The sequence below is a fragment of the Streptococcus rupicaprae genome, from assembly GCF_040545225.1.
Classification (GTDB): domain Bacteria; phylum Bacillota; class Bacilli; order Lactobacillales; family Streptococcaceae; genus Streptococcus; species Streptococcus rupicaprae.
Map to the genome: position 1 here is coordinate 1 of NZ_JBEPLO010000002.1, position 115,073 is coordinate 115,073.

Here is a 115,073-nt window from a genome sequence, read left to right on the forward strand (position 1 = left end):
CTTCTGACCGCCCTAGAATAGCACAGGAAGTGGTTTCGGATGGTAGCTTGGGTTCGACCATCCAGAATAGTGATAATTTTGAGTGAATCGAAATCCTGCGCGATGAAGCTCATTTTGCCCTTCTTGAAAGAGTATTCGTCCCAGGACATGTTTTCAGGAAGCCAGGTCAGATTAGTCTTGAATTGGAATTCCTTTAGTTTTCGGATAACCGTTGAGGTTGATACGGCTAAGCTTTCAGCGATGGCTGTCATCGCTACCTTCTCAATCAGTTTTTGGGCGATTTTCTGATTCAGAATGACGGGTATTTGGTGGTTTTTCTTGACCAGTGATGTCTCAGCGACCGCCATTCTTCCGCACTCTTGACAGCGGAAGCGACGCTTTCGCAAGCGAATGAGTGTTTTATAGCCAGCACATTCAAGATAAGGAATTTTAGACGGTTTTTGGAAGTCATATTTCGCCATCTGTCCTTGGCAATGTTGGCATTTTGGGGCTTGGTAGTCCAGCTTAGCGATGACTTCCTTGCGACTCCCAGCATCGACGACTCCCAAAATTGTGATGTTAGGGTCTTTAATTTCCAGTAGGCTTGTGATAAAATTGAACTGTTCCATATAAGTCTTTCTAATGAGTTGTTTTGTCGCTTTTCATTATAGATCATATGGGACTTTTTTCTATACTAAAAAGCTCCATAATATCCGTGGTGGATTTACCCACTACAGAAATTATAGAGCCAGAAATAATTGGTATAATGAAGGAGAGTCGATTTAAGAAAGTAGAAAAAGTATGGAAAATAAAAACACACCCAAACTCAGATTCAAAGAATTTGATGATGAGTGGGAAACAAAATTATTTAAAGAAATTATATCTATAAACAGAGGGTTAACTTATAAACCATCAGATATTGTAATAGACGGTGTTAGAGTTTTAAGGAGTTCAAATATTGATGAAGACACGTTTAAAATCTTTGAAGATGACGTTTTTGTCAATGAAGAAGTTGTAAAGATACCATTTGTTGAAAACGGCGATATTCTAGTTACTGCTGCAAATGGTTCAAGTCGATTAGTAGGAAAACATGCTATTGTTAATAATGTAAAACAGAAAACTGTTCATGGGGGATTTATGCTTATCGTAAAATCTCAAAATCCCAACTTTGTGAACTCGTGGATGAATTCTTATGAATACAAAAAGACTTTGCAACTTGTTCAAGGTGGAAATGGTGCTATTGGAAATTTGTCTAAACCTATATTAGAAAATACGGTTATGACAATTCCTGTTAAAACTTCCGAACAATCCGCCATCGGCATGCTCTTCCAAACGCTTGACGAGCTGTTATCTGCCTATAAGGATAATTTGGCCAACTATCAAGCCTTTAAGGCGACCATGTTGTCCAAGATGTTTCCAAAGGCAGGACAGACCACGCCCGAAATCCGCTTGGATGGGTTTGAAGAGGAATGGAAGTTCGTTAGATTAAATGATATTGCTGAAAAAGTAAAAGAAAAAAATAAAGATAATTTATACACTGAGACTTTTACTAATTCAGCTGAATTTGGAATTGTCAACCAAAGAGATTTTTTTGATAAAGATATTTCAAATGAAAAAAATCTAAATTCATACTATGTAGTACAAAATGATGATTTTGTCTATAATCCTCGGATATCAAACTTTGCCCCAGTTGGACCGATAAAACGCAATAAACTTGGGAGGACTGGCGTAATGTCTCCTCTGTATTTTGTATTTAGAATTAAAGAAAATATAATTGTAAGTTTTGATTATCTTGAGACAGTGTTTAATAATAGACAATGGCATAAGTTTATGAAATTAAATGGAGATTCTGGAGCACGATCTGATCGTTTTTCTATAAAAGATTCTGTACTTATGATAATGCCTATACCATTTCCTTCAATAGACGAACAACGTGCTATTGGTGCTTTCTTTTCCAACCTTGACGATTTAATCGCTTCTCAGCAAGTCAAAATCGCTGAACTCGAAACCTTGAAGAAAAAACTCTTGCAGGATATGTTTGTATAAATGAAATTTTTTTGTGTCAATAGGTGATAGTCATGGTGAAAAAATCAAAAGTAAAACAACACATTGTACCTCAGAGTTATTTGAAGAATTTTGCAAATAAAAATTCAAATAATGATGGATATAATATTTCGGTTTATCATCGTGATAGTGGGAAAGTATTTAAAAGTGCTATAAAAGATGTAGCATTTGAAAAAAATTATTATGATGTCAGTAATAGAGAAAACGAGAAACATTGGGAAGATCATTTTGCTCAACAAATTGAACCAATGTATGGTCAAGAATTACGAAATATTATTGCAAGAATTACTCTTTCATATAAAAAATAAATATTCTAGAAGAAAAACATCTAATCCAGTTATCAAAAATGATAGGATTTCAATTTGTAAGGGTACCTGGTTTCTTAGAGCGTCGATTTGAACATGGTAGCGAACTTTTTGATATGGTTATAAAGGATACCAGGGAACGCTTTTCAAATAGTAATGTACCTAATTTAGAAGATTTATTAAATCAATTCATTTTTAAAAAGAATAAAATGGTAAAGGATAAGGATGATCAAATTGCCAACTTATCCCTCTTTAATGAGATCACGCCAGCAGTCAATCAAATTGAACTCCATGTTTTTCATCAAAAGGAAAAATCTGTTGCCTATCAGACTTCGAAGGGGGTGCAAGTAGAGAGTTGGGGTGCCTTTGCAGAAGGGCAATTTGATGTCTTTAACAACCCTGTATTGACAGCTATTGCTCAAAAACACGGGAAAACAACTGCGCAAGTGATGTTACGCTGGCAGTTACAACGAGGAATCGTCAGCTTATCTAAATCCGCTAATCCAGAGCGTGTCAGACACAATGTTGATATTTTTGATTTTGAGCTGTCAGTGGATGACATGGCAGCTATTAAAGGGCTAAATACGGATACGACTGTCTTTAATGATCACCATGACCCTAAGACAGTGGAGTTGCTAGCTAGATATGTTGGTAAATCATTTTAAAAAAACTTAAAAAGAGAGAACCATCGGTGAAAACAGAAAAAGGCTAACGGATTGAAGAAGAACTCGACATGAATAAAAATGAGTTCTTCTTTTTCTTAACAAAATTTAGTAAAACTATTTGACTAATTGCTAAATGGATGATAAACTGAGTGTCATAAAAGTAAAAAAGTTTTACTAATTTAGCAAGGAGAATCCTATGGAAAAGCTGATTGCAATGGCAAAAGACCGCTTTGAAGCGGTTAACACCAAGGTTTTGGAAACTAGCTTGGACGGCGAAGCTGTCCTTGAGGTGCATAAGGCTGAGAAGATCATGGTCTTTGACGAAAACACCTATGCCAAACTCAAGGATTTGACCTTTAAGGATGGGGTGATTGAGGTCAGCGTGCGCAGCCAATTCTTACCTGAAGCACCTGATTTTGCTAGAGGTTTCATCGGTATCGCCTTTCGCATTAGTGAGGACGATGACCAGTTTGAATCCTTCTATGTTCGTCCGACCAATGGCAACCATGAAGACCCTGTTCGCGCCAACCGTGCCAGTCAATATTTTGCCTATCCGGACTACAAGTTTGATTACTTTAGGGAGCAGGGCATCACGGCCTATGAAGCGCCAGCAGACATTGCCCTTGACGAATGGATCAGGATTCGAGCGGAGATTGCTGGCCAAGAAGCAGTCTTTTATGTCAATGGTCAGGAAACCTTGCGGGTGTCTGATTTAAAACTTGGTGCAGATGCCCGGGGCAGTTTAGGCCTATTTGTAGACATTGGCACCCGAGGCTTTTTCAAGGATTTGCAGGTGACGGTTAATGACTAAGGAATCAATGATTTTGAAGGAAGATAGAAGTATCATCTCTGTTGAAAAACGATTTGCTAGGTTGCGAGATGACCAGTTTGCCTTGTACGAGCACTATGCCAGGCAGCGTGGGATGAACTACAAGGGACTGTTGATTCTATTATGGCTCTATAATAGTCCCCAAGGGGTTTCTCAGAAGACATTGTGCGACAAAACCTATACCACAAAGCAGGTTGTCTATGCGATTGTTCAAGGTTATGTGGAAAAAGGCTTTGTAGAGCTCAAAGCTTCCCAAGAAGACAAACGTAGCAAAAATGTTGTGTTAACCCCAGAGGGAATGGCTTATGCAACTTCCATTATCGCCCCTTTGGATGCTATGGAAAAAGAAGCTATGGCCCAACTTTCTGAGCAACAAGTCGAAATGTTACTGGAAAGCACAGCCCTATTTAACCACTATCTAAAGGATAAACTACTCCCCTAATTGGCACGTGATACTAGTAGATAGTTCAAAACAACGGCTGATCTTTGACCGACCGCTGAGATAAGGCTTATCAAGAATTTTCGGATTTCCTAAACCGATTATATTAAGCGGTCTTTTTGATATAATAAAAATGAATGAGGCCAATTGTCATACCTTTATCACCCTGATTTAGCGTGTAGAGAGGATTTGCTAACGAGTGACATTTGTCATATCAACAAATGACAAATAGGACTGCTGACTAGTTATCCTGTCTGCTATAATGAACCCATCACGAAAGAGAGGATAGACTCATGACTGAATTTTGTCCCTATATCAAGTCTAGTATCCTACGGGTAATCCTTATTTTAGGTCTTGCCCTGATTATCAGTTTCTTCATCAAAGATGCCCAACAGTCCAGATCGATACTGGGAGCGGCCATTATCGCTGCTGGGATTGCAGGAGCTTGGCATATCTATGACATCAATAGCTGGCCGCTGAAAAAAAGGATAGGTCTCCATACCTTGGTCATGTTCCTTGCTGTGGTCTTGGCTTACCTTGTTGGTGGTTGGATTAAGACCTGGACGGATGTTTGGATTGGGTTAGCTGCCTTTGTGGGCAATGGGATTGTCCTATGCAGCCTAGGTTATTTCTTTTTTAAAGATAAGTAACTCATACCACCCCTCAAATGTTGATTTGAGAGGTGGTATTTTTCTATTACTGATTTGGCTCTTCTGTTAAGAGAGAATTTCATGCCAAGGCTTCAATTTTTTGCTGGATACGTACGGTCGACTTCGGCTCCAAATTGGTAGTCCCAGTCTTCTTTTAGGACCGTCAGCATGTCCTGATAAGCCTTGATGGCATTGGCCTTGCTAAGGCCAAAGGCTTGCGCGTCATCACCAATGGCAATGGCAATCATGCAGACCGTGTCCTAGCCCTCGGTGCCGATCAGTTTATCGATTACCAGACTGAGGATTACAGACAAATGCTGAGCGAGGTGGACCTGGTCCTTGACACACTGGGTGGTGAGGAAATAGAGAAACAAATGACCATCCTGAAAAAAGGAGGGCACTTAGTCTCTCTCCGTGCCATGCCCAATGGGGCTTTTGCCAAACGAATGAAATTACCAATATGGAAACAACTTCTCTTTGGACTGGCGGGTCGAGGATTTGATCAGATGGCCAAAAAATACGGCGTACGCTATGACTTTATCTTTGTGGAGAGCAATGGGGACCAACTCCAGGAAGTCGCAACTATATTGGATAATCTCAAACTCAAACCGTCTATTGACACAGTCTACCTATTTGAGGAGGTCAACGCTGCTCTGGATAAGGTCGCCAATGGGCGTTCCAGTGGGAAAACCGTTTTGACCATGAAAGGAGAATAAGATGGGGTATTTGGAAACAGCCAATCGCTTCGTTTCGGTCAAGGGTCAGCAAATGGCCTACCGGGAGTTAGGAAAAGGGCTTGCCAAACGTCCCTTGGTCCTTCTGACACATTTGGCAGCAACCTTAGATGAATGGAATCCTCTGCTGATTGACCGATTGGCGGAAGCGCACCATCTTATCCTGCTTGATTTGCCAGGTGTTGGTGCCAGCCAAGGACGGGTGCCAGCGAGTATCCCCAAAATGGCTGAGCAGGCTATTGCCATCGTGGAGGCGTTGGGCTACTCAGAAATTGACCTTTTGGGCCTTTCTATGGATGGTATGGTGGCTCAGGAAGTGATCCGTCTAAAGCCGTCTCTTGTCCGTCGTCTTATTTTGGCTGGTACTGGGCCGCGTGGCGGTATTGGCGTCGACAAGGTGACGGGTAAGACCTTCCAATTCATGGTTAAGGCAGGTTTTGACAAGGTTGACCCTAAACGCTATATTTTTTACAACCATGACGACGAAGGTGGCAGGCAGGCGCAATTAGTCTTAGACCGTATGGGTCAGCGTCAGAAGGCTTTTGCTGATAATAAGATCACTGTATTAGCCTTTTTGACCCAACTACGAGCGATCAAACGTTGGGGCAAGGCTGATAAAGATGATTTGTCCTACATTTCGCAACCCACCTTGGTTGTTAATGGAGATGAGGATAAGCAGGTCCCAACGGTTAACTCCTATGACATGCACGACAAAATTGCCAATAGCAAGCTTATCATTTACCCAAATGCCGGTCACGGCTCCATCTTTCAGTACGCAGAAGCCTTTTCGCAAGAGATGACACTCTTTTTAGGAGAATAAGAGAATGAAAACCATCATCGTTACCGGTGCGACAGACGGCATCGGAAAGCATTTAGCTAAAAAACTGGTAGCAGAAGGCCATCACCTCATCCTCCATGGTCGAAACCCGCAAAAATTAGAGGCGACGGTAAGGGAGATAAAAGCTTTGTCTCCTCAGGCCATTCTTTCTGCTTATCTAGCAGATTTTTCGAAAATGGCTGATGTCTATGCCTTTGTTTCATCGATTCAGCAAGATTTTGACAGGATTGATGTTTTGATCAATAATGCTGGACTCTTTGCAGGCAGTGAGCGTCTTGCTACGGCTGAGAACATCGAGCAGCCCTTTATGCTGTCCGTTCAGTTTCCCTATATCTTGGCCACCGAACTGCGTCCTATGTTGGAAAATGCTCTGGAAGGTCGCATTATCAGATGACGACATGAAAGCCATCGCCAGTCTTAACTCAGGCAAACGTCAGTTTATCATGTCCATGGAAGAGCGTGAGGAACTATGTCCCTGCAGGTTAAAGGAAAAAAAGGGGGGACTGAACTGCCCCGCTATAATAGATAAATCTTTGAAATATGGAATAAAAGGCCTGACCTCTCTGCTATAACTGGAGCGTTTGCGCCTTTTTTTGGTAGATATCCTGGAGAAGTTGGATAAACTCAGCAACAACCTGACGTTGGTCATCCTTATGGCTGACCAAAACACACTCAAAGGTTTCCTCAGTATCAAAAGGAACCCAGACAAATTCGTTTGAAAAGTCCTTGAGGTAACCAGGACTCAGACAGATCGCTTGCTCAGAAGCCACACTAACCATCGTAAAGTCATGCGTTGGACTATTAAGGGTTTGGAGTTTGACCTGATCAAGGACATTTTTTTGCACCCGTCTAAGGGTTTGGCTAGAACCGCCGTTAACAAGGAGCGTCCTGCCCATAAGGTCATGTGCTCTGGCTTGATTTAGTTGTGCAAGGGGATCATGGGGATTGACCAAGAGGTAAATAAAGCTGGTGTAGAGGGGGTGAATCACAGCATTCGGCAATTTTTCGGCCATTTCTCGGGTCGTCAAAATCAGGTCAACTTGCTTCTCACGAAAACGGGTGAGCCAGTCTTTTAGGGCAATATCTGGGGTAATGAGAACCTCTTTATGCTGATGCCGAAAGGCTTTGATGGCCTCTGGGAGAAAATACAGATGGGATCGCAGAGGGTAGCCAATGGTAATATTATCTCGGTATTGGCTGGAAAAGTTTTGCCCCTGCTCGATAGCCCCAAGTAATTGCTGACGGATTCCTAAGAGTTGCTGGTAAAAGGCTTGACCAGCAGGTGTGAGGCGAATAGCCTTTCCGATGCGTTCAAAGATGAGAAAGCCGATTTCTTCTTCGACCGTCTTAATCTGGTAGGAGAGGGCTGGTTGTGAGATAAAGAGATTTTCAGCCGCACGATTGAAATTCAAGGTTTGAGCGACTTCGATGACATAGTCCATTTGTTTGTTATTCATATCAAATCCTTATAAAAATATTTTATCAATTATAAAAAGAATATATTGGATATTTTTATTATAAACCTTTATACTGAATGTAACAAGACCAAAGATAAAGGAGCTAGGAAAATGATTTCAGCATTTGCTAATGCTTACCATGAGCGGATGTTTCCGGGATACCAGTCGACTTTTTTAAAAACCGATCCGGAATTTATCGCTTTTTTTGATAATTTTGCTTTTGATACCGTTGTCCAGCAAGGCCAATTGGATGATGTCACACGATTTCAAGTGATTTTAGCGAGTTTGCTGGGATGTCAAGGCATCGATGAATTTAAGGCCATTTTGCCGGCTACCCTTCGATTTGGAGTCTCTCCAGTAGAAGTGAAGGAAATCGTCTATCAAGCGGTTGCTTATCTGGGTATTGGCCGGGTCTTTCCTTTTTTGAAAGCTTGCAATGAGATTTTTCAAGCGGAAAAGATTTCCCTCCCACTTGAGCCCCAAGCGGCAAAGACTTCCAAATCGCGACTAGAGCTTGGGCGCGAAACCCTAGTGTCTTTGATGGGGGAGGGGATGCGGCATTTTGATCAAGAAGGTCCAGAAAACCGTCATCATATTAACCAATGGTTGATGGCCAATTGCTTTGGTGACTATTATAGCCGTTCAGGGTTAGAGGGCAAGAAAAGAGAATTGATGACCTTTTGTTTTTTGGCTGCACAGGGTGGCTGTGAACCACAGTTGGTCAGCCATGCAGTCGCTAATTTGAAATTGGGACATCGTCAGAGTTATTTGATTGATATCTTAAGTCAATGCATTCCTTACATCGGTTATCCAAGGGTGCTCAACGCTCTAACCTGCCTAGAGGAGGCGGTAAGAGTGGTTAACAATAAAGGAGAACTCGCTGAAAAGGCATCCATTGCTACCGAGGAGGGGTAAAATGACAGATTTGGAACAATTATTAGCAGAACGGGATATCCGCTATCTGGTGGACCACTCGGCCTACTTGGCAGACCAGCGCAGTGTCGAAGGAGTTTTAGCTTACTATCACCCTGACGCTATTCTTCAAGCAGGGGACTTACAGATTAGGGGGCATGAAGCGTTGGCGCAATTGTTTAGCCAATTATTAGCAGAACCGGAAGTGATTTCGCATCACAATGGGCAATTGATAGTAACGCTTGAGTCAGCGACACTAGCTAGAGGCATCAGTTACTGCCAATCGGTTTACGTGGGCGTCATGGATGGCAAGCGCCAAAGACAAACGACTCAGATTTGTTATACTGATACTTACACCAAGACAGATGGTAAATGGGTCATCAAGCATCGCATCAGTGAACACATTTGGCAAACGAATTGTGAGTTAGAACTAGAGGAGGACAGATAATGGAATATGTGAACTTAGGAAAGACCGGTTTAAAAGTGTCTCGAGTTGGCCTTGGGTGTATGAGTTTTGGAGCGCCAGATGCTGGAGGGATTCCAGGAAAGGTTAGTGAAGCTGAGGCGCGTGAGATTATCAAATACGCTCTTGATGCAGGGATTAACTTCTTTGATACAGCTAACTATTATTCGTTGGGCCTTAGTGAGGAGATTCTTGGCCGAGCTCTAAAAGACTTTGCTCTTAGGGAAGAAGTGGTTATCTCGACCAAACTGTATTACCCTATGTATGATGGGGCCAACGCCAAAGGTTTGTCCCGGAAAGCTATTTTTGACCAGGTGGAAAACTCCCTAAAGCGTTTAGGGACAGATTACATCGACCTCTATGTTATCCATCGCTGGGATTATACAACGCCAATCGAGGAAGTGATGGAGGCTCTTAATGATTTGGTTCGCATGGGAAAGGTCCGCTATATCGGAGCATCGAGCATGTATGCCTGGCAATTTGTAAAAGCCAATAGTATCGCTGAAAAAAGAGGTTGGGCAAAGTTTGTTTCCATGCAAAACACCATTAACCTAATCTACCGAGAAGAAGAAAAAGAGATGCTCCCTATGTGCCTTTCGGAAGGCATTGCAGTAACCCCTTATTCACCCATTGCTCATGGTGCCTTGACGCGCTCTCCTGAAGAGTTTGGCACGTCACCTAGCAGCCAATTGCAAAGTCCCTATGTTTTGGAACATGACCGTGAGATCATCAAACGGACCCGAGAGATAGCAACAAAGTATCAGGTGAGCCCTGGACAGGTTGCCCTTGCTTGGGTATATGCTAAACCAGGTGTGACAGCTCCACTGGTTGGTGGCTCCAAGATTGCTTATGTTCAGGAAGCCATCGATGCCTTTAATCTGCATCTATCCGATGAGGATATTGCTTATTTGGAAGAACCCTATGTGCCTCATAAACAATACGGATTCCGATAGATGAACGGGGACATCAGGAGAGTAGTTCTTATTATCTTGGCCATGTCTGTTTGTCTCCATGGGGGACAAAGGTCGGACTGGCTAGGAAGCGCTGGCAATCGATCAGAGCAGTCGCAACTCATTCCGATAGAAGGAGAGGAAATGACCGAGCAAGTACTAGAGAATCTTTTTAGGCAAATCAACCGTGCCATGGTTGACCAAGATATTGACACATTGGAAGTGCTCCTTGCTAAGGAGATGAGCTTGATTCATATGACGGGTTATGTGCAGCCTAAGGCAGAATGGCTAGCAGATATTGCTTCAGGTCAGATGCGGTATTTTAGCTCTAAACATGAAAAAGTAGAAGAAGTTAGCATTGAAGGAAATTGTGCAAAGATGACTAGTTATAATTTGGTAGAAGCTTCTATCTGGGGAAGCGCCCGTCATACCTGGCGGTTGAAAATGGAAGTCCATTTTGAAAAGAAAGAGAATGACTGGAAGATCGTGAAGCAAATCGCCTCAACCTACTGATAGATTCCTTATGGTAAAAAAGAAATGCCCAAGCTGTGGTGAGACCTGCTAAGACTGGTCGCTAAAGGCTTGGGTATTTTGGTTGAGTCAGTAGTGCCTAAGTGCAGAGTCTTTTGGGGATATTCACGCAACAACGCGCTCAATAATGGCATGTTGCCGATTGTCCAACCCAGAGAAGTGAGGGAACAGTTGGCGCAACTGGCGCCGAATCAGGAGATTACCATAGACCTGCCTGAGCAGAAACTCCTGCCCCCCTTTGGAAGCTTTGACTTTGACATCGATGGTCAGTGGAAGTATAAGCTACTCGATGGCCTGGATGACATCGGCATCACCCTCCAGTAGGAAGATCTCATTATGCCCTATGAGCAAAATCAGCCAAGTTAATGGCTCTAGGCAGAAAATTCCTCCTAAAAATGCTAAAATGGGATAAGAAGGAGAGGTGAACTGGCATGTCACGAACAGTCTATTTTTCGACCCGCCAGCAGCACGGTGGCTGTGGTTGCTTAGCGCTTGGGTTAATCTTGGGCTTATTATTTCTAAAATCTTTTTGGCGACCGCTCCTGCTTTTCTTTTTGCTAGTGACGGTTGTTGGTTGGATTCGAGCCTTTTTTGTCCCGAAAAAGACCACAACTTTCCAAAAGGAGCAGACTTACTTTGAGGACTCAGCCAACCCTTATGGCTATCCTTACCAATCCCGAAAGCGCAAGGAGGCAGATGTCATCGAAGAAGATTGAGGGGACAAGGGGAATTTGCCATGGCTTAAGCCCTTTAATAAGCAAGTCCTTAACTCTTTGGAACTTTTTATAGGCTAGCTGGGCATAGACTGTCGAGGAAGACATAGATTTCAAGAGCCTGCAGGCCTTTTTGGTGTTTGTCTCGTTTAAGCGCCCAAGGAAATCTCTTAGAAGATAGAAAACGGAAGGCTCGCGGTGGAACTACGCAGGGGTAACACGAAAACTGGTAAAGCCAGCATTGGCTCTCTCCCATTTCTAGGAGACGCCCTTGGACGCCTAGCCCCAGGCTGTCCAAGCTCCCAACCGCTGCTTCAAGCTATTTTTCTACATCGTTTGAATAGAACTGACTTTTTGCCCAGCTTCGGGCTTTTTTTACTGCCTTAAGGACAGGAAAGGTCAATCGGTAAAGAAGGTTTTGCTAGGCCAGAGACAGCTGTTAAGGCTCTAGTTTATCTTATTTCCGTTTTAAAATGGAAAACAAATAATCTTAAAAGCGTTTACATAGCGGTTTAAAAAGAGTATGATAGTAGCAAAGAGAACAAGGAGGTTTTTGCATGCTAACATTTCCAGATAAGTTTTTGTGGGGCAGTTCGACCTCAGGCCCCCAATCGGAAGGACGGATTGCGGGAGATGGCAAGGGAGACAATACCTGGGACCATTGGTTTCGGACCAACCCAGAGAAGTTTCACGGTGGGGTAGGACCTGAGGTCACTTCAACCTTTTACCAGAACTATGAGAGCGATTTGGACCTCTTGGTAGAGACTGGACACACGGCCTTTCGGACATCGATCCAGTGGTCTCGCTTGATTCCTGACGGAGACGGAGCGGTCAATGAGATGGCGGTTGCCTTCTATAGGAAGGTCTTTCAGGGGGTCAAGGATAGCAAAATTGAGCTCTTGGTCAATCTCTACCATTTTGATTTGCCCATGGCCTTGGAAGAAAAGGGGGGCTGGACCCAACGTGCAACCGTAGAAGCTTACGAGCGCTACGCTAGGACTTGCTTTGAAAGGTTTGGTGACTTAGTAGACCGCTGGATTACCTTCAATGAGCCCATTGTCCCTGTTGAATGTGGCTATTTTTACCAACTTCATTATCCAGCAACGGTAGATCCCAAAGCGGGCATCCAAGTAGCTTATCATACCCAGCTGGCTAGTAGTTTAGCTGTTAGAGCTAGCCATGAGATCAATCCAGATGCTCCTATTGGCATCGTTCTTAACCTGACGCCAGCTTATCCGAGGAGCCAGCACCCAGCTGACCTTAAGGCGGCTCGGATTGCAGAACTCTTCCAAGCCAAGTCTTTCTTGGACCCTTCCGTCAAGGGAGAATACCCAGCTGAGTTGATTGCCTTGATCAAAGAGCATGATTTACTACCGACCTATCAGTCGGGAGACTTAGACCTTATCCGTCAAAACACTGTAGATTATTTGGGAGTCAATTACTACCAACCGCTTCGTGTGGCTGCGCCAAAATACCAAGCCCATCCAGATTCGCCCTTCTTCCCAGAAGTTTACTTTGACCACTATGTCATGCCTGGTCGCAAGATGAATCCGCACCGTGGCTGGGAGATTTACGAGCGTGGCATTTATGACATTGCTCTTGATATCAAGGAAAATTATGGCAATATCGAGTGGATCCTGACGGAGAATGGCATGGGGGTTGAAGGAGAAGAAAAATTCCGTCAGGATGGCATGATTCAAGACGATTATAGAATTGAGTTTATCAAGGGACATTTGGAAGAGCTTCATCGGGCGATCCAAGAAGGGGCCAACTGTAAAGGCTACTTGCTCTGGACCTTCATCGACTGCTGGTCCTGGCTCAATAGCTATAAGAACCGCTATGGATTGGTCGAGTTAGATCTGACAGACCAAAGCCGACGGTTGAAGAAGTCTGGTCATTGGTTTAGGAAATTGAGTCAGCAGAACGGTTTTTAGGAGGGGCTATGGTCAAACTAGGATTTTCACTCTATCCGGAAGGGCAAGACTTGGAGAAGCTGTTTGCCTATATTGATGGTTTTAAGGCCTATGACTGTGACCGTGTCTTTCTTAGCCTTCTGCAGCTGGATGTCAACGACAAGGAGATCTTTGACCACTATCGGCAGATTGTGGCCTATTGTCAGCTAGCAGGGTTTCGTGTTTTTGCAGACCTTAACCCAGCCTTCATCCAAAAGATAGGCTGGAAAGACGACTTGATTGGAAAAGCGGCAGCCTTCGGACTGTCAGGGATTCGTTTGGATGAATCTTACGACGATGACCAGCTGGTAGAGCTGACCAAAAATGCTTTAGGCATCCAAATTGAACTAAACATGAGCACCGAACCTGATTTGCTGGAGCGCTTGGTGGCAAAGGGGGCTAATCTCAGTCAGATCACAGCCTGCCACAATTTTTACCCGCGCCGGTTTACAGGTCTGGGTACAACCTATTTCCAAACCGTCAGCCAGGTTTACAGCGGTTATGGGATTGAACGTGCTGCCTTTATCAGCGCCCAAACAGCGGATACAGGTCCTTGGCCAGTGTCTGAGGGGCTACCAACTTTGGAAATGCATCGGGATCTCCCAATTCATGCCCAGTACAAGTGGCTGGCCGCAACAGGCTTGGTCGATCACATCATTATTTCCAATCAATTTATTTCCGCTGAGGAGTTGGCCAGTATTCAGCAAAAGGCTACCATTACCTTTGATGTCCAACTGTGTGAGGATGTCTCAGCTGTGGAAACTGCCATAGTGGCAGAAGCGCATACCTACCGTGGGGACGTCTCAGACTACGTGATTCGCTCTACCAGGCATCGGGAACGCTACAGTGAGGAAAGGATATTGCCAAGACAGACTGGTCAGATGGTGAAGCGGGGAAGTGTTTTGATCGATAATCAGGACTACACTCGTTACTGTGGGGAATTGCAGCTGGCTCTGACAGACTTTAGGGTCAGCCACAAGACCAACCTTGTCGGCCATATTTGTGACTACGATCTGCCACTCCTTGACCTGTTGCAGCCATGGCAGGCCTTTGCCCTAAACCCAGTCCCTCAAGGAGACAGCCATGCTGACTAAGAAGGAGTGGCGTCTCTTGCAACTCTTATACCAAGCGACAGATTTTCAAACCAGTCAACATCTGGCTGATCAGCTTGAGCTATCAGAACGTACGGTTAGGACCTATTTGAAAAATTTGGAGACGCTACTGCCTCAATATGGTGCCCAGCTGACCTACAAGTATGGTCAGGGAGTGAGGTTGACCATCCAGCTGAGTGACAGTTTTCAGGCCTTTTACCAGCAAGGCAAGGAAACCAGCCAGTCCATCCTCTTGAATGACAGCCAGGAACGGCAACGCTATCTCCTCAACCAACTCTTTTTTGAGGCACAGGTGATTCAGGTGGCTGAGCTACAGGAAAGCTTTTACATCAGTAAGAGCAGTATGGCGCAGTTGCTCGGTCAAATCCGCCACCAATTGGCAGAGTATGAGCTGCATTTGGAGCGCCTAGCACCGTCGACCTATCGCGTCTTGGGTGAGGAGCGTAAGAAGCGTCAATTCATTGCCGATTATTTCTTGGCGGATGCCTTCCAAGAAGTGTTACGGTCTGAAGGCAATGCCAGCTCCCTACTGAAGTCCCTTGATTTGTCTGTCTTGACAGAAGTGATTTTGCAAGAGTGCCGAAAGGGCCAGGTCAGCTTGTCCGACTTTACCCTGACAAATCTGGTGCTTCACTTGGGACTCAGTATCTTGCGGCAACGCTCTGGCCATGTGATGTCCGATTTTCCCTTGGAGGAAAGGGTGACAGAAAGCTTGGAATACGAAGTGGCGGCAAGAATCCTAAAAGGTCTGGAGGAGCAGCTGGATTTAACCTTTCCAGCTGGGGAAACCCAATATCTGGCCCTGCATTTGCTGACAAAGTCCCATCATAAAGAGGGCCCACAAGAAGCACAACCAAGACACAAGGCAGCAATCGTGGCTGTCTTGCAAGAGCTAGACAAAGATCTAGGCAGCAATCTAGCCCAGGATTATCGTTTGCTAGAAGGCTTGGCTACCCATCTTCAGCCGCTGCTTTTACGTCTCCAGTACGGCATCCGCTTGGAAAACCCCTTACTAGAGGACATTGTCAGGGACTATGGTTGGGTGTTTGAGCTAACCAAGCGGGCCTTCAAGCCCCTGAGCTGCCTAGCACCTTACGAGATCAGCGACGATGAATGGGCTTATATGACCCTGCACTTGATCGGTGCCCTTGACCGCCAAGCCACGCAAAAGAAACTCAAGGTGTTGGTCGTTTGTGCGACAGGAGTAGGGAGTGCCCAGGTCCTTCGTTACCGATTGGAGAGTCAATTCGGCCAGCGGATCAGTATTGTGGATTGCATCAGCTACCACGAATTATCAGATAGTTACCTCTCAGGGATTGATTTACTGATTTCTTCCGTTGATTTGGGACCGCTGATCTTCAAGGTTCCTGTTGTGGTCGTTAGCGTCTTTTTACGGTCAGAAGATAAGACCTTGCTCAGTCAGACCCTGGATGCTCTCACGATTGGTCAGGTGGCTGCTCCACAAACGTCAAGGAGGGACATTGACCAAGCCCTCTTGGCCAGTCTCGAGGCTTCTTGTTCGGAGGATCAGTTTCTGGTCATAGCAGAGCCTCAGACCAAGGAGGGCTTGCTTAAAACGATGTTAGCCTGCTTAGACGATGTCAGATCAGAGCAGGATTTGCAGGAGTTTTATCATCAAGTTTGTTTAAGAGAACAACTAAGCTCAACGGCTTTTTCAGATAGCATGGCCTTCCCTCATCTAATGGAATCCTTGGGGCAACGTGGGCAAGTGGTCGTAGCCATTCTTGGACATGGTTTATTCTGGGACATTGACCACCCGTCTGTCCGTCTGGTCTTTCTCTTGTCGCCCTCACGCTATCGCAATCAGGATTTAAAACGGGTCTCTCAAACCTTAGCGAGGTGGGTGGACCGAGAGGATCTTTTGCAGGAGCTTCTGGCTCAACCAACCTATCAACACTTTAAACAGTTAATTCTAAACACATCATCACAGGAGGAATCATGATGAAACACATTATGTTAGTTTGTAACGCAGGCATGTCTACCAGCCTATTAGTCACTAAAATGGAAAAGGCTGCCGCAGATCAGGGTTACGAAGCGACCATCTGGGCAGTTCCTGTCTCAGAAGTTGACCAAGAAATGGCCAACAAGACTATCGATGTCTTGATGGTTGGTCCTCAAGTACGTTTCATGTTGGACGAATACAAGCAAAAATTTGAACCAGCGACAAAGGTGACCGACATCAATATGATGGACTACGGCATCATGAACGGTGAAGCGGTCTTTAATCAGGCGCGTGCCTTGATAGGTGACTAGCATGACAGAAGAGACACCCTTGTTAGAAGTCATCATGCAACTGATCATGTACGGCGGTGATGCCAAAAGCAAGGCTATGGAAGCCATTCACCTGGCCAAGCAAGCTCAGTTTGAATCGGCTCAAGCCAAGATAGCTGAAGCGAACGCTTCATTGAGCCAGGCTCACCATGCGCAAACGGGTTTATTAACCAAGGAAGCTAGTGGAGAACATATTCAGGCCAGTCTTCTTATGATTCACGGTCAAGATCACTTGATGAATGCCATCACTTTTATTGATCTAGCCAAGGAAGTGATTGCGCTTTATCAGGAGATGCAGGAATTGAAAGAGGCCAGCCATGAAGCTTAGCCAACAGGTTCCCATTTCAGCCTCGACCTTTTATCGCTTTCTGCTGGAGTCTCTCAGAGAGGACTACAAGGCTGCTAACAAAGCTCCTGTGAAAGACTCGGATCTGAAACATGGCCTAAGCTTTCAAAAACGCTTTGGCAAGAAACAAGAAAGTGCCATGGAAGTCAGGGTAGTGGATTTGATTGAAAATGAGCGCTACGCTCTAGCCTTTCAATCCAGTCGTGGCACCCAGTGGGTCACCTATGATTTGACAGCTATTGAGGAGAATGCCTGTCAGGTGACCTACACCGAAGACTATTCCCCTAAGGGGAAGCTAAACGCTTGGAATTATAAATTGCTATTTCCCTTGATGCGGAAATCATTAGAGCGTCGCATGCGCCTTCAAATCGAGAAAATAGCAGAATTCGCTAAAAATAAGGAGGATTTACACCATGAATAATGCGTTCATGAACAAGTTTATGCAGATTGCTGGGAAGTTGAGTTCTCAGAAACATCTGGTCGTTATCAGGGATTCCTTTATCGCAATGATGCCATTAACCATGGCGGGATCTATTGCCGTATTGCTGAATGTTTTCTTTCGAGATGTTCCCAACAACCTGGGTTGGACTGGAGTTGCAAAGGCACTGGAGCCCCTTATCACCTTGAACGGTTATGTCTACTTTGGAACCATCGCCATCACAGCCCTTATTTTTTCGTTTGCGGTTGGTTATAATTATTCTTCAATTGAAAAAGTTAATCCGATTGCAGGTGGTCTGATTTCCTTTGCTTCTTTTGTTGCCACCATTCCTCAAACCATTACCATCGCGACGGACTTAACCGGATTGGATAAATCTGTTTTGTCTCCGCTGGCTGATTTGGGGCTAGCCATCAATGGCTCTATCCTCGAAGTGTCTGAATGGGGTGCCATTAAAACAGCCTATGCTGGTGCGACAGGTCTCTTTGCAGCGTTGTTGATCGGTATGTTAGCATCAATGATTTATTGCTATTTGATGAAGAAGAATGTTACCATCAAAATGCCTGATAACGTTCCACCTGCTGTGAATAAGGCCTTTGCAGCCATCATCCCAGGTACGGTTGCTATTTATGTGTCTGCACTGATTGGTTACTTGCCAGTGCTTTTAGCCAACACACCATTAAATGATTTGATTTCAACCTATATCCAAAGACCGTTAATGAACCTTTCTCAAGGCAGCTTCAGTGTCTTGCTGTTATCTTTCTTAGTGCAGTTGTTCTGGTTCTTTGGTCTGCATGGTCACAACGTCCTTGCTCCGATTATGGATGGGGTATATGGACCTGCCCTTCTTGAGAATACAACCGTCTATGAGGCTACTAAGGATGTGACCCAACTGCCATGGTTGTGGACACGTGGTTCCTTTGACGCCTATGCTCAGATGGGGGGTTCAGGGGTGACCATCGCCCTCATCATTGCCATTTTTATCTTCTCTAAACGTAAGGAATACCGCACCGTTGCTAAACTATCTGCTCCGATGGGGGTCTTCAACATCAATGAACCGATAACCTTTGGGATTCCCATGGTGCTCAACCCACTCTTTGCCATCCCGTGGCTAATCGTTCCACCAATCTGCTGTGCCATCGGTTACTTTGCAACATATACAGGATTGGTTCCTCCAGTTTATCTGGCGGTTCCATGGATTACACCTCCAGGGCTCTATGCCTTCCTAGCGACTGGTAACAACCTCATGGCTGGCCTGGTTTCACTCTTTAATGTCTTTGTCGCCTTCTTGATTTGGGCACCATTTGTCATTGCGGCCAACCGTGTCAAGGTCGAAGACCAGTAAGACAAGATCGAATGTATCTTCAACCACAATCAATCTAGCCTGGGAAAGGACGCTGATGACAGCACTGGACTTCAACAAAGCGAGTTGACAACGGCTATCCTTGATTTTCAAAGAGTATGAGATTCGAATCCCTTCAACATTCTGATGTTAGAGCAAGGCTCAGCTGTCAGAGTGGGAAGGGATTTTGCAGTTTGGTCACAAGAAAAGCTGGCCTTGCTGTTTGATTTGGTAGGTTATAGTGCTTAGACAGGTGCCTGATTGTCGGGGAACAAAACCGACTATTATGGATGCCTATCAACCATCAGCCGTCTAGCGAGTCTTTAGTCAAGTGATACTAAATTAAAATCAAAATTAGATGACTTAAGCTGATATCTTATTTGTTCCTAAAAATATGCATGAACTAACTTTTCACATGTTACACTGAGCCGAAAAGGTACCGATGAGACACAAGTTACGCAACGGCCACACATGTCCATCACTCATTCGATCTCATTTTGATTTTGAAAGAGTATGAGATAAGCCTAGGCAGTAGGCAAAAAGCCAAAAACCGAGTCTGGCTCGTCTAGCCAAACTCGGTTTTTACGGAGAGAAAAGGACATTGTTTGCTCAAGGAGAGGTCTTGTCGTTTTCTTGAGGTTCACTGGTGCTTGAACTGCTGGTTTCCTCTGCAACCGCTGAAGAGCTTTCATCGGGCTCTGGTTCAAATTGCTCAGGGTGCAAGGCTCGGTAGCTTGGTGCTTCAAAGAGCGGCAGGGTTGTCTTGTTCCCATTCTTGCTGTAAATGCTGGTGGAAGCCTCACCAAGGGCCTGCTCGACAGTGATCTGTTGATCTAGCGAATTTTGATAAGACACTTTCTCTAGGTCAATAGCCTGTAAGCCACTGCCTTGATAAAAGCGGAGCAAGTCTCCTGTCTGGATGGCATCGCTCGTCTGGAGTTGGAGATTAGCCGTATCCCGTGCGACTTGCAGCTCTGCAGTCGTTGATTCGTCAGGAAGCGTGATCTCTTCACCCGTTTCCGTGTAGTAGGTGCGACCGCTGTAACTGGTGTATTTTGGCGTGATGAAGTGTCCTGAGGTTCTCAGAGCCACCACTTGATTATGGTCTGGGGAGAGAATGTCCTGACCGACCTGGAGATACTTGCTGGCATCGATTCCCAGTAAATGGAGTAGGGTTGGTAGGGCATCGACCTGCCCCGAATAGGTGTCGATAATCTTGCCCTTGTTCATGCCAGGAATGACAATCATGTAAGGCACCCGCTGGAGCATAGCATTGTCATAGGCGGACCAGGTTTCTGGATTCTTGCCGATGAGGGGGGCCAGGTCTGGATTGCGAGAGTTAGAAATGCCGTAGTGGTCACCGTAAAGAATGATGATGGAATTGTCGTAGACACCTGTCGCCTTCAAGTAATTGAAGAAGGCCTCAACAGCTGAATCCAAATAGTTGGCTGTCGCAAAATAGCCGTTGATGGTCTCGTCCTCGGTATTGGCTAAGGGAAAACCGACTTCATCCCCGACGAGACTGGTCGTGTAAGGGTAGTGGTTGGAGACGGTGATATATTTGACATAGAAGGGCTGTTGGAGGCGCTCCAAATACTGGATCGAATCCTTGAGCATGATTTTATCATTGAGCCCATACTGGAAGGAATTTTCCTCGGTCTGTTTTGAGAAATAGGAGGCGTCAAAGAAGTAATCGTAGCCCCATTGTTTATAGGTCTGGTTTCGATTCCAGAAGCTTCCGCCATTGCCATGAAAAACAGCGCTGCTATAGCCGTCTGTCTGGTTGAGAATATGTGGAGCAGCGGCCTGGGTGTTAGTGCCACCGTAGGTCACCATAAAGGAGCCTTGAGAGAGACCAAAAAGGCCGGTATCTAAGAGGGTCTCTGAGTCAGATGTCTTGCCTGCCTTGACCTGGTTGAAGAAGTTAGAAAAAGACAGGGTAGACTCCGAATGGTAGAGGGAATTCAGAAATGGCGTCACCTCGTGTGACTGGCCATCCACTTCCAAATGGTAGTCAATCAAAAACTGCTGGAAGCTTTCTAGGTGAACGTAGATGACATTGCGCCCTTTGGCGATGCCATAGTAGTCGTTATTTGGTTTGGCGTAGTGTTCTGTGACATAGGCTTGAATGGGCACGATGTCTTCGGCATTGGCGCCAGCCCTGTCCTTGCTGGTCTTGTAGGTCTGATTGCCGCTGTAGGCCAAAAAAGCGTTAAGCCCAATGCCACGCACGATATAGGTGCTGGAGAAGCCTCGGCTCAATAACTCAGGCCGGTCAATTTCTGCCAAAAACAGATTGGCAGAAAAGAGCATGGTCGAAAGAGCAGTGACGGCAAAACTGGCTCGTGGATTAAAGGGACGACGATCCAGTCGAATCATTTTTTTAAGACCTAGATAGGCCAGTAAGACAAAATCAAAGAAGTAGATAATGTCCTGAAAACGAAATAGTTTGATAAAGGCTTCGCCCAGTCCTGCGGACACGCTAGAAGAAGCCAAAATGGTATTAACCGTGATAAAATCAGAGAATTCTCGATAGTAGGTCACATTGGCAAAGAGCCAGCAAAAGATGATGCCGTAGAGGATTAGGGCAGTGATGTAAAAAGGTTTGGTAGGTTTAATATAAAGTGCCAGGCCGATGAAAAAGAGACTGGTCGCAATCGGACTAATCAGGGCAAGGAAGTTCTGGTAAATCCCTGCGGTGTCCAGACTAAAGTCTAATATATAGGCGGTCATGGTCTTAAACCAGACCAGAAAGACGAGTGCTAGGACAAAACCTAGCCTCGTTTGGAGAATATGTACAAGATTGGTTAAAAGTTTTTTCACAGTCGTTTCCTTAAGTCATAAGTTTCCTAAACGTTTCAAATACCTTCTTCCAATTATATCACATTTTTAAAAATTGCCGGAATCTAACCTCTACTTTGAGAAAAAATGTAAATTTTGGTATAATGTAGGTTATGAAGAAACTGACCCTTAACGATGAGGCAAAACGGGCTATCCGCAATGGCATTTGCCTACTTGATGGTAAACATTTTTCTGATCAGCTCTTGACGGATGACTGGGCGCATCTTTATGCCAAGGATGGGACTTTTTTGGCCCAGGCTTATTTTTCCAAGCAGCATAAAGGTGTCGGCTGGGTGGTCAGCAAACAACTGATGACGGTTGATCAAACCTTCTTTGAGGGCTTGTTGTTGCAGGCTTGGCATAAGCGCCGGGCCTACCACCAGTCGGAGCATACGACTGCCTATCGGATTTTTAACCAGGATGGCGATGGCTTTGGTGGCCTGACGATTGATTATTACCAAGGGCGGCTGGTCTTTTCTTGGTACAATGCTTTCGTTCACAGTCTGAGAGAACAGATCGTCGCGGCGGCAAGGGCTGTCCTGCCAGATATTGTTGCAGGCTATGAAAAGATTCGCTTTCAGGGCTTAGAGTTTGAGAGCAGACAGCTTTTTGGTCCAGCTGGCATGGACCGACTGACCATCCGAGAGAACGGCGTAGCCTTTGAGGTCTTTTTGAACGATGGTCTGATGACAGGGATTTTTCTGGACCAGCATGAGGTCAGAGGCCTCCTGGTGGATGGCCTTGCCAGGGGCAAATCAGTTCTCAACATGTTTTCCTATACGGCTGCCTTTTCAGTTGCAGCAGCCATGGGAGGCGCTAGGGCAACAACTTCGGTCGATTTGGCTAAACGTAGCCGAGACTTATCTCGGGCTCATTTTGAAGCCAATCAGCTAGATGTCAGTGACCACCGGTTTGTGGTTATGGATGTCTTTGAATACTTCAAGTATGCCAAACGCCACCAGTTGGTGTTTGACCTGATCATCCTGGATCCGCCTAGTTTCGCACGCAATAAAAAACAGACTTTTTCGGTAGCCAAAGACTACCATCTCCTGGTGTCCCAAAGTTTGGAGATTTTGTCAGAGGGTGGCATTTTGATTGCCTCTACCAATGCCAGCAATGTGACACTAGAAAAATTTAAACAACAAATTGAAAAAGGTTTTGGAAAGCGAAAACCGGTCTACTTGGAGACTTATCGCCTTCCTGATGATTTTCAAATCAATAAAAAAGATGAAAGCAGTAACTACCTCAAGGTAGTTACCATTAGGGCTTAGAAGATGCAAATAGTTGTACCGATTATGCCAGAGTCACTGGAAGATGTGTTGGCTCTTGATGTTGATAAATACCAAGAAGCAGACCTGATTGAGTGGCGGGCAGATTATTTGTCCAAGGAAGATATCTTGCGGGTGGCCCCAGCCGTTTTTGAAAAATTTTCTGGGCGTGAAGTGATTTTTACCCTGCGGACCGTCAAAGAAGGTGGGCGGATTGAACTGTCGGACGAGGAGTACGTTTGCCTGCTCAAGGAAATCAACCATCTGTACGAACCAGACTACCTGGATTTTGAGTATTTTTCTCACCAGTCTGTCTTTGACCAAATGTTAGATTCTTCTAATCTGGTTCTCAGTTATCATAATTTCAAAGAGACGCCAGACAACTTGATGGAGATCATGTCAGAATTGACAGCTCTTGCCCCTAAAATGGTCAAGTTAGCGGTCATGCCAAATCGTGAACAGGATGTTTTGGACCTGATGAATTTTACCAGAGGTTTTAAGGTTCTGAACCCTGAGCAAAATTTTGCGACCATGTCCATGGGCAAACTAGGAAGGGTGACCCGCTTGTCCTCGCTGCTGACAGGTTCTTCGTGGACCTTTGCTTGCGTGGATGATCCGAGTGCGCCAGGTCAAGTTCAGTTGAAAGATATGGTCAAAATCCGAGAGGTCCTCAATGAGGATTGACGGTCATACACGACTGGCTGCTGTGGTGGCTGACCCCATCAAGCATAGCCTGTCGCCTTTCATCCACAATAGGGCTTTTGAGCAGACTGGAACAAATGGGGTTTATCTGGCCTTTGAAATCAAGGAAGAGGATCTTGCCGAGACGGTCTTGAACATCAAACGTTATGATATGTTTGGCATTAATCTCTCCATGCCCTACAAGGAAAAAGTCCTTCCCTACTTAGACGAGCTTAGTCCAGAAGCTGCCCTGATCGGTGCGGTCAACACGGTGGTGAACCAAGATGGGAAATTGGTCGGCTACAACACGGATGGCAAGGGCTTTTTTGCTAGTTTAGGGGATTTCGAGATTGAAGGGAAGGAAATGACCCTGCTAGGTGCAGGCGGTGCTGCCCTAGCTATCGCAGCCCAGTCAGCACTGAATGGTGCCAAGGCCATCCATGTATTTTCCAGAGCGACCTCCCTTGACAAGGCTCGAAACAAACTAGAGCCTATCGCCAAAGCGACTGGGCTAGCAATGACTTTTTCTGCCCTAGAAGACCAAGAGGCCTTAGCGGTTTGCCTTGAGCAATCAGCCCTTTTGGTCAATGCAACCAGCGTCGGCATGGATGAGATATCCAATCCCCTACCAGAGACCTGTCCTTTGAAGGCAGACCTCCTAGTAGCAGACATTATCTACCGGCCGCTGGAGACCCCTTTGCTGGCGAGAGCCAAGAAAGAAGGATTGACAGCCGTCAACGGCTTAGGGATGCTACTCCATCAAGCGGCGATTGCCTTTGAACTCTGGACAGGACAGGAAATGCCGGTTGAAGCCATCTGGTCAGACCTCCTTGACCTGTTATAACTTGCTCTTGTCTGTCGACCTGAAAAAGCTGGGCTAGCCAGATCAGACAGACCTGATTAACTGTGGGGGACAGACGAATGCTTTTTCGTTGGAGTTCTTTCCATTCCCATTTTTCTAAAGAAACCGACGTATCCGCCCTAAAAAATCAGAACATTAAAACAATGAAGAAGGAACGACTATGAAAGTATCTGTCAACCTCCCCAAACACCCCTATGACATTCTTATTGAGAGGGGGAGCCTGGACCAATGCGGTCAATGGGCCTCTCACCTTTGGAAACCACAAAAGGTTGTGATCATTACGGATGAGCATGTGGGCTCTCTCTATGCGGAGCGTGTGGCCCAAAGTATGGAAGCCAGTGGTTTTGAAGTAGCGGTATTTGAGTTTCCAGAGGGCGAAGCGCAGAAAAACTTGGAAGTGGTCAATCAAGCCTATGCTTTCTTAGTCGAGCAAGGCCTCACCCGATCGGACGGCATTATTGCGCTAGGAGGTGGCGTTGTCGGCGATCTGGCTGGTTTTGTGGCTTCGACCTACATGCGAGGCATCCATTTCTTGCAAATTCCGACCAGTTTAACAGCCCAGGTAGACTCGTCTATCGGTGGCAAGACCGGGGTTAACACGCCCTTTGCGAAAAACATGGTCGGCACCTTTGCCCAGCCTGATGGCGTTTTGATTGATCCGAATGTCCTTAAGACCCTGGGACGTAGGGAATTGATCGAGGGCATGGGCGAGGTGATCAAGTACGGTTTGATTGCTGATGTGGCCTTGTGGCAAATGCTGGAGGAGATGACTGGTCCAGATGAGATCTTAGAAAATGCAGAGCAGATCATCTATCATTCCTGTCAGGTCAAACGCCAGCATGTCGTAGAGGACGAGTTGGATAATGGCATCCGCCTTTATCTGAATTTTGGTCATACCATTGGCCATGCGATTGAACAAACCGCTGGTTATGGTCAGGTCATGCACGGAGAAGCGGTCGCTATCGGCATGGTCCAACTGTCTCGTGTAGCGGAACAAAAAGGCTTGATGCCAGAGGGGATAACAGAACAAATTAGCCGTATGTGCCAAAAATTTGGCCTGCCTGTCAGCCATGAGCCTTGGGATATCGAGGCCCTCCATCAGGCCCTATGCCACGATAAAAAAGCGCGCGGTAGCAAGATTAAAACAGTGATTGTCCCTGAACTGGGGAAGGCTGCTATCAATGAGGTTAGCCTAGAAGAAATGAGAGAGTATTTGGTGAAGTAAATGAGATATTTAACAGCAGGAGAGTCACATGGACCACGATTGACGGCCATCATTGAAGGCGTGCCAGCAGGCCTTCCCTTGACCGCAGCTGACATCAATGTGGAATTGAAGCGCCGTCAAGGGGGCTATGGGCGCGGTGGTCGGATGAAGATTGAGAGCGACCAAGTGGAGATCACATCAGGGGTTCGCCATGGAGTGACCATGGGAGGACCGATTACCCTGAATGTTACCAACAAGGATCATGAAAAATGGTTGGATATTATGGCGGTTGAGGATATTGAGGACCGCCTTAAAACCAAGCGCAAAATCACTAAGCCTAGGCCTGGTCATGCAGATTTGGTCGGTGGAATCAAGTACCGTTTCAGTGATTTGCGTAACTCCCTAGAACGGTCATCTGCGCGTGAAACGACCATGCGGGTAGCTGTCGGTGCGGTTGCCAAACGGCTCCTAGAAGAAATCGGTGTCGAGATTGCCAGCCATATCGTGACCTTTGGTGGGATTGAGGTAGAAATACCAGACGGTTTGACGGTTAGACAAATTAAAGAACTGAGCAGTCAATCAGAGGTCTCTATTGTCAACCCCAAACACGAGGACGCGATCAAGACCTATATTGACCAAATCAAAAAGGATGGTGACACCATCGGAGGTGTCATCGAGTGTGTGGTTGGTGGTGTTCCAGTCGGTCTAGGGTCTTTTGTCCAATGGGATAAAAAACTGGATGCTAAGTTAGCCCAAGGGGTGCTCTCCATCAATGCCTTCAAGGGGGTTGAATTTGGAGTTGGTTTTAAAGCAGGCAGTCTCAAAGGCAGCCAGGTCATGGATGAAATCCTCTGGTCAGAAGCGGACGGCTATACCAGACGGACCAACAACCTAGGTGGCTTTGAAGGTGGCATGACCAATGGCCAACCCTTGGTCATTCGTGGGGTCATGAAACCCATTCCAACCCTTTACAAGCCCTTGATGAGTATCGATATTGCCACCCATGAGCCCTATAAGGCAACGGTTGAACGTTCTGATCCGACGGCTGTTCCAGCAGCAGCGGTTGTTATGGAATCAGTCGTTGCGACTGTTTTGGCAACGGAAGTCCTAGATAAATTCTCCTCAGATAATCTGGAGGAATTGAAGGCTGCTGTTGAAGCCCACGTCCGTTATACGAAAGCGTTTTAAGGATGAGTAAGACTATTTATATTGCAGGCTTGGGCTTGATTGGCGCTTCCATGGCTCTGGGGATCAGACGAGGCCATCCGGATTATCGCCTTTTGGGCTATAACCGTGGGGAACAGTCCCGCAAGGTTGCCCTTGAACGTCACATGGTGGATGAGGTGACTGATGATTTTGCGCGTTTTGCCCCCTTAGCGGATGTGATCATCTTGGCGGTTCCCATCAAGCAAACCATGGCACTTATCAAAGAGTTGGCCCAGCTTAAGCTCAAGCCCAACGTCCTCATCACCGACGCTGGCTCAACCAAGCAGGCTATTGTTGCGACAGCAGAAGCACACCTGGATCCTCAAAAGGTTCGCTTTGTCGGCAGTCATCCCATGGCGGGGAGCCATAAGTCGGGCGCTCAGGCAGCAGATGTTAATCTTTTTGAAAATGCCTATTATATTTTGACGCCATCGCGACTAACGGCGCCTGGCACGATTGAGGAGATGGAGGACCTGCTCAAGGGGCTCCATGTCCGTTTGACCCAGATGGAGCCTAAAGAGCATGATAAGGTGACTGGTCAGGTCAGTCATTTTCCCCATCTTCTAGCCTCAAGTCTCATGCTTCAGGCGGGTGACTATCGTGAAAGCCATGCCATGACCCAGCACCTGGCGGCGGGAGGATTCCGGGATATGACGCGGATCGCAGAGTCAGAACCCGGTATGTGGACCAGCATTTTATTAACCAATCAAGCGGCCATGTTAGAGCGGATCGAGGATTTCAAACAGCGGCTGGATCAGGTGGCAACTCTCTTAAAAGCCAGTGATGAAGAGGCTATCTGGACCTTCTTTGACCAGGGAAGATCGACCCGAAAAGAAATGGAAATCCACAAGCGAGGCGGGGTGGATAGTTTCTATGACCTCTATGTCAATATCCCTGACGAAGAGGATGAAATCCTGAAGATCATGGAATTGCTCAGGGGAACCTCCTTGATGAATCTACGAATCAACGAGGAAAACCGTGAGGACATCCATGGGATTTTACAGATTACCTTCAAGACCCAGGCAGACCAGTTACGATCCAAGGAAATTATCGAAGCTGCAACCGACTATGCCGTCTTTATCGACCAATAAAAGGAGAGAACCATGTCAGACAACATTTATGATTTAGCCAACAATTTGGAACGCGCTATCCGCAAGTTACCAGAATACCTAGCTGTGGCGAGTTCTAAGAAAGAGATCGAACAGGATTCAGAAGCTTCAAGTCTCTTCAAAGAATACACAGACTTTCAGGCGGAATTGCAGGGCTTGATGCAGACAGGACAGTTGCCCACGCAAGACTTACAGGATCGGATGAAGGACTTGAGCCAGCGCTTGGAAGGTAATTCCCTAGTGGCAAATTATTTGACCAAGCAACAACAGCTCTCGGTTTATTTGTCAGATATTGAACGAATTGTCTTCAAACCCTTGCAGGAGTTGATCTAGGAACAAAGAGGCGGGTTTCCGTCTTTTTTTTGTTTTATTAAATTGTCTGAAAACTTTAATTTTCTCTTTTCTTTTTTAGGAAGATGTGCTAAACTAGGGATAGATTAATTTATGCGAAACTGATCAAGGAGGTAAGATGTCACGGATTCAATCAAAAAATCTAACAGTTGCCTATGACGCGCAGCAGGTCTTATCAAACTTGACCCTAGCGATAGAGGATCAAAAAATCACAACGATCGTTGGCGCTAATGGCTGTGGAAAGTCTACCCTCCTCAAGGTTTTGACGCGGATCATGCCTGCTAGGATGGGCCATGTTTATTTGGATGGCCAGAGCATTGCTAAGTTGCCGACCAAGTTGGTTGCGCAAAAAATGGCCCTGTTGCCCCAAGTTCTAGAGGCAACAGAAGGGATTTCAGTCTATGAATTGGTCTCTTATGGGCGTTTTCCACACCAGTCTGGCTTAGGAAGATTGACAGATGTCGACCGAGAGCGAATTGACTGGGCGTTAGAGGCCACGGGGATCAAGCATTACTCTCATCTGCTTGTGGATAGTTTGTCTGGGGGTCAACGGCAGCGGGTCTGGATTGCCATGGCTCTGGCTCAAGATACGGATATTATCTTTCTGGATGAGCCGACCACTTATTTGGACATGAACCACCAATTGGAGGTGTTGGACCTTCTCAAGCTGCTCAATGAACAGCTGGGGAAGACCATTGTCATGGTTTTGCATGATCTCAATTTGGCGGCCCGTTACTCCAATCGCTTGATTGCCATGAAAGATGGGGAAATCAAGTTCCATGGGAGGGTTGATGAGGTGATGACCAAGGAAGTTCTAAAAGATATTTTTAAAGTGGAGGTGGAAATCGTTCAAGATCCTATCCATGATTGCCCGATCTTGCTGACCTATCGGTTGGCCAAAGCCTAAAATAATCATCATTAAAAACCGTGTGTTAACTCAGCAATCAATGTGATTCAGTCATGGTCAATTTTCCAGCAATTCAGTGATTTGTGATGAAAAATATTATCGATTGGCGAGGACTTGGTTACTTGCTGTTAAAAACAGGTTTTACGAAAAGAAAAAGGAGATTTTTATGAAAAAATATTTAATGCTATTGGTGACATGTTTTGCCGCCTTGTTGCTAGTGGCCTGTGGTCAAGGAAAACAGGCTGAGGAAGCTTCGACAGCTGAGGTTATCTTGTCCAAAAAGCCTGATATCAAAGGGGTTACCTATTATGGAGACGTACCTGCCAATCCTCAGCGGGTAGTTGTGGTCTCCTCAACCTACACAGGCTATCTCTTGAATCTAGACTTGAATTTGGTTGGGGTGACTTCCTATGATAAGAAAAATCCTGTCTTGAAGGATCATTTGACCCAAGCTAAGGAAGTCGCTGCGACGGATTTGGAAGCTATTTTAGCCCTAGAGCCGGATCTTATCGTGGTGGGGACAACGGAAGAAAATGTGCCAGAACTGGCAGAGATTGCCCCGGTGATTGCCCTGGATTATGGCGCTAGAAGCTACCTGGAATTGGTAACGGACTTTGGAGCGATTTTTAACCAAGAAGAGGCTTCTGCTAAGTGGCTAAGCGATTGGGAAACCAAGACCAAGGCTGTGGCAGAAGAACTCAAGGCAGCCATCGGTGAAGACTCGACCTTTACAATCATGGGGCTCTATGAGAAGGAAATCTACCTCTTTGGAGAAAATTGGGGCAGAGGTGGCGAGATTGTCCACCAAGCTTTAGGGTTTAAAGCCCCTCAAAAGGTCGTTGATGAAGTCTTTGGACCTGGGTATTTGGCGATTTCGCAAGAAGTGGTTGGCGACTATGCTGGAGATTATCTGGTGGTCGCAGCAGAAGACGATCAGACAGGGACTTCTCTTTATGAAAGCGACGTTTGGCAGGCCATTCCTGCCGTTAAAAACGGTCATGTGATCCGTGTCGATGCCAACGCCTTTTATTTCAATGATCCAATGTCCTTGGAGTATGAACTTGAAACACTGAGAGAAGCTATCCTAGCAACTGTAAAATAAGATGAACCAAACCGTTAGTCCCTCAAAACCAGAGGAAACAGTGACAAAACAGGAGTCGAGATCGAGCCGTTTGATACCGTCTCGACTGTCCTTGCAAGACAAGCCTTCCAAGCCCCAGAGGCCAATCCGACTTGGGATTGGCCTGTTGGGCTTTTTCGTCATCGGCTTTTACCTCTCCCTACGCTTTGGCGCGGTAAGCTATAGCCATGCAGACATTTGGTCTGTCTTGCGCCAGCCCTTGGTTTCTAATGACTTACAGGACGTGATCATTGACTTGCGCCTGCCACGGATGGTGGCTGCGATTTTGGTCGGTGCAGCCATGGCAACTGCTGGCCTCATGATGCAAGGTATCACCCGAAATCCTATCGCTGATCCAGGTTTTCTAGGCGTTAATGCGGGTGCCGGACTAGCCCTAGTTATCGGCTATGCCCTGTTTGGCAGCATGCATTACAGCGGTATCTTGCTTCTGTGCTTGTTAGGGTCTCTTGTGGCTAGCGTCTTGGTTTACGGACTGTCCTATGTGCCTAGAAAGGGCTATGATCAGCTGCGTTTGCTCTTGGCTGGGGCCATGGTGTCTTCGCTTTTTTCAGCAATCGGCCAAGCCATTACCATCTACTTTAACTTATCGACAGCCGTGATTGGCTGGCAGGCTGGTGGTTTGATTGGGGTGAATTGGGGCATGATTCGAATCATCGGACCGATTATATTAGTGGGACTTGTTTTGGCCCAGATTTTTGCCCATCAGTTGACCATCCTTAGTTTTAATGAAACAGTGGCCAAGTCCTTGGGGCAGAGAACGAATATCATGACTTTTATCTTATTAGGTATCGTCTTGCTCTTGTCTGCAGCTGGCGTGGCTATGATCGGGGCAATCGCTTTTGTTGGTTTGATTATCCCGCACGCCATCAAGCATTTTGTGGCCAAGGACTATCGCCTCTTGCTGCCTTTTACGATGTTTGGTGGAGCCACCTTCATGCTTTGGGTGGATCTGGTTTGCCGGATTTACAACCCTCCCTATGAGACTCCTTTAAATGCTATTATCAGCCTCATTGGCCTGCCATGCTTTCTGTGGCTCGTCCGAAAGGGGGATCAGCTATGACAAAAACGAAACATCACTTGAATCTCTTTGGGCTTTTGACCGTCTTGCTTTTTGTTAGCTTTGTCTTTTCCTTGTCTTTGGGAGATAGCGGAGCAGATCTGTCAGATGTCCTAAGGGCCTTTTCTGGTCAGGCCAGCAGTCAGGTTTACCAGATTATTATGAGGATTCGTCTGCCTCGGATTTTAGCCTATATGGTGGCAGGAGGCTCTCTGGCCCTAAGTGGCAGTCTCCTACAGACCCTGACGAGGAACCCTCTGGCAGATTCGGGGATTTTGGGGATCAATGCAGGAGCAGGTTTAGTTGTGGCTATCGTGATCGCTTACTTTTCCTTGGAAAACCAATGGGTTATTCGCTTGATGCCCATCTTGGCCATGCTAGGAGGCTGCTTGGTCATCATCCTAGTCTACCAGATTGCTAAAAAAGCCAATCAAGGACTCAGTCCTGTTCGTTTGATTATTTCAGGGGTAGGCTTGAGTAGTATGATTTCAGGCATCATGGTTTCTATCGTCGGCAATGTCAATCCTTATAAGGTTGATGCCATTGTCAATTGGCTGAGCGGTCGAGGAACTGGTGGCAATTGGCGGACCTTAACGGTCATGGCCCCCCTGCTCATAATTTTGTGGGTGCTGACCTACAGTTTCAGTCACAGGCTCAACATCCTTAGCTTGAACGACCAGACAGCAGCAGCCCTGGGCCTTGATCTTCCTAAAACACGCTTAAGGGTCCTGATACTGGCGACGGGGCTAGCGGCCTTGAGTGTTGTTTTGGTTGGCAATGTAACCTTCGTCGGTCTGATTTCAGGCCATATTAGCAGGAGACTGGCAGGTGCCAACCATCGCCTAGCCCTCCCAGCAAGCCTGATGTTTGGCATGCTGCTCCTATTGGTAGCAGACTCTCTTGGGCGGATTTTACTAGTAGGAAAAGGCATTCCGACTGGTTTGGTTGTGGCCATCTTGGGTGCCCCTTATTTCCTTTATCTGATGACCAAGCTTCGGTCGTGATTGATGTTAGCAAGACAGTCGTCTTTTGAAGATGGCTGTTTTTCTTTCTGTGAATAAGTTTTGCCAAACTTGAAAAAGTTGTGGCTTTTCATTATAATAAAAAGAACTATCTAAGGCTGTGAAACTTGAGCGTTCCCAATGTGGTTGTATCGGTAGGATTAAGTTATAAGGGGTCGAGTCTTTAGTTGTTAAGTAAAGGAGTTTTTATGTTGCATTTTGAAAATGATTATAATAAAGGAGCCCACCCAGTTGTATTAGAAGCCTTACTGGCTAGCAATGATCAGCCAGAGTCTGGCTATGGAACAGACCAGTTCACCCAAGATGCTGTAAGCCTAATACGTGAGCTTACCCAGTGTCCCCAGGCAGAGGTCTTCTTGTTGACAGGGGGAACCCAGACCAATCAGTTGGTCATTGACACCATGCTAGCTCCTTATGAAGGGGTAATCGCCGCGGATACGGGCCACGTCAGCACCCATGAGGCGGGCGCCATCGAGTTCACAGGCCATAAGGTTTTGTCCCTGCCGCATGAATTGGGCAAAATCAGCGCCCAGCAGGTGGCTACCTACCTTGAGCGTTTTTATGCAGATGGCAATCACAGCCACATGGTCTATCCTGGGATGGTTTATATCTCCCATCCGACAGAGTACGGCACCCTCTACAGCAGGGAGGAGTTGGAGGCCTTATCCGAGGTCTGTCGAGCTTATCAGATCCCTCTCTTTCTTGATGGTGCGCGCTTGGTCTATGGTTTGGCGGTAGAAAATGCAGTGGATTTGCCGATCATAGCAGAGCTGACAGACGTTTTTTACCTTGGCGGGACCAAGGCAGGCCTACTCTGTGGCGAGGCGCTAGTATTCACCAAACAAAATAGGCCCAAGCACTTTATGACTCAGGTCAAGCAGCACGGTGCCCTGCTAGCCAAGGGACGCCTGCTGGGTGTCCAGTTCAAAGCCCTGTTGGAGCATGGTCTCTATGAGAAAATTGGCCAGGACGCCATCGCCCGTGCCAATGAGCTGAAATCACTATTACAGGAGAAAGGATACCAGCTCTATCTGGATTCGCCAACCAACCAGCAATTCGTCATCATTAGCAATGACCGTCTGAAACAACTCGGTGAGCAAGTGGTCTATTCCTTCTGGGAAGCTTATGATGAGGAGCACACGGTCATCCGTCTGGCAACCAGCTGGTCAACGACACCAGAGGACATTGAGGCCTTAAAGGAGGTCTTGTAGTTGCTCTATCTGCTTTTGGGCCAGTGCTAAGGGGGGAGTAACTAGGCTAGTAAGGCTAGGGAACTTGGAAAGATTAGACAAGTGAATGAAAAGGAGGAAATCATGCAGCATCTTGGGACACTGCCACTTGAGACAGAAGGGTTGATTCTGAGGCCCTTATGCTTAGAGGATGCTCCAGCTATGTTCGACCATTGGGCCAGTGATCCAGAAGTGGCCCGCTATGTGAGCTGGGAGCCCCATCCTGATCTGGAATCAACGAAAGCTCTTCTTTCCAGCTGGGTCCCTCACTACCAGCAGGACCCCAGCTTTTATCACTGGGGCATTGTGCTTAAGTCGACCGAGCAATTGGTCGGGACGATTTCGTTTGTGTCTGTGTCGGACCAAGACCTATCTGCTGAGCTGGGCTACTGTTTGGGACGGCCTTGGTGGGGGAAGGGACTGATGACTGAAGCAGGTCAGGTCGTTCTGGCATTTGGTTTTCAAAAGGTGGGCCTGAATCGGATCGAAGCCATGTTTGATGTCCGAAATCCAGCTTCTGGGCGTGTCATGGAAAAGCTGGGCATGACCTATGAAGGATTGAGCCGCGAGGCCCGGATGGTCAAGGGGCAACTGGTTACGGTTAAGCATTATGCCAAACTGCGAAGAGATCCTTAGGCCAGGGAACTTGGTGTGAAAAAATCGCCAAGTTTTTTAGGTTAGAGGTAAAATACCTGCTCTGCCATTCTTTATTAAGAAAAATATGGTAAAATAAGGAATGACATGTTTGAAGGAGAAAAAGTGATGCAATTAAGAACTCATGTGCCAGCTCTTAGAGGGGAAGTAAGGGTCCCTGGTGATAAATCGATTAGCCATCGTTCCATTATTTTTGGAGCTATTAGCGAGGGCCAAACGACTATTTACGATATTTTGCGTGGAGAAGATGTCTTGTCTACAATGCAGGTTTTTCGTGATCTGGGAGTTTCTATAGAAGATGACGGCCAAGTCGTTCGGGTAGAGGGCGTCGGTTTTGACGGTCTTAAGCCCCCTCAAAATGCCTTGGATATGGGGAATTCTGGAACCTCCATTCGCCTGATTTCAGGCGTCTTGGCGGGGCAGGATTTTGAAGTGGAGATGTTTGGGGATGATTCTCTCTCAAAGCGCCCCATGGATCGCGTGACCAAGCCCCTCAGTCAGATGGGGGTCGAGGTTGCTGGGCAGACAGACCGTGATTTGCCTCCTTTGACCCTAAAGGGCACCAAGGCCCTGCAGCCGATTGTTTACCAGTTGCCGGTGGCATCTGCCCAGGTCAAGTCTGCCCTTATTTTTGCGGCCCTCCAGGCAGACGGTGAGTCAGTCATCACAGAAAAAGAATTGACCCGCAATCACACAGAGGATATGATTCACCAGTTTGGAGGCCACTTGACCATTCAAGGCAAGGAAATCCGTGTCCAAGGTGGCCAAAAATTAAAGGGGCAACGGGTTGTTGTGCCTGGGGATATTTCAAGTGCGGCCTTTTGGCTGGTGGCAGGCCTTATTGTTCCTCATTCAAAGGTGGTCTTGACCAATGTCGGTATCAATGAGACACGGACAGGTATCTTGGATGTCATTGAAGCCATGGGTGGGAAGTTGACCATTTCTGATCGGGACGAAGTGGCTAAATCAGCGACTTTGACCGTTGAGAGTTCTGACTTGAAAGGCACAGAGATTGCTGGTGATTTAATTCCACGCTTGATTGATGAATTGCCAATCATCAGCCTCTTGGCGACTCAGGCTCAGGGAGAGACAGTGATTCGAGACGCGGAGGAACTCAAGGTTAAGGAAACGGACCGCATTCAGGTCGTTGCCGATGCTTTAAATAGCATGGGAGCTGTTATTACACCAACGTCTGATGGCATGATTATCAAGGGAAAAACAGCTCTGCACGGCGCTCGAATCAATACTTACGGCGACCACCGCATCGGCATGATGGCGGCGATTGCCGCTTTGATCGCTAAAGAAGGCGACGTCTATCTGGATCGGGCGGAAGCCATTAACACCAGCTATCCAAGTTTCTTTACTGATTTAGAAAGTTTGATCCATGGCTAAGGTTTTATTAGGATTTATGGGTTCTGGCAAGACAACAATCGCCAGGCTCTTAGATGACCAGTTTGTTGACATGGACGCTGTCTTGGTAGAGCGTCTGGGAATGCCGATTACGCAATTTTTTGAAGAAGAAGGAGAGGCTGCTTTTCGGAAAGTGGAAAGCCAAGTCTTGGCAGAATTATTGCCCCAAGACATTGTCCTATCAACAGGTGGCGGTGTGGTCATGTCAGCAGAAAATCGCGCCCTGTTAGCGCAAAATACGCCCAATATTTTTCTAACGGCTGATTTCGAGACCCTCTATCAGCGCTTGCGGGCTGATCAGGAGCAAAAGCGTCCCTTGGTCATTAAAAACAGCAAGGAAACATTAAGAGCCTTATGGGCTTACAGGCAGCCCCTCTATGAAGAAGTGGCTACCCAAGTAATTGACGTGGCTGGCCAGACGCCAGCCCAAATAGTGGAGATGATACAATGAAGATTGCCTATCTGGGGCCCCAAGGGTCTTTCTCGCATAATGTGGCCCTCCGGGCCCTGCCAGAGGCTGTTTTACAGGATTTTGAGACCATTACCGAAGTGATCAAGGCTTTTGAAAGCGATCAGGTAGACGGTGCCATTGTGCCTGTGGAGAATGCGATTGAGGGAAGTGTTCATGAGACCTTAGACTATCTCTTTCACCAGGCGGATTTAGAAGCGGTCGCTGAATTTATGCAGCCCATTAAACAACAGTTGCTGGTGACCAGTCTGGACAAACCGATCGAGAAAATTTTTTCACACCCTCAAGCCATTGCCCAGGGCAAGGCTTATATCAATGCCCATTACCCCAAGGCCAAGATTGAGGTGACAGCTTCGACAGCCTATGCGGCGCGCTATGTGGCGGAGCATCCGGATCAGCCTTTTGCGGCTATTGCTCCTGACTCGGCTGCGGCCACTTATGGCTTGGTCACGGCAGCGCGTGATATCCATGAGCTAGAAGAAAATTTCACCCGTTTTTGGCTCTTGGCTAAGAAAGTGCCTCATTTGGAACTGCCACAGCTTGGGCAAAAACTCTCTTTGGCTTTGACCCTGCCAGACAACCTGCCAGGAGCTCTCTACAAGGCCATGTCTGTCTTTGCCTGGCGAGGTATTGATTTGACTAAGATTGAAAGCCGGCCCTTAAAAACGGTGCTGGGAGAATATTTTTTCATCATGGATGTCGTCTATCAGCAGCCAGAACCGATCCAATTTGCCTTAGAAGAGCTGGCAAGTATGGGGATTCGATCGAAAATTTTAGGAAAATACGGTGTGTTTCAAATGGAAACCACGGGAAATGATTAAGGAAAGATAATGGCAAAAGACTATGAAAATCTGACGCATCACGAAAGTTTGCGCTATGATTATTTGCAAAAAAATATTCATTTTTTGGGCGATCGGGATCGGGCAGAACTTCATTATTTGGAGGCTAAAATAGCAGGTAAGCTCAGTAACCACCAAGCGCCTCCTCCCAAGACAAGTAAAACTTATCGGCCATTGCCAGCCTTGCAGGAAAAACGACCGCTGGTTCCCAAGAGTGCAGAAGTCACTCCCGAAGGATTGCCGAGCTTTAGCCGTGCACGTTCGATGGCCGCTTCAACCCAAAGCAATGGACCAGAAAAACCTGCTAGGCAAGTTAAACCAGACTTGAAAGAGGGACAGCCACCAATCAAAGGAGAAGCAGGCTCGAAACTAGCTAAACCTCAGCCTTTTTCAGACCTTGATAGGCAACCAAGGCAAATACAGGAAGGCCTGCCTCATTTGACATCGCGAGCAGAGCGCCGTAAAATGGCTAAGAAATCACTGCCAGCGCCCAATCCTAAGCAGATCTTGGCAGATATCCAGACGGATAAGGCGCGCCAAGCCAAGCGCCTGAGACAAAAACGACCGACGCCTAGTCCTGGCTGGGGGAAACGCATTCTAACTGGCTTGGGTATCACCCTGCTCTTGACCCTGTTTGGCATGTTGCTCATGTTCTTAAAAGGCTATTACGATGTTAAGCAAAATGAAGCGACAGCAACAGCTGCAGAGGTTGAATTTTTTGATGGCCAAGACACTAGGGATGGCGTTAACATCTTGGTTCTGGGAACCGATTCTCGGATTGGACAAGCCAGTACAGAGGCTCGAACGGATTCGATTATGGTAGTCAATATCGGGAATTCTGACGGTAAGGTCAAAATAGTCAGCTTCATGCGGGATACCCTGATCAATATCCCTCAAGTTAGTCAGGAGGATGGCATCAATACCTATTACGATCAAAAGCTCAATACTGCCTTTAGCATCGGGGAGCAAAATGACAAGCAAGGAGCAGAGGCCATCCGCATCGCTTTAAAGTCTCATTTTGACATCGATATCAAGTATTACGCCATGATTGATTTCCAGACTTTTGCGACAGCCATTGACACTATTTTTCCAAAGGGTGTTAAAATCGATGCGCGATTTGCAACGGTGGATGGCCAAGCGGTAGATCAGGTCCAGGTACCAGATGATCTCAATGCTGCCAATGGCATTTTCCCTGAGCAGACCATAGAGATCGGCGAACAGTATATGGACGGCCGGACCCTGCTTAATTATGCGCGCTTCCGTAAGGATGACAGTGGTGATTTTGGACGGACGCAGCGCCAGCAACAGGTACTAGCTGCCATTCTTAGTCAAGTGAAGAATCCGACCAAATTATTTACAGGATCTGCGGCTCTTGGTAAAATTATGGGAATGACCTCGACTAATCTGCCCTATTCCTTCATTCTCAGTCAAGGGCTTTCTGTCCTCGGAGATGCCTCTAACGGCATCGAGCAAAACACGGTTCCAGAAAGTGGCGACTGGGTAGATGAGTACGATATGTACGGTGGCTTGGGTCTGGCCATTGATTTTGAAAAGTATCAGCAGCGCTTATTTGAATTAGGATTACGATAGACCAACCTAAGTATGATATAATAAGGTCAGAAAATCTTCTGGCCTTTTTGCCTTAGAAAATACAAGAAAAGAGAAAAGATGCTACAAAAAAACGATGTGATTGATGTTGAGATTGTTGACTTGACCCATGAGGGGCAAGGGGTTGCCAAGCATGATGGGCTGGTCTTCTTTGTGGACAATGCCCTGCCAGGTGAGCGGATTGCCATGCGGGTCTTGAAGGTCAAAAAATCGGTTGGCTTTGGTAAGGTGGAGACCTATCACAGCCTGTCCCCCCACCGCAATCAGGCACTTGATACGACCTATCTACGGACGGGGATTGCGGATTTGGGGCACTTGACCTATGATCAGCAGCTGGTGTTTAAGACTAATCAGGTCAAGGCTGCTCTGAGCAAGATTGCAGGGCTTTTAGATGTTCCTGTTTTGGATACTCTCGGTATGGCGCAACCTCTGGCTTATCGCAATAAGGCAGCCATTCCTGTCCGTCGAGTAAATGGACAGCTGGAGACAGGCTTTTTTCGTAAGAATTCCCACGACCTTATGCCCATCGAAGACTACTATATCCAGCATCCAGAGATTGACCAGCTCATTAATGCCACCCGTGACCAGCTCCGCCGTCTGGACCTCAAGCCCTATGACGAGAAAGAGGGAACGGGTCTTATCCGTCACATCGTGGTCCGTCGGGGGCATGTGTCAGGCCAGCTCATGCTAGTCTTGGTCACGACCCGTCCCAAGGTTTTCCGTATTGAGCAGCTGATTGAGCACTTGACGGCGGATTTCCCAAACCTGGTCTCTATCATTCAGAATATCAATGACCAGCAGACCAATGTTATCTTTGGTCAGGACTTCCGCACCCTCTACGGCAAGGACAGCATTGAAGATGAGCTTCTGGGCAACACCTATGCCATCTCGGCCCAGTCCTTCTATCAGGTCAATACGGAAATGGCAGAGCGGCTCTACCAGACGGCCATTGATTTTTCAGACCTGAGTGCTGATGATGTGGTCATCGATGCCTACTCAGGCATTGGCACCATCGGTCTGTCCCTAGCCAAGCAGGTCAAGGCTGTCTATGGGGTCGAAGTGGTGGAAAAAGCTGTCGCAGACGCTACGGAAAATGCCCAGAACAACGGCATCATGAACGCCCATTATGTCTGTGATACAGCTGAGGCTGCGATGGCAAAATGGCAGAGCGAGGGGCTTCGCCCCAAGGTCATTATCGTCGATCCACCACGAAAAGGGCTAACCGAAAGCTTTATTCGTGCCAGTTCTGCCATGTCCCCAGAAAAAATCACCTACATCTCCTGCAACCCAGCCACCATGGCGCGTGATATCAAGTTTTACCAAGAACTAGGCTATCAGCTGACCAAGGTGCAACCAGTGGACTTGTTCCCACAGACGCATCATGTGGAAACTGTAGGGCTTTTAGTTAGGACTACAAAAGAGTAATCTTCTGCTTTCTATTTTATAGTATTGGAATGAGGAGACACAAATGATTAAATGGAATTATTTTCCTAGAAATAAAAAAATAGATAAGAAGTTTAAAGATATTATTCGAGTATTTGAACATCATACTAATCGGATTGACTCAAGTTATCATAAATTGGCTAGTAATGTTGTTTTGGAAATATTGAGGCAGGATTTAGAGGCTTTAGGTTATCAAGTAGAAAAAGGGAAGAAAAAAGATGAATTAATCAGGATCCCAGTTCTATTTGGTGAGAATGGTATTGAACGTGTTTCGTATGAAGTGGATGCTTTTCATTCAGAGGAAAAGACTGTCATAGAAGTTGAAGCTGGTAGAGCCGTGACTAACTATCAATTCTTAAAAGATTTTTTTGAATGTTGTATGATGTACGATGTTGATTATTTATGTATTGCTGTTAGAAATACCTATCTCAAATCAAATGATTTTAAAAAAGTGAGTGACTTTTTTGACAGTTTGTACACAAGCAATAGGGTTAGTATTCCTTTGCAAGGGGTCTTAATTATTGGTTATTAGGTTGCTATGTAGAGTAAGGTGGTATGAATAAAGCAAGAGTAGCGCAGATAAGGATAATTAGTTTCTAGGATCCATCTTCAAAACGAGAAATACAAAGGTGATGCCTTACTGCAGAAGACCTATACCGTTGATTTTTTGTCCAAGAAACGGATTGCCAATGATGGACAGGTTAACCAATACTATGTGGAAGACAGCCATGAGGGCATCATTGATGAGGAAACTTGGGAGACTGTTCAATTAGAAATCGCCAGGCGTAAAACCTACCGAGAAGAGCATCAGCTCAAGTCCTATATCATGCAGAGTGAGGACAACCCATTTACCACTAAGGTGTTCTGCGGAGCCTGCGGGTCAGCCTTTGGACGAAAGAATTGGGCAACCAGCCGAGGTAAGCGCAAGGTCTGGCAATGTAACAACCGCTATCGCATAAAGGGAGTGGAAGGGTGTTACAGTAGCCATTCGGATGAGGCGACACTCGAGCAGATTTTCTTAAAAGCTTTGGAGCTATTAAGTGAGAACATTGATTTGCTTAATGGCAAGTGGGAGAAAATCTTGGCAGAGAATAGTCTGCTTGATAAGCACTACAGTATGGCATTGAGTGACCTGCTTAGACAGGAGCAGATAGACTTCAACCCTTTAGACATGTGCCGAGTGCTAGACCATATCAGGATAGGGCTTGATGGAGAAATGACCGTTCGCTTCCTGGAAGGAACTGAGGTAGAGTTATAGGATGTAAAAAACAATTATGAATGCTTGTCAATTCTAAATTTTAGTGCTATAATTACTCTTGTAGATGTAAACTATTGTTGGTTTTGGGTTTCCAAACTAACATTGGCTTAGTAAGTAGATACGGTCTGCCTTGTATCTGTTTATTGCCTTAATGGGTTTTGGTAAGCTTCACCACGAGCAGGCAAATAAAAGTTTACCGAATGATGGGGAGTCTAAACAGCTCCCCATTTTTGTTTGGAGAATAGAGAGTATGTTGAAAAATATATGGTTGTCGTATTCCTTGCTGAGACATAGGAAATTTCAAATTAGCTTTGAAAAGATGGTTAATAGTCTTCAAATTAGCCAATGTATAAATTTTGAGTTTAGAGATGAAAATTTTAAACATTTAGCTGGGTTTCATAAGCTATCTCTAAATAATATAAAAGATGCTAAAAAAGTGCCCGAACTAGTTAGAACTGAAAAGCTTAATTATAGAACAATATGCTCTTCCCAGAAATTTGAAACTTTTCTTAGGCGGTCAACAGCTTCTCAAATTTTAGGATTAAGTTTGAGAAGAAAAGATAGTTATGTCAATATTTATGAATACTCTAAACCGAATTGGTCTAAATTAGATGCAGATTTTTTACTACATTTTCGGACTGGAGCATATGACTACTATTTATTCTTAAAGTCATTAACAAAGTTGGATAGTAAACCGGGTACACTTTATAACTGCAAACCTGTATCTTTTTTTAGAAATGAGCCTAAATATAGTGTTCAAAAAAGATATGAGTTAAATCAAACTAGGCTAGCAATTACTTCTATCAGTGAGAACGTAGGTGAAATCACTCATCATATTTTTTGATTTTATGAAATATTAGTTGGTAGGACATCGATAATCAAGATAATACAATTAGGATAAAGAGTCTGTAACGACAGCGGGAAACCATTGTCGTTACAGACTTTTTGCATTTTTGTGGTATACTGAATAAGTAGTGCTAAAATAATTTAGATAAAATAAAGGAATATGGAAAATATGAAGGATAAATTATTGAAATTTTTCTTGATTTTTATAGTGATAGGAATTTTCTTGTTTTTTATAGATAAGATAGTATTTTCTATTAATTCTATTAATTTGGAAATATCTCAAGGTAATCTACTAGGTCTGACTTTTATATATTGGTTAGAATTACTTTTTTTGTTCTTAATCTATGAACTAGTAATCATGGAACTACATAGTGGTATAAGTTATTTTTTGGGTGAATTAGGTCAATATGCAGTGAGAATTAAGAAGGGAGGATTTGCCCTTTACACAATTAGACTGAATTACTATTTGCTGAGATTAACTAGATTACTACGATTGGGATGGGTAACTTATGGCGGTGGTGAAAAAAATTCAGTATGGATTGGATTGTCAAAAAGTTCTTTGAGTCAGCTATTACTTAATATATTTAGAACTGTATTAAGTTTACCTGTGTTGTTAGCGTTTTTATTCGCCTGTCTTTCATTAAAAATACTGAGTGGAGATATTACTCAACATTTATCTAAACTTCAAGAATTTATAAAAGATATTTTACAATTAAAAGTAAATATTGGTGATATCTTTTCAAGATTGCCTGCTCTAGTAGCTTTGATTACAATATTGCCGACAGCCTTCTTTTTCTATTTTTATAGCCAAAAACGAGATGTTCGAAAAATAATTGATAATGAAAATAGTCAATATTTCAAAGAGGTTGTCTTATTGTATGAAAGATTATTGATTTGGATTGATGATCATATTTATCAAATATCTGAAAATTTCGATTATGTTATTAATCGTCAAGACTCGATAGTTGAAATCTTTTTAGAAAAGAAAACTTCCAATTATATGTCTTTAATTAGTGGAGCATACTATGTACCAAGAAGTGTTGAGGATTTTAGATTTATTGAGATAGATGATGTGAATGAATTACAAGAAATTATTACTAAATTATCTAGCGATAGTTTAGAGCGCTTTACACGAATGTTTTCTGTTAAGCGATTTGATATCTGGTATCTTTATTTTTGGGGTTTTCATTTATTGAATAAAGCAGATAAAATCGAAGAGTCCTTTTATACTAAAAAAGGGATGATTTCTAAACTGGATAATCGCCGCACTTATTCGCGAGACCTTACTCAAATGCAACTGGAAAAAGAGAGAAAAGACGAGCAATTTCGTTTATCTTGGTCCATTTATGATGACTTGGAGTTGCTATACAGATTAAAGAGAACGAGTAATTCGTTAAGAACATATCTTTATTCTTCACAGATGGAACGATTGATATTAAAAGCATTAAGTAAAGATAAGTAATTCCGTTCCACAGTATCATTCTAAAATCACTTTCCCTCCCTTTCGTCTATTAGTATAGAAGAAAGCTCTCAGCACACGTCGAGTGTGTCGCACTGCTCGTAAAAGCCTAGAAACCCTTGAACGAAAGCAATTTGAAAAGCCTTGGAGACAAGGCTTTTTAGCTTGGGGTGGGGAAGTATTAGAGTGACGACCTCAGTTGAGTTTATTGAGTTGCTGGGGGATTTGAATGAAATTTATTTCCGCAGACACATGGGCATGTTTGGGTAGTGTTTTTTGAAGTGGAATGACTATATTTCTGATGAGGCTTTGAAAAAAGCTTTGGCTGATATTAATCATAGACTCCGAAAGTGTTTGGCTTACAGAACCACTTTTGAGGCGCTCTTGAACGAGTTCAAAGAACTGTTTCGCTTATTCTTGTAATTTGTCAGGTGAAATTTTTCCTTTTTTACTCATGCTTTATATTGTTAATCAATTTATAATGGAATTGTAGGAAAACATAGTTGCAAATAATTAATTATTCAAGGAGGATTTTATAATGAATAATATTAAACCAGAAATCTATGTTCAAACTGCAACTGATCAAGAAATTACATTATTAGTCGGTGGTGCTGGAGGCGGATTTGTTAAGACTTTGACTAAGGATTGTCTAGGATTTCTATCAAATATTTGCGTAAACGTTGGATTCATCTCTGGATGTAAAAACTGTTAGAACCTGTATTCATAATAGGAATACTAAGTTACTTAGGCTAGTTTTTGGCCAACTGAGGACAATTTTTGCGGGCATAATGGCCGTACTACCAGAACATCTGATAGTAAGTAAGCTAAAATTCGCCCATTCTAGACAGTGTTTCTATTGTGAATACAGGTTCTAAGTCCTGAAAGAAGTGGACAAGTTGCTTTGATAAGTTCTATGGCTATGGTATTGTATTCTCCAATGATGGGAATAGTAAGTAGTCTTATAAATGCGGCTAATCTGTATCCAAATATTGAAAGGCTTATAGATCTAGTAGGAGAACAACAAAACTCTAAAACCTTAGTAAAGTTGCAAAATGGCAAAGTTGATGTTGATAGATTATCCTACCGATACGATCATCATTCATCCTATCTTTTCAAAAATCTTTCGCTTTCTCTTAAGGAAGGTGATACCCTTTTTATAACTGGAAAATCAGGTTCCGGTAAAACCTCCTTGGTCAAAATCTTATTGGGATTACAAAGTATTAGCGAAGGGGGCAATGAGGGAAGTATAACTATTGGAGGGGTTGATCCACTAAGCCAAAAGCTAGATTTAAGAAGAGACATTTGCTATATACAACATCCGTCATTTCTTTTTAAAGGAACTTTGAAGTCAAATTTGAAATTATTCTGTCCAAACTATACTGTTGAAGAACTAATGTTAGCAATTGATAAATTAAATCTTTCTGATGTGTTCTCCCATGCTTTAAATATTGAAAATTTATTTATATTAGAAAATGGTACTAATTTTTCAACTGGTCAACGTCAAAGAATAGGAATGATAAGATTGTTTTTGCAAGAATATAAAGTTATTATTTTAGATGAGCCAACAAGCAACATAGATTCCGAAAATGCTAAAGTAATTATGGCAGCTATTGATGGCCTTAGAGCAACTAAAATTATTATTACACATGATAATGAATTAATCAAACCTGGATCAAAATTATTAGAATTAGGAGTGGAAGAAAATGGATATACATTTAAATCATGTAAGTAAGAAATATGGTGATAGAATCGTTTTAAATGATGTCACTATTAGGATTCCTTCAGGGAAAATTTATGGGTTTATTGGTGCTAATGGAGCTGGTAAAACCACAACAATGAAAATTCTTACAGGATTATTGCCTGCTACAAAAGGTAACGTATACTTTGATGGGGTAAGCCTTAAAGACTTAAAAAATCAGGAAACAACATTCGGAGCATTTATTAGTACACCGAGTTACTATAAAAATTTGACGGCTTATGAAAACTTGGCTATTATACAAGAAGTTCTCAAAAAACCGAAAGAAGAAATTGACCGAGTTTTGAATTTAGTGGGATTAAGCGAAGCCCGCAATAGAGTTGTGTCTTCATTCTCATTTGGTATGAAACAACGCCTTGGTTTAGCATTTGCTTTTCTGAATAATCCAGATATACTGGTACTAGATGAACCTACGAATGGACTAGATCCGAAAGGAATTGTGGAAATTAGAGAACTCTTATACAGATTAGCTAAAGAAGAAGGAAAAACGATTTTTATATCAAGCCACCATATTAGTGAAATCGAAACAATTGCAGATATGGTCGGTATAATACATGATGGCGAACTCATTTTTGAGGGTTCTCTCTCTGAACTTTACAATAAGAGGGAAAGTTCATATCATTTGGAAGTTGCAAATCCAGATGTTCTGAAAAATGTTTTGAAAGCTCGAAATCTCTCTTTTAGTCGAAAAGAATCTCATTTTGAAATAAAGACTTCCAAGCAAGATATACCAGTTTTAATAAAAGAAATTGTACAAGAAGGAGTCGATATTTTGGAGGTCTCACCAAATAAAAATCTAGAAAGAATCTTCTTAGACTTAACGAAAGGAGAAAAAGTGTATGGTAACACTAATAAAAAATGAAATAAGGAGGTTTGCGGGAACTCCCACAGCTTTGTTATTGCTTGGCATTACTTTTTGTTTGCAGTTACTAGGAACAGTTTTTATCTTCAAATCATTAGACGTGCGAGTTGGGGAAATAGCGCAAACACCTTTTCAGAAATCTATGCTGATCTTTTTAGGTTTTTCTGGATTAGTGAGTTTAGTGGTAAATGGGATTATTAACTATTTTGTTACTTCAACTGAGCACAATAACCATACTTGGGAATTACTCCTTTTAGGGATAGGCAAGAAAAACAAAATCCTTTTTTCAAAGTATTTCACAGTTATTCTATCTTTAATTTCTTATCAGTTACTGTCAACTATTTTCTTTGTTATTGTTACACAGACCAATCTATCGTTAGCAATTGATTGGTCTATGGTATTTTTAGTTTTAGCGTCCAATATATTTTTCAGCTTACTCACGATGACACTTCAGTTTTGTGCTCATCTGTTAATAAAAAACAGTATATCTGCCCTAAGCAGTGTTATTATTCTTATTTTGTTGCAAACACTTTTTGCCTCGAATTCAATCTTTGTTTATGTGTTCCCAATAAATGGCATTTCTTATCTGATAACGTCTAGTGCTCTTAATCCAATTATAGTTTTAGCGATTCTTTTAGGTAATATTGTTTGGAGTGGTGCTCTTCTTTTAGTAGCTACTAAAAAGTTTCATCTTTAGGAGAGAATTATGTGGAAATTAGAATTTTTAAAGTATAAGAGAACCTATTTAGCTCCTGTATTTATAGGGATAGGTATGTTTTTAGTTATTTTCCAAAGCTACGCAGGTTATACGATTAAGGAAATCCCGGCGAAAGTTTTGTTTGTGACTGGTTTAGATTTATACAGTAATCTTCTGTTGCCGGTGATGATTCCTGTGTTCCTTATCATCTCTTTTTACCGTGAAATAGAGAATACTGGCTTTCAAAACTTAACTATAAAAGGAATCTCTAGTCAACAGATACAGTGGTCTATATTGAAATTTTATTGGATAGTAATACCTTTAATATTTCTCTGTCACTTTTTGATTCCATTGGTATTTATTGCATTAAGAGGAGAAAATATTCTCAATATAATTGTTGCTAATAGTTTATTTTTACTACTATCAACTTTAAGCATCATTGCACTGATTAATATTAGTTTACTGTTGCATCTGCTAAGTAGGAATTACATATTACCAATTTTAGTAGCTGTGGCAGGCGTTATCGTTGGACGTCTTCCTTTAGGGGAAAACCTCTGGATCATTAATCCTTATTCTTATTTAAGTTATGTTGCTGATTTTAAATCGTTTACGATGTCTCACTATTTAGCTTTCTCCCTATTCATTTCCATGTCTTTTATTGGTATAATAGTATTTAGGAAAAAGAATCGATTTGAGTAAAATATGAAAAAAAATTTGTTAAGCACAGCTTATTATGCTTTGTTTATTACGAGACTTATTAATTTGTCGTTTAATGGTTATCTGGGGAGCGTAGAAAATAGCTTATTTTTACTTGCTTTAAATGGATTATTGTCATTAGATTTTATCTTACATAGAGTACTATCTGTTAAATCTACGGTTGGTAAATATATTGTATGGCTGGTGAGATTTTGTCAGTGTCACTCCATTTTATTTGTCATGGGGGATTCAGTAGTACCTATTTGGTTACAATATATGATTGGAATCATCATTTATTCTTCGTTAATCTATATAGCCTTAAGCTTATTTTTTCAGAAACTACAGACTTCTTTTTATCTATTAATGCTATCGGTAGGTCTGTTATCAAGTGCCAGCTTACTTTTTCCGGAATGGACTAGTTTTGCATTCTCGTTCTATTTAATCGTTACTTTTTTGGTAGCACTCCTGACTGTTATTTTAAGACACAAGCAAACTTTCTATAAAAATGATTCCAATAGACTTTATTGGTTAATGATATTAGTTTTTTACCTTATGATTGGACTGAGTTCTATTGGTTTCATTTTTTTCAAACCATCGGCTTTATTTTCTGGTTTCTGGTTATTTTATTTTTTAGCATTAATCTCAGGATTAGTTCTTATCTTGTTTTATCATAATGACGCAGTATTTAAACAAAAAGATGAATTACTAACGATTATCTTTCTAGTTTTATTTTATATTGTTCTGTTTATTCTCATCTTAAAGAGAAGTAGTTTAGTTGTTCTTGAAACTGTAACCATTATTTTATATATTCAGTACTTTTTACAGTTAGTTGGAGAGAGTTACAGACTAATAACTGGAAGTACGTATTCTGATTATGTAGGGATTAACTCAGTATTAAAAGAAGAAACTTTAAACCAAGAGTTTGCGAATTTCTTGCATGATAATATTCTTCAGGATATAAACGCTTTGATTCAGTTGTCTCGATTGGATAATCCAAGTATCGCGGCCAAAAAGATAGAAGAAAGATTAGAGCATCTCAATATTTTTGTCCGTGAGCGAATGAATCAGTATGGTCCTCAGTTACTCAAAGGGCTATCATTATATGACAATTATCGTATGATGCTAAAATCGTTTGAAAAACGTTATCCTGAAACGGCTATTTCTCTAGCATTTTATTCAGCAAAAGATTTAGTAATCTATCCTCCGTATGATTTTCTAATTTATAGATGGCTAAGAGAGCTCGTTAATAACTCTTATAAATACTCCAGAGGTCAAACGATTATTGTTACATTGGTTAGAGATGGACGAGAACTCTCTTTGTCGGTCATTGATGATGGTTGTTATCAAAAGCTAAAGCCTTTTAAACACGGACATGGGTTGTCAATTTTGGAAGAACAAGTAAGGGCAGTAGGAGGAGCTATTACCTTTCGACAAGCTGACTCTAATGGATTGCAAGTTGATATCAAACTGATGATGGAAGGGGAGAAAGCGATTGAAAATTTTATTAATAGATGACCATAGCCTGTTTGCAGAGAGTTTAGCCTTAGCTATACATCAGTATCAGTCAGACATTCACATTGATATTGTGACTAATGAGGATGATTTTAAAAAATTGTTTTCAACTTTGACAGAATATCGAGTGATATTGTTAGACATTAACTTAGACAATAAATTTAGTTCAGATGGCTTTGAAATAGCTCAAGATATTTTAGAGAAATACACCGACTGTAAGATTGCACTATTAACAGGCTTTGATTTACCTGTATATGAATATCAAGCTCAACGAATTGGGGTAAAAGGATTTGTTCCTAAGAATATAAGTTCTAAAAAATTAATTCAAATTATTAAAGATATCTCCTGCGAGAAAGACTATTTTCCCAATCAGAATTATTTTATAGATGAACTAACAGAACGTGAAAAAGAGATTCTTATGCACTTAGGCAATGGTGAAAAACGAAAAGATATTGCGAAATCTCTTTATATTTCTGATAGGACTTTAACAAACCATATCCAAAATATATTAGAAAAACTTGAAGTGGATTCAACTTTAAAGGCGGTTATAAAGGCTCAAAAGTTAGGATATATCAAATAATTGCCCTTTTTACTCATGATTCTTTACTACGACTTCAATATACTGATATTGAGGAGGTTGAAATTCATGAAAAAATCCATACCGTACGTTTTTCTCGTTCTATCAATAGCTTTTTTGTTCAATGCTATCCGAATATATCTTGAGAGTAGGTCTTTGTACGTTGTTGATGTTCTGTTGTTCATAGTATTCTTGGTGTCATTTTTTATATCTAAGAAGAAATAGCAAAGCCGGCCCTGCCCCCACAAAATGAGACACAAGAAAAACACTCCTGTTGAAATCTAGTAAACTAGAAACAGGAGTGTTTTACTATGGTTAAACAAGCATATTCGATAGAAACTAAGTTAGCCTGTATCGAGATGAAAAAAACAGGCAAAAGCCATAAGGTCATCAAAGAGACTCTAGGGATTAAAAATAATAGTCAAATCTATACTTGGATGAAGTGGCATGAACAGGATGAAATGCACCGTCTTCATCAACCTGTAGGAAAACAATATACCTACGGCAAAGGGATGAAGTAACTATCTGAAGTAGAACAGTTGAGATTACAAGTGGAACTGCTAAAAAAGTATCGAAGCTTGATAAGAAACTCGACAAAGTAAGTCTTATCAAGCTAGTGGAAGAATACAAGAAACTGTATCCAGTGTCCCTTATTCTAGACTGTTTCGATGTCAAACGCTCCACCTTCTATCGTTGGAAATCGGAAGGGATGAGGACACAACAAAGAGAGGAGGTAATAGACAAAATCGAGCATCTCTGTATGGAAAGTCAGTTCATCTACGGTTATCGTACCATCACTCGATTGCTCAAGAAGAATTTTGATCTCGTCGTGAACCGTAAGAAAGTCTATCGTATCATGAAGGAAAAGGGCTGGCTCTGTCAAACACGGCCTAAGAAGGCAGCCAATTTAGGAAAGCCATACTATGTGACAGAAAATAAGCTAGACCGCGACTTTCATGCAGATAAACCAATGGAGAAGCTTGTCACAGATATCACTTATCTCTACTTCGGCAACTGTAAGCTCTATTTATCCTCTATCATGGACCTCTATAACCGTGAAATTGTGGCTTATACCTTCGGATTGCCAAGATACGGACTTCGTATTAGATACGCTTAATCAGCTAGAATTATCTCAAGGAGCGCTCCTACACAGCGACCAAGGCTCTGTCTATACCTCGAAGGCCTACTTTCAGGCTTGTACAGAAAAAAGCATTACCCGCTCCATGTCCCGTAAGGGAACACCAGCGGACAATGCCTGCATCGAATGGTTTCATTCCGTCCTAAAGTCTGAAACCTTCTATCTCCACAAGTGGAGAAATCTAACTAAGAATAGTATAACAGATATTGTGCAAAATTACATCATATTTTATAATGAAATGAGAATTCAACAGAGATTAAACGACCAGTCTCCTGTTCAATACAGAAAACTGGCCACCTAAAGAGTGTTTTTCTACTGTCCCATTAGTGGGGGCAGTGCCAGACAAGGCTTTTTTCTTTTGGGTGGAGTAGTATCAGAGTGAGAAAATTTTTGGAATGAGTAGAAGTGATAGCTAGAGATTATCAGTTTCTATTTCCATTAACCCTGTGGGTACGTGTTTGTTTCCACTGATAAAGAGTTTGTGGGAATAGAAGCGTACCCACCTATTAATGAGGTTTAAGAAAGTATGATTTCGGGAAAACTTTGTCATTTGTTTTTTGGACATTTTATTTTTCAAGATTATTTTTATGAGGATTATTAAAAATAATTCGAACTATATCATAATTGACTGAAACGGATTTTTTAAAAAAACTCGAGAAAAATTATCGTGGTAACCTGATCAAATTTTTACTCAACAGTCGTAATCTGGACTATCTATCCTGAACGAAAAATGTTTCAAAATTTTCTTATTTCAATATCTCTTTAACAATATTGAAAAACTTGTCAAAAAAATGTTTATTAACTATAATAGTTAGAGAAAGAGATAGGAGGGCAGAAAGTGATAGAAAAACGTTTTGGCAACAACAACGAACTGAGCTGGATTATTATCCATTCAGAAAGAGAAATGATAGACAAACAATTAGTCGAAGACTATGAATTAGATAAAGAATTGGTCTCATATGCATTAGACAAAAATGAAAGGGCTCATTTAGAATACAATGTAAAACTCGATCGATTATTATTGATTTTTAATCTTCTTGATATAACAAAAGAGGGTAATTATTATGAAACCACACCGATGGCGTTTATCGTGCAACAAAATCAGTTTATTACGATTTTCAATGCGAGAAATGCTTATTTGCTGGAAAAACTAGAAAACTATTTGGCTAATAATACAGTTTTGACCTGTCAACAGTTCCTATTCGCCAGCTTAACGATTGCTTCCAAAGAATATTTCCCTGTTTTGGATCAATTGGATCGTGATAAAGATACGCTCAATGCTAAGTTAAGAAAGAGGACGACCAAGCAACTGCTATTAGAACTGTCTGACTTGGAAACTGGGTCAGTCTATTTACTAACCGCAGGAAATCAAAATGTGCTCGTGTTGGAACAATTGCGGAACCACCCACATATTCAAAAACTCGATAGCATTGAATTGGAAGAACTGGACGATGCATTAATTGAAGCCCGTCAGCTAGCAGCCATGACGCAGCTGGATTCTCAGATTCTTCAACAATTGTCAGGTGCCTACAATAATATCTTGAACAATAACTTGAATGACAACCTGACTATTTTAACGATAATATCCATTTTACTCGCAGTTATTGCTGTTATCACTGGATTCTTTGGGATGAATGTTCAGTTGCCATGGCAAAACGAGCCACAAGCGTGGATTTGGATTGTCATTCTAGCACTTGTATTATGGCTGATTATTGCACAAGTATTGAAATTTGTCATGCGTCGACAAGGGTGAAAAAAGATTTTATAAAGAGATTTGAGGGGAAACTCTCAATTTTTTTGGCACAAAATGGTAATTGATAGGCACCAACTGTCATTCATCTTTTTCTGAACAAGGAGTAAACTAATGTCATCAAGTTGATAAAGACTTGAAAGAATCATTCAGAAAGAGGTGCTAGAGGCTTATTTGCCATGGGACAAAAACATTAAGAAAGCTTGTAAATAGAAAAAGTTCCAGGGTCGACAGGACTTTGGAGCCTTTTTCAATATACTTTGTTATTGGGCGCTTGCATATTATTCCGTTTTTTGTACTAAATATGTTGTAGTTTTTTTATAAGAATAGCGGTAGATTAGTGGATTCTCTTCTAAGGTTCTTACCTCAAAAATGAAGAAGTGATCCCGATTATCTCTGGCCTTCTCCTTATTCAGACTTGGTATTGTTCCAGTGTAGGAAACACGCTTGTTTTATCAATCACATGAATGCGCGTGTGTAGCTGCCTAGCGTATACTTGACTGAGGAGTAATAATTTCTTCTCCAGTGACAAATCTGACATGTACGTTACTTTGTTTGTGTCATCAGAGAGTGCTGATGTATGCTCAGATAGGAAAACCCCCATCCATTTTTGCATCTTAGTATCCTGGTACTCTCATGCTGACTGAAATGGTAAGTATGAACGGTCAATCATTTTAATCCCTCCAATCCACCTGCGGAATGTCCGCCGATAAGTTTACTACGTTCAATAATTCTGGAACCTTCAGTTAGGACGGTTCCTTTTTGTATGGCTAAAAAACCAAACTGTTCTCGGACAACATCAATTGCTGTCTGAAGTCTATTTTCTTTTTCAATTTGTTCTACATCATCAAATAGTGATAGAAGAGTATAGCTTTCATCTACAAAACCACTATAAGACACACCAATTTGTCTCACTGCTCCAGTGGAGTATTTCTTTCGGAATAATTCAAGTACATGACTCATCATTGTTTTGGGGAGATTTGCGGGTTCAATTTTTTTCTGAGCATTTATAGATTTTTTCATCTCAGTCCTAGAATATCCAATATGAATAGAAACGACAGTAGTCAATACTAGGACTACTGTTCCGTTCCACAGTTTAATCCTAAAATCACTTTCATACCCTTTCGTGCATTAGTATAGAAGAAAGCTCTCATCACACGTGGAGCGCGTAGTGTTGCTACAACGAAGCAAAGGGTAGAAATCCTTTATTTTAAGCAGTTTTTCAAGCATTTTGCCTTTATTGAAAAGAGTGATTTTGACATAAAAAAGGTGCAAAAAAAGTACATTGATAAAGGTTTGGGGGATTAATCCTCAAAAATACAGTGATATAATATGCCTCTTGGACTCCTGGATAACTTGACTTGTCCTTGAAAAGAAATTATTTAAGGTTTGTAAGAAAATGGAAGTATGATGAGCAATATTTAAAGAATTTTACGTCAGAAAAGATACGATATGAAAAAATAAGTTTTATCTAGTTTAGTGTAACCTATTCAATGAGCCCTTACATTGTCTTGCCCTATTTTTGGTTGTCGGAAGATACGCTTCAGTTACGCTGTCGGAGAGACCATGTTCTCTATGATGTTTGGGAAAGACAAGGCTACCTCAAGACGACAGAAGGGAATGTGGTTCATTACGGTTTCATCGAGGAACTCTCCACCATTTACCATATCCGAGTGATTGCTTATGACCGCTGGAATGCGACGAAGATGGTCCAAAACCTCGAAGGTATGGGTTTGACCTTAGTGCCATTTGGTCAGGGCTACAAGGACATGAGTCCACCATCCAAAGAGCTGTTTAAGCTCCTGATGGAAGGGAAAGTCCAACACGGTGGGAATCCTGTTCTAAAGTGGATGGGGCAGAACGTGGTCATGCGACAAGACCCAGCAGGGAATATCAAGCCTGACAAGGAGAAGTCTATTGAAAAGATTGACGGCATAGTCGCCCTTATCATGGGGCTGGACCGTTGTATTCGCCACCAAGGACAAGGCAATTCAGTCTATGATGAACGAGGAATTTTGAGTTTTTAGTTGACAAATAATCAAAAGGTGTGTATATTTGGTGTATACAAAACTCATGGAGGAAGATTTTATGAACTTAGTAAAAACTCGTCGAGTTGGTAATTCTACCACGATTACGATTCCAAAAGAATTTGACATCCCGACTGGTACAGAATACAGTGTCTATAAGGGGAGTGATGGCACGCTATTATTGAGTCCTAGTAAAGAGAACCTTTTGGAAGAGGCGACCGACTTACTCATTCGTGAACGACTGATTAATGAGCTTGGAGAGACCATTGACCGTAATCTTGCAGAACTTGAAGCTGGTAAAGGGATTGATCTTCAAGAAGCCAGGAGACAGCTAGTTGAATAAATACAAAGTTGAACTTGTTCCTGAGGTATTTGAACAGATTCAAAGCATCAAAAACTATATCACTCTTGTTCTTCAAAGTCCTGTTAATGCAGATCGAACAGTTGAGAGAATTTTTAACGATTTGGGACAGTTGGAATTATTTCCTGAACGAGGGTTTGACGCTGACGAGAAAGTTGGTGTACAACTTTCTAAACATGTCAAGTCTAGAGGAATATCAATTTCAAAGGGCAGTTATCTTGCTTTCTATACGATGAAGGAAGATGAGAAGTTGGTTTATGTGACCTATTTAGTCTCTTCAAAGAGTGACTATGCCTCACTGTTTAAGTTGTAAAATGGGTTGAAAAGGCAACACTCTTCTGTACAGAAATTATCAAGTGCTTTTCTTAAACGCTAATACTTAAGGGAAATCAAAATGAGTGTGATACTCGTTTTATGATAAAAGAACTTAGCGCCTCCCAAATGTTAGGTATGGGATTGACATAATATAAAATGAAAGGAAATCAGATGAGCATCTGGGATGAATTAAAACTGGTTCACTTGGCCAGTCACTCTTCTTTTGGGAGAGGGATGGGCTACCATCAGAGCAAGGCAGTGTTACGTAGTGAACAGTGTGGAGATGGTATGTATAAGGGGCAAGTTAGTGGCTCAGAGACCAGCTGTTACGATACGATGATCAACATCCATCGCCCTAGGCAATCAACGTGCACCTGCCCATTTGCAGCAGGAAGGCGGGTCATCTGCAAGCATATGGTAGCCTTGTACTTCTTTCATTTTCCTGAACAGGCAGATGCGGTTCTTGCAGCATGGGAAGAAGAGGAAGCGGAAAAAGAAGCGCATTATCAGGAATGGGAAGCTGAGTACAGTGAGGCACGCCAGAATAAAGTTGAGGAAGTCACAGCCTATGTCAGGAGTTTGACCGATGAGCAAGTCAGAGCTGAATTGATTACAGCTCTCTTAAAAGAGTTCGATTGGCACTATCCAGACTATGAGGAAGAATATGGCTATGATGACGACTATTATTTCTGATTGCCAGTGAGTCAAAGAGTCTCTGGTAATGGTTTGAGCTAATAGAAGTAGAAATAGAAAGAAGAAAGGTTGTAGCAATTGTGGGAAACCCTTGTGGCTACAGCCTTTTATGATTTTGATGGGAAAGCGATTTTTCCACTAGCGTCAATTGTGGGGGTTTGATGTCACCTATGATGTGAAGTGACCTGCTTAGGTCTTTTTCGTTTGCCGCTAATGAATGGCTGATACCGAGATTATTTTGGAGCAATTCTTGTTCTATTGAGGGGGAGCGTCAATTCAGGTTCTTTTGTTAATTTAAACAAGTAAAATAAGTTTAAACTTATATATATAAATTTTATATAATCTCTTGACAAATGCTCTTAATAGGTTTAATATTTATATATAAAATATTTATATATAAATAAAAACAACATATGGAGGTGGCGAATGTATTTTCCGGTATCGTCGACCTTGATTGAATTTCTGATTTTAGCGATTGTGGAGCAGCAGGATTCTTATGGTTATGAGATTAGCCAGACCATCAAGTTGGTGGCCAATATTAAGGAGTCTACGCTCTACCCCATTTTGAAAAAAATGGAGCAGTCAGGCTATGTGACAACCTATAAGCAGGAACATCAAGGCAGGCAGCGTAAGTATTATAGGGTGACAGGTCTAGGTCAAGAGCAACTGGTCTACCTCAAAGAGGAATGGACCAGACATACGGATCTGTTAGGGGACATTATTGAAGGGAGATTAAGACGATGACAGGAGAGATTTATCTAGCACAGTTGCATGGCTACCTTAAACGCTTGCCGAAAACCGATTTTGATGACTGCATGGCCTATTTCATAGAATTATTTGACGATGCGGGGCCAGAAGGCGAAGAGGACTTGATAGCCAGTCTTGGAACCCCTCAGGAAGCTGCAGCGGAGATTATGGGAGACCTGCTCGATAAGAAAATCGATACGGCCAAGTCCCCGAGAGAGAAGCTTGGTCTAGTGCCTTTTTCGTTCTTAGTCTTGTTAGCAGCCCCTTTAGGCTTCCCTCTCTTGCTTCTGATTGTCCTTCTAGTATTAACAGCTATCCTTTTGATGGCCAGTCTATTGAGCAGCCTTTATGCTATCACGATAGCTCTCCTTGCAATATCTGTGGCATTCTTATGGGAAAGTATGGCCCATTTTCAAACCTTGGGGATTTTCTTGCTCAACCTTGGAGGCATGTTGCTTAGTTTAGGAATAGGCTTATTCCTATGGCTTGAAACGGTTAAGTTAAGCAAATTATTTGGCAAAAGTCTAGTGACATTCATACAAAATCTTTACAGAAAGGTGACAAAGCATGGCTAATTGGAAGAAAAAAATAGTAGCTGTCGCTTCAGGTTGTTTGATAATAGGTAGCCTGTTAATTGGGGTGGGTGTTTTAGCAGGTGGCATCCAAGATGTTAAACAGGCTTATGAAGCAGCTAAGGGTGAGCTTTATCAGTATCCGTTGACGTTAGAGAGCTTGGAAGAGTTAGAAATCAACCTGTTGGATACGCCTGTGGCTGTTGAAATCGGAGATGTAGCAAAACCTGAGCTGACTTATTACAAAAAAGAAGGTGATACCCCTTTTTCCGTTGAGGAAGATGTGACAAAGCGCAAACTGATCCTCTCGGACGCGACTTCCACTTCTGAAAAAATTGTTTTTTATACGGATATAATCAGTGCTTATGCTAATTTGACCAATAACCAAAACAATTTGGATAGGATTATGCTAAGGCTTCCTAAGGGGACTAATCTAGCGCGTCTTAACGTATCCTCTACAGACAATATCCTCTTTTTAAAAGAGTTAGAGGTTGAGGATTTCACCATAGAAGCTAATAACGCCATTATTAGTCTGGATGGTTTAAAGGTCCATAAGGGGCAGGTATCTCAGATAGATGGTGAACTCTATTGGATTAATAGTCGGGTCTCTGATACAGTCATTGAGCTAACCAACTCCGTACTAACCGTTGAAGGAGATAGTCTAGTGGGAAGCAGCATCAATGCGACTGATAGCAGTGTGAGCTTGGATGGTCTGGTAGAAAATCTAGCTGTGACGAGTCAAGGGGGCTCACTTGACATCGCTAAGGTTGATTTTAGAGGAACTATTGATCTTGAAAGCACGGATGGGCCAGTATCTTTTCAAGCATTTAACACCATTCAAAATAGGTCCCTTGATGTTGAAGTCGGGGATGGTAGCATGTTTTACAATGGGGAAGAACTGTCTGAAAAGCATGAGGGCTATCAATCTCTTAAAGATAGAAAACACTTTAGCAAGACAGTTGGAGAAAGTCTGGCAAGGATTCGGGTGCGTGTACAGGGCAGTGATGTTTATCTGAACACGAACTCTGTTAAGATAGGAGAATAAGGATGACCAAGACAACATATTTAGCGGAATTAGCAATCTACCTCAAACGCCTGCCAAAAGCGGATTTTGACGATTGCATGGCCTACTTCATAGAATTATTTGACGACGCTGGAACAGAAGGCGAAGAGGACTTGATAGCCAGTCTTGGAACCCCTCAGGAAGCTGCAGCGGAGATTTTAGATCAGATTTTGGAAAAAGAAATCGAGAAGGTAGAAGTGACAAATAGCAAGGACCGTTATATTTCGGTGAACTTGCCATATTTTGATCGTCTGAGCTTTGATCTGGGGAATTTGGATGTATTTGTTGGGCGGTCGGAAGACGGTCAGTACAGCCTGTCCTATTTCAATCCACAAGATGGAGCGCAATTGCCCTTTGACTATCAAGTAGTGGATGGTCAGCTCCAGCTTCGTTCTGTGGAAGAAAAAGAGACCAGGAAGTATGCCTTCTCTGTGTTTTCCAACCGTATGGGATTAAATTGGGCAACTAATACTCTGGTAATCAAGATGCCAAAAGGAAGTGCCTTGCAGCAGCTAGAGGGACGCTTGGGAGCAGGTGATCTGACGGTTCAGGATATGGTGATAGAAGAAGGCCAATTGAGCACAGGGGCGGGTGATTTGAACCTGACTGGCCTGGAAGCCAGGAGCTTGTCTTGTCAGACCGGTAGTGGGGATATTTCCCTTCAAGCCAGCCAAGTTAGTCGTGTCCAGTTAGCTACAGGTGCAGGAGATATGGATTTATCTCATGTCCGTTTAGAGGGAGGGAAACTGTCTACAGGTTCAGGAGATGTGACCATTGAGGATAGTCAGCTCAGAAACATCAAACTAGAGTTGGCTTCGGGAGATGTGGAGATTAGCCAGAGTCAGCTGAGCCAGCTATCAGGTCGACTGGCTGCAGGAGATATAGTTTTGGCAGATACATCAATTGATACCGTTACCCTGTCGCTCTTGTCTGGCGATCTATCTGCTAAGGACCTGATTTTTGTAGGCGAGATAAATCTCTCAACCCTATCGGGAGATATCGAGATAGCAGGTCTTAACCAGCTGTTGGATCAACTATCGCTGGAGGTTAAGGTTGGCTTTGGTGGTTTGGATCTTTCTTGGGATCAGGCATCGCGCAAGATTTACCAACACCAGGTTTCTAACCCAATTGCCAAGATTGGTCTGAGCAGCAAGATGGGGGATATTTCCTTGGCCTAAGGACGATAGAAAATAATAAGGCAAAAACAGGCAAACTGCCTGTTTTTATGTTATACTAGATAGGTTGCATAGAAAACAACAAAGAAATAAGCCTTATGAGGCAGCTTCGCACTGCCTTTTTAGAAAGAAGACATTAGTGAAATTTACAGAATTGAATCTGGCAGCAGATATCCTGTCAGAAGTAGAAAAAGCAGGCTTTACCGAGCCTTCTCCGATTCAGGAGCAAACCATTCCATTAGCCTTGGAAGGGAAAGATGTTATTGGCCAGGCTCAAACAGGAACTGGTAAAACAGCTGCATTTGGCCTTCCTACTCTGAGTAAGATTGTGGTGGATAATCCGAAGGTGCAAGCCTTGATCATCGCGCCTACCCGCGAATTGGCTGTCCAAAGTCAGGAAGAATTGTTCCGCTTTGGCCGTGGCAAAGGGGTGAAGGTGCGTTCGGTATATGGTGGTTCCAGTATTGAAAAGCAAATCAAAGCACTGAAATCAGGGGCTCATGTGGTTGTTGGAACACCTGGACGCCTTCTGGATTTAATTAAACGCAAAGCGTTAAAGTTAGATGGTGTTGAAACCCTGATTTTGGATGAGGCGGATGAGATGCTCAATATGGGGTTCTTGGAAGATATTGAAGCCATTATTGAACAGACACCGATAGCACGTCAGACCCTCCTATTTTCGGCAACCATGCCAGAACCGATTAAGCAGATCGGTATCAAGTTTATGCAGCAACCGGAGCATGTGACGATTGCAGCTAAGGAATTGACCACGGAATTGGTAGATCAGTATTACTTGCGGGTTAAGGAAGATGAGAAATTTAATACCATGACACGCTTGATGGATGTGGACCAGCCTGACTTGTCAATCGTCTTTGGGCGGACCAAGCGCCGTGTGGACGAGCTGACCCGTGGTTTGAAGATCCGTGGTTACCGCGCCGAAGGCATCCATGGGGATTTGGATCAAAACAAACGCCTGCGTGTGCTCCGTGACTTTAAAAATGGAAATCTGGATATCTTGGTGGCTACTGACGTGGCGGCGCGTGGTTTGGATATCTCAGGGGTGACCCATGTCTACAATTACGATATTCCACAGGATCCTGAAAGCTACGTCCACCGTATCGGACGGACAGGGCGCGCTGGTAAGTCAGGTCAATCCTTTACCTTTGTCGCATCAAATGAGATGGGCTACCTGTCCATTATTGAAAATTTAACCAAGAAGCGGATGAAGGGCTTGAAGCCTGCAACAGCAGAAGAAGCTTTTCAAGCCAAGAAAAAAGTTGCCCTGAAAAAGATTGAGCGTGACTTCGCAGATGAGGCCATCCGAGCCAACTTTGATAAGTTTAGCAAGGATGCAAGAGCTCTGGCCAATGAATTTTCACCAGAAGAGTTGGCCATGTATATCCTAACCTTGACGGTTCAAGATCCTGATCATTTGCCAGAAGTCGAGATTGCCCGTGAAAAACCATTGCCGTTCAAACCATCAGGCGGCGGTTTTGGTGGAAAAGGTGGCGGTCGCAACAAGTCTAATCAGCGCGATGGCCGTGACCGTGACCGTCGTCGGGGAACTGAACGAGATGGGAAGCGTCGGGATGACCGTTTCAAAAAAGATGGCCGTCGTCAAGACAATAAAAAGCCACACAAACGTACTTCTAGTGAGAAAAAGACCGGCTTTGTTATTCGCAATAAGGGTGAAAGATAAAGCTACTCTAACACGATTCAAATGATAAGACCAGCCTGTTCCCAACTTAAAAGGGAGAGGCTGTTTTTGTTGTTAGGCTATCCTAGCGATGATTTTAGTAGGGGTAATCCTGAGCTGTTCTAGAGAAAATGACTCTATGTTGCACATCGAGTGAGTATACTCCGTCAGGCGGGGCTGTTGGAGTTTATCGTTAGAAAAGCGTGAGTGATTCACTGGCAGAATTTTTCCAAGCCTTCTGGCTCTGACAGGGCTAATTTCGGTGGAAAATGTGCTATAATGTTAAGATGAAACAAGGGAGGCCATTCGGATGAAAAGTGTTGCTATTTTTTACAATCCTCAATCTGGCAATAGGCCTAAGGACCAGCAGTTAGAGCAATTGCGGACGTATCTTGTGCAGGAAGGTATGGAGTCGCAAGCTATTTCGGTAATCAAAACAGAGTCTGCCAGCCATGCCTTTGATATGGCAAAAGCAGCCAGTCTTTCAGGCGTGGATTTGATCGTCGCCATCGGAGGAGATGGCACAATCAATAAGATTGCTTCAGGGCTTTACGCAGGAGGAGGCAAGGCTTCTCTAGGTATAATTCCCGCTGGGACAGTCAACAATGTGGCCAAGGCCCTAGGGATTCCTCTGGATTGGCAAAAAGCGGTGCAAAACTTGACTGGAGGTATCCCACGCGCCATAGATCTATGTCAGGCCAATGACCGCTATATGATATCAAGCCTGACCTTGGGAATGCTGGCTGATCTGGCACTGGAAGTCAAGCAGGAAGAAAAGCGCCGCTTGGGGTTTCTAGCCTTTTTAAAGTATGCAGTCGCTACCCTCCGCCGCAACCGTCACTATTACTTGACCCTCAACTATGGCACCCATTACCGGCAGGTCAAAGCTAAGATTTTACTGATCACCATGATGAATGCTGTGGCGGGGCAGGTTCACTTTGACCCAGAGGCTAGACCAGATGATGGTCTGATGAGTGTTTACCTGGTCTCTCGGTTTAATATCTGGAAAACCTGGTGGTATCTGCCACGTTTTTTGGCAGGCGATACGCGAAAATTGCCAGAAGTTCAGCATTTTCGGACTAATCAGCTAGACATCAGTCAGTTTAAGCACGGGAAAAGCCAGAGGGCTAGGACACGGATCGATGGCGATAAGAGTGTCTATTTACCCCTTTCCTTAAAGGTCATTCCCTTAGCGATCCGAGTGATGGTTCCGCAAAACATTGACAGCATCAAAAAGGAGTCTAAGTTATCTCTTGAGGAGAACGCTAGCAAATAGAAATAGGAAGTGAGTTGTTATGAATTATTTTAACGTTGGAAAAATTGTCAATACGCAAGGCTTGCAGGGTGAATTGCGGGTTCTGTCGGTGACAGACTTTGCGGATGAGCGCTTCAAAAAAGGCAGCAAGCTAGCCCTCTTTGACCAGAAGGACAACTTTGTCATGGAGGTGGAGATTGCCAGCCACCGCAAGCAGAAGAACTTTGACATCGTCAAGTTCAAGGGTCTCTATCATATCAACGAGGTTGAAAAGTACAAGGAGCATTCCCTCAAGATTGCCGAGGACAACCTGACTGACCTTGCCGAGGGCGATTTCTACTACCACGAGATTATCGGTCTGGAAGTTTATGAAAATGACCAGCTAATCGGGACCATCTCAGAAATCCTCCAGCCAGGTGCCAACGATGTCTGGGTCGTGAAGCGTAAGGGCAAGCGTGATTTATTGCTTCCGTACATTCCGCCAGTGGTGCTGAATGTGGATATCCCAGCTGGGCGGGTTGACGTCGAACTCCTTGAGGGCTTGGACGATGAAGATTGATATTTTGACCCTCTTTCCAGAGATGTTTGCACCTTTGGAGCACTCCATCGTGGGCAAGGCCAAGGAAAAGGGGCTGCTGGACATTAATTATCACAATTTCCGTGAGCATGCGGAAAAGGCCCGCCACGTGGACGATGAACCCTACGGAGGCGGTCAGGGCATGCTGCTTCGGGTCCAGCCTATTTTTGACGCCATCGAGGCTTTGGAGAAAATAGCAGAGCCCCGTGTCATTTTACTTGATCCGGCGGGACGCCGATTTGACCAGGCATTCGCAGAAGAGTTGGCCCAAGAAGACCAGCTGATCTTTATCTGTGGCCACTATGAAGGCTATGATGAGCGGATTAAGACCTTGGTGACTGATGAAGTGTCCTTGGGCGACTTTGTCCTGACTGGTGGCGAATTGGCGGCCATGACCATGGTGGATGCTACTGTCCGCCTGATTCCAGAAGTGATTGGCAAGGAAGCTAGCCATCAGGATGATAGCTTTTCGTCTGGTCTCTTGGAATACCCACAATATACTCGTCCGTATGACTTCCGAGGCATGCTGGTGCCCGATGTTCTTATGAGTGGCCACCATGAGAATATTCGAAAATGGCGGTTGGAGCAGTCCCTCAGAAAAACACTGGAGAGACGGCCGGACCTCTTGGAGAACTATGAGCTGACAGAAGAAGAGGCTGAGATTTTAGTCAAGATTAAGGAGAGTTGAGTGAAAGAAGTCCTGATTAAGAGAGGCCTTTGCGCAACTTTGTTTGAATTAGTAAGTAGTTCAGCCCTTGCAATTGGTTTTGTATATTAGGCTATCTTAGGATTTTTAGAGAATCATTTTCTCATTCCTTTAGTATGCTTAATAATAGGTGTTTTGGGAGTGATCGGATGCATAACGCTTGTTTATCAGATTCTATCAGGCGCTCCTGTTATGAGACTAACCGTTGAAGGGGTTCAGATAAGGTCATGGTTTAGAAAGCCATTTATTCCTTGGTCAGGCATTAAGACTGTAAACTATCATGAATGGCATGATGGGATCGTTATACCGATATCAGCAGTGTTGATATGACGCTGATTGACGGGAGTGTTTACACGATAGATTTGACCATAGTGAGTTGGTCAAATGAGGAGCGGCGATTAGCTTTCAAGAAATTCTTGTCTTACTACCAGCAGTACGGTAGAAGTGTTGTATGATGCGATACGCTGTGCTAAGCCGACAATTAATGATTACTCCGCTGATGATATAATGATATATATTAGTCGGTGACCTTAGTAGGTCATTTCAGAAGGACTGGAAGAAGACAGGCATTATTTTGCAGTTAAACAAAGGGATGGTTGTATCGTTTTTTGGGTTTACTTACTGGTATAGTCACTGAAGCTGATAAGTTTAGGGTATCCATGTGATGGAGTAGTTGTTTGTCGTTAAATGAAAAAAGCTCGACCCCGGCTTTTTAAAGCTGTTTATAAGCATTAGTTGATCTATGTTTGTTTTATTTGATCATAAAGCCTATGTGGTGAATGAGATAAAATCTTGCTTAGAGGTACTACCAGTTGGTAGCCCAAGCACTGTTAATACTCATTCAAAATCAAAAATAACTACTGACTAATTAAATTAGGTGTGGAGCGTTTCGATTTTGAAACCTTTGAGTAGAAAACGGCTACTTAAAATTCATGATTCCTAAGTTTAACTTAGATATTAAAGTCTGGCATGTTGTCAGTCTCTAAGACTTGCTGTTTTTGATTTTACTAAGTGTAAATCTGCTTTTGCAGGTAAGAATAGTTCTCTTCTGCTCATTGTAGAAAAAGGAAAAAAGTTGACCTATTTGGGAAGTTATTACCATCAAATCCGTTTTAAGATGAATTCCACTTGGATAAAAGAAGTTGTATTTTCTTGAAAAATATACCAAAATGATAACGCTTTAATTTTTTCTTGTTTTTAGTTGACTATGGATTTCTGATACGGTATAATAAGATTGTTCATAACAATTTAGATGGCAAAGAAGCCTACTTGTTCGCAACGGTGCGCACGTTCTCGATCAAGGGGTTTTTCTGCTATCTTTTTGTTTTTTTTGAAATATTATCATATCTTATCTTATTTAAGGAGGTCTTCCATGCGAAAAACAGGTATTGTCTTGCTTTGTGGAGCGGTGCTATTGTTGAGTGCTTGTCAGTCAACACCAAAGACTGATAGCGGCCAAGAGGTCAAGACTAGCCAAGTGTCAACGACTTCGGTTGTGTTGGAAAAAGGGCTCTGGGAAGAAAAGCTATATGCCCGTCTATCTCAGTTAATCCAGTATTATGGCAATGAAAGTGCTACCTACGATGCTAATCAAAAACCGTATGCTGTCTTTGACTGGGATAATACGACGGTCATTAATGATATTGGTGAAGCCACTTTTACCTATCAAATTGCCAATCTCGTGTTTAAGATGACTCCAGAAGAATTTGACCGCGCGATTCGGACCAATTTGCCCCTAGATGATTTTGTGGCGGAGTACCATAATCGTGATGGTCAGGCTGTCAATATTGACAGAATTGCTCATGACCTTGTTTCTGATTACCGCGTGCTTTATGAGGAATATGAAGGACTTTCTGGTAAAAAATCCTTAGCAGAGGTTCAAAAACTTAATGAATATCAAGATTTTCGTGCCAAACTACGTTACTTGTATGAGGCGGTTGGAGGAACCTTTAGTTCGGATGTCAGCTACCCTTGGGTGACCTATCTTTACGCAGGAATGACTTCAGAGGAGGTTCACCAGTTATCAGCCAAGTCTATTGAAGCAGCTTTGGCGGATGATTTGGTTTATGAGACTTGGGAGAGTCCAGCGGATCTTAAAGGCGAAGCTGGTCAGGTCAGCGTGCAATTTAAGCGAGGGGTTCGCTCAGTCAAGGAAATGCAAAATCTTTTTGCCGCTCTAATGGGTAATGGTATTGATGTCTACATTTGTTCAGCATCTTATTACGATGTTATCTATGAGTATGCCACTAATACGACCTATGGTTATAATGTGCCAGCTGAGAACATTTATGCCATGATGCTTACTAAGGATGATAAAGGGGTTATTCAGCCGCAATTAGACCCAGATTATTATCAGACACAGGGGGAGGGAAAAACCAAGACGATCAAAGAGTTTATCGCAAAACATCATGGCGGTCAGGCGCCAATTCTCATCGCTGGTGATAGCAATGGGGATTATGCTATGTTAAAAGATTTTGATGAGTTGCAGATGGGGATTATCTTTAACCTTCTACGAACGCCTAATAAAGGCATCGCCCTTCTAGCTCAGGAGGCGGTAGACACTTATGGTCAAGAGGATGCTGTTTATTTCTTGCAAGGACGTGATGAGAATAAAGGAGTCCTTCGTGATGAACGTGAAACCATTAAACTGGATCAGAAAGAAGCACAGTTGATGAAAGAGTGACGTTAAGCTGGGCATAATCAGTGATTTTTAATGGCTAGCCGAAGTGCTAATGTTCCTGTTGTGATAACTGGCGAATAAAGTGATTCATATGAATAAGGTGATTCATATAGTGTACACTTCTAAGGCTATCTGATCGTTAAAGAAGGCAGTTGATAGGCTGTTGGGCCTAGTTCTTCTAAAAGTGGAGTGCCAATCTGGTTTCCACATTTTAAGGTTTAGATTGGGGCATTCCTTAAACAGAATGCTTCAGTCTTGCCTTGTTTAGCTGAGTAGAGCAGGAGTGAGGGTATTGAAAGGGTAACATCAGTTGCTAGGGAAGCCTAATGTCTTAGCGTTCTATTTAAAAATACCAAGGGACGTACTTAGGGAAGTCAATGGCACTGGGCAGGTTGGGAAGAAATGTATCTTCTGGCTATTGAGCAGGCTTTTGTCAACAGTTCAATTAAGCTAGAGATGGGTTTGATTTTCAGGGGTCCCTAACCAATTTTGAGGTTGCTTCTTGTTGATGAGGAGTCGAGTGTTGTGATCAAGTGGAGAAAAATAATGAAAAAAATTATGTTTGTGGGGCCTGTCGGTGTTGGTAAGACAACTTTGACTCAGCGGTTGAAGGGGTTAGATATTACTTATTATAAAACTCAAGCGATTCAGTTTCATGATGCGATTATTGACACGCCAGGAGAATTTTTGCAGCATCGTCGCTATTACAACGCCTTGACGGTAACAGCAGCAGAAGCAGATGTAATCGGGATATTAGTGGCGGCGACGCAGCAGATGCAAACTTTTCCACAAGGCTTCTCATCGCTGTTTACGAAGCCTGTTATTGGTGTCATTACCAAGGTTGATTTGGTATCGGACGATACAGCTGTAAAACGAGCACGAGAGCAGTTGGAGCAGGCTGGAGCTAGGCGGATATTTGAAGTATCTGCTGTGGCTGATACAGGTGTTGAAGCGCTTAAGACCTATCTGGAAGATGAGGCTAGCGACACTTGATAAGTGAGGGGCTTTGGTGTTATACTAGGTTAAAAAGCTGTTTTTAGGAACTGTCTTTTTAGGAACTGTCGATAAGGACCTAATATCTTTGTGAGGCTGAGGCTTAAAATGAAAGGAAGGATTGAAATGATAGAACATGGAGGAAATGTTGCAGAAATTGCAGCACAGCGAGGAGAGAATCATCGTGATTTCTTGGATTTAAGTGCTAATATCAATCCTCTTGGTCTGCCTCAGCAATTGAAACACTGTCTGCAAGAGAGTATTACTGCGCTGGAACATTATCCAGATAGTCACTACCGGCAAGCTCGTGAGTTTTTAGCAGAGTATCATTGTTGTCAAGTGAACCATGTTGGTCTGTGGAACGGTGCTATTGAAGCCTTTTATGAGCTGGCTAGGCTATTTCGTCCCCAAAAGGTCTTGCTCTTACAACCAACCTTTATGGAATATGAAGAAGCGTTTAGGCAAGTTGGAGCTATGTGCCATTATGTTGCGCTTGAGGGAGAATCATATTACCCCAATTTGGAGATCTTATTAGCAGAAGTTGCTTCTTTGCAAGCCGGTGATGTGGTAGTTATTTGTAACCCTAACAATCCGACAGGTAGCTTGTGGCCATTAAAGGATTTGGTGGCAGTGGCGATAGCCCTCCGAAATCGTGGGGCCTTTCTCATCCTGGATGAGGCTTTTATGGATTTTGTTGTTAATGAATCGGACTATTCATTTATTTCCCTGCTTTCAGACTATCCAAACGTCATTGTCGTTCGTTCTTTGACTAAGTTTTATGCTATTCCAGGTCTGCGTTTAGGGTATAGCGTCAGTTACTCCCCACTTTACAGTGCTTATTTGCAAGAAGCCCTTCAGCCTTGGCGAGTTAATACGTTTGCCCAAGCTGCAGTTCCTGTGCTTCTTGAAGACAAGGTTTATCAAGAACAAACGGCAGTGTGGCTCCGTGAAGAGCAACCGTTTCTGTACAACTCTTTGAAGGCCTTCTCGGTTTTGACAGTTGTCCCTCCTAGTGTTAACTATATTTTCTTTCGTTATCATGGGCAGCTTGATTTGCGAGAGGTTCTTTTAGAGCATCAGGTGCTGATTCGTTCTTGTGCCAATTATCATGGATTGACGGCGCAACATTATCGGGTTGCCATTCGTAGCAGGGAAGAAAACCAACGCTTTTTAGCTGCCCTCGCCCTTGTTCTAGACCAGGGAGAATCTGAATGAGTTGGGTGAAGGCGAGCTGTCCAGCTTCGTGTGGGGAGTTGTTCCAGTGCACAGATGGTCAAAAGGAGTATTTGCTATCTTATGGCATTGATCGGGGAAGCTGGGTAGACATTGGGAGCACAGAAACTTTTGAGGAGGAGTTTCCTGAAAAAATGACAAGGGTTCTGAAGAGGCGTTTCCCCTCCCTATCGGTACCAATGAACTATGGTAGAACGGTTCCAGTGGGTAAGGGCTACTCTAGCAGTACAGCTGATCTGGTGGCCTGTCTGCAAGCGGTTAGTGTGACAATAGGAGAGCCATTGACTGCTGAACAATTGACACGTTGGTGTGCTGAGATTGAGCCAACAGATTCTGTAGCTTTTGCAGATTGGACAGTGATTGACCCTTTAACGGGGGAAGTCATTTATCAAACAGATTGGAAGCCAAAGTTATTTGTCTATGTGTTGGAACCTGAGCAGCTGATTGAGACCATCAGTCTTCCTCGAATGACTATAGATTCTGCTTACCCATGGAAGGATTCAATAAACTTGTTAGAAGTCTTTAAGCAGGCTTGTCAGTTGCAAGATGTTCAGTTGTTGGGGCAGGTAGCCAGTCAAAGTGCGTTGCTCAACAATCAACGCTTACCCAAACCCTATCTGCCTGAGCTGTTGGAGCTAGCTAAAGGCCACGCTGCTCTTGGGGTTAATGTTGCCCATAGCGGGTCAGTGGTTGGAATCTTATTGACCAAGGAAGCTTTGCCTAACTTGCCAAGGCTTGAGCAGGCTTTAAAAGACGGACCGATAGGCGACTATTATGGCAAACGTTATTTGGCACAGCTCTGCTACGAAGGAGTCACCTGGCGAAAGGAGTGCGAGTGATGGATGATTTATTGGAGTTGATTCAAGGGATCTCCCCTATGAATCACGCTAAACGAGCAGCCGGTCAAGCTTGGTGTGACCGATTGGCTAAGCCTCCAGGAGCGCTTGGTCAGCTGGAGCTGATTTATGCCAGACTTTATGCCCTGTTTGATGGAATCATTGACTTAGAGAAAAAGATTGTTCTGGTCTACGTGGCTGATAATGGCATCGTTGAGGAGCAGGTGTCTGCCAATCCTCAGGAGACCACCTATATTGTTGCTCAAAACATGCTAGCTGGTCAGACGGGCTTGTGTGCCATTTCTCGTCATGTAGGGTCGGACCTCTGTGTCGTGGATATTGGGTGCAAGCGTGATATCTACCCTTCAGTAGAGGATAAGGTGATGCCTGGCACCAAGAATTTCAGGCACCAAGCCGCCATGTCAAGAGACGAAGCTATCAAGGCCATAATGATTGGTTATAGGCGCACCTGTGCGTTGATGGAGGAAGGCTACTACTTGTTCGGTACCGGTGAGATGGGGATTGGCAATACCACTACTTCAGCTGCGGTGATCAGCGTTTTGCTCGATAAAGATCCGTTTGAGGTGACGGGTTATGGGGCTGGTTTGACGGAGGACAGCAAGCACCATAAGGCTATGATCATTCAGGAAGCGATTGCTCACCATGCTCCTTACGAAGATGTTTTGGACGTGGTAGCTAAAGTTGGTGGTTTAGATATGTTAGGAATGGTGGGGACCTACTTGGCTTGTGCGCGCCACAGTTACCCTTGTGTCGTTGATGGGCTGATTTCGGCGACTGGTTTACTGATTGCTAGTCGCCTAGCACCGGCCGTGTTGGATTATGCGTTCGCCTCTCACCTATCAACTGAGCCAGGCTATGCGATGATTTGTCAAGAGTTGGGCTTACAACCGATGTTACAGCTTGGAATGCGGTTGGGTGAAGGTTCGGGATGCCCCTTGGCATTCTTTATCATGGAAAATGCCGTATATACGATGGAACATATGCCAACATTTGCTCAAGGACATCTTAATCCTGACGACTATGTGGATATTCGGTGAGGCATTGCCCTCATTGTTGAAGTTCTCAGGCGATAAGATATAGTTCATCTATTGCTGGTGGTTTTTGTGAAAAAGTAGAGTCCTACGCGATAGTCTATTGTTGTTCAGATTGACATGATGAGATGTCGTTATTCATTTATTTTATAGTTCTTGGATTAGCGGATACTTGACGGTATTCTAGCTCACCTAGGAGTTTATAACAACTACTTTCTGAGAACAGTAAGGAGGATTTCAATCATGCTGAGATTATTAAATGCTTGTGTCTAGAGTGACACTCAATTGACTATTGATGAGCTAGCTATTAAACGTCGATTAGCCAAAACAATTCGTGCAGTAATTGAATAGTAGCTGATATGAGATGCCTTCATTACCCTATTACGCGTATCGGATGGGTGTGACGTGAGGATAGCTTAGTACAGATGGTGTCTTGAGGTGGTCTCTGAAAAGTAGCTTTCTGCCTACTTTTCTTAAGTTAAAAGCCGATTAAATCAATGTTTTTTATATCAGGAACTGAGATTTTAGAGGTTCTCTTGAGATGATCAAACTCTCTGTTGTTTGAAGAAATGCCTCTACCGGACTGATGAAGTAATGTGAATAAAGAAAGGAAAAATGTGATGCAATTATATACGAAGACAGGTGATAAAGGCTTGACCAAGTTGGTTGGTGGCCAGAGTGTTGCCAAAGATGCAGAGCGGGTCAATGCCTATGGTACTATTGATGAATTAAATTCTTGGATTGGTTATGTGGTGAGCAAGATGCCAGAAGGGGATGCCTTTAAAGAGGAGCTTTTGGAGTTGCAACATTATCTATTCGATTGCGGGTCAGATTTATCAACCCCTCAAGGGGTTTACCCCTACAAGGTTGATCAAGCTATGGTGACCTGGATTGAGGAGAGAATCGATACCTATGCGGCCATTCCACCAGCGCTTGAGACCTTTATCCTACCTGGTGGTGATGAATTGGCGGCTATGATTCATGTGGCGAGAACGATTGCCAGACGAGCAGAGCGCCATATTGTCAGCACCATGTGGACGACTGAAATCAACCAGCAGGTTCTCGTTTTTGTTAATCGGCTGTCTGATTATTTCTTTGCCTTAGCTCGGGTACTTAACTTTGTAAGACAACAAACGGATGTCCCTTATGAACGGGGAGTCAAGGTCTTTCATAACATTACCAAAGCAGATGTTGAACGTTGGGCTAAGAAAGCTGATTAAAACTGGAGCGTCTGTTTAAAATTATGGTGTGGTAAGGTAACCTCAGGAGTAAACAATGCTCTCAAAAAGCACTTCTCTTCAATTGGTTGTCTGTTGTTCAAGCCATTAGCAGTTTTATAGGTTAAATCACAACTAATTTTGAAACTATTGCATATAAACACTTATAAGATTAAACTGATTATAAGTGTTTTTTAGTCAGTTTTTCTGGTTAGCAGGTTTTGAGACAATCCTTCAGTTTTTTAATCGGGGGTGAGGAAGGACTAGTAGATTAATCTAGTGAGGAGTTGCAGGAAGGTTTTATCTGTATTATTTTATAGATGTTTGGGTACTTATTATTAACTGTTCTAGAAGTTGAAGGCTTTATCACTAACTTTATCTTTTTTATAGTCTGTCATATTTTCAGTTGTTTTGCTTGATGATTTTTGTAACTGATTTTAAAAAAATGTAACTGATTTCAAAAAAAGACTTGACCCAAAAAATGACAAGTAGTATAATATGTTTATCAAGATGCGAATCATTTTTACACAACGATGTGTCTAGTTATCAGTGAGCAACGGGGCTACAAAAAGCTATCTTTTTGTAGCCCTTTTTCTATCCAATTAAGTGATAATGGAGGTTAGAGATGAAACGGTTTATGCTGGCTGGGGTATCTAGCGGTGTGGGCAAGACGACAGTCACCTTAGGGGTGTTGAAAGCTCTCTCTAAAATGGGATACCGTGTCCAGCCCTACAAGGTTGGTCCTGATTACATTGATACAGCCTATCACAGTCGGATTACCAAGCGTCCCTCACGTAATCTAGATAGTTTTATGATCCCTCATCAGGATGCCCTAGCTTGGTCTTATGTGAAATGGCAAGAGGATGTTGATGTCGCTGTTGTCGAAGGGGTCATGGGATTATTTGATGGTTTGGGCACGGACAAGGATTGTGCATCTTCGGCTTTTATTGCCAAGCAGTTGGACATTCCTGTCGTGTTGGTTATTGATGGCAAGGCGACGTCGACATCTGCTGCAGCTATGGTGCACGGGTTTGCAACATTTGACCCAGAAGTGACCATTGCTGGTGTGATCGTCAATCGTGTTGCTTCTGAGCAGCACTATGAATTGATTAAGGGGGCTATTGAGCGCTATACCTCTGTTGAGGTGCTCGGTTATTTTCCTAAGAATATCGCTGTGGAGCTGCCTTCACGGCACTTGGGTTTAATTCCTGACGTTGAGCTGGCTGGTTTGGATCAGAGTTTTGAGCAGTTGGGCGAGATGGCTTTGGCGCATGTGCGGTTGGAGCGTTTGTTGGAGAAGGTGGAGGCCCCACGTCTCTTGCAGGATAGCCCCTTTGAGGTGAAGAATGATACCCCTTTGCGCTTGGGTTATGCGCTAGATGAGGCTTTTCATTTTTATTATGAAGATAATCTGGATTTGTTGCGGGAAGCAGGGGTGACCTTGGTGCCTTTTAGTCCTCTGGCAGACCAGCAACTACCAGATGCAGATGCCTACTATTTTGGCGGAGGGTTTCCAGAGATGTATGCGGAGGCTTTGATGGCTAATCAGACTTTTCGTCAGTCAGTTTTAGAAGCCCACGAGGCAGGCAAGCCTATTTATGCTGAATGCGGTGGGTTGATGTATCTTGGAGAGGCTCTGGAGACTGCTGATGGGGTCTATGAGATGGTTGGGATTTTTGAAGGGAAAAGCGTGATGACATCTCGTTTGAAACGGTTTGGCTACTGTGAGGCCAAGACGCAGGTGTCTAGCTTGTTTGGTCCTAGTGGGACACTGGTTAGAGGGCATGAGTTTCATCATTCTGTCTTTGAGACCTCAGAACCTACGGTATTGGACCTGCATAAGGAGAGAGACGGGCAAGTCGTTTCACAGTGGGCAGGGGGCTATCAAAAAGGGCGTACCTTTGCGAGTTATCTACATGTTCACCTTTATCAGAACCAAGACCTCTTGTCCAATTGGTTAGACTATATTCGTGAGGCGACTTGATATGGTGGTGTTAGCAATGATTTTAGCGGTCTTGCTGGATTGGATCTTAGGTGATCCATACCACTGGCCACATCCTGTCAAATGGATGGGGCATTACATCTCCTTTTGTCTTCGCTATCGGGCCAAGCGCCCCGTAACAGCCTATCTGTTCGGAGGATTGCTGTGGGTAACGACGGTTGGTTTGACAGTTGGTGTGGCTACTGCTGGGCTTTATTTGGCCCAACAGGTTCACGTTGTGCTCTACTGGGTGGTCTGGGTTTACTTGGCCTATGCTAGTTTGGCGGGGCGTAGCTTGGCTGTTGAGGCTGTCAAGGTCTATCGAACGCTCCAAGAGGGGAGTCTCGAAGATGCTCGTTACCAGGTTAGTATGATTGTGGGGAGGGATACTACTTCTTTAAATCGAGAAGAGATTGCCAAAGCCACGATTGAAACGGTGGCTGAGAACACCAGTGATGGGGTCATTGGTCCCTTACTTTGTCTCTTTCTGGGTGGACCCGTTCTAGCCATGGGTTACAAGGCCGTCAATACCCTGGATTCCATGGTTGGTTATCGGACGGAAAAGTACCGTTATATTGGTTTTGTTTCAGCCAAGATGGACGATTTGGCGAACCTGCTCCCGGCTCGCTTGACCTGGGGTTGCCTTGTCTTGGCTAGTCACATGTTGCAGCTGGATGGGCGGTCAGCCCTGCGTATTGGCTGGCGGGACCGTTACCAGCATGCCAGTCCCAATAGTGCTTTTTCAGAGGCCGTGGTTGCAGGAGCTTTAGGCATCCGGCTTGGAGGGGCTCATGTCTACCACGGTGAGTTGATTGATAAACCGACGATTGGCGATCGGTTGCGGGCGGTTGTGCCCCAAGATATTTTGACCACAGTGTCCTTGCTCTACATGAGTACGACAGTTGCCCTGCTTCTTGGTCTTTTGAGTTATATCAGTCTAAACATGATAGGAGTTATCTGATGTCATATATTCAAAACCCATCCTCTATTGAGGAAAAAAGTTTTCAAATTATCCAGTCTGTGATTGACGAGGAACATGCCGGTTACGTCTTTCAAACAGAGATGGAAGAGTCCATCATCAAGCGTGCTATTCATACGTCAGGAGACTTTGATTACCTCTACACCATGCGATTTACCCATGAGGTGAATGACCGTATTTTAGAGGTTTTGTCGCAAAAAGGAACCTTGATTGTTGACTCTTCCATTTCCTTAAACGGCATTAACAAGCGTGTGCTGGATCAGATGGGGGTTCGCTATGAGTGCTTCATCAACCATGAAGAGGTGGTTCAGTTGGCGAAGGATAAGCAAATTACCCGAGCGATGGCTGCGGTTGAGTATGCCGCACGTTTGGAAGGTCCTAAGGTCTTTGCCTTTGGCGGTGCGCCGACAGCTCTGTCCTACCTGTTAGAATTGATTGAGGCAGGGCAAGCCACTGCTGATGCCATTATTGGTGTACCTGTTGGCTTTATCAATGTTGAAGAGTCTAAGGAAGCCTTGCTTGACTCACCTGTCCCTGCTATTGCTACCCTTGGTCGTAAGGGAGGGAGCACCATTGTTGTGGCGATTGTTAATGCTATTATCTACCAAATGAAAACCGTCGTAACGGATGATTATGTGCGTTATTCGACACCGACAGCGACAGAAGGAGGAAAAGGGTAATGTCTTATCTCAAGCAAGCACATCAGATTGAGGCAGCAAGTTTTGCTAAAATTCAAGAGATTATCGATCAGGAGCATCCGGATATCCGTTTTTCAGACCCTTTTGAAGAAGCAGTGCTCAAGCGGGTGGTGTTTACCAGTGCAGATTTTGATTACCTCTACAATATTAAATTTTCCAATGACGCTATCGCCCATATCATTCATGTTTTAACCCATCAGGGAACGATTTTTACAGATACAACCATGGTCTTGGGTGGCTTTAATAAAACCTTGCTGGATCAGCGTGGGGTCAAGTACCGTTGTTTGGTCAATGATCCTGAAGTATTCAAGGAAGCCAAAGAAAAAGGGATCACTCGTTCCATGGCGGCGGTTGAGTATGCCGCTAAGGTTGAAGGGCCTAAGCTCTTTGTCTTTGGTAATGCACCGACATCGATTTTTAAGGTCTTGGATATGGTTGAGGCTGGTCAGTTGCACCTTGATGCCGTGATTGGTGTTCCAGTTGGATTTGTGGGGGCAGCGGAGTCTAAACTGCAACTGCATGAGAGTGAGATTCCAGCGATTTCAGCTCTGGGGCGTAAAGGGGGCAGTACCATTGCGGCAGCAATTGTCAATGCCATCCTATATCAGCTGAAGGACGAGACCCAAGATTACCAACGCTACAGTGTACCAACATCAGCTGACTAAGCATTAAGAAAGGTGTGGTGAGATGGAAGAATACGTCTATGTTAATGGCAAAAAACTTCGGCGGGGCTACACAACAGGGACCTGTGCGACAGCAGCTAGCGTTGCTGCGGTCAGTATGATTTTGAACCAGGAGCTGGAGGAGAGGATTACTGTCCAGACAGCTTCAGGCGTGACAGTTACCATGACGGTTCACGACCCTTCTTTCGATGGTCTGACAGCGACGGCTGCGATTCAAAAAGATGGTGGTGATGATGCGGATGCGACGCATGGGATTTTAATCTATGCCACAGTAACCCTTTTGCCTGATCAAGCCGAGATTGAGATTGATGGGGGTCAAGGAGTTGGCCGAGTGACCCAGAAAGGGCTGGCCAACCCAGTCGGTATGGCAGCTATTAACCCGACTCCGAGAAAGATGATTGCCCAATCGGTTCGAGAATTAATCGGTCCAGACTGTGGGGCAAAGGTGTTGATTTTTGTGCCAGAAGGGGAAGAAATCGCCAAGCTGACCTACAACTCTCGGCTAGGTATTCTGGGGGGGATTTCTATTTTGGGCACGACCGGCATCGTTAATCCCATGTCAGAAGATGCTTGGAAGGCAGCCATTACCGTTGAGTTGAGCATGCTGCGAAACAATGGGCACAGCTCGGTCATTCTAGCACCTGGTAACTACGGTGAGGCCTTCGCCACCGAACAGCTAGGGATTCCCAAAGCGCATATCGTGAACATGAGTAACTTTGTCGGCCATGTGCTCAAAGAAGTTCAGCGCTTAGGCTTTACTAAGGTCTTGATGGTCGGGCATATGGGGAAATTGGTCAAGGTAGCTGCAGGCACCATGTCCACCCATAGCAAGGATTCGGATGGTCGGATTGAAACTCTAGTGGCCAATTTAGCCCTCATGGGAGCACCACTAGATATGCTTCAGCAAGTGGATGCTTGTATCACGACCGAGGCTGCAGCGGTCATTATCAAGAATTACGGCTATGAAGGGGTTTACCAGGTTCTAGCGGATAAAATCAAGATGAAGACAGAACGCTTGCTCAAATTTAAAAAACCGGCGGTCACCATTGAGGTGGTTCTGTTCGGTTCGGAGGATGGCTATCTGGCCTCTACGAAACCGCTGGAGGAGATTAAGGAGGAATGGACATGATTCATGTGGTCGGCATTGGTCCTGGAGATGCTCGTTTTTGCTTGGTGGGCCAAGAGGCCATTTGTGCGCAGGCAGACGTCGTCTTAGGCAGCGAGCGACATTTGGATGTTTTACCAGCAGCCTATCGAGACAAAGGGAAGGTTGCCCCTAAAAAATTAGCAGAGCTGGATCAACTCTTGCGTTGCTATCCAGAAGAGACTCAGATTGTTTATCTGGTGTCAGGAGACCCCTTGATCTACGGTCTAGGCAAGTGGTTGTCTGAAAAATTCCCAGGTCGGGTAGCGATTCAACCAGGCATTAGTGCCATGCAATACCTGGCTAGCAAGGTCTGTCTACCAATGAATGACGCTTATTTGACTAGCAGCCATGCCAAGGTGCCTAATTTTGATTTGATCATGAGCCTTCCTAAGGTCTTTATGGTGACGGATCAGCAGGTTGGTCCCTACCAGATTGCCCAAGAGGCTGTCAAGCGAGGGTATCGTAAGACGATTATTATTGGGGAACAATTAAGTTATGATGATGAAAGGATTAGCATTCTGTCGGCACAAGAGGTTGAAGATCGTGCCTATGAGATGAATGTGGTGGTGGTGCTCGATGAGGGATAGTGATTTTATTCGGACTAAGGTTCCAATGACCAAGGAGGAGGTTAGGGCTATCAGTTTAGATAAACTGGCCTTACACCGTGCCAAGCGCCTGCTGGACGTTGGGTCAGGGACAGGCAGCGTGACCGTTCAGGCAGCCTATACCTACCCAGAGTTGGAGGTTGTTGCGGTAGAGCGGAACCCGGATGCGGTGGCCTTGACCAAGGAGAATATAGCTCATTTTGGTTGCCAAAACATTACTCTCCATGAAGGCAAGGCACCGATTGCCCTTGATGGTCAGTTTGATGCCATCTTTGTTGGTGGTACTGGCGGTAACATGCAGGAAATTTTTGACTGGTGTGAGGAACTCTTGGTGCCTGGTGGGCGTCTGGTGCTCAACTTTATCCTCTTGGAAAATGCCTTGGAAGCAGTTACTATTGCTGAACAGATGGCTTGGGATGAGCTAGAGATGGTGTCGTTACAGGCCAGTCGTTGGACAGGGCTAGGTAAGGGGCATTACTTTAAGCCTCAAAACCCAACGATTATTGTGTCTTGTCAAAAAGCACAAGAAGCTTAGAAAGGAGCGTTTATGTCAATTGTTCATTTTGTCGGAGCAGGACCTGGTGATGTGGATTTAATTACCCTTAAAGGCTATAAGCAGCTGTCACAGGCTGATGTGGTTATCTATGCAGGCTCTCTGGTCAATCCTGCCCTTCTGGATTATTGTAAAGAGGGAGCTGAAATCCATGATAGTGCCAGCATGCACTTAATGGAAATCATTGATGTGATGGAGGCAGGGGTCAAGGCTGGTAAGGAAGTCGTGCGCTTACAGACTGGAGATTTTTCGATTTATGGTTCCATTCGAGAACAGACCGAGGAGATGAAAAAGCGCGGTATTCCTTTTGATTGCACCCCAGGTGTCAGTTCATTTCTGGGCGCGGCTTCAAGTATTGGGACGGAGTACACGGTACCAGAAGTTTCTCAGAGCGTGATTATCACGCGAATGGCTGGCCGGACACCTGTGCCTGATCAGGAATCCTTAAGAAGCTATGCCCAACACCGTACTTCCATGGCGATCTTCTTATCCATTCACGGGATTGATAAGGTTGTTGAGGAACTGGTGGCGGGAGGCTACCCTGAGACGACGCCGGCTGCTGTGATTTACAAGGCTACCTGGCCAGAGGAACGAAAGGTTTTTGGCGCCTTGCAAGATATTGCTCAGAAAGTTAAGGAAGCAGGAATTAGTAAAACGGCTTTAATTTTGGTGGGTGATTTTCTGGGGCAGGAGTTTTATTACTCCAAACTCTATCACGAGGAATTTGAACATGAGTTCCGCCACGGGAAAAGTAGCCATGCTAAATAAAGTTGCCATTGTCGCTCTCACGCCGACAGGTAAGGCCACTGCCTTAACCCTGCAAAAGGGTTTGGGAACGGGTCTGGTGTATACCCTGCCGAAATTGGCGGATGACGAGACGCTGGCCTTACAGGGGAGTCCTGTTCAGGCCATTGCTAAGCTCTTTAAGGAGGTTGATGTTCTCATCTGTATCATGGCGACAGGGATTGTCGTGCGCGCTATTGCACCTGTGGTGTTGGATAAGGCAGCAGACCCTGCGGTCATTGTTATGGATGAGAAAGCGACGAATGTGATCAGCCTATTGAGTGGTCATCTGGGCGGCGCTAATGAGCAAACCTTAGCGATTGCTCGTTTGATGGGGGCGAATCCTGTTATCACGACAGCTACTGATGTTCAAAATGTGGTGGCTTTGGATACCTTGGCCAAGTCGGTCAACGGCTGGCGAGATGACCTCCGCCCTCTGGTCAAGCCCTTTAACAGCTACCTCGGCAATCAGCAGCAGGTCTATTTCTATCAAGAAAAGGCTTGGGTGACAGACACACGAGGTTTGACGGTTATCACCGCTGAAGCGCTAGAGGATATTTTAGAGGGAACGGCTCCACTCATTATCCTAACGACCCGTCCCATTTCAGAAGTCAGGGAAAATGTGGCGGTCATCTACCCCAAACCTTATCTTCTAGGTGTTGGTGCACGTAAGGCAGTATTGCCTGAGGTTTTTCAAGAAGGGTTTGAGCTCTTTTGCCAGCAAGAAGGGATTTCCCCTCAGGAAATTGCTAAGATTGTCAGTATTGATGTCAAAAAACAAGAAGAAGCCATTCTGTCTCTGGCGTCAAGCCTCGGCTGTCCCTTTGAGACTTTTACTAAGGAAGAGCTTCTTTTGGTTGCTGACAAGTACCCGCAGTCAGCCTTTGTCAAGCAGACGGTTGGGGTTGGCAGTGTTGCTCTTGCCAGTGCAGATTTTGCGAGCAATGGTCAGGTGTTGACGGATCGTTTCGCCAAGGATGGCTGTACCTATGCTCTGGCCAAGGCTACTGTCATTGAGTTGGGGAGTAGGTGACTGGAGAGGTAGTGACATGCCTATCCAAACTCGTTTCCATAAGTCGGTCAAAGAATCTGCTGGTATTATTACGTTTTTATCAGAGAATCAGGAGCTTGAGTCTTTTTAAAGAGAGCGCCATCAGATTTGGTTCGTTTGAGCTTAGAGTAATCATCAGATTAAATCATGGCTCTCGTGATAGATTGCTATAATAACAAGTTTTAGAAATAAAGGAGAATAAGATGTTATACGTTATCGGCTTAGGCCCCGGTAAAGAAGAATTGATGTCGCGCGAAGCACTTGAGGCGCTTGAGGATTGTGAGATTGTTGTTGGCTATTCCACCTATATGCGTTTGATCCGTCATTTGGTCAAGGACAAGGAGCATGTCACCACAGGCATGCGTCATGAAATTGAGCGCTGTCAAAAGGCTATTGATTTGGCACTTGAGACAGGGAAAAATGTCGGCGTGGTCTCTAGTGGTGACGCTGGCGTTTATGGTATGGCTGGTTTGATTTTGGAACTTTTAGGGGATAACAGTGAATTGGATGTTAAGGTGGTTCCAGGGATTACAGCTAGCCTTGGGGCTGCAGCTGTCATGGGAGCTCCTTTGATGAATGACTTTTGTCACATTAGCTTGAGTGACTTGATGACCCCTATGTCTGTGATTGAAAAACGCCTGCATGCAGCTGCTAAAGGTGACTTTGTCATCTGCCTTTACAATCCGAGAAGTAAAGGGCGTCCAGATCATTTGGCCAAAGCCTTGTCCATCATTTCAGAATACAAGTCAGAAGACACTATCGTTGGTATTGGTAAAGATATTGGCCGAAAGGATGAGACTTATATTTTAACTACCATCAAAGATTTAGATGAGTCCTTGGTGGATATGACGACTATTATCATTGTTGGTAACAAGGAAACCTATGTCAAAAACGGTCGCATGATTACACCGAGAGGCTACACCCTATGATGAAGCTATTGTTGGGAGGAACGTCAGACAGTACAGATATTCTAGCCTTGCTCAATGAGCTGGAGCTGTCTGTTACCACCTCTGTCGTCACCGATTATGGCAAGCATTTGGCTTCCAAATTTGGTCAGCCAGTGATTCAAGGGCGGTTGACTGCTGAGGACATGGTAGCCTTCATTCAAGCCAACGGTGTTGATGAAATTATCGATGCCACCCACCCCTTTGCGGATATTGTGTCCAAGGAGGCGATTAGAGCGGCAGAGCTAGCTGGGGTATCCTATGTGAGGTTTGAACGTCAGGCAACTCTTGACTTGAGCGGGGCTATTGTCGTTCATTCTACCGAAGAGGCCATTCAGGTTATGAGGCAAAAGGGTTACAAGACGGTTTATCTAGGGACAGGCAGCAAGACCCTGCCGCTCTTTGTTGAGGGCTTGCCTAATAGCCGTATCGTGGTGAGGGTCTTGCCAACCTCGGAAGTGTTGCTGGCGTGTGAGCAATTGGGGTTGGTAGCTGATCAGATTGATGCCATCAAGGCTCCCTTTTCCAAAGAATGCAACAAGGAGTTGATCCTGCGCTCCAAGGCGGAGGTCTTTGTGTCCAAGGAGAGCGGTAGTGTCGGTGGCATTCGTGAAAAAATTGATGGTTGCCTGGAGCTGGGAATTGATTGTATCATCATTGCCCGCCCCTTGGTTGACTACCCGCAGAGTGTATCAACGTTAGAAGAATTGCGTGCCTATTTGGCTTAGAAAAGAAGGGAATAAGATATGACAGGTTTAGTCACTTTATTAGGAGCTGGTCCTGGTGACCAGGAATTGATTACTGTGAAGGGTGCTCGTCGTCTAAAAGAGGCAGACGTTCTGGTCTATGATCGGTTGATTAACCAGGACTTGTTTAAGTATCTTAAGCCTGATTGCGAGACCATTGACGTTGGGAAGCAACCTGGGATGCCGTGTGTGCGCCAGGATGAGATCGAGGCGATTTTGATTGAGAAGGCCAGAGAAGGCAAAGCTGTCGTGCGGTTGAAGAGTGGAGATCCCTACATCTTTGGTCGTGGCGGTGAAGAAGCCTTGAGTCTTGTTGAGGCTGGTATTGATTTTGAGGTTGTTCCTGGGGTGAGCTCGGCTGTGGCTGGCTTAACCTATGCGGGGATTCCGATGACCTTCCGTGATGTGGCGACGAGTTTTCATGTTTTTACAGGGCACCTCAAGGATGAGACCGAACAGTTAAACTGGGAAGCCATTGCTCAACTCAAGGGCACCTTGGTCTTTTTGATGGGCATGAAAAACTTAGCAACCATCACGTCAGAGTTGTCTAGCCGTGGCTTTTCATCTGAGACGCCTGTGGCTGTGATCGAATGGGCGACCCATCCTCAGCAGCGTTCAATTTATGGGACACTATCGACCATCACAGAGCTTGTGGCTGAGCATGGCTTGACAGCACCGAGCATCATTGTGATTGGCGATGTGGTTTCCTTCCGCCAGCAGTTAAACTTTCATGAGCACCTGCCCCTATCTGGTCGCCAGATTTTAATCCAAGCGTCTCCGACAGGCAAACTGCCTCGTCTCCTCAAGGATGATGGGGCAAACCTAGTGACCTTCCCAGGTCGAAACAAGGTGAATCCTTTCCCTTTTAAGCTTCCTGATGTAACAACTCTTGATGGCCTTTTGGTGGCGGATTGGCAGAGCTGGCTTCTCTTTTTAGAGGCTCTTAAAGCGACAGGACAAGACTTACGAGCTTTAGGGCATGTGAAGGTCGTTGCGGTAGGCCAACACACTTCTAAGGCGATGGGAGAGTCAGGTTTAATTCTTTATGCCAAGGGAGCTCACATTCACGGTGAGGACTTGGTTGAAACGTTGGCCAACGAAACCGGTAACTGGTACATTTTAGCACCTGACTATAAGCAGGCGGCCGTCCGTCGTTTTTATGAGTTACCTGTCCTTGTGACCCACACTGTCGATTTTGATGATGACTTGCCTGATTTATCGGAAGTGGAGCTAGAGGCGATTTGCTTGCCAAATTCTCTAGCGGCAACCAATTTTGTTGCCATGGCAGAGGAGCTAGAGGTTAAGCTTAACCATCTGCCGATTATTGTTATGGGTGAGACCACTAGGGCCGTTATTGAGCAAGCAGGCTATACAGAGATTATTGAGACAGACAAGCCGACCATTGCGGCCATTCGTGACAAGTGCCGCCAGCTGTTGACAGAGGAATAAGCGGATGACAAAAGCCATTTTAGTAGTGAGTTTTGGGACGACTTATCCTGAAACTCGGCAAAAAACGATTGAAGCCTGCGAGCAAGTTATTCAAGCACGCTACCCAGATTATGCGGTTTATAGAGCCTTTACCTCAGGTGTGGTGATTCGTCGGATCAAGGCCAATGAAGGGCTGGATATTCCTAATGTTATGCAGGCTTTGGAGCAAATGACCTCAGAAGGTATTAGAGAAGTCTATATTCAGCCCTTGCACATCATTATCGGCGGAGAATACGACAAAATTCTCAAGCAATCAGAGGCGTTTGTCTCCAGTTTTGATGTACTCAAGGTCGGGAAGCCACTCTTGTATAGCCAAGAGGATTACAAGAGGGTCAAGGCCCTTCTCCTCAACCGCTATGGACGTTTTGGCCCAAAAGCTGCGAGTGTCTTAATGGGACATGGCAGCCAGCACTATGCTTTTGTAGCTTATGCGGCTTTGGATCACATGTTGCAGGGGACAGCTGTTCGGATGGGGTGTGTGGAGAGCTATCCTTCTGTTGAATTGATTGAAGAGCAACTGCGTCAGACTGGGGTGACGGATATTCATTTGGCGCCCTTTATGTTAGTAGCTGGTGACCATGCAACCAATGACTTGCTGTCGGATGAGGACGATTCTTGGAAAACCTACTTTGAACGTCGTGGCTACACTGTCATTCCCCATCTGGTTGGCTTGGGAGAATACCCTGAAGTACAGGCGCTCTATCTGGAACATCTAAATGATATAATTGGTTAGGAGGACATTATGGCGACATTTTACGGCATTGGCATCGGACCAGGTGACAGCGAGTTGGTCACTGTCAAAGCCAGTCGGATGCTCAAGCAACTTGATATTCTTTACACACCAGAAGCTAAGAAAAACGACAAGAGCTTGGCCCTTAGTATTGCAGAGCCCTACCTCAGTGAGCACTTGCAAATCAAGCAACGGCATTTTCCCATGGTGCGTGATCGCTCTTTGAAAGAGGGCCAATGGCAATCAATTGCAGAGGAAATAATCGCTGATGTCCAAGCGGGAAGCAATGTTGGCTTTATCACTCTTGGTGATCCGATGGTATTTAGTACTTATGCTTATTTGTTAGAGATTATCGGGGATCGTATTGAGACCAAAACCATTCCAGGCATTACCTCTTACAATAGCATAGCGTCTGAGGTTGGCGTGCCTTTGGTCATGGATGAAGAATCCTTTGCAGTGGTGCCTGCTACCGCAGGCTTGGAACGTCTGGAGGCTGCCTTGTCCTTGCATGAGACAGTTGTTATCATGAAGGTGGCCAATTACCTGCCAACTATTTTGCCTCTATTAGACAAGCACGGGCTTTTGGACACGACGATTTTGGTTAGTCATGCTAGCACAGATAGGCAAGACGTTCGCCGTGGGGTGAGGGATCTTTCCTTCGATGAGAAACTGTCTTATTTTACCACACTGATCGTTAAGCAACCTTAAGGAGGCTATGATGAAACACAAATTATCTCTTATCATTTTATTGTTACTGTTAGTTGTTATGAGTGGTCCGTCAGTATCAGCTATGCACATCATGGAAGGCTACTTACCTCTCGTTCACTGTCTGTTGTGGTTTGCCTTATTTTTGCCGTTTTTCATCTACGGGGTGGTTAAGCTTCGTCGGGTGATGATTGAACAACCTACTCAGAAGGTTTGGTTAGCCTTGTCAGGTGCGTTTGTTTTTATTTTATCAGCCTTGAAAATCCCATCTGTCACAGGCTCAACCTCTCATCCAACCGGTGTTGGTTTTGGGACAGCCATGTTTGGTCCTAGTGTCATGGTAGTTTTAGGTACCATTTGCTTACTCTTTCAAGCCTTGTTTTTGGCTCACGGAGGATTGACGACTTTAGGAGCTAATGGCTTTTCAATGGCAGTTGTAGGGCCTTTTGTCGGTTATGGCATCTACCGTCTCGTTCGCCGTTTTGGGGTCAATAAAAAGGTGGCTATCTTCTTATGTGCTTCCTTGGCTGATTTGGCCACTTATTTGACCACTTCCCTGCAACTGGCGATTGCTTTTCCAGATGGCCAAGCAGGGGTTTTGGGGGCTGCAATGAAATTCATGGGGGTCTTCATGGCTACTCAGGTGCCAATTGCCATTATTGAAGGTCTCTTGTCAGTGGTGCTTTATAACTTGGTGAGCAACTATTCTAAAGAAGTGGAGGTCTTTTCCGCATGAAAAAGCAGAACCTATTCTTGCTCCTTAGTTGTGTCTTTATTGTGTTAGCGGCCTTTTGGTTAGCGCCTGAACAAGCTGAATTTGGCGGTTCAGATGGTGGTGCTGAAGCAGCTATTACCGAAGTTCGTCCAGACTACGAACCATGGTTTGCCTCTCTTTATGAACCAGCCAGTGGTGAGATTGAGAGTCTGCTCTTCACCTTGCAAGGCAGTATTGGTGTGGGGATTATTACCTACATCATTGGTTATCATAAAGGAAAGAAAACGCATGCTCATCTTTGATTATTATGCCTACCGCAACCGTTGGGTAGGTGTCAATCCAAAGATTAAAGTGTTGCTCTATGTGCTGTCGCTAGGGATTTCATTTTCTGGAATCCTTAGCTGGCAGCTGGGGCTACTCAGTGTCTTGGTGCCGTTGACGCTCTATGTGGGACGTATCCATTGGCGGAGTTATGTCAAGTGGGTCGCAGTATCTGTTCCCTTTGTTTTTATCAGTTTAGTAACCATTTTATTCAGTATCAGTAGGACGCTACCGGCTGAGACCTTATGGTCATGGCGGTTGGGAAGTTATGTCTTGAGCATTGAGCCAGCGGCCTATCAGGAGACTTTAGCCCTATTGGTTCGGGTCTATGTGAGTTTGGCAGCGACCTTCTTTTTGACCGTGACAACACCTTTTCCACAACTGATTAGCCTCTGTCGTAAGGCACATGTTCCTAAAGAGCTGATTGAATTGGTAGTCTTGATGTACCGCTTTATTTTTATGTTTTTACATGAGTTTCTGGTCATGCGAGACACTTTGGATTTGAAGTTTGGTTTTGGTGGTGTCAAGCAGAGTTACCAGACCTTGGGCTTGTTGTCAAGTCAATTGTTTACTAGATTGATACAAGCAAATCAGCATGTGGTTGAGATGCTAGAGATACGGTTTGATCAGTAGGGGATGAGAATGTTAGCAGTAGAACAAGTGACCTATTCTTATAACCCTTCTTTCGGGCATGCCCTCAATGAGGTGAGTATGACCTTTGATAAAGGAGGGATTATTGGTATTTTAGGGGCCAATGGGTCTGGTAAGTCGACCCTGATGAAGGTCATCATGGGGCTTTACCGTCCCCAGAGTGGCCGAGTGCTCTATGAGGGCGCTGGACTGAGTTACCGAAAAAAAGACCTTTATGCTTACCGTCAGGATGTCTGTATTGTGTTTCAGGATCCAGAGCAACAGCTCTTTTATGCGCTGGTTGAGGATGATGTAGGCTTGGCGTTGAAAAATCTAGGCTACCCAGCGGAAGTCATTGAGCAGCGTGTGGCAGAGGCCTTAGACGCCATGCATATTCAGCATTTGGCCAAGCGACCGATTCAGTACCTGAGTTTTGGTCAGAAAAAGAAGGTTGCGATTGCAGGTGCTGTCGCTCTCAAGCCCAGCTACCTCTTGCTCGATGAGCCGACGGCTGGGCTGGATCCTAAGGGGCGCTCGCATATGATTCGATTGATGAAAAAGCTGGTTCAGCAGGGGACAACCATTATTTTGACCAGTCATGATATGGATTTGATGTATGACTGTTGTGACTACACTTATGTGCTTCATCAAGGGCAGCTGATCCTTGAGGGTGAAAAAGACACGGTCTTTTTAAACAGGGACTTGTTAGAGAAAGCGCGCTTAGGTGTGCCGTGGTTGGTGCGTCTCCATCAGGAGCTCGGTCTGCCACTCTGCTCTAGTGAAGATGAATTTTTTGAAAGGATGGGAAATGGCAATGGCAAAATCACTCATGGTTCAAGGGACAGCTTCTGATGCAGGAAAGAGTGTGATTGTAGCAGGGCTGTGTCGGATTTTCAGACAGGATGGCTTATCGGTCGTACCGTTTAAGTCGCAAAATATGGCGCTTAATTCATTTATCACCAAAAAGGGGGATGAAATGGGACGGGCTCAGGTCTTTCAAGCTGAAGCTGCCAAGGTCGAGCCTGATGTTCGCATGAACCCTGTCCTTCTCAAGCCGACATCGGATCGAAAGTCCCAGGTTGTCTTTATGGGCAAGGTTTTGGCAGATATGGATGCGGTGACCTATCACGAGTTTAAGCAGGAGCTCTTGCCTAAAATCAAGGTGGTCTATGAAGAGTTGAGCCAGGAAAATGATGTGATTGTTCTGGAAGGGGCGGGTAGTCCAGCTGAAATCAACTTGAATGATCGCGATATTGTTAACATGGGGATGGCTCGCTTGGTGGATGCTCCAGTTATTTTAGTGGCTGATATTGATAAAGGCGGGGTCTTTGCATCAATTTACGGCACCATTCAGCTGATTCCAGAAGAGGATCGTCACCGCATCAAGGGGGTCATTATCAATAAATTCCGTGGGGATGTTGCCCTCTTGCAATCAGGCATTGATATGATTGAAGCATTGACCCAGGTGCCAGTTATCGGTGTTGTGCCTTATGCTCAGCTGGATTTGGATAGTGAAGATAGTGTTGCCTTGGTGGAAAAGAGTCGCCGTTTTGATCGTAAAAAAGACTTGGATGTGGCGATTGTCTGCCTCAAGCGTATGTCTAATTTTACCGATTTCCATAGTTTGGAAATTCAACCAGACGTCTCCGTGCGCTATGTCATGCCGGGAGATGCCATTGGTCAGCCCGATCTCTTGATTTTACCAGGTAGTAAAAATACAATTGAGGATATGGCTTACCTGCGTCAGTCAGGCTTGGAAGAGGAAATCAAAGAGAGCTTAAGTCGAGGCAGTCGGATTTTTGGGATCTGTGGGGGGTATCAGCTCTTGGGGAAAAAACTTTCAGATCCCTTGCATGTTGAGTCCAGCATTGATGAGATAACAGGGCTGGGCTTACTGGAGACGGAGACCATTTTCCGAGCGGTTAAACGGACAACCCAGGTGCAGGCTGACCATGCGGGTCATTGCTTAGACGGTTATGAAATCCACATGGGAGAGACTATTCTGGCTGAAGGGGTTGAGCCGTTCTCCTGCATTCGTCTGCAAAATGGTGAAGAGACCGAACGATTTGATGGAGCGATTGGGCACGATGGCTTGGTTCAAGGCACTTACCTGCACGGGGTCTTCGATAACTTGGCCTGGACCAGGGACTTTTTGAACCAGCTACGACAAGCCAAAGGACTTGAGCCTATTGAAGGGCAGACCCTGACCATCGACGACTTTAAGGATAAGGAATATGACAAGTTGGCAGATATTGTGAGGGCTTCTGTCGATATGGACAAGCTCTATGCTATTTTAAATCAGAGCATCTAGGAGGCGACGAATGAGGATTTATACCAAATATGGTGATACAGGCTTTACCCGGCTTTATGGAGGTGATCGTGTGTCCAAGACCCATTGCCGCGTGGAGGCTTATGGGACTATGGATGAGGTGTGTTCGCTCTTGGGACGGATTGTGTCAGAGATGAGGGACTACCCTGCTCTGGATGATTTAAGGGAAGAATGTGAGGAAATCCAGCAACACCTCTTTGATTGTGGGAGCGATTTGGCAACGCCAAGGGAGTTGCGTCCCTACAAGCAAGAAGAGGCCAATGTGACCTGGTTGGAGGAGAAGATGGATGCCTATATTCCGATTCCAGAAGCCTTGGCTTATTTTATCATTCCTGGGGGGCATCCTCTGGCCAGTTCCTTTCACATGGCCAGAACCATGACCCGTCGCTTAGAGCGTAAAATGGTGGCCGTCATTGAAGCTCAAGAAGCGATCAATCCCATAGGTCTCAAGTACATCAACCGCTTGTCTGATTATTTCTTTGTCATTGCCCGCTTGGTGAACCATCGTTTGGGGGTGCCAGATACAGTCTACAAGCGGAGTGCTAAAATTTTTAAATCTCGTCAAACAAAAACAGGAGAGTAGCATGTATCCAGTCATGATCAATATTAGTGGGAAACGAGTGGTAGTGATTGGAGGCGGCAAGGTTGCCTCACGTAAAATCAAGCACCTCTTGGCCGAGAAGGCGCTGGTGACCATTGTCAGCCCAACCCTACATGAGAGCATTGAGCCCTCAACAGTAACTTGGGTGGCTAGAGAATATCAAAAAGGTGATTTGAAGGATGCCAAATTGGTCTTGGCCTGTACAGACCAAGAGACTGTTAACCGTCAAATCATGGCGGATGCTGCCCCTTGTCAGTTGGTTAATAATACGGGGGATAAGCACTTTTCAGATTTTTACAATGTGGCCGTTGCCCCAGCCAAGGATTTTTCGGTGATGATTTCAACTAACGGGCTGTCTGCTGCTAGAGCCAAGGAAGTTCGTCAGAAATTGCAAGCGATATTAGAAGATTTATAGTGAGGATAGCCCATGTATTTGCTTTATGTTGGCTTAACCCATAAGCAGACCCCATTTTCGCTCTTAGAAAAGGTACATTTCTCTGATCAAGAACAAGAAGAAGCCCTGTTACGCCTCAAGCGGGAAAAAAGTGTGCTGGAAGATGTTATCATATCAACCTGCAATCGAACGGAGCTTTACCTAGTGGTGGATCAGTTGCATACTGGGCGTTATTATGCCAAACATTTTTTGGCCAATTGGTTTCAGCTTCCAGCGGAAGAGCTGGAACCCTATCTAGTGATGAAGGAGGCTGATACTGTTTTAGAACATTTGCTTCGGGTTTCAGTCGGCTTGGAATCTAAGATTTTGGGGGAAACCCAGATTTTAGGTCAGGTCAAACGCGCCTTTCAGCGGGCTAAGGAGGTTGGCACGACGGGCATGATGCTCAACGAAGTGGCTAGACGTGTCATTACCTTTGCCAAACGGATGCATGAGGTCTATCGGATTAATGCCCGCCCTATATCTATTGGATTAACAGCTATGCAAACACTCGAAGATTCTGGTTTTGATGTAGTAGGTAAGCAGATTGCTATCGTTGGTCTGGGAGAAATTGGTCAACTGGTGACCAAGTATGCCCTTCAAAAAGACTTTGGATCGATTGTTTTGGTCAACAGGACGCTGGCTAAGGCGGAGCCTTTTTTGACGGATCAGCGGGTAGTGGCTCACAGGTTTGAGCAGTTGGAAGAGGCTGTTGCCCAGGCTGATATCGTTTTTTCAGCAGTTAAGACCAGTGACTATATTATATTCCCACATATGCTTAAGCCGGGGGCCATTGTGTTTGACCTCTGTCTGCCACGGACAGTTCATGCGGGGACTGCCCTCAAGCTTTATACCATTGAGCACCTCACCAACCAGCTGGATGCCTACCAGGAGGAGCGCCAGCGAATTGCGCAGCAAATGACCCTAGAGATCGCTAAAGAGTTGCTTGCTTTTGATGATTGGCGCCAGCAGTTGGGGATCGTTCCCTTGATTCAGGAGATTCGTGAGAAAGGGTTGCGTATACAGGCTGCTGCTATGGAGAGCCTGCAGCGCAAATTGCCTGATTTGACCGAGCGTGAGCAAAAGCAGATTTCTAAGCACATGAAAGGGATTGTCAACCAGCTGATTAAGGAGCCGATTTTGCAACTCAAAGAGATGGCTGTCGGGGACAATTCCACCTATGACATTGCCTTGATTTGTAAGATTTTCGGCTTGATGCAGGAAGAGATTGGAGGAAGTGATGAAGACCATTAAGGTTGGTACTAGACAGAGCCAACTGGCCATGACCCAGACCCAACAGGTGGTGGATCGGCTCTTGGCGCATTACCCAGAGGTGAGCATTGAGTTGGTGCCCTATAAAACGACTGGTGATCGTCTAGTTCATGTTAGCTTGCAAGAAATAGGTGGTAAAGGGGTCTTTGTCAAGGACATTGAGCAGGCTCTTTTGGATGGGGTGATCGACCTAGCCGTGCATAGTCTTAAGGATATGCCTGCTCGTTTGGCTCCGGGCTGTTGTCTGGCGGCCATTCCTGAGCGTGAGGATGTCAGAGATTGTCTCATTTTTGGTCAAGCGGGGCTGAGCCTTGAGACCTTACCAACAGGTGCAGTTATTGGTACTAGCAGCTTGAGGCGACAGGCACAGCTAAAAGCCTTACGACCAGATTTGGTGTTTAGTCCTCTGAGGGGCAATATTGACAGCAGGATCAAGAAGGTTCAGGAGGGTCAGTACGATGCCATTGTTTTAGCCATGGCTGGGCTCAATCGTATGGGCTGGACCAGTAAAGACAAAGACTTGTATCTGGAGCCTCTGCCAACAACGGCTTGCTTACCAGCTATTTCTCAGGGTGCTCTTGGGATTGAATGCCGTGAAGCTGATCTAAAGCTTCGTCAGCTTTTAGGTATCCTTCATGATGAGGTGACAGCCAGCTGTGTCGGGCTGGAGAGAGAGGTTCTGGGCTTGATGGCGGCTGACTGCACCTTCCCGATTGGTGCACTAGCGACTCCTCTTGCAGACGGTTATGACTTACAGGTTATGTTAGCAGACAAGGAGCAGCGTTGCTGTCGTGTCCGTGTCGCTGGTCCGGGTGTTGATTTAGCTGAGCAAGCTGTTGCAGACTTGACAAGACAAGGAGCTGTTGGCATAAGATGACCAAGTTCGTGATAATAACTAGAGAGCAGGCTCTTGCCACAGACCTTGAGCAGCGCTTGGTTGCTCAAGGCTATACGGTGGCTCATTTGCCCTTAATTGCCTGTGTTGCTAATCCTATTCCAGAAAGGGTCTTAAAAGTAGTGCCTCTTGCGGATTGGGTCTTTTTCACCAGTGCTGTTGCCGCAGAGTGTTTTCAGACTTGTCTTCGCCCCCATCATCGCATTGCAACGATTGGTTTTCAGACCAGCAAGGCAGTGGAGGCGCTTGGTTATCCGATTACTTTTGAAGCGAAAGGGAATTATGCCCGTGATTTTTTGGAGGAATGGCTGGCGCTTGGCCTGTCTAGGCAGACCATTCTCTTGCCTCAGAGTAGCCTGTCCAATCCCTTGATGGCTGAGGTCTTGGTAGAGCAGGGGCATGAGGTCTTGGCCTTTCCCATGTACGAGACCAGACCTAATGTTGCGGGTCAGTCACAAGTATCAGCCTATCTTAAACAGCCAGAGGTGATTTGGACCTTTGCTAGTCCATCGGCTTGGGAGAGTTTTTATCAAGTGGCGACTCGTTTACCAGAAACCCATGAGGTTGTTGTCATCGGTACGAGCACGGCTCAAGCCGTTCAGGCAGATGGTGTTCCAGTAACCGCCATGCCTGTATTTCCCAGTGTTGAACAGATGGTTCAACTGATTATTGACAGAAGGAGAGTCTAACAGATGTTCACTAGACACCGCCGTTTAAGGCGTTCATCAGCCCTAAGAGACTTGGTCAGAGAGACAGAGTTAAGGACGGATGACCTGATTTACCCCCTTTTTATTAAGGAAGGCTTAAGCCAGAAGCAAGAGGTTTCCTCGATGCCAGGTGTTTTTCAACTGCCTTTGGCAGAGGCGATTGCAGAGGTTGAGGAAGCTAGTCGCTTGGGACTCAAGGCCATCATGCTCTTTGGTATTCCTAACCAAAAGGATGCCATCGGTAGTCAAGCTTCGGCACCAGATGGCATTGTTCAGCAAGCGCTTAGAGCTCTAAAAGCGGCCTGTCCAGAGGTTTTGTTAATTGCTGATACCTGCCTCTGTGAATTTACCAGTCATGGTCACTGTGGTGTTCTGGATGGGGAAGAGGTTGATAATGACCGCTCCTTGGAGCGTTTGGTTGATGTGGCTGTTAGTCAGGCCAAGGCGGGAGCAGATATTATTGCCCCTTCAAATGCTATGGATGGCTATGTTGCAGCCATTCGTCAGGGCTTAGATCAGGCTGGTTATGCCCATATCCCGATCATGTCTTATGCTGTGAAATTTGCGTCAAGTTTTTATGGCCCCTTCCGTGACGCTGGTGAAAGTGCTCCAGCCTTTGGCGATCGCAAAACCTACCAGATGGACCCAGCCAATCGGCTAGAGGCCCTGCGTGAGGCAGCGAGTGATGAGCGTGAGGGCGCTGACTTTCTCATGGTTAAACCAGCTCTGCCCTTTTTAGACGTCATTAGAGAAGTCAGACAGCAGACGGCCTTACCCTTGGTAGCTTATCATGTCAGTGGTGAGTATGCGATGATTAAGGCAGCAGCTCAAGCAGGGTGGCTTGATGAAGCTGCGGTGGTCAAAGAGAGCTTGACTAGCATTAAGCGGGCAGGTGCAGATCTCATCATCACCTATTTTGCCAAGCAAATCGCCCAAGAGTGGCAGACAAAGGAGGACAGATGAACCTAGAGCAATCTCAGCAAGCCTTTGAGGCAGCTAAGCAAATTTTCCCTGGTGGGGTCAATAGTCCTGTACGTGCTTTTGGAGCTGTTGGGGGAACACCGCGCTTTATTGACCGTGCTAAGGGGGCTTACCTCTACGATGTTGATGGGAACCGCTACATTGATTATGTGCTATCCTGGGGGCCGATGATTTTGGGACATGCCCATGACGAGGTGGTGCAAGCGGTCAAGACCAGTGTCGACAAGGGAACCAGTTACGGAGCACCTAGCCCCTTGGAAACCCGCCTAGGGCAACTGCTCAAGGAGCGCTTGCCCTATCTCGAACGGTTAAGGATGGTGAGTTCAGGGACAGAAGCGACCATGAGTGCTATTCGCTTGGCGAGAGGAGTGACCAAACGGGATAAAGTGATCAAGTTTATCGGCTGCTATCATGGTCATAGCGATGCCTTCTTGGTGGCGGCTGGATCTGGCTTGGCTACTTTTGGACAGCCTAATTCTCCAGGTGTGCCGATAGGCACAGCGGCAGACACCATCACATTGCCCTATAATGACCGTGAAGCGCTGAGGGCTTGTTTTGAGGCTCATGGTCAGGACATCGCAGGTCTGATTATTGAAGGGATTGCTGGCAATATGGGGCTCATCCCAGCAGATGAAGCCTTTATAAAGGACTGTCGTGATCTGACCAGACAATACGGTGCCCTCTTCATTCTCGATGAGGTGATGACTGGTTTTCGTGCCCATTATGGCGGTGCAGCTGCTGTTTATGGGATTGAACCTGATTTAGTTTGTTTGGGCAAGGTGGTCGGTGGCGGCTTTCCTATGGCGGTTTTTGGGGGTAGAAAAGTCTACATGGATCAGATTGCTCCACTGGGAGCTGTTTATCAGGCGGGAACCTTGTCTGGCAACCCGATTGCGATGACGGCCGGTTATGAAACCTTATCCCGTTTAAGCCCAGAGCTCTTTGACCAGATGGAACAGCAGGTCAAAACCCTCTGCCAAGGCCTGCGAGAACTGGCGGCAAAACACCAGGTTCCGATGCAGGTTGTTCATCGAGGGACCATGTTCGGCTTTTTCTTTAATGACCATCCTGTTCGTCAGTTTTCTGATGCAGCAGCTAGCGACCACGCCCTCTTTGCAAAAGTTCACCAAGGATTGTTAAAGCGTGGGATTTATTTAGCGCCTTCACAATACGAGGCCAATTTTATCTCTGCAGCCCATAGCTCAGAAGATATTGAAGAAACCTTAGTAGCCTTTGATCAGGTGTTAGGAGATTGCCATGGCTAAACTTGTCTTAGTGACGGGCGGTGCCCGCAGTGGCAAGTCTGCCTTTGCAGAGGCAGCGCTTTGGGACAAGCCTGATGTCTGTTATTTGGCGACAGGTCTGTCTCGACAGGACGATCCAGACTGGCAAGAGCGTGTCCGCCTGCACCAGCAACGGCGTCCTGAGGCCTGGGTGACCCATGAACAATACGCTGGTCTAGGGGAGTGGTTGCGCGGAGCTAGTCACCGCAACTATTTATTGGACTGTGTGACCATGTTGACCACAAACGTTCTTTTTGATACTGTGGCAGCCCAATGGCCAGATAAGATCACTCTTGATGAGACCTGCTTTTTGAGTCGTACCGAACAGGCGCAACTGTTGGAGCAACTCTTGTCAGAGTGGCAGTCGATTATTGCTAGCCTGCGTGATAAAGATGGCGAGGTCTACATTGTGACCAATGAAATTGGCTTAGGGATTGTTCCAGATACGCCCTTGGGTCGCTACTTCAGGGATGTTCTTGGGCAGGTCAATCAATTTTTAGCGAAGGAGGCAAGCGAGGTCTACCTAGTTATCTGTGGCCTTGCCCAGCGACTCAAATGATTTCAGCCCTGATTATCTATACGCAATTTTTTAGCCGTTTGGTGATTAACAAGTCTGTTGACTTGGAGCATTTACGAAAAGGTGTCCCCTACCTGTCCCTCTTTGGGTTATTACTGGGGTGCTTGACAGGAGGTGCCTATGCCCTCTTGGTGCTCGTGTTACCAGGTCCGATCGCTTGGGTCTTGAGCTTCGTCATTGATGTGCTCTTGACAGGGGGCTTTCATTTGGATGGCTTGGCTGATATGGCTGATGGGCTCTTTTCTTCCCGACATAAGGAACGGATGCTAGAGATTATGAAGGATAGCCGCATTGGCAGTAATGGGGTGCTGGCCTTGCTTCTTTATTACGCCCTAATGCTGATGAGCTACTCCTATCTACCAGACCCCAAGTGGTTGCTCATTGTCTGCCTATCGATGATTGGCAAGGCTGGATTGGCTCTCCAACTCTATCAGATGACCTATGCCCGTAGCAGTGGGGGGAGTGGGCAATTCTTTGCTGGAACACGTACGCGGGATATTGCTCTGGCGCAGGTCTTGCCGATCCTTGTGCTTTATCTCGGTTTTGGTCCCAAGGGCTTGTTGGCTTACCTTCTAGTTTTGGTCGGTGCTATCTTTTACCGATGGTTTGTTTATCGAAAAATTGATGGGCACACTGGCGACACTCTCGGTGCTTTTGTGGAACTTGCCCACATGCTTTTAGTGATAGGATTGATGTAATGACCCTTTATATGATGCGACACGGTGAAACGGATTATAATGCCCAGCGACGCTTTTATGGCAGCAGTGATGTTCCACTCAATGCCAAAGGACGACAGCAAGCCTTTGCCATGGCAGAGCAGGTGGCGGCTATCCCTATAGAGCGCGTTTATGTCAGCTCCCTCAGGCGCACACAAGAGACAGCAGAGCTGGTCTTTGGAGGAGCCTACGCTCTTGAGGTGGTTAAGGATTGGGATGAAAAGGGCTTTGGGGCCTGGGAAGGGCTGACCGCAGACCAAATCGAAGCTGCCTATCCCAGCCAGTGGCTCGCTTGGTTAGAACGTCCTTTTGACATTACCCCGCCAGCAGCCGAACCCTTTCATCGGTTTAGAGAACGCGTTCAAGCCGCTGCATGCGCTTTGAACCTAGGGTCATCTAGTGCCTCAGTGGCTATCGTTGGTCATTTGGGGGTCTTGCGCCTCTTGTATCAAGAACTGGTTGACCCAGCAGCTGTATTTTGGGAGATTGACTTTCCTCAAGGTCAGGTCATTTGCCTCCATCAGGACGACAAGGGACAGTGGTTGTGTCAGAGCTTGGCTGGAGTAAACTAGAGGTGCAGTCCTTACTCGGGGAACCTGTGTGACCAACGCATGACGCTTAGCGGTTGGCTGCTATTCCCTGACCATCTCAACGAACTATCCTGAACAGGTCTGTTCACCTCATCGGCGGGTTCTGCGTTGAATTAGCCTCTGTCGTCATATAACATTTAAGCTGCAAAAGATCGAGAGTTATCAGCTCATTTCGACATCCTTCAATCAGCTTATTTTGTTGGTTGAGCTGGTAGGTCAAACAGTGATGGAATAGCACTAAAGTGCCTGATAACTGCTGCCAAGCAATGCTGACATTGGGAAAAGACGCCTGCGGTTGTCTTGATTAACCAGCTAGAGGAAATAAAGGTGGAACAGCTGGTCATTTTAAGTTTCTCTGGTTTTTACCTAGAAATAGGGGGTAAGGATAAGATGAGTTCGGTTGACCGAGCCTTGTCCTTATTTTAGGGGCGCTAAGCCCTCAATTGCCCAAGGGTTAAAATGTTGATTTGATCAGTTTTTGACCTAGAAAACGTAGGTAAAAAGCTCGTTTTTAGGGTTCCCCCTTAGTCATTCACATCAATCAAGCTGAAGATGGGGGGGTGACGACACCACAAGTGATGGTATTAATCTCACTAAAGATAGATTACCCAAACGGTCATGTATCGCATAAGGCCTAAAAAGGCCCAGTTATCAGCGGTCATTTTGGTGCTTTTAGATTAGTCTCAAAAAAGGAGGAGATGAGATGTTTGACAAGATTCAAGACCAAGTTCCTATTGGTCAAGGCTTAAAGACCCGCAATCGTGTGGTTTTAGCTCCGATGACCCTCAGTGCTTGTGAGCCTGGTGGTTATGTTTCGCAAGCCGATATTGATTTTTATGAGCGGCGCTCCTTATCGGCAGGTCTCTTGATTACTGGTAGTGCCTATGTTCACCCGCAAGGGCAAGCCTTTGCGGACAGCTTCAGTGCTGCTGAAGATGACAAGATTGAAGGACTCTCGCGACTCGCTCAAGCCATGAAGAAAAATGGCTCCCTGGCTATTTTACAGCTCTACCACGGAGGGCGTATGGTAGCGCCTCACTTGATTGAGGGACAGCCAGTTGCACCCAGTGCTGTCAAGGCTGAACACGGCTATGTTGTTGAGCCTCGTGCCTTAAAACATCAGGAGGTAGAAGCTGTTTTAGAGGATTTTTTGGCAGCTACCAGACGTGCCATTGCAGCAGGTTTTGATGGTGTGGAGCTGCATGGTGCCAATACCTACCTCATCCAGCAATTTTTCTCTCCCCATTCCAACCACCGTCGTGATAAATGGGGGGGCAGCCTCAATAACCGGATGCGATTTGCTAAAACCCTCTTGAAAAAGACCAAGCAGTTGGCTAAGCAAGTTGGCCGTCCTTTTCTTGTCGGCTACCGTTTCTCTCCTGAGGAGATTGAAGAGCCAGGGATTACCTTGGCAGATAGCCTCCAGCTGCTGGAACAGTTGATTACTCTAGAGGTTGATTACCTCCATATATCGGCTAGTGCGGCCTTTCGCCCGTCTTTACGTCAAAAAGAAGCAGGCCCGCCGATTCTTCTTGACATTGTTAAGAAAATTAGAAACCGTGTGCCTCTCATCGCAGTTGGAGCGATCCAGACAAGACAGGATGCTCAGGCTGTTTTAGATGCTGGTGTGCCCTTGGTGTCCTTGGGGAGGGCCCTGCTCCTAGACCCTGACTGGACAGCCAAAGTCACAGACGAAGAGGCGACTGACCTCATTACGGTTTATCGTGATGAGTTGCAGGAACACCTCAAGTTACCAACCTCCTTTGTTGAAGACTTGAGAGATTACTTAGAAAATACTTATGAAGACTACCATATTTAGAAAGAAGGTTACCATGAAAAAAACATTAACTTGGCTCTTAGCAGTCACTGCCAGTCTTTGTTTGGCAGCTTGTCAACCCACCAAGGAGGCTTCGTCCAGCAAGGCAGACGCTAAAGATACTCTGGTCATGGCTTGGGGAGAAGACTTTGGGGATGTCAATCCTCATCGCTACAACCCTGATCAATTTGTCATCCAAGATTTGGTTTACGAAGGTCTGGTTCGTTATGGCGACAATGGCGTGATTGAGCCAGCCTTGGCCGAGTCCTGGGACATGAGTGAGGATGGTAAAGTCTACACCTTCCACCTGAGAAAAGCCCAGTTTTCTGATGGTTCTGATTTTACCGCAGATAATGTCAAGCGCAACTTTGATACGATTTTCTCCAAAGAAAACATCGGCAACCACAACTGGTTTGGTTTAACGGAACAGCTAGATAGTTATAAGGTTGTGGATAAACATACCTTTGAGCTAACCCTCAAGCAGGCTTACAGTGCCACCATGTATGACCTGTCCATGATTCGGCCGATTCGCTTCCTCGGTGATGCTGGTTTTCCAGATGGGGATGACACGGCGACCAAGAGCGTCAAGGCTCCTATTGGTACTGGTCAATGGGTCGTTAAGGATAAAAAAAGCAACGAGTACATCACCCTGGCTCGTAATGAGAACTACTGGGGCGACAAACCAGCTCTGAAAGAAGTCACAGTCAAGATTATTCCTGATGCCCAAACCAGAGCGCTGGAGTTTGAAGCGGGGAATCTGGACCTTATCTACGGCAACAGCCTGATTGGGTTGGATACCTTTGCCCAATATGCCAAAGACAAAGACACCTACACCACCGCTGTGTCACAACCCATGTCAACCCGTCTGCTCTTGCTAAATGCTAAGAACCCTGTCTTCCAAGATAAGCGGGTCCGACAAGCCATGAACCATGCCATGAACAAGGCCTCTATTGCCAAGGACCTCTTCCGAGGGACAGAAACCCCAGCGGATACGATTTTCTCTAAATCAACCCCTCACGCCGATGCGGGTCTGACTCCTTATGCTTATGATTTGGCTAAGGCAGAAGCACTGTTGGATGAGGCTGGTTGGAAAAAAGGCGCGGATGGTATCCGTGAAAAGGATGGTCAGAAAATGGTTGTTCACATGCCTTACATCTCATCTAAGGCAACGGACAAGGACTTGGGAGAGTATTTCCAAGGCGAATGGCGCAAAATCGGTGTTGACGTCCAGCTCAAGGCTATTGAAGAAGATGATTATTGGGCTAATGCCAAGTCTGGGGACTTTGACATGATGCTAACCTTCTCTTGGGGAGCACCTTGGGATCCTCATGCTTGGATGTCTGCACTAACCTCAAAAGCTGAGCACGGGCATCCAGAAAATATTGCGCTAGAATCCCTTCCTGTCAAGGCAGAAATTGACCAAATCATCAAGGCAACCTTGGTTGAGCCAGATGAGGAAAAAGTAGATGCGGGCTATAAAAAAGTGCTGACCCTCTTGCATGAGGAAGGGCTCTATATCCCAATGACCTACCAATCAGTGGTGTCTGTTTACCGTACAGGCGAGCTGGAGGGGGTGCGCTTCGCTCCAGAGGAGAATGCCTTCCCAGTGCGTTACATTAGTAAAAAATAAGAACTGCTCGTGACGAACAGGTATGGTCAGTGTAATAAGCAGTTTAGCCTCTTCCCTACTGTTACCAGACGAGGGATCAAGGCCTGGCAGTGCAAGGATGATCAAGCTAATCTATTTAGCTCCCAGGAATTGCAGGCCATTATACCGACACTCAAGTTGTACCTGTCCAGGTTATTAGTATAGGTCTTAGAAAGAAAAGAAGAAATGGTTCTATCTCGTCTCCTAAAGCAAGTGTTGTCCTTCTTAGCAGCCCTCTTTCTCATCTCAGCCTTAAGTTTTATGCTGACCAAGTTGACCTCAGCCAATCCTGCGGAGAACTACCTGCGGGTATCTAAAATCGCTATCACCGATGAAACGCTGAAACAGGCAACACTCCAGTTGGGATTGGATAAGCCTTGGTTGGAGCAGTACCTGCTCTGGGCCAGACGGGCTGTGGTCGGTGATTTTGGGGTCTCTTATGTCTGGAAGACACCTGTCTTACCTCTGGTGATAGATGGTTTCCTATCTACCCTGTCTCTTGGCTTCTTGTCTTTTTGTTGGGTACTCCTCTTTTCATTTCCTCTGGGGATCATCAGTGGTCTATATAAAGGTACTTGGCTGGACAAATTGATTCAGTTGCTGTCGTTTACAAGCGTGTCTTTACCTACTTTTTGGTTGGGCTACCTCCTGATGCTGGTGTTCGGTGTTTATCTGAAATGGGTGCCTGTGTCAGGGAAATCAGGAGCAGGTCATGCCCTGCTCCCCAGCTTAACCCTGAGTTTTTCCCTGATTGGTCAATACACGGCGCTTATTCGCCGGACAATTAGTGAACAACTGACCAGTGTCCATGTGGAAAATGCACGACTGAGGGGGGTCAAGTTACGCTTTATCATCAAAAATCATCTCTTGCCCAATGCCCTGCCAGCCATTACCACAGGGCTTAGCTTAACGGCTGTTCACCTGATGACAGGTGCTCTGATCATTGAGGAAGTCTTTTCTTGGAGTGGCTTAGGGCATGTCTTTGTTTACAGTTTGCAGACCATTGATTTGCCGGTTATTCAGGCCTGCATGTTGCTCTTTGGTAGCCTGTTTTTATTAAATAATGTCTTTAGCAAATGGTTGGCAAACTGGGTTGACCCGCGTGTGAGAAAAGGAAGGAGAAAACCGCATGGCTAAACGACTATTTTTGCCTGGCACATTGCTTATTTTTCTCTTCCTTATTGCCTTGATTGGCCCTGCCCTTGTTTCCCATGACCCCCAGTACATTGATGTGTCGCAAAAATTACTAGCACCAACTCGTAGCCACTGGTTTGGAACAGATCAGTTGGGGCGAGACATCCTGTCGCGTTTGGTGTCGGGAGCTCGTTTCTCTCTCTTTCTTGCCCTGATAATTACGGTGCTTGAGGTATCAATTGGTAGTCTAGTCGGGCTATTGGTTGGCTGGTATCAGGGGCGATTAGAAGACGGTTTTCTCTGGTTGGCCAATGTGGCCTCTGCTTTTCCTAGTTTTCTGCTTTCCCTAGCTGCAGCTGGGATTTTGGGCCAAGGGATTGTCAACATGATGGTGGCTATTGTCATGGTCGAGTGGATTTTCTATGCCCGCTTGGTCGCCAATCTTGTTAAAACAGCCAAACAAGAGGCTTATGTGATGGCGGCAGAAATGATGGGCATGTCAACCGGCCATATCCTTCGTTACCACATCTTCCCATTTGTTTACAAACCGATTTTGGTTTTGGCTCTGATGAATATTGGTAATATTATCTTGATGATTTCGAGCTTTTCCTTTCTAGGTATCGGTGTTCAGCCCAATATTACCGAGTGGGGCATGATGCTCTATGATGCCAGACCTTATTTTCGGACAGCTTCGTGGATGATGATGGCACCTGGTTTAGCGATTTTTTTGACCGTCTTATCCTTTAATGTCTTAAGCGATGCGGTTGAAGAGAAAGGATGGAAACACCTATGGAAGGGCTAATGATTAAAGACCTGACCCTGAGCTTTCCAGAAGGCCTGGTTCTCAAGCAGGTCAATTTGAGTGTGGCACAGGGGCAGGTGGTCACCATCATTGGGGAGAGTGGTTCAGGTAAAACGCTTCTGACCAAGCTTATGCTAGGGATGGTGCCTGAGGGAGCAAGGGTGACCGGTGAGGTGGTTTACAATGGTGTCTCCCTCTTGTCTTTGTCCCCCAAGGCTTTGCGTCCTTTTCTAGGTCGGCGGTTGGCCTATATGACACAAAATCCCATGGCCATGTTCAACCCTTTTCAAACAATCAGGGAGCATTTTATTGAGACCATCCTTAGTCATCGCTCCTGTTCGCGTCAGGAGGCTTTGGACATGGCCTTACAGGCCATGAAAGAGCTGCGCTTAGGCCATGCTGAAAAGGTATTACAGAGCTATGCCTTTGAATTGAGCGGGGGGATGCTCCAGCGTGTCATGTTGGCCATGCTGCTGTGTTTGGACATGGAGGTCCTGATTCTGGATGAACCAACGTCAGCCTTGGATGCCTATAATCGGGAAAATATGTTGCGGCTTCTAAGTGCTCTCAAGGCGCAAGGAAAAGCTATCGTGACAGTAACCCATGATTATGACTTGGCTCGACAACTAGGAGGAGAGATGGTGGTGATGGCTAAGGGTGAGCTGGTCGAGCGAGGACCAGCAGAGACGATTTTAACCCAGCCCAGCCACCCCTACACACAAGAATTGGTGCTGGGTAATCCTTATGAAAGGTTGGTGGAGAGATGATTGATTGCCAGCAAGTCTGTAAAACCTTTGGTGATAAGGAGGTGTTAAAGGATTGCCAATTGACCATTCAAAAGGGAGAAATCGTTGGTATTATGGGGGAGAGCGGCAGTGGCAAGACCACGCTAGCCAACCTGATCTTGGGGTTTGAGCAACCCAGCAAAGGGCAAATTCTTGTCGATGGTAAGCCCTACGATGTCCGACGAGATGGGGTTCGGATTGTGGCAGTTTTTCAAGACGCCTTTCACTCGGTCAATCCCTTGTTTACCATTGAGGACATCTTGAGTGAAGCCCTACCGAAACCACAGTGTCGCAAGAACTTGGTGACAGCCTTAGAAGATGTTGGTCTGGATGAGAGTTACCTAACCAAAACAGCGCGTCAGTTGAGTGGTGGGCAGCTGCAGCGGGTCTGTATAGCAAGGGCCCTTCTCTTGCGCCCTGAGGTCATTGTTTTTGACGAAGCCTTTAGCGGGTTAGATCCTCGGATCCAAGGGCAGCTGCTGTCTTTGATTTACCGTCTACAAGCCCAATATGGTTATACCTATGTCTTTATCGCCCATGATTTTCACCTCTGTTATGCCATTTGCCACCGTGTGGTGGTCATGTTTGATGGGCGAATTGTTGACGAAATCACAGAATTTACCAGTCCCCTTGTTGTCAAGCACCCAGCTAGTAAAAACCTCTTGATCGAAAGTCAGAATCCCAAGTATTCCAAGTGTCAGATTAGGAAAATGGTGATTCAGTTAGAGCAGGAGACACAACACTATGGAGAAAGAACATGAAAAAAACATTTGAAACACGCAAACTCTATTTTGGCTTCCCAGTCTTCTTTTTAGGCTACAAGGATGAGGTTCATGGTTACAACCTGACAACATCAAGTTCAGTCTATTCCTTAGGCAGCATGCTGGTCATGGCCATGCGTACCAAGGGGAATGCCATTACCCAAATCAGTAAATATGGTCACTTTACGGTTAATGTGCCGACCAAAGAACTTACCACAGCCTCTGAAATTGCAGGCTTCAACAGTCGGCAAGACAAGTTTGCCCTGACGGGCTTGACTTATGAATTGGGGGAAACCATCGATGCCCCTCTGGTCAACGAGTGCCCAGTCTCTATGGAGTGTCAAGTGATTGAGATGGTGGCCTGTGGGGCTTTGACCAATGTGATTGCCCGAGTAACTAGACGCGTTGTCGATGAGTCCCTGATTGATGATGACGGCGCCTTCAAGAGTCAGGAGTTCTCGCCTATTAGCTACATTGGGGATGGTGCTGCTAGACAGTACCGTTACTACAATGATGAGGCGATTCAAATGGGATCTATTATCAAAGAACTCCGCCGTCAGGACGAGGGAAAAACGCCATCATCAGACAAGGCGTAGTGTGAAAAGGAAGCACTTTCCTATACAGCTTTTATAGATACTCGTTTATCAAATTAAGTTGTCTATTTTGTAGTATCTCAGAAAAACTTGGTAGGGAGTTTGGTAATTGAGTGATTTCCTTGAGATTCGGTTGCGTTTGTCTGCGATAGGAGATAAAAATTCTTATTAAACAGAAATCCATCTGCTTAGGCAGTCCTTGTCGCCCAAGAGTCCGTTAGAATGCTCATTGAGTTAGAAAAAGAGCTTGAAAATCTTTATCCGCTACGCAGATAATTGTTCCATCACAGTCGTAAGTGAAGAGACTGGCTGCTAAATGAGTCATGTACTCTGTTAGCTGATTTGTCGAAAAGCGACTAGGATTGAAAGTCAAGCAAGCTAAACTATCTAGGACTTGGTTTCTAGAAAATCAACTCAGTGTTGGAATAGTCTTCCACATCAAGATAGTTTGCAGATTTCAAGCGAAAACTCAAGAAACTAAAGACTTGTAAATGGCGTATAGATCTAGACAGCAGAATTGAGAAACTGAATTGGCTTATTTGAGGTTGGATAAAATATTTTCCTTGATGGATATGAAAACTGTTACGGCAGTCATCAAGAAAGACTGAGAGCAAGGGTTAGAGTTGTTGTCTGGAAGCAGTGGAAGAAGAAATCCAAGCAAATTTATGAACTTCTTAATTTAGGAGTTCCAAAATGGATAGCTGATAAAGCATCTCTATCAATTAGTGACTCAGAAGTCAGTACTGAAACGTACCATATCAAAACCAGTCCTTGATAAACGTGGGCTGGTTTTTTACTTAGATTATTATCTAGAAAGACATGCCTTAAAAGCTAGTTGATGCACCGTGTGCTAGACTAGTATGTAAGGTGTTGTAAGAGAGGGTAGAGAATAGAATCTACTCGATTTTAATGAGGATAAAGAGATGCGTAGAAATTTCTAAAAGTTTTAGAGCTTTTTATTTTTATTGTTGATTACGAAAACCCCTATCCTTTTTGGACAGGGGCTGTAGATGCAATAAAAAGAAAGCTTTCCCATACAACGTTGTACCTTATTAATTAACCTTCGTTGGTTAACAGCAGCTTTCCCAATTATCGGCTCTGCTTCATTGCAGAAAGACAGTAAATGCCTTTAGAAAATGATACGTACTTAAACGTAGAGCCAATAATGGAGTATGCTGCGAATCAGTGCATTCCAAAATGACGTCACCACCTTACATCGAGGCGTGAAATCTACTAAAATTTAAGAACAAAGACCTGACTTAAAGCTTAAAAGCTTATCACAGTGGCGGGACCGTGTTGGGATTTCACCAAGCTTCCATGTTCTTAAAAGTACTAAAATCATTCCTAGCGATTTTAGTATATCACCTTATGTGTTATTTGACAAGAAAAATGCTTATAAAAGAACCGAGTTAGGGGATATTTTTGTGATTCATACTTATCTTCTTACAAGTTCTAATTATTTGAGCACTATCAGATAGAGTTTTTCTATGGATTAAATTGAACAATAAATTGTTTGGTGTCATTTGTCGCTACTAAAACCTAGGAAATCGTTTTATCTGCTAGTGTGATGTGCAGGCTTTTCATCGCCCTGGATACTGTTTAAAAAACGCGATGATGTTGTGTATACGAAGAATCTCCACTGTTAATATAGTAGTGTAGTGATCAAGTTGAGGTTTGATCAGGAAAATAGTTTTAGCTAAAGTTTCTTCAAGCGATTATCATGAAAAAATAAGGTAACCGTTGCTAATTGCTTAAGCTTGTGATACAATAGCATTGGGTACAAAGACGTACACATTTATCATCAAGCAATGTAGCTGTATGGAAAACTATGACGAATTTCGGTGTAGTTCTTTTCCTGCAGCTATTTTGGTTATATAACAGAATATTCATGTAGAAAGGAGAAAAAATGTACAAAATATTCTATAAAACAGAATTGTATGTGGGCAAGGGTGCCTTGGAACAATTAAAAGTCTATAAGGATGAGCATATCTTAGTGGTTGCAGATCCTTTTTTGAAAGAAAGTGGTCAATTAGATAAAATGTTGGCCTATCTAGACAGCAGTAATGATGTGGCTGTATTCACTGAAATTGTGCCAGACCCACCGATTGATACAGTTGTAGCTGGTATTCAAGCAGCAAATGGCAGGCGGATTAGTATTGTTTTAGCTATTGGTGGCGGATCTGCTATTGATGCAGCTAAAGCTATGTATTATTTTGCTCACCAGCAAGGACTTTTCCCAGATGCTGTTTTGGTTACTGTTCCAACAACGAGTGGGACTGGTTCTGAGGTGACGGAATTTTCGGTAATTACGGATGCAGAGCAGGGAACCAAGTATCCTTTGGTTTCTCGCGAAATTCTACCAGATGTCGCTATTTTAGACTCAAACCTGGTATTATCTTTGCCTGCCAATATTACGGCTGATACCGGTATGGATGTGTTGACGCATGCTATTGAAGCTTATGTTTCAACTCAAGCCACTGATTTTTCAGATGCTTTAGCTGAAAAAGCGATTAAGCTAGTTTTTGACTATTTGCCTAAGGCTTATAAAAATGGTCAGGACAGTGAGGCAAGAGAAAAGATGCACATTGCATCTACTTTAGCTGGAATGGCATTTAACACGGCCTCTCTAGGGATAAACCACGGATTGGCTCATGCGGCAGGAGCCAAATTTCATATTCCCCATGGGCGCCTAAATAGTATTCTCATGCCACATGTTATCCAGTATAATGCTGGTATGAATAAAGGAATGCAGGTAACAGAAAAGAAAACAGCACACCGTTACCAAGAAATTGCTAAATTGATAGGCTGCAGTGCTCCCAACCCACGTATGGGGGTTCGTCAGTTGATAGATGCAATTAAGTCTCTTCAGAAAAAACTGGACTTACCAGTTTCTTTAAGGGCTTATGGGGTTTTACCAGAAGACTATCAGCTGTATAAGCAGGAAATCGCAGAGGCGACTATTCGTGATAAATGTACGGATACCAACCCACGTGTTCCTAACGTGTCAGAAGTGGTTTCAATACTTGAAAACGCGTTCTAGTTTTTAATTGCTATTTGAGGTTGCTTTTGGTAAAATGTAGCCAAGTACCTCAATGCTTATGTTAAAGAGCAAAGAAGGTAAGATAAAGTGGAAGAAAAGCAACGTATGATACAAGAGTATGTGCCAGGAAAACAAGTTACACTGGCGCATCTCATTGCTAACCCAGATGATGTCATCTATGATAAACTGGGACTGATAGTCGATAAAAAAGGTGCCATTGGCATTTTGACCATTACACCAAGTGAAGCGGCTATTATTGCTGTGGACATTGCGACGAAGGCAGCAGATGTACAAGTTGGTTTTGTTGATCGCTTTAGTGGATCTGTAGTGATGACAGGGGATGTTTCCTCAGTAGAAGCGTCTTTAGTAGCGGTTCTAGAAGGACTGGAAGAAATTTTAGGATTCTCAAGCACTATTGTGACACGGACATAAAACGATACATATTTGGAGAGGGATATGCGAGGAAGAGTACTTGTTGCAGATGATGATCCGATCACGCGATTGGATATTCGAACAATTTTGGAGGCGGCTGACTACGAAGTGGTCGCAGAGGCGTCTGATGGTTTTGAAGCCATTGAATTATGCCAAAAATACCGTTGTGATTTAGTCATGATGGATATCAAAATGCCACTCTTAGATGGTTTGACAGCGTGTAAGAAAATACTGGATGATGCGTTAGCATACAGTGTGATTTTATTATCTGCCTATAGTGACGATCCTCATGTTCAGAAAGCAAAGGCTTACGGTGCAAGTGGTTACCTTGTAAAGCCATTAGATGCAAAATCTCTTGTTCCGATGGTAGAAGTTTGCATTGAGAAAGGCAGAGAAATGCAACACCTTTCACAGGAAATGGTCAAACTCACCAAAAAAATAGACGATCGTATCGTAATTGAAAAGGCTAAAGGAGTATTGATGCTACGAGATCAATTGTCCGAATCAGAGGCGTTTAAACAGATTAGAACTATCAGTATGCAAAAGAGAGTACCGATGGTGGAAATCGCTAAATTGTTTGTATTAAATGATGACCTATAGACAGCGGATTGTTGAGTTATGCCAAGACCAAACAGACTTGAGTCAAGAAGATATTTCCTGTATTCTATCAAAAGCAGATGAGCTAATGGCTGCAGATACAGAAGAACCGGAAGACATCTTTATTGATGTAAAGAGTCTTTATTCAGAACATGCAGTAGTAGTTTTTCACAAAAAGCCTAGTACTTGTGCAAGTTTATACGAGCGGACGGTAGTAGGAGACAAAGCTTATTTGGAGAAAGAACCAGGAGTCTTACGAACATTGGAGACAGGGGTTCCAACTATAGGATTGTCTGCAATTTCGCAAGAGGGCATGTTGGTCCAGCAAACGGTATTTCCCATCTTTCGAGAAAATAAAGTGATAGCCTGCCTTATTTTAGAGAGACAGGCTGATAAGATGAAGCCGCTACACTTTTCAATCAAGAAAGACAGTTATGGTAGTTATGAGCTAGATGATCTTTTTTACGAGTCATATGCTCAGCAATTCTCTTTTCTGAAGTATATGGAGGATGGTGCCTTAGTCTTCAACCAAAATGGTCAGGTAATTTATGCTAATGATTCAGCAAGGGAGCTGTATCGCAAACAGTTAGCATACATGGATTCTATAGACGGGATGACCCATGACAATCTAGTCCTAGATCATATCAGCTTTCAAGACATTTTAATCAGTAGCCATCAATTGAAAGAACAGTACTCAAATCTGGTTGAAAGAGAGTACGGACGGTATTGGTTTTCGGTTAAACAGTATGTGATACCAGAGATGCAATGCTTAGTCATGATTTGTCGCGATATTACAGCCTCTAAGCGCCAGCAACAACAGTTGGTTATGACAGAGGTCGCACTTCGTGAAATGAATCATCGAGTGAAAAATCATCTGCAAACGGTTGTATCCTTATTGCGTTTACAAGCAAATCAATCGCAAAGTCCTGAAGTTCAAAAAAACTTAATGGATAGCATCAATCGCGTACTCTCTATCGCGATGATGCACGAACGCTTGTCCATTCAAGATACAGATTGGGTATTGGTTGCCCCATTAATACAGGGTGTAGTACAAAATATTCAGAATTGCTTTGCAAGTGAAGAGATGAAGGTTATTGTTGACAGCAAAATAGACGCTAGTATTGAGCTGAATAGTGATCGGGCATTAGCCTTAGCTTTAATTATCAATGAACTGCTTCAAAATAGTTATGAACATGCTTTTTGAAGAAAAGTTGTTAAAAATCCAAGAATTCGTTTGCAAATCAGAAAAACAAATGATATAATAAGGGTGTTAGTTGAGGATAATGGAAGCGGTTTAGATTCTAGTGCTCTTCATAATCATCACTTGGGACTAATGATAGTTGATCGTTTTGTAAAAAGTCGATTATCTGGAAAGTGGCGTATGACTTCAGATAAAAGAGGAACTGCGACCATGATTACTTTTCAATAATATTTAGTAAACTACATAGGCTAACAACGATGTCGGTCTAAAAAGCAATGACGCTTAAAGTATGTAAGTACACAGGTACTTGCATTGCTTTGAGCGTCTTTTTTTGGAGATAAATATCATGTCAGATAAGATTTTGAGTGTCGGGATTGATCTTGGGACAGCAACGACGCAGCTTGTCCTATCAGAACTGACCATTGAAAATATTGCATCAGTTTTTACCATACCAAGAGTCTATATCACAGATAAGAAAGTTCTTTATAAAAGCGAGATTATTTTTACACCGATTTCTGAGAATTTGCTGATTGAAGTAGACAAAATTAAAGAATTTGTAACACGTGAATATCAGCGAGCAGGAATTGCGAAAAAGGATATCCAGATGGGAGCTGTCATCATTACAGGTGAAACAGCCCGTAAAGAAAATGCGAGTCAGGTTTTACAAGCCCTGAGTGGTTATGCTGGCGATTTTGTGGTGGCGACAGCGGGTCCTGATCTTGAAAGTATCATTGCTGGTAAGGGAGCTTGTAGCCATCAATATTCGCAAGAACACCATACTTCTGTTGTTAATATTGATATTGGTGGAGGGACTTCTAACTTGGCGGTCTTCCGCGAAGGAGATTTGATAGATACAGGATGTTTTGACATTGGTGGACGCTTGATTCGATTGGATCCGCTCACTCATAAAATCCTTTATATTGCTCCTAAGTTGCAGACTATTATCGCAGATAAAAAGTTATCGCTGGCGATTGGTCAAGTAGTTAACAGAGCAGACTTGGATGACTTGATTCATGAGATGGTCAGTGTCCTGGAACAATCGGTTGGCATTGTAAACGATAGTCCGTATTACCAACTCTTGCAAACTAACCATGGTCTCAAGCTAAATTATGAAATAAAATGTGTATCTTTCTCTGGAGGAGTAGCTGATGCTATCCTAGAAGAGCAACCATTCACTAACGAATTTCAGTATGGAGATATCGGTATCCTCTTAGGAAGAGCGCTCAGAAAATCAAAGATTTTTGAGCAAAAAAAGGTCATCAAATCAGCAGAAACCATTCGAGCAACCGTAGTAGGGGCAGGTAGCCATACGACAGATGTTAGTGGCAGTACGATTACTTATATCTCAGATGTTTTACCGATTAAAAATATTCCTGTTTTGAAGCTCGCAGCTTCAGATGAAGTGGCAACTCGAGAAATACTCGCAGGTATTATCCAGGACAAGATCCGTTGGTTTACCTTGGAAAATGAAGTGCAGCAAGTTGCGCTAGCTATTAATGGCGAGAAGAATCCAAGTTTTTCCCGTGTGGAAGATTATGCGATAGCCATCGTGCACGGCATGAAGGAAAGCATTGATAAACGAATCCCACTCATTATAGTAGTACGTGAGGATATGGCTAAAGTTTTGGGCCAATGTCTGTATGCCCAGTTGCCAAGAAATTATCCATTCGTTTGCATTGATTCGGTAGAGGTCCAAAATGGCGATTACATTGATATTGGAAATCCTGTGATCGAAGGTGCTGTTCTACCGGTTGTTGTTAAAACATTAGTCTTTAATTAAAAACACAAAGGAGGAAATCATTCATGATTTTGAAAACCAAGTTATTTGGCCGGGTCTATGAATTTGGATCAGTCAAAGAAGTATTGGCGAAAGCCAATGAATATAAATCAGGAGACCAGTTAGCTGGTGTTGCGGCAGGTTCGGCAGAAGAGCGTGTCGCAGCCAAGGTGGTTTTGTCTCAGTTGACATTGGCAGATTTGTTCAATAATCCTGTTGTTCCATATGAAGAGGATGAAGTAACTCGTATTATTATTGATGATGTCAATCTGCGTACCTATGAGAAAATCAAACATTGGACAGTACAGGAATTGCGTGAGTGGATTCTGGACAACAAGACGACCAATACTGATATTCAATGGATTTCTCGTGGATTGACATCTGAGATGGTTGCAGCAGTTGCTAAGCTAATGACCAATTTGGATTTGATTGTGGCAGCTAATAAGATTATTATCACTAAGACAGCTAATACAACCATTGGTGTTCCAGGGACCTTCTCTTCCCGTCTACAGCCTAACCATACGACAGATGATCCAGACGGCATTATGGCTTCTACTATGGAAGGTTTTGCCTATGGTTGTGGAGACGCTCTTTTGGGGCTCAACCCTGTTGATGATTCGGTAGAAAGTACTAAACGTGTGCTTCACAAATTCAATGATTTCATTGAAGAGTTTAAAATTCCTACCCAACACTGTGTCTTGGCTCACGTTACTACCCAAATTGAAGCCATGAACCAAGGGGCGCCGACAGGACTTGTTTTCCAATCTATCGCCGGTTCAGAAAAAGGGAACGAAGCTTTTGGTTTCAATGCAGCAACGATTCAAGAAGCTAGAGATACAGCGCTCAAGGTTGGTTCAGCTGCTGGTCCAAACGTTATGTACTTTGAAACAGGTCAAGGTTCAGAGTTGTCATCTGATGCCCACCATGGGGCAGACCAGGTTACCATGGAAGCGCGTTGTTACGGCTTTGCTAAACGTTTTGACCCATTCTTGGTTAACACGGTGGTGGGATTCATCGGACCAGAGTACCTTTATGATTCTAAACAGGTGATTCGTGCTGGTTTGGAAGACCATTTTATGGGTAAACTATCAGGTATTTCAATGGGTTGTGATATTTGCTACACCAACCATATGAAGGCTGACCAAAACGATGCTGAAAACCTCTTGGTGCTCTTAGGGGCGGCTAATGTTAACTACATCATGGCCATTCCTCATGGGGATGACATCATGCTTAACTACCAAACCACTGGTTACCATGAAACAGCGACCATGCGTGATCTTCTCAACAAACGTCCAATTAAAGAGTTTGAAGAGTGGATGGAAAAAATGGGCTTGATGAAAGACGGTCACTTAACTGAAATCGGTGGTGATGGTTCGATCTTTATGAAATCAAACTAGTAAGGAGGATATCTTTGTGGACGAACTACAATTAAAAGAATTGATTCGCTCATTCTTGAGTGAAATGGAAACAGAAACAGAAACAGCACAACCAATAGTTCCAGCTGGCAGTCTATCAGATGAAGAATCAGAAGAATCAGCTGGTATTTCCTATAAAACGTTACCGAATTCCAGTGCTTCTGTCATTGAGGATGACATGATTCCGGATATTACAGAAGTAGATATTCAGGAGCAATTTTTGATTCCTAATGCGATCAATGAAGAAGCCTACCGTAAAATTAAAAAATTTACACCAGCTCGTTTAGGGCTGTGGCGAGCTGGCAACCGTTATAAAACAGAAACGGTTCTTCGATTCCGAGCGGACCATGCAGCTGCTCAGGATGCTGTGTTCTCTTACGTATCAGAGGAATTTGTCAAAGAGCTTGGATTCATTCCGGTAGAAACTTGTGCTTCTTCTAAAGATGAGTACCTTACTCGTCCAGATTTAGGCCGTATTTTCCCAGAAGAAACCCAAAAATTAATCAAAGAAACCTGTAAGCCAAATCAAAAAGTCCAAGTTATTGTTGGAGATGGTCTAAGTTCATCTGCTATTGAAGCTAATGCTAAAGACTTCTTGCCAGCCTTGAAACAGGGGCTTAAGATGTTTGGCTTGGATTATAACGAAGTACTCTTTATTAAGCATGCTCGTGTTGGGGCTATGGATCAAATCGGCCAATTAACTGGAGCAGAAGTGGTGTGTATGCTGGTTGGTGAACGTCCAGGTCTTGTGACAGCAGAGTCCATGAGTGTTTACTTAGCCTATCGCCCAACGGTTGGTATGGCAGAAGCCAAGCGGACAGTAGTGTCTAATATTCAAAAAGGTGGAACACCAGCTGTTGAGGCAGGAGCCTACGTAGCAGAAATTGTTAAGAAAATCCTTGATAATAAAAAATCAGGTGTTGATTTAAAATAATAGGAGGACAAAACGGTGATAAATGAACGTTTAGGTGCAAATGTATTGAGTGCTTTGGTTATTTCAAACGTAGATGCTGGCCTTGCAGCTGCTTTGGAATTGAAGCCTCATCATAGAAGTCTAGGGATTGTAACTTCTGACTGTGATGATGTGACCTATGTCGCTTTAGATGAGGCAACTAAGGCAGCGGATGTAGAAGTGGTCTATGCTCGCAGTATGTATGCGGGTGCAGGAAATGCCTCTACGAAACTAGCAGGTGAAGTCATTGGTATATTAGCGGGACCAAATCCAGAGGAAGTCCGTAGTGGGTTGGATGTGGCTGTATATGAGATTGAAAATGGAGCAAGTTTCTATAGTGCTAATGAAGACAATAGTATCCCTTATTTTGCTCACTGTGTATCTCGAGCAGGTCATTATCTATCTGCAGGTGCCAATGCAGATGAAGGTACAGCAATAGCATATTTGATTGCTCCACCTGCTGAAGCTATGGTTGGCTTAGATGCGGCTTTGAAAGCAGCGGATGTGCAGGTTGGTGCCTTCTATGGTCCACCAAGTGAAACAAACTTTGCAGGTGGATTGTTGGTTGGTTCTCAATCAGCCTGCCGTGCTGCGTGTGATGCATTTGCAAGGACTGTTGTTTCTATCGCCAATGATCCAAAAAGCTACTAACTCTGAGATGAGGTAGATAAATGACACAAAAAGCACTAGGTTTAATTGAAGTAAAGGGTTATCTAGGAGCTGTTGTTGCAGCAGATGCAGCGTTAAAAGCAGCGAATGTGTCTTTGCTGAATATTGAAACGGTTAAGTCCGGATTGAATACGGTTCAGTTAATAGGAGATGTTAGTGCTGTTCGATCAGCTGTAGATGCAGCTGTGGAAGCAGTCCAAGATCACCCATATTACCTGACTAGTCATGTTATTTCGCGGTTGGATAATC

The 115,073-nt window shown here is 44.5% G+C and carries 115 protein-coding genes, 11 pseudogenes and 1 riboswitch (1 of these 127 running past the window's edge); of the genes and pseudogenes, 118 read left to right on the forward strand and 8 right to left on the reverse strand.

The window, feature by feature from the left end:
- Window positions 1-608 (reverse strand): transposase family protein (locus tag ABID29_RS00795; RefSeq protein ID WP_354363742.1); only part of this gene is annotated, 608 nt, incomplete at its 3' end.
- A gap of 172 nt (window positions 609-780) precedes the next feature.
- Here ABID29_RS00795 and ABID29_RS00800 point away from each other — a divergent pair.
- The 6 genes and pseudogenes from ABID29_RS00800 to ABID29_RS00825 all read left to right on the forward strand — a co-directional run bounded on the left by ABID29_RS00800 (window position 781) and on the right by ABID29_RS00825 (window position 4,931).
- Window positions 781-2,025 (forward strand): restriction endonuclease subunit S, encoded by a 1,245-nt coding sequence (locus ABID29_RS00800; RefSeq protein WP_354363743.1) that lies wholly within the window; start codon window positions 781-783, stop codon window positions 2,023-2,025.
- Between the two features lie 32 nt (window positions 2,026-2,057).
- Window positions 2,058-2,351 (forward strand): DUF4238 domain-containing protein, encoded by a 294-nt coding sequence (locus tag ABID29_RS00805; RefSeq protein ID WP_354363744.1) that lies wholly within the window; start codon window positions 2,058-2,060, stop codon window positions 2,349-2,351.
- Window positions 2,352-2,569: 218 nt separating this feature from the next.
- A pseudogene (locus ABID29_RS00810) lies at window positions 2,570-3,013 on the forward strand (aldo/keto reductase); the annotation flags it as partial.
- Between the two features lie 196 nt (window positions 3,014-3,209).
- Window positions 3,210-3,824 (forward strand): hypothetical protein, encoded by a 615-nt coding sequence (locus ABID29_RS00815; RefSeq protein ID WP_435533137.1) that lies wholly within the window; start codon window positions 3,210-3,212, stop codon window positions 3,822-3,824.
- Window positions 3,817-4,284, forward strand: a complete 468-nt coding sequence (locus tag ABID29_RS00820) for a MarR family winged helix-turn-helix transcriptional regulator (RefSeq protein ID WP_354363746.1) — start codon at window positions 3,817-3,819, stop codon at window positions 4,282-4,284. The genes ABID29_RS00815 and ABID29_RS00820 overlap by 8 nt, the downstream gene beginning before the upstream one ends.
- A 290-nt stretch (window positions 4,285-4,574) precedes the next feature.
- Entirely contained in the window at window positions 4,575-4,931 is a 357-nt protein-coding gene (locus ABID29_RS00825; protein ID WP_354363747.1) for a DUF3021 family protein, read from the forward strand.
- Window positions 4,932-5,023: 92 nt separating this feature from the next.
- Here ABID29_RS00825 and ABID29_RS00830 read toward each other — a convergent pair whose 3' ends face one another.
- The gene (locus ABID29_RS00830) at window positions 5,024-5,179 is read right to left on the reverse strand and encodes a hypothetical protein (RefSeq protein ID WP_354363748.1); all 156 of its coding nucleotides are present in this window, start codon (window positions 5,177-5,179) and stop codon (window positions 5,024-5,026) included.
- Between ABID29_RS00830 and ABID29_RS00835 the strand changes: the two are divergent.
- From ABID29_RS00835 to ABID29_RS00845, 3 genes and pseudogenes are all read left to right on the forward strand, one after another.
- A pseudogene (locus ABID29_RS00835) lies at window positions 5,123-5,647 on the forward strand (zinc-binding dehydrogenase); the annotation flags it as partial. The gene ABID29_RS00830 and the pseudogene ABID29_RS00835 overlap by 57 nt on opposite strands.
- Before the next feature lies 1 nt (window position 5,648).
- Complete coding sequence (locus ABID29_RS00840) at window positions 5,649-6,485, forward strand: alpha/beta fold hydrolase (protein WP_354363749.1); 837 nt, start codon at window positions 5,649-5,651, stop codon at window positions 6,483-6,485.
- Window positions 6,486-6,489: 4 nt separating this feature from the next.
- Window positions 6,490-6,891, forward strand: a pseudogene (locus ABID29_RS00845) (SDR family NAD(P)-dependent oxidoreductase); the annotation flags it as partial.
- Window positions 6,892-7,069: 178 nt separating this feature from the next.
- Here the strand turns inward: ABID29_RS00845 and ABID29_RS00850 are convergent.
- A complete protein-coding gene (locus ABID29_RS00850) occupies window positions 7,070-7,960 on the reverse strand; it encodes a LysR family transcriptional regulator (RefSeq protein WP_354363750.1) in 891 nt (296 codons plus the stop codon).
- 147 nt (window positions 7,961-8,107) lie between these two features.
- On the opposite strand from ABID29_RS00850, the gene ABID29_RS00855 reads away from it, so the two are divergent.
- The 13 genes and pseudogenes from ABID29_RS00855 (at window position 8,108) to ABID29_RS00915 (ending at window position 19,012) form a co-directional block, all read left to right on the forward strand.
- Window positions 8,108-8,875 (forward strand): carboxymuconolactone decarboxylase family protein, encoded by a 768-nt coding sequence (locus tag ABID29_RS00855; protein WP_354363935.1) that lies wholly within the window; start codon window positions 8,108-8,110, stop codon window positions 8,873-8,875.
- A gap of 1 nt (window position 8,876) precedes the next feature.
- Window positions 8,877-9,320, forward strand: a complete 444-nt coding sequence (locus tag ABID29_RS00860; RefSeq protein WP_354363751.1) for a nuclear transport factor 2 family protein — start codon at window positions 8,877-8,879, stop codon at window positions 9,318-9,320.
- Window positions 9,320-10,288 carry an aldo/keto reductase gene (locus tag ABID29_RS00865; RefSeq protein WP_354363752.1) on the forward strand — a complete coding sequence of 323 codons (969 nt, stop codon included), beginning with the start codon at window positions 9,320-9,322 and terminating at the stop codon, window positions 10,286-10,288. Before ABID29_RS00860 ends, ABID29_RS00865 begins: the two co-directional genes overlap by 1 nt.
- Entirely contained in the window at window positions 10,289-10,798 is a 510-nt protein-coding gene (locus ABID29_RS00870) for a nuclear transport factor 2 family protein (protein WP_354363753.1), read from the forward strand.
- A gap of 103 nt (window positions 10,799-10,901) precedes the next feature.
- Window positions 10,902-11,140: pseudogene (locus tag ABID29_RS00875) on the forward strand (3-isopropylmalate dehydratase small subunit); the annotation flags it as partial.
- Between the two features lie 107 nt (window positions 11,141-11,247).
- Window positions 11,248-11,532 carry a hypothetical protein gene (locus tag ABID29_RS00880; protein ID WP_354363754.1) on the forward strand — a complete coding sequence of 95 codons (285 nt, stop codon included), beginning with the start codon at window positions 11,248-11,250 and terminating at the stop codon, window positions 11,530-11,532.
- 554 nt (window positions 11,533-12,086) lie between these two features.
- Complete coding sequence (locus ABID29_RS00885) at window positions 12,087-13,463, forward strand: glycoside hydrolase family 1 protein (RefSeq protein ID WP_354363756.1); 1,377 nt, start codon at window positions 12,087-12,089, stop codon at window positions 13,461-13,463.
- Between the two features lie 8 nt (window positions 13,464-13,471).
- Window positions 13,472-14,575, forward strand: a complete 1,104-nt coding sequence (locus tag ABID29_RS00890; RefSeq protein WP_354363758.1) for a DUF871 domain-containing protein — start codon at window positions 13,472-13,474, stop codon at window positions 14,573-14,575.
- Complete coding sequence (locus ABID29_RS00895) at window positions 14,565-16,556, forward strand: BglG family transcription antiterminator (protein WP_354363760.1); 1,992 nt, start codon at window positions 14,565-14,567, stop codon at window positions 16,554-16,556. Before ABID29_RS00890 ends, ABID29_RS00895 begins: the two co-directional genes overlap by 11 nt.
- Entirely contained in the window at window positions 16,556-16,867 is a 312-nt protein-coding gene (locus ABID29_RS00900) for a PTS sugar transporter subunit IIB (RefSeq protein ID WP_354363936.1), read from the forward strand. The genes ABID29_RS00895 and ABID29_RS00900 overlap by 1 nt, the downstream gene beginning before the upstream one ends.
- 1 nt (window position 16,868) lies before the next feature.
- Window positions 16,869-17,213: a PTS lactose/cellobiose transporter subunit IIA gene (locus ABID29_RS00905; protein WP_354363762.1), complete on the forward strand. Its 345-nt coding sequence runs from the start codon at window positions 16,869-16,871 to the stop codon at window positions 17,211-17,213.
- The gene (locus ABID29_RS00910) at window positions 17,203-17,652 is read left to right on the forward strand and encodes a DUF3284 domain-containing protein (protein ID WP_354363763.1); all 450 of its coding nucleotides are present in this window, start codon (window positions 17,203-17,205) and stop codon (window positions 17,650-17,652) included. The genes ABID29_RS00905 and ABID29_RS00910 overlap by 11 nt, the downstream gene beginning before the upstream one ends.
- The gene (locus ABID29_RS00915) at window positions 17,645-19,012 is read left to right on the forward strand and encodes a PTS sugar transporter subunit IIC (protein ID WP_354363764.1); all 1,368 of its coding nucleotides are present in this window, start codon (window positions 17,645-17,647) and stop codon (window positions 19,010-19,012) included. Before ABID29_RS00910 ends, ABID29_RS00915 begins: the two co-directional genes overlap by 8 nt.
- A gap of 606 nt (window positions 19,013-19,618) precedes the next feature.
- Here ABID29_RS00915 and ABID29_RS00920 read toward each other — a convergent pair.
- Window positions 19,619-21,832, reverse strand: coding sequence for an LTA synthase family protein (locus ABID29_RS00920; protein ID WP_354363765.1), 2,214 nt, complete (start codon window positions 21,830-21,832; stop codon window positions 19,619-19,621).
- Window positions 21,833-21,963: 131 nt separating this feature from the next.
- Between ABID29_RS00920 and ABID29_RS00925 the strand changes: the two genes are divergently transcribed.
- The 31 genes and pseudogenes from ABID29_RS00925 (at window position 21,964) to ABID29_RS01075 (ending at window position 52,864) form a co-directional block, all read left to right on the forward strand.
- Window positions 21,964-23,121, forward strand: coding sequence for a class I SAM-dependent rRNA methyltransferase (locus ABID29_RS00925; protein ID WP_354363766.1), 1,158 nt, complete (start codon window positions 21,964-21,966; stop codon window positions 23,119-23,121).
- Window positions 23,122-23,124: 3 nt separating this feature from the next.
- Window positions 23,125-23,802, forward strand: a complete 678-nt coding sequence (gene aroD / locus ABID29_RS00930; RefSeq protein WP_354363768.1) for a type I 3-dehydroquinate dehydratase — start codon at window positions 23,125-23,127, stop codon at window positions 23,800-23,802.
- Window positions 23,792-24,643 (forward strand): shikimate dehydrogenase, encoded by an 852-nt coding sequence (locus tag ABID29_RS00935; protein ID WP_354363770.1) that lies wholly within the window; start codon window positions 23,792-23,794, stop codon window positions 24,641-24,643. The genes aroD and ABID29_RS00935 overlap by 11 nt, the downstream gene beginning before the upstream one ends.
- Before the next feature lie 178 nt (window positions 24,644-24,821).
- The gene (gene aroB, locus ABID29_RS00940; protein ID WP_354363772.1) at window positions 24,822-25,886 is read left to right on the forward strand and encodes a 3-dehydroquinate synthase; all 1,065 of its coding nucleotides are present in this window, start codon (window positions 24,822-24,824) and stop codon (window positions 25,884-25,886) included.
- Window positions 25,887-27,053 carry a chorismate synthase gene (aroC, locus tag ABID29_RS00945; protein ID WP_354363773.1) on the forward strand — a complete coding sequence of 389 codons (1,167 nt, stop codon included), beginning with the start codon at window positions 25,887-25,889 and terminating at the stop codon, window positions 27,051-27,053.
- Between the two features lie 2 nt (window positions 27,054-27,055).
- Window positions 27,056-28,162 carry a prephenate dehydrogenase gene (locus ABID29_RS00950; RefSeq protein ID WP_354363774.1) on the forward strand — a complete coding sequence of 369 codons (1,107 nt, stop codon included), beginning with the start codon at window positions 27,056-27,058 and terminating at the stop codon, window positions 28,160-28,162.
- A gap of 12 nt (window positions 28,163-28,174) precedes the next feature.
- Window positions 28,175-28,513, forward strand: a complete 339-nt coding sequence (locus ABID29_RS00955) for a YlbF/YmcA family competence regulator (protein ID WP_354363775.1) — start codon at window positions 28,175-28,177, stop codon at window positions 28,511-28,513.
- 136 nt (window positions 28,514-28,649) lie between these two features.
- Window positions 28,650-29,438 (forward strand): ABC transporter ATP-binding protein, encoded by a 789-nt coding sequence (locus tag ABID29_RS00960; protein WP_354363777.1) that lies wholly within the window; start codon window positions 28,650-28,652, stop codon window positions 29,436-29,438.
- A gap of 166 nt (window positions 29,439-29,604) precedes the next feature.
- A complete protein-coding gene (locus tag ABID29_RS00965) occupies window positions 29,605-30,540 on the forward strand; it encodes an iron-hydroxamate ABC transporter substrate-binding protein (RefSeq protein ID WP_354363778.1) in 936 nt (311 codons plus the stop codon).
- A gap of 124 nt (window positions 30,541-30,664) precedes the next feature.
- Window positions 30,665-31,639, forward strand: coding sequence for a FecCD family ABC transporter permease (locus ABID29_RS00970; RefSeq protein ID WP_354363937.1), 975 nt, complete (start codon window positions 30,665-30,667; stop codon window positions 31,637-31,639).
- The gene (locus tag ABID29_RS00975; RefSeq protein ID WP_354363780.1) at window positions 31,636-32,640 is read left to right on the forward strand and encodes a FecCD family ABC transporter permease; all 1,005 of its coding nucleotides are present in this window, start codon (window positions 31,636-31,638) and stop codon (window positions 32,638-32,640) included. Before ABID29_RS00970 ends, ABID29_RS00975 begins: the two co-directional genes overlap by 4 nt.
- A 206-nt stretch (window positions 32,641-32,846) precedes the next feature.
- Entirely contained in the window at window positions 32,847-33,869 is a 1,023-nt protein-coding gene (locus tag ABID29_RS00980) for a threonine aldolase family protein (protein ID WP_354363781.1), read from the forward strand.
- A gap of 102 nt (window positions 33,870-33,971) precedes the next feature.
- A complete protein-coding gene (locus ABID29_RS00985) occupies window positions 33,972-34,523 on the forward strand; it encodes a GNAT family N-acetyltransferase (protein WP_354363783.1) in 552 nt (183 codons plus the stop codon).
- Window positions 34,524-34,649: 126 nt separating this feature from the next.
- Window positions 34,650-35,933, forward strand: a complete 1,284-nt coding sequence (aroA, locus tag ABID29_RS00990) for a 3-phosphoshikimate 1-carboxyvinyltransferase (RefSeq protein WP_354363784.1) — start codon at window positions 34,650-34,652, stop codon at window positions 35,931-35,933.
- Window positions 35,926-36,402 (forward strand): shikimate kinase, encoded by a 477-nt coding sequence (locus ABID29_RS00995; RefSeq protein WP_354363786.1) that lies wholly within the window; start codon window positions 35,926-35,928, stop codon window positions 36,400-36,402. Before aroA ends, ABID29_RS00995 begins: the two co-directional genes overlap by 8 nt.
- Entirely contained in the window at window positions 36,399-37,241 is an 843-nt protein-coding gene (gene pheA, locus ABID29_RS01000) for a prephenate dehydratase (RefSeq protein ID WP_354363788.1), read from the forward strand. The genes ABID29_RS00995 and pheA overlap by 4 nt, the downstream gene beginning before the upstream one ends.
- 9 nt (window positions 37,242-37,250) lie before the next feature.
- A complete protein-coding gene (locus tag ABID29_RS01005) occupies window positions 37,251-38,849 on the forward strand; it encodes an LCP family protein (RefSeq protein WP_354363789.1) in 1,599 nt (532 codons plus the stop codon).
- Window positions 38,850-38,927: 78 nt separating this feature from the next.
- Window positions 38,928-40,292: a 23S rRNA (uracil(1939)-C(5))-methyltransferase RlmD gene (rlmD, locus tag ABID29_RS01010; RefSeq protein ID WP_354363791.1), complete on the forward strand. Its 1,365-nt coding sequence runs from the start codon at window positions 38,928-38,930 to the stop codon at window positions 40,290-40,292.
- Between the two features lie 43 nt (window positions 40,293-40,335).
- Window positions 40,336-40,842, forward strand: a complete 507-nt coding sequence (locus ABID29_RS01015; protein ID WP_354363792.1) for a hypothetical protein — start codon at window positions 40,336-40,338, stop codon at window positions 40,840-40,842.
- A gap of 69 nt (window positions 40,843-40,911) precedes the next feature.
- Window positions 40,912-41,568: a recombinase zinc beta ribbon domain-containing protein gene (locus ABID29_RS01020; protein ID WP_435533142.1), complete on the forward strand. Its 657-nt coding sequence runs from the start codon at window positions 40,912-40,914 to the stop codon at window positions 41,566-41,568.
- Window positions 41,569-41,698: 130 nt separating this feature from the next.
- Window positions 41,699-42,412, forward strand: coding sequence for a PBECR4 domain-containing protein (locus ABID29_RS01025; protein ID WP_354363793.1), 714 nt, complete (start codon window positions 41,699-41,701; stop codon window positions 42,410-42,412).
- A 171-nt stretch (window positions 42,413-42,583) separates the two neighbouring features.
- Window positions 42,584-43,876 carry a hypothetical protein gene (locus ABID29_RS01030; RefSeq protein WP_354363794.1) on the forward strand — a complete coding sequence of 431 codons (1,293 nt, stop codon included), beginning with the start codon at window positions 42,584-42,586 and terminating at the stop codon, window positions 43,874-43,876.
- 535 nt (window positions 43,877-44,411) lie between these two features.
- A complete protein-coding gene (locus ABID29_RS01035) occupies window positions 44,412-44,585 on the forward strand; it encodes a type A2 lanthipeptide (protein WP_354363796.1) in 174 nt (57 codons plus the stop codon).
- A gap of 201 nt (window positions 44,586-44,786) precedes the next feature.
- Complete coding sequence (locus ABID29_RS01040; RefSeq protein WP_354363798.1) at window positions 44,787-45,605, forward strand: ATP-binding cassette domain-containing protein; 819 nt, start codon at window positions 44,787-44,789, stop codon at window positions 45,603-45,605.
- Window positions 45,577-46,491 carry an ATP-binding cassette domain-containing protein gene (locus tag ABID29_RS01045; RefSeq protein ID WP_354363800.1) on the forward strand — a complete coding sequence of 305 codons (915 nt, stop codon included), beginning with the start codon at window positions 45,577-45,579 and terminating at the stop codon, window positions 46,489-46,491. Before ABID29_RS01040 ends, ABID29_RS01045 begins: the two co-directional genes overlap by 29 nt.
- Window positions 46,469-47,188 carry an ABC transporter permease gene (locus ABID29_RS01050; RefSeq protein WP_354363802.1) on the forward strand — a complete coding sequence of 240 codons (720 nt, stop codon included), beginning with the start codon at window positions 46,469-46,471 and terminating at the stop codon, window positions 47,186-47,188. Before ABID29_RS01045 ends, ABID29_RS01050 begins: the two co-directional genes overlap by 23 nt.
- A gap of 9 nt (window positions 47,189-47,197) precedes the next feature.
- Window positions 47,198-47,887, forward strand: coding sequence for an ABC transporter permease (locus ABID29_RS01055; protein ID WP_354363804.1), 690 nt, complete (start codon window positions 47,198-47,200; stop codon window positions 47,885-47,887).
- A gap of 3 nt (window positions 47,888-47,890) precedes the next feature.
- Window positions 47,891-49,399, forward strand: a complete 1,509-nt coding sequence (locus tag ABID29_RS01060; RefSeq protein ID WP_354363806.1) for a sensor histidine kinase — start codon at window positions 47,891-47,893, stop codon at window positions 49,397-49,399.
- Window positions 49,377-49,976 (forward strand): response regulator transcription factor, encoded by a 600-nt coding sequence (locus tag ABID29_RS01065; RefSeq protein WP_354363808.1) that lies wholly within the window; start codon window positions 49,377-49,379, stop codon window positions 49,974-49,976. The genes ABID29_RS01060 and ABID29_RS01065 overlap by 23 nt, the downstream gene beginning before the upstream one ends.
- Window positions 49,977-50,284: 308 nt before the next feature.
- Window positions 50,285-51,412: pseudogene (locus ABID29_RS01070) on the forward strand (IS3 family transposase).
- A 537-nt stretch (window positions 51,413-51,949) separates the two neighbouring features.
- Window positions 51,950-52,864, forward strand: coding sequence for a magnesium transporter CorA family protein (locus ABID29_RS01075; protein ID WP_354363809.1), 915 nt, complete (start codon window positions 51,950-51,952; stop codon window positions 52,862-52,864).
- A 278-nt stretch (window positions 52,865-53,142) separates the two neighbouring features.
- Here ABID29_RS01075 and ABID29_RS01080 read toward each other — a convergent pair.
- From ABID29_RS01080 to ABID29_RS01090, 3 pseudogenes are all read right to left on the reverse strand, one after another.
- Window positions 53,143-53,277 (reverse strand): annotated as a pseudogene (locus ABID29_RS01080) (DUF5960 family protein); the annotation flags it as partial.
- Window positions 53,266-53,465, reverse strand: a pseudogene (locus tag ABID29_RS01085) (hypothetical protein); the annotation flags it as partial. The pseudogenes ABID29_RS01080 and ABID29_RS01085, both read right to left, overlap by 12 nt.
- A gap of 65 nt (window positions 53,466-53,530) precedes the next feature.
- Window positions 53,531-53,923: pseudogene (locus tag ABID29_RS01090) on the reverse strand (DinB/UmuC family translesion DNA polymerase); the annotation flags it as partial.
- A 434-nt stretch (window positions 53,924-54,357) separates the two neighbouring features.
- Between ABID29_RS01090 and ABID29_RS01095 the strand changes: the two are divergent.
- The 54 genes and pseudogenes from ABID29_RS01095 to ABID29_RS01365 all read left to right on the forward strand — a co-directional run.
- Window positions 54,358-54,888 (forward strand): annotated as a pseudogene (locus ABID29_RS01095) (terminase TerL endonuclease subunit); the annotation flags it as partial.
- A 61-nt stretch (window positions 54,889-54,949) separates the two neighbouring features.
- The gene (gene mazE / locus ABID29_RS01100) at window positions 54,950-55,231 is read left to right on the forward strand and encodes a type II toxin-antitoxin system PemI/MazE family antitoxin (RefSeq protein ID WP_354363810.1); all 282 of its coding nucleotides are present in this window, start codon (window positions 54,950-54,952) and stop codon (window positions 55,229-55,231) included.
- Complete coding sequence (locus ABID29_RS01105; protein ID WP_354363811.1) at window positions 55,224-55,562, forward strand: type II toxin-antitoxin system RelE/ParE family toxin; 339 nt, start codon at window positions 55,224-55,226, stop codon at window positions 55,560-55,562. The genes mazE and ABID29_RS01105 overlap by 8 nt, the downstream gene beginning before the upstream one ends.
- A gap of 173 nt (window positions 55,563-55,735) precedes the next feature.
- Window positions 55,736-56,257 carry an SWIM zinc finger family protein gene (locus ABID29_RS01110; RefSeq protein WP_354363813.1) on the forward strand — a complete coding sequence of 174 codons (522 nt, stop codon included), beginning with the start codon at window positions 55,736-55,738 and terminating at the stop codon, window positions 56,255-56,257.
- A gap of 426 nt (window positions 56,258-56,683) precedes the next feature.
- A complete protein-coding gene (locus ABID29_RS01115) occupies window positions 56,684-57,001 on the forward strand; it encodes a PadR family transcriptional regulator (protein WP_354363815.1) in 318 nt (105 codons plus the stop codon).
- Window positions 56,998-57,579 carry a DUF1700 domain-containing protein gene (locus ABID29_RS01120; protein WP_354363816.1) on the forward strand — a complete coding sequence of 194 codons (582 nt, stop codon included), beginning with the start codon at window positions 56,998-57,000 and terminating at the stop codon, window positions 57,577-57,579. Before ABID29_RS01115 ends, ABID29_RS01120 begins: the two co-directional genes overlap by 4 nt.
- Window positions 57,572-58,621, forward strand: a complete 1,050-nt coding sequence (locus tag ABID29_RS01125; RefSeq protein WP_354363817.1) for a DUF4097 family beta strand repeat-containing protein — start codon at window positions 57,572-57,574, stop codon at window positions 58,619-58,621. Before ABID29_RS01120 ends, ABID29_RS01125 begins: the two co-directional genes overlap by 8 nt.
- Window positions 58,622-58,623: 2 nt before the next feature.
- Entirely contained in the window at window positions 58,624-59,817 is a 1,194-nt protein-coding gene (locus tag ABID29_RS01135) for a DUF4097 family beta strand repeat-containing protein (RefSeq protein WP_435533138.1), read from the forward strand.
- A gap of 136 nt (window positions 59,818-59,953) precedes the next feature.
- Entirely contained in the window at window positions 59,954-61,513 is a 1,560-nt protein-coding gene (locus tag ABID29_RS01140) for a DEAD/DEAH box helicase (protein ID WP_354363819.1), read from the forward strand.
- A gap of 307 nt (window positions 61,514-61,820) precedes the next feature.
- Complete coding sequence (locus ABID29_RS01145) at window positions 61,821-62,786, forward strand: diacylglycerol/lipid kinase family protein (protein WP_354363821.1); 966 nt, start codon at window positions 61,821-61,823, stop codon at window positions 62,784-62,786.
- A 19-nt stretch (window positions 62,787-62,805) separates the two neighbouring features.
- Entirely contained in the window at window positions 62,806-63,324 is a 519-nt protein-coding gene (gene rimM, locus ABID29_RS01150; RefSeq protein ID WP_354363822.1) for a ribosome maturation factor RimM, read from the forward strand.
- Complete coding sequence (gene trmD, locus ABID29_RS01155; RefSeq protein WP_354363824.1) at window positions 63,314-64,030, forward strand: tRNA (guanosine(37)-N1)-methyltransferase TrmD; 717 nt, start codon at window positions 63,314-63,316, stop codon at window positions 64,028-64,030. Before rimM ends, trmD begins: the two co-directional genes overlap by 11 nt.
- Before the next feature lie 1,270 nt (window positions 64,031-65,300).
- Window positions 65,301-66,731: an HAD family hydrolase gene (locus ABID29_RS01160; protein WP_435533139.1), complete on the forward strand. Its 1,431-nt coding sequence runs from the start codon at window positions 65,301-65,303 to the stop codon at window positions 66,729-66,731.
- A 543-nt stretch (window positions 66,732-67,274) separates the two neighbouring features.
- On the forward strand, window positions 67,275-67,721 hold the full coding sequence (locus ABID29_RS01165) for a EutP/PduV family microcompartment system protein (protein ID WP_168550056.1): 447 nt from the start codon (window positions 67,275-67,277) through the stop codon (window positions 67,719-67,721).
- Window positions 67,722-67,847: 126 nt separating this feature from the next.
- A complete protein-coding gene (gene cobD, locus ABID29_RS01170; protein WP_354363827.1) occupies window positions 67,848-68,936 on the forward strand; it encodes a threonine-phosphate decarboxylase CobD in 1,089 nt (362 codons plus the stop codon).
- Window positions 68,933-69,793, forward strand: coding sequence for a GHMP family kinase ATP-binding protein (locus tag ABID29_RS01175; RefSeq protein ID WP_354363828.1), 861 nt, complete (start codon window positions 68,933-68,935; stop codon window positions 69,791-69,793). The genes cobD and ABID29_RS01175 overlap by 4 nt, the downstream gene beginning before the upstream one ends.
- A complete protein-coding gene (gene cobT, locus ABID29_RS01180) occupies window positions 69,793-70,848 on the forward strand; it encodes a nicotinate-nucleotide--dimethylbenzimidazole phosphoribosyltransferase (RefSeq protein ID WP_354363830.1) in 1,056 nt (351 codons plus the stop codon). The genes ABID29_RS01175 and cobT overlap by 1 nt, the downstream gene beginning before the upstream one ends.
- Window positions 70,849-71,462: 614 nt before the next feature.
- Complete coding sequence (locus ABID29_RS01185; protein WP_168550060.1) at window positions 71,463-72,062, forward strand: cob(I)yrinic acid a,c-diamide adenosyltransferase; 600 nt, start codon at window positions 71,463-71,465, stop codon at window positions 72,060-72,062.
- 622 nt (window positions 72,063-72,684) lie between these two features.
- Window positions 72,685-74,043 (forward strand): cobyrinate a,c-diamide synthase, encoded by a 1,359-nt coding sequence (locus ABID29_RS01190; protein WP_354363832.1) that lies wholly within the window; start codon window positions 72,685-72,687, stop codon window positions 74,041-74,043.
- Window position 74,044: 1 nt separating this feature from the next.
- Window positions 74,045-75,001, forward strand: coding sequence for an adenosylcobinamide-phosphate synthase CbiB (cbiB, locus tag ABID29_RS01195; protein WP_354363833.1), 957 nt, complete (start codon window positions 74,045-74,047; stop codon window positions 74,999-75,001).
- Complete coding sequence (locus ABID29_RS01200) at window positions 75,001-75,699, forward strand: cobalt-precorrin-8 methylmutase (protein ID WP_168549150.1); 699 nt, start codon at window positions 75,001-75,003, stop codon at window positions 75,697-75,699. Before cbiB ends, ABID29_RS01200 begins: the two co-directional genes overlap by 1 nt.
- On the forward strand, window positions 75,699-76,382 hold the full coding sequence (locus tag ABID29_RS01205) for a cobalt-precorrin-8 methylmutase (protein ID WP_354363835.1): 684 nt from the start codon (window positions 75,699-75,701) through the stop codon (window positions 76,380-76,382). The genes ABID29_RS01200 and ABID29_RS01205 overlap by 1 nt, the downstream gene beginning before the upstream one ends.
- 22 nt (window positions 76,383-76,404) lie before the next feature.
- Window positions 76,405-77,529 (forward strand): cobalt-precorrin-5B (C(1))-methyltransferase CbiD, encoded by a 1,125-nt coding sequence (gene cbiD, locus ABID29_RS01210; protein ID WP_354363836.1) that lies wholly within the window; start codon window positions 76,405-76,407, stop codon window positions 77,527-77,529.
- Window positions 77,520-78,134: a cobalt-precorrin-7 (C(5))-methyltransferase gene (locus ABID29_RS01215; protein ID WP_354363837.1), complete on the forward strand. Its 615-nt coding sequence runs from the start codon at window positions 77,520-77,522 to the stop codon at window positions 78,132-78,134. The genes cbiD and ABID29_RS01215 overlap by 10 nt, the downstream gene beginning before the upstream one ends.
- Entirely contained in the window at window positions 78,124-78,687 is a 564-nt protein-coding gene (locus ABID29_RS01220; RefSeq protein WP_354363838.1) for a decarboxylating cobalt-precorrin-6B (C(15))-methyltransferase, read from the forward strand. Before ABID29_RS01215 ends, ABID29_RS01220 begins: the two co-directional genes overlap by 11 nt.
- Before the next feature lie 12 nt (window positions 78,688-78,699).
- Complete coding sequence (locus tag ABID29_RS01225) at window positions 78,700-79,473, forward strand: cobalt-precorrin-4 methyltransferase (RefSeq protein ID WP_354363839.1); 774 nt, start codon at window positions 78,700-78,702, stop codon at window positions 79,471-79,473.
- Window positions 79,436-80,521 (forward strand): cobalt-precorrin 5A hydrolase, encoded by a 1,086-nt coding sequence (locus ABID29_RS01230; protein WP_354363840.1) that lies wholly within the window; start codon window positions 79,436-79,438, stop codon window positions 80,519-80,521. Before ABID29_RS01225 ends, ABID29_RS01230 begins: the two co-directional genes overlap by 38 nt.
- Window positions 80,522-80,742: 221 nt before the next feature.
- Window positions 80,743-81,468 (forward strand): precorrin-3B C(17)-methyltransferase, encoded by a 726-nt coding sequence (cobJ, locus tag ABID29_RS01235; RefSeq protein ID WP_354363841.1) that lies wholly within the window; start codon window positions 80,743-80,745, stop codon window positions 81,466-81,468.
- Window positions 81,465-82,211: a precorrin-6A reductase gene (gene cobK, locus ABID29_RS01240; protein ID WP_354363843.1), complete on the forward strand. Its 747-nt coding sequence runs from the start codon at window positions 81,465-81,467 to the stop codon at window positions 82,209-82,211. The genes cobJ and cobK overlap by 4 nt, the downstream gene beginning before the upstream one ends.
- Before the next feature lie 18 nt (window positions 82,212-82,229).
- Window positions 82,230-83,678, forward strand: a complete 1,449-nt coding sequence (gene cobA / locus ABID29_RS01245; RefSeq protein ID WP_354363844.1) for a uroporphyrinogen-III C-methyltransferase — start codon at window positions 82,230-82,232, stop codon at window positions 83,676-83,678.
- 4 nt (window positions 83,679-83,682) lie between these two features.
- Window positions 83,683-84,450 (forward strand): sirohydrochlorin cobaltochelatase, encoded by a 768-nt coding sequence (locus ABID29_RS01250; RefSeq protein ID WP_354363845.1) that lies wholly within the window; start codon window positions 83,683-83,685, stop codon window positions 84,448-84,450.
- Window positions 84,451-84,459: 9 nt separating this feature from the next.
- Window positions 84,460-85,155 (forward strand): cobalt-factor II C(20)-methyltransferase, encoded by a 696-nt coding sequence (locus tag ABID29_RS01255; RefSeq protein ID WP_354363846.1) that lies wholly within the window; start codon window positions 84,460-84,462, stop codon window positions 85,153-85,155.
- Window positions 85,156-85,162: 7 nt separating this feature from the next.
- Complete coding sequence (locus ABID29_RS01260) at window positions 85,163-85,888, forward strand: energy-coupling factor ABC transporter permease (RefSeq protein WP_435533140.1); 726 nt, start codon at window positions 85,163-85,165, stop codon at window positions 85,886-85,888.
- Window positions 85,885-86,169 (forward strand): energy-coupling factor ABC transporter substrate-binding protein, encoded by a 285-nt coding sequence (locus tag ABID29_RS01265; protein ID WP_354363850.1) that lies wholly within the window; start codon window positions 85,885-85,887, stop codon window positions 86,167-86,169. The genes ABID29_RS01260 and ABID29_RS01265 overlap by 4 nt, the downstream gene beginning before the upstream one ends.
- Window positions 86,156-86,821, forward strand: coding sequence for a cobalt ECF transporter T component CbiQ (gene cbiQ / locus ABID29_RS01270; RefSeq protein WP_354363852.1), 666 nt, complete (start codon window positions 86,156-86,158; stop codon window positions 86,819-86,821). Before ABID29_RS01265 ends, cbiQ begins: the two co-directional genes overlap by 14 nt.
- 9 nt (window positions 86,822-86,830) lie before the next feature.
- Complete coding sequence (locus ABID29_RS01275) at window positions 86,831-87,670, forward strand: energy-coupling factor ABC transporter ATP-binding protein (RefSeq protein WP_354363854.1); 840 nt, start codon at window positions 86,831-86,833, stop codon at window positions 87,668-87,670.
- Window positions 87,633-89,129: a cobyric acid synthase gene (locus ABID29_RS01280; RefSeq protein WP_354363941.1), complete on the forward strand. Its 1,497-nt coding sequence runs from the start codon at window positions 87,633-87,635 to the stop codon at window positions 89,127-89,129. Before ABID29_RS01275 ends, ABID29_RS01280 begins: the two co-directional genes overlap by 38 nt.
- 10 nt (window positions 89,130-89,139) lie before the next feature.
- Window positions 89,140-89,730: a cob(I)yrinic acid a,c-diamide adenosyltransferase gene (locus ABID29_RS01285; RefSeq protein ID WP_354363856.1), complete on the forward strand. Its 591-nt coding sequence runs from the start codon at window positions 89,140-89,142 to the stop codon at window positions 89,728-89,730.
- A 1-nt stretch (window position 89,731) separates the two neighbouring features.
- The gene (locus ABID29_RS01290; protein ID WP_168549168.1) at window positions 89,732-90,163 is read left to right on the forward strand and encodes a precorrin-2 dehydrogenase/sirohydrochlorin ferrochelatase family protein; all 432 of its coding nucleotides are present in this window, start codon (window positions 89,732-89,734) and stop codon (window positions 90,161-90,163) included.
- Between the two features lie 12 nt (window positions 90,164-90,175).
- The gene (gene hemA, locus ABID29_RS01295; RefSeq protein ID WP_354363857.1) at window positions 90,176-91,435 is read left to right on the forward strand and encodes a glutamyl-tRNA reductase; all 1,260 of its coding nucleotides are present in this window, start codon (window positions 90,176-90,178) and stop codon (window positions 91,433-91,435) included.
- A complete protein-coding gene (gene hemC, locus ABID29_RS01300; protein ID WP_354363859.1) occupies window positions 91,422-92,330 on the forward strand; it encodes a hydroxymethylbilane synthase in 909 nt (302 codons plus the stop codon). The genes hemA and hemC overlap by 14 nt, the downstream gene beginning before the upstream one ends.
- A complete protein-coding gene (locus ABID29_RS01305) occupies window positions 92,327-93,037 on the forward strand; it encodes a uroporphyrinogen-III synthase (RefSeq protein ID WP_354363861.1) in 711 nt (236 codons plus the stop codon). The genes hemC and ABID29_RS01305 overlap by 4 nt, the downstream gene beginning before the upstream one ends.
- 3 nt (window positions 93,038-93,040) lie before the next feature.
- Window positions 93,041-94,018, forward strand: coding sequence for a porphobilinogen synthase (gene hemB / locus ABID29_RS01310; RefSeq protein WP_354363862.1), 978 nt, complete (start codon window positions 93,041-93,043; stop codon window positions 94,016-94,018).
- Complete coding sequence (hemL, locus tag ABID29_RS01315; protein ID WP_354363863.1) at window positions 94,015-95,301, forward strand: glutamate-1-semialdehyde 2,1-aminomutase; 1,287 nt, start codon at window positions 94,015-94,017, stop codon at window positions 95,299-95,301. Before hemB ends, hemL begins: the two co-directional genes overlap by 4 nt.
- Window positions 95,294-95,878 carry a bifunctional adenosylcobinamide kinase/adenosylcobinamide-phosphate guanylyltransferase gene (cobU, locus tag ABID29_RS01320; RefSeq protein ID WP_354363865.1) on the forward strand — a complete coding sequence of 195 codons (585 nt, stop codon included), beginning with the start codon at window positions 95,294-95,296 and terminating at the stop codon, window positions 95,876-95,878. Before hemL ends, cobU begins: the two co-directional genes overlap by 8 nt.
- Window positions 95,875-96,594, forward strand: a complete 720-nt coding sequence (cobS, locus tag ABID29_RS01325) for an adenosylcobinamide-GDP ribazoletransferase (RefSeq protein ID WP_354363866.1) — start codon at window positions 95,875-95,877, stop codon at window positions 96,592-96,594. The genes cobU and cobS overlap by 4 nt, the downstream gene beginning before the upstream one ends.
- Window positions 96,594-97,184: a histidine phosphatase family protein gene (locus ABID29_RS01330; RefSeq protein ID WP_354363867.1), complete on the forward strand. Its 591-nt coding sequence runs from the start codon at window positions 96,594-96,596 to the stop codon at window positions 97,182-97,184. Before cobS ends, ABID29_RS01330 begins: the two co-directional genes overlap by 1 nt.
- Before the next feature lie 721 nt (window positions 97,185-97,905).
- Entirely contained in the window at window positions 97,906-99,021 is a 1,116-nt protein-coding gene (locus ABID29_RS01335) for an NADH-dependent flavin oxidoreductase (protein ID WP_354363869.1), read from the forward strand.
- A gap of 13 nt (window positions 99,022-99,034) precedes the next feature.
- Entirely contained in the window at window positions 99,035-100,648 is a 1,614-nt protein-coding gene (nikA, locus tag ABID29_RS01340) for a nickel ABC transporter substrate-binding protein (RefSeq protein WP_354363870.1), read from the forward strand.
- Between the two features lie 204 nt (window positions 100,649-100,852).
- Window positions 100,853-101,803 carry an ABC transporter permease gene (locus ABID29_RS01345; protein WP_354363871.1) on the forward strand — a complete coding sequence of 317 codons (951 nt, stop codon included), beginning with the start codon at window positions 100,853-100,855 and terminating at the stop codon, window positions 101,801-101,803.
- Complete coding sequence (locus ABID29_RS01350) at window positions 101,796-102,602, forward strand: ABC transporter permease (protein ID WP_354363873.1); 807 nt, start codon at window positions 101,796-101,798, stop codon at window positions 102,600-102,602. Before ABID29_RS01345 ends, ABID29_RS01350 begins: the two co-directional genes overlap by 8 nt.
- Entirely contained in the window at window positions 102,590-103,369 is a 780-nt protein-coding gene (locus ABID29_RS01355; protein ID WP_354363942.1) for an ABC transporter ATP-binding protein, read from the forward strand. Before ABID29_RS01350 ends, ABID29_RS01355 begins: the two co-directional genes overlap by 13 nt.
- Entirely contained in the window at window positions 103,366-104,148 is a 783-nt protein-coding gene (locus tag ABID29_RS01360) for an ABC transporter ATP-binding protein (protein ID WP_354363874.1), read from the forward strand. The genes ABID29_RS01355 and ABID29_RS01360 overlap by 4 nt, the downstream gene beginning before the upstream one ends.
- Window positions 104,145-104,744 (forward strand): flavin reductase family protein, encoded by a 600-nt coding sequence (locus ABID29_RS01365; RefSeq protein WP_354363875.1) that lies wholly within the window; start codon window positions 104,145-104,147, stop codon window positions 104,742-104,744. The genes ABID29_RS01360 and ABID29_RS01365 overlap by 4 nt, the downstream gene beginning before the upstream one ends.
- A gap of 48 nt (window positions 104,745-104,792) precedes the next feature.
- On the opposite strand, the pseudogene ABID29_RS12295 reads toward ABID29_RS01365, so the two are convergent.
- A pseudogene (locus ABID29_RS12295) lies at window positions 104,793-104,975 on the reverse strand (IS30 family transposase); the annotation flags it as partial.
- A 4-nt stretch (window positions 104,976-104,979) separates the two neighbouring features.
- On the opposite strand from ABID29_RS12295, the pseudogene ABID29_RS12300 reads away from it, so the two are divergent.
- The 11 genes and pseudogenes from ABID29_RS12300 to ABID29_RS01415 all read left to right on the forward strand — a co-directional run.
- A pseudogene (locus tag ABID29_RS12300) lies at window positions 104,980-105,580 on the forward strand (group II intron maturase-specific domain-containing protein); the annotation flags it as partial.
- Window positions 105,581-105,936: 356 nt separating this feature from the next.
- Window positions 105,937-106,085: riboswitch (adenosylcobalamin (AdoCbl) riboswitch) on the reverse strand.
- Window positions 106,086-106,647: 562 nt separating this feature from the next.
- On the forward strand, window positions 106,648-107,781 hold the full coding sequence (locus ABID29_RS01370; protein WP_354363876.1) for a 1-propanol dehydrogenase PduQ: 1,134 nt from the start codon (window positions 106,648-106,650) through the stop codon (window positions 107,779-107,781).
- 87 nt (window positions 107,782-107,868) lie between these two features.
- Window positions 107,869-108,213, forward strand: a complete 345-nt coding sequence (locus ABID29_RS01375) for a BMC domain-containing protein (RefSeq protein WP_343032958.1) — start codon at window positions 107,869-107,871, stop codon at window positions 108,211-108,213.
- A gap of 24 nt (window positions 108,214-108,237) precedes the next feature.
- Complete coding sequence (locus ABID29_RS01380; protein ID WP_168549220.1) at window positions 108,238-108,813, forward strand: ANTAR domain-containing response regulator; 576 nt, start codon at window positions 108,238-108,240, stop codon at window positions 108,811-108,813.
- A complete protein-coding gene (locus tag ABID29_RS01385) occupies window positions 108,803-110,014 on the forward strand; it encodes a histidine kinase N-terminal domain-containing protein (RefSeq protein ID WP_354363943.1) in 1,212 nt (403 codons plus the stop codon). The genes ABID29_RS01380 and ABID29_RS01385 overlap by 11 nt, the downstream gene beginning before the upstream one ends.
- Before the next feature lie 24 nt (window positions 110,015-110,038).
- Entirely contained in the window at window positions 110,039-110,239 is a 201-nt protein-coding gene (locus tag ABID29_RS01390) for an ATP-binding protein (RefSeq protein ID WP_354363944.1), read from the forward strand.
- A 118-nt stretch (window positions 110,240-110,357) separates the two neighbouring features.
- Complete coding sequence (gene eutA, locus ABID29_RS01395; RefSeq protein WP_168549222.1) at window positions 110,358-111,791, forward strand: ethanolamine ammonia-lyase reactivating factor EutA; 1,434 nt, start codon at window positions 110,358-110,360, stop codon at window positions 111,789-111,791.
- Window positions 111,792-111,814: 23 nt separating this feature from the next.
- Window positions 111,815-113,185, forward strand: coding sequence for an ethanolamine ammonia-lyase subunit EutB (locus ABID29_RS01400; RefSeq protein ID WP_168549223.1), 1,371 nt, complete (start codon window positions 111,815-111,817; stop codon window positions 113,183-113,185).
- Between the two features lie 16 nt (window positions 113,186-113,201).
- Window positions 113,202-114,137: an ethanolamine ammonia-lyase subunit EutC gene (eutC, locus tag ABID29_RS01405; protein ID WP_354363879.1), complete on the forward strand. Its 936-nt coding sequence runs from the start codon at window positions 113,202-113,204 to the stop codon at window positions 114,135-114,137.
- 15 nt (window positions 114,138-114,152) lie between these two features.
- Window positions 114,153-114,806 (forward strand): ethanolamine utilization microcompartment protein EutL, encoded by a 654-nt coding sequence (gene eutL, locus ABID29_RS01410; RefSeq protein ID WP_168549225.1) that lies wholly within the window; start codon window positions 114,153-114,155, stop codon window positions 114,804-114,806.
- A 20-nt stretch (window positions 114,807-114,826) separates the two neighbouring features.
- Window positions 114,827-115,073, forward strand: partial view of a BMC domain-containing protein gene (locus tag ABID29_RS01415; RefSeq protein ID WP_354363881.1) — the 5' end (the start) only. 296 nt of this gene lie beyond the right edge of the window; 247 of the gene's 543 nt are visible here — the first part of the coding sequence; its start codon is at window positions 114,827-114,829; its stop codon lies beyond the right edge, outside the window.

Coding starts and splice junctions, on each gene's coding strand:
- ABID29_RS01125 (WP_354363817.1), top strand. CDS start 57,572: ATGGCTAATTGGAAGAAAAAAATAGTAGCTGTCGCTTCAGGTTGTTTG.
- ABID29_RS01190 (WP_354363832.1), top strand. CDS start 72,685: ATGAAACGGTTTATGCTGGCTGGGGTATCTAGCGGTGTGGGCAAGACG.
- ABID29_RS00975 (WP_354363780.1), top strand. CDS start 31,636: ATGACAAAAACGAAACATCACTTGAATCTCTTTGGGCTTTTGACCGTC.
- ABID29_RS01335 (WP_354363869.1), top strand. CDS start 97,906: ATGTTTGACAAGATTCAAGACCAAGTTCCTATTGGTCAAGGCTTAAAG.
- cobA (WP_354363844.1), top strand. CDS start 82,230: ATGACAGGTTTAGTCACTTTATTAGGAGCTGGTCCTGGTGACCAGGAA.
- cobJ (WP_354363841.1), top strand. CDS start 80,743: ATGTTATACGTTATCGGCTTAGGCCCCGGTAAAGAAGAATTGATGTCG.
- ABID29_RS00960 (WP_354363777.1), top strand. CDS start 28,650: ATGTCACGGATTCAATCAAAAAATCTAACAGTTGCCTATGACGCGCAG.
- ABID29_RS00865 (WP_354363752.1), top strand. CDS start 9,320: ATGGAATATGTGAACTTAGGAAAGACCGGTTTAAAAGTGTCTCGAGTT.
- ABID29_RS01205 (WP_354363835.1), top strand. CDS start 75,699: ATGTCTTATCTCAAGCAAGCACATCAGATTGAGGCAGCAAGTTTTGCT.
- aroB (WP_354363772.1), top strand. CDS start 24,822: ATGAAAGTATCTGTCAACCTCCCCAAACACCCCTATGACATTCTTATT.
- nikA (WP_354363870.1), top strand. CDS start 99,035: ATGAAAAAAACATTAACTTGGCTCTTAGCAGTCACTGCCAGTCTTTGT.
- ABID29_RS00820 (WP_354363746.1), top strand. CDS start 3,817: ATGACTAAGGAATCAATGATTTTGAAGGAAGATAGAAGTATCATCTCT.
- ABID29_RS01215 (WP_354363837.1), top strand. CDS start 77,520: ATGGACATGATTCATGTGGTCGGCATTGGTCCTGGAGATGCTCGTTTT.
- ABID29_RS01120 (WP_354363816.1), top strand. CDS start 56,998: ATGACAGGAGAGATTTATCTAGCACAGTTGCATGGCTACCTTAAACGC.
- cobS (WP_354363866.1), top strand. CDS start 95,875: ATGATTTCAGCCCTGATTATCTATACGCAATTTTTTAGCCGTTTGGTG.
- ABID29_RS01060 (WP_354363806.1), top strand. CDS start 47,891: ATGAAAAAAAATTTGTTAAGCACAGCTTATTATGCTTTGTTTATTACG.
- cbiB (WP_354363833.1), top strand. CDS start 74,045: ATGGTGGTGTTAGCAATGATTTTAGCGGTCTTGCTGGATTGGATCTTA.
- trmD (WP_354363824.1), top strand. CDS start 63,314: ATGAAGATTGATATTTTGACCCTCTTTCCAGAGATGTTTGCACCTTTG.
- ABID29_RS01250 (WP_354363845.1), top strand. CDS start 83,683: ATGACAAAAGCCATTTTAGTAGTGAGTTTTGGGACGACTTATCCTGAA.
- ABID29_RS01360 (WP_354363874.1), top strand. CDS start 103,366: ATGATTGATTGCCAGCAAGTCTGTAAAACCTTTGGTGATAAGGAGGTG.
- ABID29_RS01275 (WP_354363854.1), top strand. CDS start 86,831: ATGTTAGCAGTAGAACAAGTGACCTATTCTTATAACCCTTCTTTCGGG.
- aroC (WP_354363773.1), top strand. CDS start 25,887: ATGAGATATTTAACAGCAGGAGAGTCACATGGACCACGATTGACGGCC.
- hemA (WP_354363857.1), top strand. CDS start 90,176: ATGTATTTGCTTTATGTTGGCTTAACCCATAAGCAGACCCCATTTTCG.
- ABID29_RS01115 (WP_354363815.1), top strand. CDS start 56,684: ATGTATTTTCCGGTATCGTCGACCTTGATTGAATTTCTGATTTTAGCG.
- cobT (WP_354363830.1), top strand. CDS start 69,793: ATGGATGATTTATTGGAGTTGATTCAAGGGATCTCCCCTATGAATCAC.
- ABID29_RS01030 (WP_354363794.1), top strand. CDS start 42,584: ATGAAGGATAAATTATTGAAATTTTTCTTGATTTTTATAGTGATAGGA.
- ABID29_RS00910 (WP_354363763.1), top strand. CDS start 17,203: ATGAAGCTTAGCCAACAGGTTCCCATTTCAGCCTCGACCTTTTATCGC.
- ABID29_RS01035 (WP_354363796.1), top strand. CDS start 44,412: ATGAATAATATTAAACCAGAAATCTATGTTCAAACTGCAACTGATCAA.
- hemL (WP_354363863.1), top strand. CDS start 94,015: ATGAACCTAGAGCAATCTCAGCAAGCCTTTGAGGCAGCTAAGCAAATT.
- ABID29_RS01160 (WP_435533139.1), top strand. CDS start 65,301: ATGGCAAAGAAGCCTACTTGTTCGCAACGGTGCGCACGTTCTCGATCA.
- ABID29_RS01255 (WP_354363846.1), top strand. CDS start 84,460: ATGGCGACATTTTACGGCATTGGCATCGGACCAGGTGACAGCGAGTTG.
- ABID29_RS01050 (WP_354363802.1), top strand. CDS start 46,469: ATGGTAACACTAATAAAAAATGAAATAAGGAGGTTTGCGGGAACTCCC.
- cbiQ (WP_354363852.1), top strand. CDS start 86,156: ATGCTCATCTTTGATTATTATGCCTACCGCAACCGTTGGGTAGGTGTC.
- ABID29_RS00840 (WP_354363749.1), top strand. CDS start 5,649: ATGGGGTATTTGGAAACAGCCAATCGCTTCGTTTCGGTCAAGGGTCAG.
- ABID29_RS00980 (WP_354363781.1), top strand. CDS start 32,847: ATGTTGCATTTTGAAAATGATTATAATAAAGGAGCCCACCCAGTTGTA.
- cobD (WP_354363827.1), top strand. CDS start 67,848: ATGATAGAACATGGAGGAAATGTTGCAGAAATTGCAGCACAGCGAGGA.
- ABID29_RS01370 (WP_354363876.1), top strand. CDS start 106,648: ATGTACAAAATATTCTATAAAACAGAATTGTATGTGGGCAAGGGTGCC.
- ABID29_RS01265 (WP_354363850.1), top strand. CDS start 85,885: ATGAAAAAGCAGAACCTATTCTTGCTCCTTAGTTGTGTCTTTATTGTG.
- ABID29_RS01015 (WP_354363792.1), top strand. CDS start 40,336: ATGATTAAATGGAATTATTTTCCTAGAAATAAAAAAATAGATAAGAAG.
- ABID29_RS01400 (WP_168549223.1), top strand. CDS start 111,815: ATGATTTTGAAAACCAAGTTATTTGGCCGGGTCTATGAATTTGGATCA.
- ABID29_RS00985 (WP_354363783.1), top strand. CDS start 33,972: ATGCAGCATCTTGGGACACTGCCACTTGAGACAGAAGGGTTGATTCTG.
- ABID29_RS00860 (WP_354363751.1), top strand. CDS start 8,877: ATGACAGATTTGGAACAATTATTAGCAGAACGGGATATCCGCTATCTG.
- ABID29_RS00925 (WP_354363766.1), top strand. CDS start 21,964: ATGAAGAAACTGACCCTTAACGATGAGGCAAAACGGGCTATCCGCAAT.
- ABID29_RS00935 (WP_354363770.1), top strand. CDS start 23,792: ATGAGGATTGACGGTCATACACGACTGGCTGCTGTGGTGGCTGACCCC.
- ABID29_RS01330 (WP_354363867.1), top strand. CDS start 96,594: ATGACCCTTTATATGATGCGACACGGTGAAACGGATTATAATGCCCAG.
- ABID29_RS01005 (WP_354363789.1), top strand. CDS start 37,251: ATGGCAAAAGACTATGAAAATCTGACGCATCACGAAAGTTTGCGCTAT.
- ABID29_RS01220 (WP_354363838.1), top strand. CDS start 78,124: ATGAGGGATAGTGATTTTATTCGGACTAAGGTTCCAATGACCAAGGAG.
- ABID29_RS01055 (WP_354363804.1), top strand. CDS start 47,198: ATGTGGAAATTAGAATTTTTAAAGTATAAGAGAACCTATTTAGCTCCT.
- ABID29_RS00905 (WP_354363762.1), top strand. CDS start 16,869: ATGACAGAAGAGACACCCTTGTTAGAAGTCATCATGCAACTGATCATG.
- ABID29_RS00895 (WP_354363760.1), top strand. CDS start 14,565: ATGCTGACTAAGAAGGAGTGGCGTCTCTTGCAACTCTTATACCAAGCG.
- mazE (WP_354363810.1), top strand. CDS start 54,950: ATGAACTTAGTAAAAACTCGTCGAGTTGGTAATTCTACCACGATTACG.
- ABID29_RS01285 (WP_354363856.1), top strand. CDS start 89,140: ATGAGGATTTATACCAAATATGGTGATACAGGCTTTACCCGGCTTTAT.
- hemB (WP_354363862.1), top strand. CDS start 93,041: ATGTTCACTAGACACCGCCGTTTAAGGCGTTCATCAGCCCTAAGAGAC.
- ABID29_RS01290 (WP_168549168.1), top strand. CDS start 89,732: ATGTATCCAGTCATGATCAATATTAGTGGGAAACGAGTGGTAGTGATT.
- ABID29_RS01110 (WP_354363813.1), top strand. CDS start 55,736: ATGAGCATCTGGGATGAATTAAAACTGGTTCACTTGGCCAGTCACTCT.
- ABID29_RS01280 (WP_354363941.1), top strand. CDS start 87,633: ATGGCAAAATCACTCATGGTTCAAGGGACAGCTTCTGATGCAGGAAAG.
- ABID29_RS00900 (WP_354363936.1), top strand. CDS start 16,556: ATGAAACACATTATGTTAGTTTGTAACGCAGGCATGTCTACCAGCCTA.
- ABID29_RS01040 (WP_354363798.1), top strand. CDS start 44,787: ATGGCTATGGTATTGTATTCTCCAATGATGGGAATAGTAAGTAGTCTT.
- ABID29_RS01305 (WP_354363861.1), top strand. CDS start 92,327: ATGACCAAGTTCGTGATAATAACTAGAGAGCAGGCTCTTGCCACAGAC.
- ABID29_RS01365 (WP_354363875.1), top strand. CDS start 104,145: ATGAAAAAAACATTTGAAACACGCAAACTCTATTTTGGCTTCCCAGTC.
- ABID29_RS00855 (WP_354363935.1), top strand. CDS start 8,108: ATGTTTCCGGGATACCAGTCGACTTTTTTAAAAACCGATCCGGAATTT.
- ABID29_RS00915 (WP_354363764.1), top strand. CDS start 17,645: ATGAATAATGCGTTCATGAACAAGTTTATGCAGATTGCTGGGAAGTTG.
- aroD (WP_354363768.1), top strand. CDS start 23,125: ATGCAAATAGTTGTACCGATTATGCCAGAGTCACTGGAAGATGTGTTG.
- ABID29_RS01135 (WP_435533138.1), top strand. CDS start 58,624: ATGACCAAGACAACATATTTAGCGGAATTAGCAATCTACCTCAAACGC.
- rlmD (WP_354363791.1), top strand. CDS start 38,928: ATGCTACAAAAAAACGATGTGATTGATGTTGAGATTGTTGACTTGACC.
- ABID29_RS01230 (WP_354363840.1), top strand. CDS start 79,436: ATGAGTTCCGCCACGGGAAAAGTAGCCATGCTAAATAAAGTTGCCATT.
- cobK (WP_354363843.1), top strand. CDS start 81,465: ATGATGAAGCTATTGTTGGGAGGAACGTCAGACAGTACAGATATTCTA.
- ABID29_RS00825 (WP_354363747.1), top strand. CDS start 4,575: ATGACTGAATTTTGTCCCTATATCAAGTCTAGTATCCTACGGGTAATC.
- ABID29_RS00870 (WP_354363753.1), top strand. CDS start 10,289: ATGAACGGGGACATCAGGAGAGTAGTTCTTATTATCTTGGCCATGTCT.
- ABID29_RS00850 (WP_354363750.1), bottom strand. CDS start 7,960: ATGAATAACAAACAAATGGACTATGTCATCGAAGTCGCTCAAACCTTG.
- cobU (WP_354363865.1), top strand. CDS start 95,294: ATGGCTAAACTTGTCTTAGTGACGGGCGGTGCCCGCAGTGGCAAGTCT.
- ABID29_RS01185 (WP_168550060.1), top strand. CDS start 71,463: ATGCAATTATATACGAAGACAGGTGATAAAGGCTTGACCAAGTTGGTT.
- ABID29_RS00885 (WP_354363756.1), top strand. CDS start 12,087: ATGCTAACATTTCCAGATAAGTTTTTGTGGGGCAGTTCGACCTCAGGC.
- ABID29_RS01145 (WP_354363821.1), top strand. CDS start 61,821: ATGAAAAGTGTTGCTATTTTTTACAATCCTCAATCTGGCAATAGGCCT.
- ABID29_RS00965 (WP_354363778.1), top strand. CDS start 29,605: ATGAAAAAATATTTAATGCTATTGGTGACATGTTTTGCCGCCTTGTTG.
- ABID29_RS01200 (WP_168549150.1), top strand. CDS start 75,001: ATGTCATATATTCAAAACCCATCCTCTATTGAGGAAAAAAGTTTTCAA.
- hemC (WP_354363859.1), top strand. CDS start 91,422: ATGAAGACCATTAAGGTTGGTACTAGACAGAGCCAACTGGCCATGACC.
- ABID29_RS01355 (WP_354363942.1), top strand. CDS start 102,590: ATGGAAGGGCTAATGATTAAAGACCTGACCCTGAGCTTTCCAGAAGGC.
- pheA (WP_354363788.1), top strand. CDS start 36,399: ATGAAGATTGCCTATCTGGGGCCCCAAGGGTCTTTCTCGCATAATGTG.
- ABID29_RS01165 (WP_168550056.1), top strand. CDS start 67,275: ATGAAAAAAATTATGTTTGTGGGGCCTGTCGGTGTTGGTAAGACAACT.
- ABID29_RS01350 (WP_354363873.1), top strand. CDS start 101,796: ATGGCTAAACGACTATTTTTGCCTGGCACATTGCTTATTTTTCTCTTC.
- aroA (WP_354363784.1), top strand. CDS start 34,650: ATGCAATTAAGAACTCATGTGCCAGCTCTTAGAGGGGAAGTAAGGGTC.
- ABID29_RS01260 (WP_435533140.1), top strand. CDS start 85,163: ATGATGAAACACAAATTATCTCTTATCATTTTATTGTTACTGTTAGTT.
- ABID29_RS01175 (WP_354363828.1), top strand. CDS start 68,933: ATGAGTTGGGTGAAGGCGAGCTGTCCAGCTTCGTGTGGGGAGTTGTTC.
- ABID29_RS00800 (WP_354363743.1), top strand. CDS start 781: ATGGAAAATAAAAACACACCCAAACTCAGATTCAAAGAATTTGATGAT.
- ABID29_RS01045 (WP_354363800.1), top strand. CDS start 45,577: ATGGATATACATTTAAATCATGTAAGTAAGAAATATGGTGATAGAATC.
- ABID29_RS00890 (WP_354363758.1), top strand. CDS start 13,472: ATGGTCAAACTAGGATTTTCACTCTATCCGGAAGGGCAAGACTTGGAG.
- rimM (WP_354363822.1), top strand. CDS start 62,806: ATGAATTATTTTAACGTTGGAAAAATTGTCAATACGCAAGGCTTGCAG.
- ABID29_RS00955 (WP_354363775.1), top strand. CDS start 28,175: ATGTCAGACAACATTTATGATTTAGCCAACAATTTGGAACGCGCTATC.
- ABID29_RS00995 (WP_354363786.1), top strand. CDS start 35,926: ATGGCTAAGGTTTTATTAGGATTTATGGGTTCTGGCAAGACAACAATC.
- ABID29_RS00805 (WP_354363744.1), top strand. CDS start 2,058: ATGGTGAAAAAATCAAAAGTAAAACAACACATTGTACCTCAGAGTTAT.
- ABID29_RS01380 (WP_168549220.1), top strand. CDS start 108,238: ATGCGAGGAAGAGTACTTGTTGCAGATGATGATCCGATCACGCGATTG.
- ABID29_RS01385 (WP_354363943.1), top strand. CDS start 108,803: ATGACCTATAGACAGCGGATTGTTGAGTTATGCCAAGACCAAACAGAC.
- eutA (WP_168549222.1), top strand. CDS start 110,358: ATGTCAGATAAGATTTTGAGTGTCGGGATTGATCTTGGGACAGCAACG.
- ABID29_RS01345 (WP_354363871.1), top strand. CDS start 100,853: ATGGTTCTATCTCGTCTCCTAAAGCAAGTGTTGTCCTTCTTAGCAGCC.
- cbiD (WP_354363836.1), top strand. CDS start 76,405: ATGGAAGAATACGTCTATGTTAATGGCAAAAAACTTCGGCGGGGCTAC.
- ABID29_RS00950 (WP_354363774.1), top strand. CDS start 27,056: ATGAGTAAGACTATTTATATTGCAGGCTTGGGCTTGATTGGCGCTTCC.
- ABID29_RS00830 (WP_354363748.1), bottom strand. CDS start 5,179: ATGATTGCCATTGCCATTGGTGATGACGCGCAAGCCTTTGGCCTTAGC.
- ABID29_RS00880 (WP_354363754.1), top strand. CDS start 11,248: ATGTCACGAACAGTCTATTTTTCGACCCGCCAGCAGCACGGTGGCTGT.
- ABID29_RS00815 (WP_435533137.1), top strand. CDS start 3,210: ATGGAAAAGCTGATTGCAATGGCAAAAGACCGCTTTGAAGCGGTTAAC.
- ABID29_RS01225 (WP_354363839.1), top strand. CDS start 78,700: ATGTCAATTGTTCATTTTGTCGGAGCAGGACCTGGTGATGTGGATTTA.